The organism is Variovorax sp. GW821-FHT09B05 (assembly GCF_059418265.1).
The window spans coordinates 110,050-221,942 of sequence record NZ_JBWKPN010000006.1 but is presented as its reverse complement, the minus strand read 5'-3'; the positions used below and the strand labels follow the sequence as shown (position 1 = coordinate 221,942).

Sequence of the window (111,893 nt, the reverse complement as noted above, 5' to 3'; positions counted from 1 at the left end):
GGCAACCTCGCGACCAATGCCGGCGGCACGCAGGTCGTGCGCTACGGCAACACGCGCGAGTTGTGCCTGGGCCTGGAAGTGGTCACGCCGCAGGGCGAGATCTGGCACGGCACCAGCGGCCTGCGCAAGGACAACACCGGCTACGACCTGCGCGACCTGTTCGTCGGCAGCGAGGGCACGCTGGGCATCATCACGGCCGCCACGATGAAGCTCTATCCGCTACCGGCCGCGCAACTCACGGCCTGGGCCGCCGTGCCCTCGCTCGACCACGCGGTCACGCTGCTGGGCCTGGCCCACAAGCAGCTGGGCCCGGGCCTCACGGGCTTCGAGGTGATGGGCAAGTTCGCGCTGAGCCTGGTCGACAAGCACATGCCGCAGCTGCGCGTGCCCTTCATCGGCGACGAGAACGTGCCCTACTGCGTGCTGCTCGAGAACTCCGACAGCGAATCGGAGGACCATGCGCGCGCGCGCTTCGAGGCCCTGCTCGAAACGGCCTTCGAGGACGGCTGCGTGACCGACGCCGTGGTGGCCGAGAACCTCGCGCAGGCGCACCAGCTCTGGCACATCCGCGAAAGCATCCCGCTCGCGCAGGCCGAGGAAGGCTTGAACATCAAGCACGACATCTCGATCCCCGTCTCGCGCATCCCGGCCTTCGTGGCCGAGACCGACGCGCTGCTGGCGCGCGAGATCGCCGGCGTGCGGCTGGTGAACTTCGGCCACCTGGGCGACGGCAACCTGCACTACAACGTGCAGGCGCCCGAGAACGTCGATACCAAGGCCTTCCTGAAGAACGAGGAAGACCGCATCAACACGCTGGTCTACGAGGCGGTCGAGAAGTTCGGCGGTTCGTTCTCGGCCGAGCACGGCGTGGGTTCGCTCAAGGTCGACACGCTCGAGAAGCACAAGTCGCCGGTGGCGCTGGAGATGATGCGCGCGATCAAGCGTGGGCTGGATCCGAAGAACATCCTGAATCCGGGGCGGGTGATCCGGGTCTGAACGGGCGCCTCAGTGCCCGAAGTCGCCAGGCCTCAGCTCGATCGGCTGCCCGTGCGGCGTGCGGTCGGCCGCGTGGTCCCAGGCCTCGCGGTAGCGCGCCAGCTCGTCGTGCGAACTCGCGCCCTTGCGCGCCACCAGCGTCTCGAGCGCGGCGAGCCAGTGCCGGTAGTAGGTATCGCCCGCATCGGGGTCGCCCGCGGCCTGCGCGGCCTGGATCTGCGTGGCCAGGGTCTCGGCCCACTCGCTCCAGCTGAACAGGCCCTTCTCGTGCAGCGCCAGCGTCATCGCGAATGCTTGCGCCTGCCAGGGCGCGCCGAAGACCGGGCCGTCGGCGTCGCGTGGCATGCCAGGGGCCAGCATCCCGTCGGGGTACTGCGTCATTCGGCCGCCTCCAGATAGCTTTCCCAGGCATCGACCGACACCGAGAGCTGCTGCGCCTGCGAGCCCCAGAGCTCTGCTTCCTCGAACACCACCGTGTAGAGCCACTGCGGCGCCTCGCCCGCGCCCTGCGCATTGCTGTCGGCGAACACGTGCGCGCCATGCAGCCGCTCGATGGTGCCGCGCCGCCCCTGCACATAGCCCGGCAGCCGCGTGTGATGGTCGACGCGGCCCGCGCGCATGCGCACCGCCTGGCCGATCGCGAAGCGCGCGGGCGCCGCGGCCGGCCGTTCGGTGGGCGAACCCCTGGCCAGCACCGCGGCCACGTCGGCCGCCTGCAGCACGCGCTTGACGGGCGCGGGCGCATGCAGCATGCGGCCCTGCGCGATCTCGTCCTCGAACAGCTGGCCGCGCTCGATCATCAGCCGCTCGAGCGCCGCGAGCCAGATCCGGTAGTAGCTCAGTTGCAGGTAGTGCGGCAAGGTCTCGCGCACGGCGCGGCTCGCATCGATGTTCCATGAACCGGTGGCGCCCATCGCGAGCACCAGCGCGAGCGCGCGCGGCTCCCAGTCGGCATGGAACAGCTCGCCCTCGGGCTCGGGCTGCACCGCGCCGAAGCCGGTGCGGCCGCCGAGGTCGGCCTGGGTCTGGTAATTCATACCGGGCTCCCCGGCGCATCGGCGAACCGGGTGCCGATCATCGAATCGCGCGACACCAGCGCCGCGAGTTCCTCCTCGCCCAGGTGCTCCGTGCCCGCGGGCCGCTGCGGAATCACGAGGTAGCGCACCTCCGCGGTCGAGTCCCAGATCCGGATGCGCGTGGTCTCGGGCAGCACGGTGCCGAAGTCCGTGAGCACGCCGCGCGGGTCGCGCACCGCGCGCGAGCGGTAGGGGGCGCTCTTGTACCAGGTGGGCGGCAGGCCCAGCACCGGCCACGGGTAGCAGCTGCACAGCGTGCAGACCACCATGTGATGCTGATCGTCGCTGTTGGCCACCGCCACCATGTGCTCGCCCTGGCGGCCGGTGTAGCCCAGCGAGGCGATGGCCGCGGTGGCGTCGGCCAGCAGCCAGTCGCGGAAGGCCGGGTCGACCCAGGCTTTGGCCACCACGCGCGCGCCGTTGCGCGGGCCGATGCGGGTCTGGTAGGTGTCGATCAGCACGTCGAGCGCGGCCGGCTCGATGTAGCCCTTCTCGGTGAGCACGCTCTCGAGCGCACGCACGCGCAGGTCCATCTCGTCGAGCTCGCTGTGGTCATCGCCGTGGGCATGGGTGTGTTCGCTCATGCCCCTCATGCTAAGCGCTGCGACCTACCAGCGGTAGGTCGCGGACGCCACCGCCTTGCGCCGCTCGCCGTAGAAGCAGCCGTAGGTGCACGAGGCGATGTAGGCCTTGTCGGCCAGGTTCGTGAGGTTGAACGCATAGCGCCAGTGGCCCGTGTCGTACGACACCATCGCGTCGAACACGGTGTACGAGGGCACGATGCCGTTCACGTAGAGCCCGGTGGAGGCGCCCACGTAGCGCACGCCCAGCCCCGCGCGCAGGCCCGGCGCGCCGGCCGCGCCGAAGTCGTACTCGCCCCAGGCCGAGAAGGTGTTGTAGGGCACGTTGCCGCGCCGCTTGCCGACGTTGGCGGCGGTGGTGTCGGCGGTGACGCGCGCGTCGGTGTAGGCATAGGCGGCGATCAGGCTGGCGGAGCGGCCGATGCGCGTGCGCAGCTCGATCTCCAGCCCGCGCGAGCGCACCTCGCCGGTCTGCACCGAGAAGCCGGTGTCGACGGGGTCGGTCGACAGCACGTTCTGCTGCCTGAGCTGGTAGACGGCGGCGCTCAGCAGGGTGTCGCTGCCCGGCGGCTGGTAGCGCAGGCCGAGCTCGTACTGCTCGCCGCGCGTGGGCTCGAAGCGCGCCCCCATGCGGTCGACGCCGCTCTGCGGCTGGAACGACTGGCTGAAGCTCGCGAACGGCGCGAGGCCGTTGTCGGCCAGGTAGACCAGGCCCGCGCGGCCGGTGGTGGCCGAGGTCTTCTCCTTCGAGTTCGGGGTCTCGCCGTCGACCGGCACCTGGCGATCGGTCACGCGGTCGTGCCGTGCACCGAGCACCACCACCCAGCGCCCGGCGATCTTCATCTGGTCCTGCAGGTACAGCCCGGTGGCATTGCCGGCCATGTCGGGGAAGTAGGTGTTCGGCACCGGCGCACCCGCGACGTAGACGTAGTTCGGCGCGTAGTAGTTGAACTGCGTGGCGATCTCGCGCGACGCGCGCCGCGTGGTGTAGGACTGGTAGGTGGTGTCCACGCCGGCCAGCAGCGTGTGCGCGACTGGGCCGGTGTCGACGCGGTACTCGAGCGAGGTGTCGGTGGTGCGCGCGCGCGAGCGGTCGCGGCGGTCGTAGGACTCATGGAAGGTGGAGCTGGCGCCGTCGGGGCTCACGCCGGCAGCGGCGGTGCTCGGGAAGTCGACCTCCGAACGGAAGGCATGCGCGCTGTGGCGCAGCTTCAGGCGATCGCTGAAGGCATGCTCGAAACGGTAGCCGACGGCGGTGTTGGTGCCGGCGTAGCGGTCGCGCCCCGGCGTGCCGGTGTAGCGGCTGCTCGGCACCGGTCCGTGGATGTTCGGCAGGATCGTGACGCCGCCGGCCAGCCCGTACACGTAGTCGGTGCGGTTGCGCAGGTACTCGGCCTGCAGCGTGAGCGAGGTCGCCGCGCTCGGCTGCCAGCGGATCGCGCCCGACAGGAAGCGCCGGTCGTCGGGCACGTGGTCGATGAAGGTGTTGCTGTCGCGCACCAGGCCCGTGAGGCGGTAGGTCAGCGTGCCCTGCTCGTCGAGCTTGCCGCCGAAGTCGCCCTTGATCTGGCGGCGGTCGCGGTTGCCGAGCTCCACGCCCAGCTCGCGCAGCGGCTCGGCCGTGGGCTGCTTGGTGACGGTGTTGACCACGCCGCCGGGCGCGGCCGTGCCGTAGAGCAGCGAGGCCGCGCCCTTGAGCACCTCGGCGCGCTCGAGCCCGTAGAGCTCCTGCTGGCCGTCGTAGGCGTTGACCATGAACTTCGAGCCGTCGCGGTAGAGGCTGCCCGTGCCGGCGCCGGCCTGGAAGCCGCGGATCACGAACGAGTCGGTGGTGCGGTCGGCGCCTTCCGAGCGCCTCACGCCGGCCGTGTAGTTGAAGGCGTCGACGAGGCTGGTGGGCTGCTGGGCCTCGATCTGCTCGGCCGTGACCACCGAGATCGACTGCGGCGTCTCGAGGATCGGCGTGTCGGTCTTGGTGCCGGCCGTGCTGTGGCGCGCGATGTAGCCGTCGGCCGGTCCGCCGGCGGCGCCGCGCTCGGCATTCACGCGCACCTCGGCGAGCATGGCGGACGGCGCGGGCGCCACCACCTGCGGCGCGGCCGGCGCGCCCGCGCGCACGGTGTAGCCGCCCGCGTCGGTCGGCAGCAGCTCGAGGCCGCTGTCGGCCAGCGCGCGACGCAGCGCCTGCGGCGCGTCGTAGCGGCCGCGCACCGGCGCCGAGGCGCGCTGGCCGACCAGCGCGGCATCGACCGTCAGCGCCAGCCCGGCCTCGCGCGCGATGCGGTTGAGCGTGGCGCCGAGCGGGCCGGGCGGCAGGTCGTAGTCGCGCAGCACGGGGGCGGCCTGCGCCTGCGCGCGGGCTGCTGTCGGCAGCAGGGCCGGCATGGCGGTGGCGAACAGCAGCGCGGCGACGAGCGGGGTCGGACGGAACGGGAAGGACGAGGACAAGGCGGGACTCCAGGCAGGGGAAGGACGAGGGTTCTCTTCCTGCTTGCCGGACGAGCTTCGAAAAGTGAGAGGGGATGGCCGAAAAAAATCCGGCGCCGCCCTGATCCAGGCTTCAGCGTGGCGCCTGCCTCGGCTCGACGCGCAGCCACCAGCGCGTGCCGCCCACCAGCTCGACCGGCAGCGCGGCGGTGAGCGCCAGCAGCGCCTTGTCGGTGTCGTCCAGCGGCAGCGTGCCGGTCACGCGCAGGCCGGCCACGCGCGGGTCGGCCGCGAGGTGGCCGGGCCGGTAGCGCGCGAGTTCGGCCACCACCTCGGACAGCGGCTGGTCGTCGACCACCAGCATGCCGTCCTTCCAGGCATCGGTGTCGGGGCGCGCGGGGCCGGGAGTGCCGGCGCCGTCGGCGCGCAGTTCCAGGCTCTGGCCCTGCTGCACGATGCGTTCGCCCTCGCAGGCCTGCGCCGGATCGGCCGCGCAGGTGGCCGGCCGTGCCGCCACCGCGGACTGCGTGACCGTGAGCCGGGTGCCGGCGCCGTCGTCGAGCCGGCGCACGACGAAGCGCGTGCCCAACGCGCGCAGGCTGCCCTCGGGCGTCAGCACGACGAAGGGACGCTGCTCGGCCGCGTCGCCATGGGCGGTCTCGATGGCGATCTCGCCCGCGCGCAGCACGATCGCGCGCCGGCTGCCATCGAAGGCCAGGTCGACCGCGCTGCGGGTGTCGAGGTGCAGCACGCTGCGGTCGGGCAGCACCACGGTGAGGCGCTCGCCGGTGCCGGTGCGGTAGTCGGCGCTCAGGGTGGCCAGCGGCTCGAAGCGGTCGACCGCGACCAGCCCCAGCAGCAGCGCGGCCAGCAGGCCCAGCACGCCCGCGGACTGCTTCCAGCGCCGCGCCGCGCCGCGGCGCACCAGCGCCGAACGCACGGCGTCGCTGCGCGCGGGCGCCAGTTGCGCATCGAGCTCGCCGAGCTGGGCCCAGGCACGCCGGTGGTCGGCATGCGCGTCGAGCCAGCGGCGCAGGCCTTCGGCATCGCGCGCGTCGGCCTCGCCCGAGCCCATGCGCAGTTGCCAGCCGATCGCCGCGTCGAGCACGGCTGCGGACACCGGCAGCGAGGCCGAGGCCTGCGCGCTCATGCCGCCGATGCCGGTAGCACGGCACCGAAACGCAATTCGTAGCCGCGGCGCGCGGCCGTCGCCAGGTACTGCCGCACCCGCGGCACCGACACGCCGAGCTGCGCCGCGATCTCGGCATGGGTCATGCCGTCGAGCCGGCTGTGCAGCCAGGCGGCGCGGGTCTTGGGCGTGAGGCTCGCGAGCAGCGCATCGAGCGCGCGCAGCGCCTGCACCGCCTGCAACTGCTCCTCGGGCGAGGGATAGAGGGCCGGCGGCAGCGCCGCGAGGTCGGCGAGGTAGGCGCGCTCGAGGTCGGCGCGGCGGAAGCGGTCGATCAGCAGGCCGCGCGCCACCGTCGTCAGGTAGGCCCGCGGCTCCTTCATCTCGACCGGCGCCGCCTGCGGCGGCCGCGCGGCCAGCAGCCGCACGAAGGCATCGTGCGCGAGGTCGGCGGCATCCTCGGCGCAGCCCAGCCGGCGCCGCAGCCAGGCCTGCAGCCAGCCGTGATGGCTGCGGTAGAGCACCTGGAGGCTGTCGTCGAGGGCCGGGGCGGACACGGGTTGCGCTTGCGGAATGTTGAGAATAGTTCTCATCTTATAGTCTTGGCCTGCCCGGCCAGCCGCCGGCCCCTCATCCGAATAAGATTCGGGGCTCCAGCCCCGCCGTCCCGGGCGCGCCGTTGCCGCCGCCCTCCACCGCCATGACCCAACGCCCCATCCGCTCCCAGTACGAAGACTTCATGCGCCACGTCGACACCCACGGCGTGTACAAGAGCGACCGCACCGGCACCGGCACCAAGAGCGTGTTCGCCCACCAGATGCGCTTCGACCTCAACGAGGGCTTCCCGCTGGTCACCACGAAGAAGGTGCACGTGAAGTCCATCATCCAGGAGCTGCTGTGGTTCCTGACCGGCTCGAGCAACAACAACTGGCTCAAGGAACGCGGCGTCACCATCTGGGACGAGTGGGCGCGCGAGGACGGCGACCTGGGCCCGGTGTACGGCGTGCAGTGGCGCAGCTGGCCCACGCCCGACGGCGGCCACATCGACCAGATCGCCGAGGTCGTGAAGACGCTCAAGTCCAACCCCGATTCGCGCCGCATCATCGTGAGCGCCTGGAACGTGGCCGAGCTCTCGAAGATGGCGCTGATGCCCTGCCACGCCTTCTTCCAGTTCTACGTGGCGCCGCCGCAGAACGACGGCGAGCGCGGCCGGCTCAGCTGCCAGCTCTACCAGCGCAGCGCCGACATCTTCCTCGGCGTGCCCTTCAACATCGCGAGCTATGCGCTGCTCACGCACATGATGGCGCAGCAGTGCGACCTCGACGTCGGCGACTTCATCTGGACCGGCGGCGACTGCCACATCTACAGCAACCACGCCGAGCAGGTCGCGCTGCAACTGAGCCGCGAGCCCTACCCCTACCCCACGCTGCGCATCAAGCGCAAGCCCGACTCGATCTTCGACTACCAGTACGAGGACTTCGCGTTCGAGGACTACCGGCACCACGACCCGATCAAGGCGCCGGTGGCCGTCTGAACCATTCGGGGCCGGGCGGGCGCGGATGCGGTCAGAATCGGCCGGTTTCGAACCTGCTTTGCGCTCCATGAACCTCAACCTCATCTTCGCGCGCGCCGCCAACGGCGTCATCGGCGCCGCCAACACCATTCCCTGGCACCTGCCCGAGGACATGGCGCACTTCAAGGCGCGCACGCTGGGCGCGCCGGTCATCATGGGCCGCAAGACCTGGGACTCGCTGCCGCCGCGCTTCCGGCCGCTGCCGGGGCGCCGCAACATCGTGGTCACGCGCCAGGCCGGCTGGCAGGCCGAGGGCGCGCAGCGCGCGGGCAGCCTGCGCGAGGCCATCGAGGTCTGCGAGCGGCTCGAGGCGCCCGATGTCTGGGTCATCGGCGGCGCGCAGATCTATGCCGAGGCCGAGCCCTTCGCGCGGCGCGCACTGGTCACCGAGATCGCGCGCGACTACGAGGGCGACGCCTTCGCGCCGGTGCTCGACGCCAGCGCCTGGCGCGAGACGCAGCGCGAGTCGCACGTGTCGGCCAAGGACGGCCTGGCCTTCAGCTTCGTGACGTACGAGCGCGTCACGGCCGGCGCATGACACTGGCGTTGCGCCGGCGCACGCTGCTGGCCGGCGCGGCGTTGGCGGCCGGCGGCATCACGCCTGCGTTGGCGGCCGAGCCGATGGAGCCCGACGAGGAGGCGCTGTTCATGAACGGCACGGCGCGGCCCACCGACGACGGCCGGCTCGAGGTCGACATCCATGCCTGGGTCTACGAGCGCGAGCGCCGCTGGGGGCTCAATGCCGCATTCGCGCGCTATCTCGGGCTCAACCTCAAGAAGCTCTCGCCGGCCGCGCAGCTGCGCTTCAACCAGCGCACCGCGCTGTTCCATGCCGAGTCGGAGGACGGCAAGGTGTTCGACGTGGAATTCGACGGCAGCCCCGGGCGCAAGACCATGCCGCCCTCGGGCGCCGATGGCCGCGTCAACGTGCGGCAGGTGATCGAGGTGCCGCGGCTGTCGCCCGCGCAGCAGTGGCTCGAGTTCCACGCGGTTACCGGCCCCGGCGAGCTGCTGCACCGCTTCCGCGGCCGCGCGCTGATCGTGCCGGCGCAGGGCCTGTCGGTGATCTCGGACATCGACGACACCATCAAGCGCACCCAGGTGCGCGAGCGGCGCGAGATGCTGCTCAACACCTTCGCGCGCCGCTTCGAGCCCGCGCCCCACATGGCCGGCTGGTACCGCGCGCTCGCGAGTGCGCCCGACACGCGCTTCCACTACCTGTCGGCCAGCCCGATCCAGCTCTATCCGCCGCTCGCGGAGTTCGTGCGCGAAGCGGGCTTTCCGCCCGGCAGCATGCACCTGCGCGAGAGCACGACCTGGCGCACGCTGATCCCGGGCGACGAGGATTCGCGCGCCCACAAGCTCGGCGTGATCGCGCGCCTGCTGGCCGACTTCCCGCAGCGCCGCTTCGTGCTGGTCGGCGATTCGGGCGAGGCCGATCCCGAGATCTACGCCAAGGTGTTGCGCGACCACCCCGGGCGCATCGACGGCATCGTGATCCGCGACGTGACCGGCGAAGGCCGGCTGTCGGAACGCTACCGCGCCACCTTCGAGGGCATCGACCCGGTGATGTGGCACCTCATCGCGCCCGACACGACGGCGTGGCCGATGCAGGCGCAGACCCAGGCCGCGCGTTAGAGCCTTGCGCGCGGCGTGCTCGCGCTGCGGTGCACAAGAATTCCAATGCCCGATCGTGACGGCCCGCACGATCGATGCGTGCACGGGGCCGATGGCCCCTCTCTTCCTGCCAACCGCGGTGATAGCTTCCTTGGCGGTCTCCAGAAAAACTTTCGAAACGAGTTTTTCTGGATTCCTTCCATGGATCAACGCTTCATATGCAGGGAGAAACAAACATGATCGAACTCGTCGACCCGAGCGACAGCCGCGCCGTGCGCAACAAGAACAACATCCTGGGCTTCTACGAACTGGTGATCAACCAGAAGAAGGCCGAAGAGTCGGTGCACCGCTTCGTCAGCGCCGCCTATATCCAACACAACCCCCTGATCGGCGATGGCGCGCAGGCCCTGGGGGAATTCTTCGGCAAGCTCACCCGGGAGCGCGTGCTGGCCCGCGTCGTGGTCCACAAGATCGCCGCCATCGGCGACCACGTGTGGGCCCACGTGGAATTCCTGAACCTGTTCAACGACGATCCCGAAGACAGCGGGATCGCCGGCGTCGACATCTACAGGATGGATGCCGACGGCAAGGCAGTCGAGCATTGGGACACGCTGCAGCCCGTGGGCCATCCGAAGAATTCGGTCCCCTGGCTCGCACCGAACATCCAGCGCGCCAATTCGAACGGCATGTTCTGACAGGCGCTCGCGACACCGCTGGAAACGAAGCGCCGCGCCACGCGCGACGCTTTACGAAAAAGAGTGCTTCCGTACTGCCGGACTGCCAGCTGACATAGGCACGAGCGGCGCAGGGTTTAGTCTGTCCTAAGAGTTTCTGCGCACAATGTCACGGACCCATTGCCATCAACGTTCAAGGAGAAGGCACATGTCCATGGAGTTTCTTCGGACGATCGCCGAGCAGAAATTGCCATACGTCGTGCACGCGCCCGCCGAGATCGACAAGCTGCGCGTGCTGCGCGCCGCGGACCTCGTGACGGCCTTCATTCCCCCGTCCGAGCGCCATCCCCAAGGCCGCGCGATCCGCCAGTTGGCCCAGGTCGAGAGCATCACGGCCAAGGGCATGCTGGCGCTCAACAAGGCGACCTCGGCGTTCATCGAGCTGTAGCACGCCAGGCTTCGGGCGAACAACCGAACTGGGTGCCGAACCAGCGGGTGAAGGCACTGTGCGTGCTGTAGCCCAGCATCGCCGCCACCTCGCCCAGGCTGTGGCGGCCATTGGCCACGTAGCGCTGCGCGAGTTCCTGACGGACGTCGTTGACCAGTTGCTTGAAGGTCAGCTCGCGCGCATCGAGCTGGCGCTGCAAGGTGCGCATGCTGAGCCCCAGGCCCTGCGCCACCGACTTGCAGGTGGCCCGCCCCGCCGGCAGCATCAGGTAGATGGCCTTGCGCACCTCCTGGTCGATCGAGCGCTCGCGCTCGCCGGGAACGGCGTCGATCAGCTTGCGCGCATAGGCCGCCAGCACGGGATCGCCGCCCGGATTGGGCACGTCGAGGTCCGCCGCGCGGCACACCAATCCGTTGAAGCTGCCGTCGAACTCGACCGGGCACTGGAAGAAGCGGCGATGAAAGGACGCATCGGCCGGCGGCCCATGGCTGAAGCTCACGCTGGCGGGCCGCCAGCGGTCGCCGAGCAAGGCCGCGCACATCCGGTAGAGCACGCCGATCGCGAGCTCGATCGACTGCCGCGCCGGCACCGACACGGCCAGTTCCTCGCGCAGCAGCACCAGCTTGCCGACATCCTCGACCTGGATCGCCAACCTTTCGTTGAGCAGGTGCAGGTGCTCGATCAGCGTGAGCAGCACCTGCCGCAAGGTCGGCTGGTGCATCAGCAGCAGGCTGAGCACCCCGAAGTTCGATAGCTGGCGCCGCGCGGCGATGCGCAGTCCGAAGGACTCGCAGCCCGTGTCGCGCGCCGCGTCCTCGAGCAGGCGGGCCACGCGGTCGGCCTCGATCAACTGGTCCGGCTCGCGCAGCATCCTGGCGCGCAGTCCGGCCCTGCGCAGCGCCGCGCCGGGGTCGTGGCCAAGCTCCTGCGCGACCTCCGAGAAGTTCGTCAACGCCGCCGCGCGCACCAGTGCCGTCATGCCGAGCCTTTCCAGGATGGCGGGAATTCTGGCACCAAATGCACAGCGATTGGCACCGAATGCAAAGCGCCGCCGAGGGCCCGCTCCTACAGTTGCCCCATGCCCGCACCCCGGAGGCCGGGGCGGGCAGACCGCAAAAAAGAACGGAGACAAGACATGCGCATCGAAGCGATGACCTGCGCCATCGGCGCCCAGCTCAGCGGCGTCAGCCTGGCCGATGCGGCCCGGGACGACGGCCTGTTCGAGGAAATCCGGGCGCTGCTGCTGCGGCACAAGGTGCTGTTCCTGCGCGACCAGAAGATCAGCCGGGCCGAGCACGTGGCCTTCGCGCGGCGCTTCGGCGAACTGGAGGACCATCCGGTCGCCGGCAGCGATCCGGAGCACCCGGGGCTGGTGCGCATCTACAAGACGCCGGACGCGCCCAACGACCGCTACGAGAACAGCTGGCACACCGACGCCAGCTGGCGCTATACACCGCCGATGGGCTGCGTGCTGCGCTGCGTCGAGTGCCCGCCCGTGGGCGGCGACACGATGTGGGCCAACATGGCGCTGGCCTACGAGCGCCTGCCCGAGCACGTGAAGGAGCTGATCGCGCCGCTGCGCGCCCGCCACAGCATCGAGTGCACCTTCGGCGCGGCGATGCCGATCGCGCAGCGCCTCGCGCTCAAGGCCCGATATCCCGACGCCGAGCACCCCGTGGTGCGCATCCATCCCGAGACCGGCGAGCGAGTGCTGTACGTCAACGGCTTCACGACGCACTTCACCAACTTCCACACGCCCGCCAACGTGCGCTACGGCCAGGATTTCACGCAGGGCGCGTCGGCGCTGCTGCAGTACCTCGTCAACCAGGCCGCCATCCCCGAGTACCAGGTGCGCTGGCGCTGGCAGCCCGACAGCGTGGCGATCTGGGACAACCGCGCCACGCAGCACTACGCGGTGATGGACTACCCGCCCTGCCACCGCAAGATGGAACGCGCCGGCATCGTCGGCACGCCGACCGCCTGACCCACCCTTCCCCTTCGCACCACCCGCATCCCCGGAGCCCTCGATGAACTTCCTAGACGGTCACCTGTTCCCCGAAAACCAGCAGCCGCTGATCATCACCGCCGCCCCCTACGCACCGTCCTGGCTGCCTTCGGACTTCCCCGGCGAGATCGCCGTGACGATGGAGGAGCAGGTCCAGAAGGCGGTGGACTGCTACGAAGCCGGCGCCACCGTGCTGCACCTGCATGTGCGCGAACTCGACGGCAAGGGCTCCAAGCGCCTGTCCAAGTTCAACGAGCTGATCGCCGGCGTGCGGGCCCGCGTGCCCGAGATGATCATCCAGGTCGGCGGCTCGATCTCGTTCGCGCCCGAGAGCGAGGGCGCGGCCGCCAAGTGGCTGTCGGACGACACGCGCCACATGCTGGCCGAGCTCGACCCCAGGCCGGACCAGGTCACGGTGACGGTCAACACCTCGCAGATGAACATCCTCGAGCAGTTCGACCTGCGCGACATCCGCGGCACCTCGATGGAGGACCCGGTCGTCTTCAATGCCTACAAGGAGATGACGGTGCCGGCGCAACCGGGATGGGCCGAGGAGCACATCCGCCGCCTGACGGCCGCGGGCATCCAGAGCGCCTTCCAGTGCTACAACATCAACAGCTTCGAGTCGGTCGAGCGGCTGATGCGCCGCGGCATCTACAAAGGCCCGCTGGTGCTCAACTGGGTCGCGATCGGCGGCGGCATGGACGCGCCGAACATCTACAACCTCGCCAACTTCGTGCGCGCGGTGCCCGACGGCGCGGTGCTCACGGTGGAGAGCTCGGTGCTCAACGTGCTGCCGGTCAACATGATGGGCATCGCCATGGGCCTGCACGTGCGCTGCGGCACCGAGGACAACCTCTGGAACCAGTCGCGCACCGCCAAGATCGGCACCGCCGCGCAGGTCGAGCAACTGGTGCGCATCGCGCGCGAATTCGGCCGCCCGATCGCCACCGCGCAACAGGCGCGCGAGATCTCGCAGATCGGCGTGTTCCACGACACGGTGGAAGAGACGCTGCGAGCCAACGGCTTCGCGCCCAACCGCAACGGCGGCCAGCAGGGCTTCCTGCGCAAGGCCGCCTGAAGCTTCACGCACCGGAGCAGCCATGCCGCGCCTCATGCATCTCGCCGCCGTGCTCGTCGCCGCCGCATCGGCGCTGGGCTCGTCCTGGACCCATGCCTACACCGACAAGCCGGTGAAGATGATCGTCCCCGCGCCGCCCGGCGGCACCATCGACGTGCTCGCGCGCATCGTGGGCGACCAGCTCGCGCGCGACATCGGCCAGCCGGTGGTGGTCGAGAACAGGCCGGGCGCCGGCGGGGCGATCGCCGTGAAGTACCTGCTGTCCCAGCCGGCCGACGGCCAGACGCTGATGATGACCGCGAGCAACGTGCTCACCGAGGTGCCGCACGTGCTCAAGGGCGGCTTCGATCCGCTCAAGGACGTGCAGCCGGTCGCGCTGATGGCGCGCTCCTCGCTGCTGCTGATCGCCTCGCCGCAGTTCCCGGCCAGGGACGCGAAGGAGGCGATCGCCTATGTGAAGGCCCATCCGGGCCAGGTCTCCTACGCCTCCTACAGCGCGGGCACGGCCTCGCAGTACGCGGGCGCCATCCTCAACCAGGCGGCCGGGCTCGACATGCAGCACGTGCCCTACCCCGGTTCCGCGCCCGCGCTGGCGCAGGTCATGGGCGGCCAGGTGCCGCTGATGTTCGACGGCTCGGTCACGGCCCGGCCGCTGATCGCCGCCAACCGGGTGCGGCTGCTGGCGGTCGCGACCCAGGCCCGGCTGCCCGAATTTCCCGCCGTGCCCACCTTCGCCGAACTCGGCTACCCGGCGCTCGACTTCGCCAACTGGACCGGCGTGATCGCCTCCTCGCAGATGCCCGCACCGCTGGTCGAGAAGATCCACGCGGTGCTGCGCAAGGTCGCGGCCAACCCGGCGGTGCGCGCGAGCGTGGCCAACGCCGGCTTCGAACCGATGGCCGACCGCACGCCAGGGCAGGCACGCGACGAACTGCGCGAGGAGTTCACCCGCAACGCCGGCATCGTCAAGCGCTACGACATCCGCCTGAACTGAAGACCATCCAGAACAACGAGGAGACATCGCCATGCCCCAAGCCATCCGCTTCCACGAGACCGGCGGTCCCGAGGTCCTGCGGCTCGAGAACGTCGAGGTCGCGGACCCTGGTCCCGGCCAGGCGCGCGTGCGCCACAGCTTCATCGCGGTCAACTTCATCGACATCTACTTCCGCACCGGCCGCTATCCGCTGGCGCTGCCCGACGGGCTGGGTTCGGACGCGGTCGGCGTGGTGGAGGCCGTCGGCCCCGGCGTGACGGAGGTCAAGGCCGGGGATCGCGTGGGTTATCTCATCGGTCCGCAGGGCGCCTACTCGCAGGTCCGCGTGATGCCCGCCGCGGTGCTGATCCCGCTGCCCGAGGGCCTCCCCGATCGCACCGCCGCCACGCTGATGATGAAGGGCATGACGGCGCAATACCTGTTCCGCCAGGTCCGTCCGCTGCAGGCCGGCGAGACCATCCTCTACCACGCGGCCGCCGGCGGCGTCGGCCTGATCGCCTGCCAGTGGGCGCGCGCCCTGGGCGTCACGATGATCGGCACCGTCAGCACCGACGAGAAGGCCGCGCTCGCCCGGGCCGCCGGCTGCGCCCACGTCATCGTGACCGCGCGCGAGAACACCGTCGAGCGCGTGCGCGAGATCACCGGCGGCCGCGGCGTGCCGGTGGTCTACGACTCGGTGGGCAAGGACACGCTGATGGATTCGCTGGACTGCCTGCAGCCGCGCGGCACGCTGGTCAGCAACGGCACCTCCTCGGGCTCGGTGGTGATCGATTCGCAGCTGCTCGCGGCCAAGGGCTCGCTGTGGATGACGCGGCCCGCGATGGCGCACTACATCCAGCCGCGCGCCCACATGCTCGAGATGGCGCGCGAGCTGTTCGACCACGTGCTGGCCGGGCGCATCGTCAGCGAGCCGCAACGCAGCTTCGCGCTCGCCGATGCGGCGCAGGCCCATCGCGCGCTCGAGTCGCGCCAGACGGCCGGATCGACCGTGCTGGTGCCCTGAGGAAGCCCGCCATGAAGACCACCACGCTGGCCCTGTCGCTGCTGGCCGCCACGGGCGGTGCCGCCGCGCAATCCGCCCTCACCGTGTTCGGCGTCGTCGACGCCGGCATCAGCCACTACAGCACCCGCAGCCGGTCCTGGGGCCTCGCGGCGCCGCGCCAGGTCAGGCAGAGCCAGACCGCGCTCTCGCCCTCGGGCTACGCGTCCAGCCGGCTGGGCTTTCGCGGCACCGAGGACCTGGGCGGCGGCCTCGCCGCCGGCTTCTGGCTCGAGGCACCGCTGGCCAACGACAACGGCGGCGGCATCGGCAACTTCGGCCGCCGTTCCACCCTGAGCTTCTCGGGACCGTTCGGCGAGTTGCGCCTGGGCCGCGACTACACCGCCTCGTTCTGGAACGACGGCGTGTTCGATCCCTTCGGCGTCAACGGCGTCGGCACCAACCTGATCGCCATGGTCAACAGCAACCTCGCCGCCTCGCGGGCGCTCGCCACCGGCGGCCTGCTCAACGGCGCGCTCTCCGCCGGCACCGACAGCTACCTGCGCACCAGCAACGCCCTCAGCTACTTCCTGCCGCCGGGGCTCGGCGGCTTCTACGGCCAGGTGCAGTACGCCTTCCACGAGAACGTGAAGGCGAGCGACGCGAGCGACAGCCCGTCCGGGCGCGGCCGCTATGCCGGCGCGCGCGTGGGATGGACCGGCGGTCCGGCCGACGTGGCGCTGGGCTACGGCGAGAGCACGCTCGTGAGCGCCGCGCCCGGCGGCGAGAAGATCAGGAGCCTGAACCTCGGCGGCTCCTACGACTTCGGCGCGGTGAAGCTGTTCGGCGAATGGTCCCGCGTGCGGAACGCGCGCGACGACGCCGGCCTGTTCGGCAGCCGGGCCACCGACCGCTACGACGGCTTCGTCGCCGGCCTGAACATGCCGGTGGGGCCGGGCCTCGTGCGCGCCTCGTTCGCGCGCGTGAATTTCAGCAACGGCAACGGCGTGCCCGGCGGCAACGCCTCGGTCGACAAGCTGGCGCTGGGCTACGTGCACAACCTGTCCAGGCGCACCGCGCTCTATGCGACGGTGGCGCGCATCGGCATCCGCGACGGCCACAACAACCCGGGCGTGATGGGTGTCACCCCGCTGGTGCTGAGCCTGCCGGCGATCTTTCCGCAGGCGGCCTACGTCACCAAGGGCGGCATGGAACCGCGCGGCGCGACCGGCTACGACGTCGGCATCCGGCATGCCTTCTGATCGCGCGGGACCCGCGGGTCAGCGCCCGCGGCCACCGGCCTTCCTCACGTCGAAGCCGAGCATCTTCATCGCCGCATTCGGACTGCGCGCGCCCTTCGCATAGCCCTCCCACGGCGCATTGCCGCGATCGAGCCGCGTGTGGATGTCGCGCAAGGTCCAGTGCGCGCCGCCGCGCAGCTCGGGCACCTCGTCCCACGCCACGGGCACCGACACCCCCATGCCCGACCGCGCGCGCAGCGACCAGGCGCTGACCGTGGTGGCGCCGAAGCCGTTGCGCAGGTAGTCGATGAAGATGCGGCCCACGCGGTTCGAAGGCCCGCTCTTCGCCACGAAGAGTTGCGGCAAGGTGCGCGCCATGTGGCGCACGATGGCCTGCGAGAAATCCTTCACCGCGTCCCAGCCATGCACGCGGCGCAGCGGCACCACCACGTGCAGGCCCTTGCCGCCGCTGGTCTTGCAGAAGGGCACGAGCCCGAGCTCGACCAGGATCACGCGCATCAGCTCCACGGCCTGCAGCATCGCGGGCCAGTCGATGCCCTCGCCGGGGTCGAGGTCGAAGGTCATGCGGTCGGGCTTGTCGATCGCGGACTTGACGGCGTTCCAGGTGTGCAGCTCGATCACGTTCATCTGCGCCGCGCCCGGCAGGCCGAGCGCCGCCGCCACCTCGATCAGCGCGGGATGCGCGGGCCACAGCGCGGCATCGAGCTGGCGAATGCCCTCGATGCTGCCGTCCTCGAGGTGCTTCTGGAAGAACAGCTGCCCGCCGATGCCGCGCGGCGCGCGCACCAGCGACACCGGCCGGCCGCGCAGGTGCTCCATCATCAGCGGCGCGACCAGGCCGTAGAAGCGCACCACCTCGACCTTGGTGATGCCGCTCGAGGCATCGACCACGCGCTCGGCATGCGAGACCTTGAAGTTCGCGGGCAAGGTGGCGGCCGGGCCCTTGGCCTTGGCCTTGGTCTTCGCCTGCTCCCGGTCCGCCGCGCGCGCGGGCACCGGCGCCTCGCGCACGATCTGCTTCGCGGGCTTGTCGCTGCGCAACGCATGGAACACCGGGTGGCGCACATGGCCGTCCTGCGTCCATTCGGAGAACGTGACCTCGGCCACCAGCACCGGCTTCACCCAGTGCGCGCGGCGCTCGTTCTCGATGCGCTGCTTGAACGGGCGCTGGTCGACCACGAGCGGCTCGAGCCGCGCAAAGATCTCGGCCAGCGAGCGCTCGTTGAAGCCCGTGCCCACGCCGCCCGCGAACACCAGCTCGCCGTGTTCGTCATGCACGCCGAGCAGCAGCGAGCCGAAGCCCGTGCGCGAGCCCTGCGGGTCGGTGTAGCCGACGACCACGAACTCCTGCCTGCGCGCGCACTTGAGCTTGATCCAGTCGGGCGAACGGCGCGAGCGGTAGGCGCTGCCGCGCCGCTTGCCGATCACGCCCTCGAGCCCGATGCGGCAGGCCGAGGCCACGATGTCCTCGGGCGGTGCGTCGAAGACCGCGCTGAAGCGGATCTCGGGCGGCGGATCGGCGAGCAGCCGCTCGAGCAGCGCGCGCCGCTCGACCAGCGGCACGGCCCGCAGGTCGTGGCCGTCGTAGTACGGCAGGTCGAACAGGAAGTAGACGATGTCCTGGGTGCGCGTGCTGTCGAAGGCGCTCTGCAGTGCCTGGAAGTCGGTGCGACCGGCCTCGTCGAGCACCACGATCTCGCCATCGAGCCAGCCCGGCTTCAGCTTCATGCGCTGCAGCGCGCGCACCAGGTGCGGCATGCGATCGCTCCAGTCGTGGCCATTGCGCGTGAACAGGCGCACCGTCTTGCCCTCGATGCGCGCGAGCAGCCGGTAGCCGTCGAACTTGATCTCGTAGACCCAGTCGCCGGGATCGGGCGGCGGCCCGTCGACCAGCGTGGCGAGCACCGGCGCGAGCTTGGGCGGAGGCTCGGCCTCGACGGCACCGTCGGGCCACTCGGAACGCTTTCGCGCCGCCTTCTTCGCGGCGGGCTTCGACACTGTGCTCGCCCGCGGCATCGCGAGCGCGGCCACGCTGTCGGGGAACTGGTCGACCACGCTGAATTCCGCGGCCTCGCGCGCGAATTCGTCGCGCTCCTTGATCAAGAGCCACGGATCGCCGCTGCCTTCCTTGCGCGCCTTCATGCGCACCAGCGCCCAGCGGCCGCGCAGCTTGTGGCCATGCAGCTCGAACTTGATGTGGCCCGCGCGGTAGTCCTTGCGCACATTGCCCAGCGGCACCCAGAAGCCCTTGTCCCAGACGATCACCTTGCCCGCGCCGTACTGCTTCGCGGGAATCTCGCCCTCGAAGGCGTTGTACGACACCGGGTGATCCTCCACATGCATCGCCATGCGCTTGTCGTGCGGGTCGTAGCTCGGCCCCTTGGGCACGGCCCAGCTCTTCATGGTGCCGTCGATCTCGATGCGGAAGTCGTAGTGGAGGCTGCGCGCCCAGTGCTTCTGCACCACGAACTGCAATGCGCCGGGCAGCGACTCGCCGCCCTCGGCGGGCTCGGGCGTGATGTCGAAATTGCGCTTTTCCTTGTAGCGCTTCAGTGCGGCGGTGCGCGCCATGCGGGGGCGGGTGTCACTGCGGCGCCGGCGTCTGCGCCTGCCGCCGGTTGCTCGCCATCGTCTTCGCGGCGTCCAGGTGCGTCCTGAGCACCGGCAGCGTCTTCTCGGCGAAGGCGCGCAGCTCGGCATCGTTGGCGTCGCGCGCCATGTTCTCGAACAAGCGGATGTCGGCCTCGTGGTCCTGGATGCCCACGCGGTCCACATAGGCCCGATCGAAGCCCTCGCCCGACAGGCCCTGCAGCGCCTCGATGCGCGCCTTCTTGTCGGCCGGGATCTCGGCCACCAGCGGCACCGACTTGCGCGCGGCCAGCTGGCGCAGTGCCTCGTTCGATTCGCCGTGGTGCTTCGCGAGCATCAGCGCATAGTCCTTCACCTCGGCGCTCACGGCCTTGGAGGCGGCGAGCTTCGAGACCTCGAGCTCGTAGAGGCCGGCGCCCGCGGCCAGGGTCATCAGGCTGCGGTCGGGGGCGCTCACCGCGCCGGTCTGGGCGATCTGAACGGCGGGTTCGGCCGCGAAGGCCGTGGGCACGGATGCCACGCCGCCGAGCACGATGGCGCACGCGATCGCGCAGGCCCGTCCTCGGGACGAATGACGGAGCGTCGAAATGGAATGCATGCCGGACCTCGCAATCTGCAATGGGAGGACAAGGCCATCGGAAGGCTCGCCACGGGCCGGCGATGGCCACCTGAGGCCACGCTGCGCCCGCCATGCGGCTGCGGACGTAGGAAGCCGCCCCTTGCGCGCACAAGCCCAGGCGCACACCGCAGCGCTCAACCCGCCTCGGCCGCGGCCGGGTGGCTCGATGCATGGCGCTCGAGCAGCAGATACATCAGCACCCCACCGCCCAGCGGCAGCAGGTAGTAGAGCGCGCGATAGGCCAGCACCGCGCCCATCAGCGTGCCCTGCCGCACGCTGCCCGACAGCAGCGCGAGGTACACCGCCTCGAGCACGCCGAGCCCGGCCGGAATGGGCGTGAACACGCCCACGATCGAGGCCGCCATCAGCACCGACAGCGTGGTCGCGTACGGCACCTTCTGCCCCAGCAGCAGGTACATCGCCGCGCCCATCAGCGCCCAGTTGCAGGCCGACAGCGATATCTGCAGCAGCGCGAGCCGCGCCGAGGGCAGCTGCACGCTGCGCCCGCGCAGGGTCCAGCGCTTGCCGCGCGCGACGCCGCAGGCGATCACGTAGCCGATCGCGAGCGCGATCATCAGCACGCCGATGGCACGGAAGGCCACCACGCCCAGGTGCGCCTGGCGCGGCGGGTCGATCGCGCCCGCGGCGAACAGGCCGCCGGCCAGCAGGCCGTAGCCCAGCCAGTTGGTCGCAAGGCTGAGGCCGACGATCTGCGCCACCGTGGCCTCGTCGAGCCCCGCACGCGCATAGAGCCGCGCGCGCATCGCGACGCCGCCCACCAGCGAGCCGAGGTTCAGGTTGAAGGCATAGCTCGTGACCGCGATGGCCCAGGTGCGCCAGGCGGCGAGCTTGTGCCGCGTGTGGAGCCGCCCGAGCAGGTCGAAGCAGCCGTAGAGCGCATGGCTGGCGGTCGAGAGCGCGAGCACGCCGAGCAGCAGCCACAGCGGATAGCGCTGCAGCGCATGCCAGGCACCGGCCCAGTCGACCTTGTGCGCATGCGAGAGCAAGAGGCCCAGCACCACGATGCCGAGCACGGGCAGTGCCCAACGCTTGCAGCGGCGCCAGAGGCCTTGGGGAACGGAGGCGGCGTCGGTGCTGTCCGCCTCGCGGGAGAGTGTGGCTGTGGCGGCGGTCTGTGGCATCGTGGGCCGATCATCGGGACCGGTCCGGATGCCCGACAGTCGCCGCGAGCGCTTGTGTGCGTAGTCCGGGAACGATGTCCCGGATCACCCACCGGCCTTGCCCGGCGGCAGCTTGACCTTGGTGACCGTCACCGAGACGGGGTCGCTGGCGGGAAAGGATTCCTCCACGCCGCTGTCGAGCGCATCCTCGCTCGGTGCCTCGTGGGTGGGCTTGTCGTGTTCGGGGGCGGGCTTGCCGTGCGACTCGGCGGTGGGAAACGGAAAGGGCTTGCTGGTGTCCTTGGGGTCGCGGGTATCGATCTTCGAAGCCATGAGGGTTCTCCTTCCAGAAAGAGAGAGGGAAAGCACGCGGTGCGTCTCCCATTCTGGAAAGCGGCCCGTCCCGGCGCGTAGGACAACACGCGCCGTGGGCCGTCGCCGCGAGAGCGAACGCCTCAGCGGGGAATGCGGATGAAGTCTTCCGAGGTCAGCGAGATCAGGCAGCGCGGCTCGTCGCGATAGCGCTCCCGGGCCTTGGCTTCGATCGCGTCGAAGTAGGCACGGCAGGCCTCGAGCAACTGCGGGCCGCCCTCGCGCACGCCGAATTCATCGTGCAGCGCGTCTTCCGTGATCTCCGCCAGCACGCGCTGGCCCTGCGGACCGTTCGGGTAGAACGCGAAACGCACCGTGGCGGTGTCGAAGCAATAGATTCCTTCGAAGTTCATCTCTCTTGTCTCCAGCGGGTTGCATCTTGTTTCGTCGCGCCGACTAGAGCGCTTCGCGCGGGCGCGTTCGCGAGGACGAAATCCAGTCCCGGTGCAGGAATCCTCCTACAACACCAAAGGCCTCGCGACGCTGCGCCTGCGCGCATCGGCGATGTCGTCCCACGCGGGCCTCCCCCTGTCTTCGACGAGGCTTTGGACTTCCAACCCGAGGACCTCCACGACCATGAATACCACCGCCACTTCACGCCTCGACGCCCGCATCGCCGGCGTGGTCGAGTTCCGCGCGGGCGATGGCCCGCAGATCCGCATTCCCGAAGGCGTCTGCCAGGCGCTGGTCGCGGACGACAGCGTGGTGCTGACCTGGACCGAGGACGGCAATCCGCTGACCGCCGCGATCCCGCGCATCGAGTTCGACCGCTTCGTCACCGAGGGCCAGATCGTGCTGGGCCACGCGGAAGAGGACGACGCCGACGCGCCGAAGAAGGACTAGCGCGCAACGGCCCGCGGGCCGGTTGTGGCTTGCTTGAAAAGGCGGGCGCGAGCGACGACGATGCGTGCCGCGCCATCCGCGCCACGCCCTGGAGTCCTTTCGCGCTTGAATCCCCTGCCCCTTTTTCCTCACGCCTGGCGCGCCCGCCTGGCCGATGCCCACTGGCAGCGCCAGACGATCGGCGAATCGGGCGCCGATGTGTTTCGCATCGAGGCCGCCGATGGCGCCTTGCTGTTCCTCAAGTCCGAGCCCGTGGCGCCCCTCGCTGAACTGCCGGGCGAGATCGCGCGGCTCGCATGGCTCGCGCGCCAGGACCTGCCCGCGCCCGCAGTGCTCGACCAGGCCCTCGAACACGATCGCCATTGGCTGTTGATGAGCGCCGTGCCGGGCCGCGATCTCGCATCGGGCCCGTTCCGCCCGGCCGAGATCGTCGTGCACATGGCCGATGCGCTGCGCCTGCTGCACCGGGTGCCGGTCGCCACCTGCCCCTTCGACCATCGCCTGGCACACCGGATCGAGGACGCGCACGCACGCGCCGTGGCCGGCCTGGTCGACGAGAGCGATTTCGACGACGAGCGCGCGGGCTGGACCGCCCTCGATCTGTTCGAGCGACTGCGCGCGACGCGGCCCGCGAACGAAGACCTCGTCGTGACCCACGGCGATGCCTGCCTGCCGAACCTGATGGCAACGGCCGACGGCTTCACGGGCTTCATCGACTGCGGCCGCGTCGGCGTGGCCGACCGCTGGCAGGACCTCGCGCTGGCCGCGCGCAGCATCGGCTTCAACCTCGGCGAGGCCTGGACCGCGCCCTTCTTCGAACGCTACGGCATCGCGCCCGATGCCGAGCGCATCGCGTTCTACTGCCTGCTCGACGAGTTCTTCTGAAGGTGCGCCGAAGGTGGCGCGGGGAGAATGCGGGCATGAAATTCGATCCCCTGCCATCGCAGTGCCTCGTCGACCAATCGCTGGAGATCCGCCTGCGCGGTCTCGCACCCGGCGAGCGCGTCGTGCTGCAGCTGTGCAACCGCTTCGGCCACCAGGTGACGCAATCGGAGGCCCACTTCGTGGCCGACGCCAGCGGCACGGTCGATCCCGCGCGGCAGTCGCCGGTCGCGGGCAGCTACGAGCGCGCCGACGCGATGGGCCTGTTCTGGTCGCGCGCGCTGGTGCCGCCCGAGCGCGTGGGCGGCATCGCGGGCCTGCACGACGATCCGCTGACCGCCACGCTCAGCGCGGTGCGCGAGAGCGACGGCAGCGCGGTCTCGGTCTCGATCCGTCGCGTGTATGTCGGCGACGGCGTGCGGCAACGGGAGCTCAGGGAACGCGGCCTGGTCGGCCAGTTGTTCGAACCCGCGGGCGCGGGCCCGCATCCGGCCGTGCTCGTGCTCGGCGGATCGAACGGCGGCCTGGCGTGGTCGCAGGAGATGGCCGCGCTGCTCGCCTCGCATGGCTTCGCCGCGCTCGCGCTGGCCTACTTCGCGGCCGACGGCCTGCCGCCCACGCTCGACCGCATTCCGCTCGAGTACTTCGGCACGGCGCTCGAATGGCTGGCCGAACAGCCCGGCGTGCGGGCCGACCGCATCGGCACCGTGGGCGTGTCGCGCGGCGGCGAACTCGCGCTGCTGCTCGGCGCGCACTTTCCCGCCATCGGCTGCGTGATCGGCTATGTGCCCAGCGGCATCGTGTGGCCCGCCTATCCGGCGAGCGGCCATGGCGCATGGACGCTGGACGGCGAGGAGATCGATTTCGCATCGACGCTCACGCACGCGCAATGGGACGAAGCCGTCGCCCAGGGCCTTGCGCGCGCGGACAGCTTCGACTGGTACCTGATCCCGCTGCGCGATCCCGCGCTGCTGGAGCGAAGCTCGATCAAGGCCGAGAACATCAACGGCCCGGTGCTGCTGATCTCGGGCGAGGCCGACGGCCTGTGGCCTTCGACCGATCTCGCCGACTTCGCGCTGCAACGCCTGCTCGAAAAGAAATTCGCGCACCGCACCGAGCACCTGAGCTACCCGCGCGCCGGCCATTCGATCGCCTGGCCGAACGCGCCGACCACCATGACGCGCTCGGTCCATGCGATATCCGGCGAAACGATGGACCTGGGCGGCACGCCCGAGGGCAATGCGCGGGCGCGCAGCGATTCGTGGCCGCGCATGCTCGCCTTCTTGCGTGATGCGCTGCAGCGCTGAAACCGCCCCCGGATTTCCGTCGCCCTACCACGATTTTTTGGACGGAACCGCGGGGTGGCACAGTCTTTTTTGCACGGTCGGGAGCCCCTGCCTATTCAACAGGCAATGTGGTGGGAAGCCCCGTCAATCCTCGCTTCGCCCATCCGCTCCCCGCACAACCCACAGAGTTGTCCACAGAAAAATCGAACAAGTCATCAAACCGACTTGGTCGCGACATATCCCTTGAACATTTCCCGCAGGCGGGTCTTGAGCAACTTTCCGGTGGCCGTATGCGGCAGGCTGTCGACGAAGACCACGTCCTCGGGCAGCCACCACTTGACAACGCGCTGCGCGAGGAAATCGCGCAACTGCGAAGCGGTCACTTCGCTGCCGGACCGCTTCACCACGACGAGCAGCGGCCGCTCGGTCCACTTCGGATGCGGGATGCCGATGACCGCGGCCTCGGCCACCGCCGGATGGGCGCTGGCCGCGTTCTCGAGGTCGATCGACGAGATCCATTCGCCGCCTGACTTGATCACGTCCTTCGCGCGGTCGACCAGCTGCACATAGCCGTCGGCATCGATGGTGGCCACGTCGCCGGTCGGGAAGAAGCCCTCGGCATCGAGCACGCTGCCGCCCTCGCCGCGGAAGTAGCCGCTCGCGATCCAGGGCCCGCGCACATGCAGGTGGCCGAAGGCCTTGCCGTCGTGCGGCAGGCGCCGGCCGTCCTCGCCGACGATCTTGAGCGCCACGCCCCAGACGCCGCGGCCCTGCTTCATCTTGATGCCGATCTTCTCGTCCTCGCTCAAGGCCGCATGCTTGGGCAGCAGGTTGCCGATCACGCCGATCGGGCTGGTCTCCGTCATGCCCCAGCCCTGCACGAAGTCGGCGCCGAAGTCGCGTTCGAAACGCTCGATCATGCTGCGCGGCGTGGCGGCGCCGCCGAGGCCGATGCGCTTGAGGCCCAGCGCGCGCGGATCGAGTTCGGGATGGGCATCGAAGTACTGGAACAGCATCAGCCACACCGTGGGCACGGCCTGCGAGATGCTGACCTTCTCGTCGCGCATCAGCTCGTAGAGGTTCTGCGCGTCGAGGTGCGGGCCGGGCATCACCAGCTTGACGCCGGCCATCGCCGCCGCGTACGGCATGCCCCAGGCATTGGCATGGAACATCGGCACCGCGAGCAGCAAGGTCATGCCCGAGTTCACGCCGAAGGTGTCGGGCGTGCACTCCATCAGCGAGTGCAGCACGGTCGAGCGGTGCGAATAGAGCACGCCCTTGGGATTGCCCGTGGTGCCCGAGGTGTAGCACAGCGACGAGGCCGTGCGCTCGTCGAACACGGGCCAGTCGTAGTCCTCGCTCTGCGCATCGATCAGTTCGTCGAAGCACAGCAGGTTCGGCACGTCGATGGCCGGCATGTGGGCGCGGTCGGTCATCGCGATGAAGGCGCGCACCGAGCGCAGGCCCGGCGCGAGCTTCTCGACCAGCGGCGCGAAGCTGGTGTCGAAGAACAGCACCTTGTCTTCGGCATGGTTCACGATGTAGTCGATCTGCTCGGGAAAGAGCCGCGGGTTGACGGTGTGCAGCACCGCGCCCGCGCCCGACACGCCGAAGTACAGCGCCAGGTGCCGGTGCGTGTTCCAGGCCAGCGTGCCCACGCGGTCGCCGAGGGCGATGCCGAGCTGCGCCATCGCGTGGGCCACCTGCTTCGCGCGCCGGTGCACCGCGCCGTAGTCGGTGCGCACGATCGGCCCCTCGACGCTGCGCACCACGATCTCGGTGTGCGGGTGGAAGGTGGCGGCATGCTCGATCAGCGACGAGATCAAGAGCGGGCGGTCCTGCATCAATCCGAACATGGGGGCGTCTCCTGTGCTGGGGGCCGCCGCATCGTGGCAGCAGCGCGCCGGGGCGGCATCGTCGGAACGGACGATTGAGGGCGCGCGGCGGGAACGGAATCTGCGTGATGATGCGAAACCACCGGATGCCCGCCTCATGTCCATGCTCATCGCCCAGATCTCCGACCCGCACGTGCGCCCCGCCGGCGTGCTCTACCAGGGCGTGGTCGATTCCAACCGCATGCTCGAGGAGGCCATCGCCCACCTGCATGCGCTCGATCGCCGGCCCGACCTGGTGCTGCTGACCGGTGACCTGGTCGACGAGGGCCGGCCCGAGGAATACGCGCAGGCGCGCCGGCTGCTGTCCGCGCTCGAAGTGCCGCTGCTCGTGATGCCCGGCAACCACGACCACCGCGAGCACTTCCGCGCGGCCTTCGCCGACCATGGCTACCTGCCGGCCACGGGCGCGCTGCACTACTGCATCGACGACCATCCGGTGCGCATCGTCGCGCTCGACGTCTGCGTGCCCGGCCTGCACCATGGGCTGGCCGACGCGGAGGGCCTCGCCTGGCTGCAGCGCACGCTGGAGGCCGACCGCACCAGGCCCACGCTGCTGATGCTGCACCACCCACCGTTCATGAGCGGCATTCCGTACATGGATGCCTACCGCTGCATCGACACCGAGCCGCTCGAAGCCGTGGTGCGCGCGGCCGGCAACGTGGAGCGCGTGCTGTGCGGCCATGTGCACCGCGGCATGCTGCGGCGCTGGGCCGGCACCGTGGTGTGCAGCGCGCCGAGCACCACCACCGAGATCGCGCTGCGGCTCGCGAGCGACGCGGCACCGGCCTCCTACCTGGGCCGGCCCGGCTGCCTGTGGGACGAGGCGCATGGCATGGTGAGCCACCTGAGCCACATCGGGCCGATGCAGGGGCCCTACCCCTTTGCCTGACATGCGGATGCCGACCATCGCGGGACTGCGTGCCTCGATCCTCTGCGCGGCCGCCTGGCTGGCCTGCGCCGCGCCGGCCTTCGCCAACGGCAGCCTGTCCTGCGCAGGACGGCCCTATGCGGTGGAGGTGCAGTTCAGCCTGTCGACCGGCGAGCTGACCGGGCTGATCGTCGCGCGCGAGCAGCACGGCGATCTTTCATCCGAACGATTCACGCCACGGCGCCGGTCCATCGATTACGCGCGCCACACCGTGCAGGCGAGCGGCACCAGCGTCGACCGGCCGTCTCGCACCGCAACGCTGCGCATCGCCCAGGCCCGCGGCACGCTGACCCTCGCGGGCCGCCGCTACCGCCTGCGCTGCGACTGGAACGGCCTGGGCTGAAGCGCCCCGCGTTCAGAGCCGCTCGACGATCGTCACGTTCGCCATGCCGCCACCCTCGCACATGGTCTGCAGCCCGTAGCGCTTGCCGCGCTGGCCCAGCGCATGCACCAGCGTGGTCATGAGCTTGGTGCCCGAGGCGCCCAGCGGATGGCCGAGCGCGATGGCGCCGCCGTGGACGTTGAGCCGTTCGGGATCGGCGCCCGTCACCTGCAGCCAGGCCAGCGGCACCGGCGCGAAGGCCTCGTTGACCTCGAACAGGTCGATGTCGGAGATCTTCATGCCGGCCTTCTGCAACGCGCGCTGCGTGGCCGGGATCGGTGCCTCGAGCATGATCACCGGGTCGTGGCCCATCACGCTCATGTGGTGGATGCGCGCGAGCGGCTTCAGGCCGAAGGTCTTGAGGCCGCGCTCGTTGACCACCATCACGCCGCTGGCGCCGTCGCAGATCTGGCTCGCGGTCGCGGCCGTCACGCGCCCGCCCTCGGCGATCAGCTTGACCGCGCCGATGCTCTCGAGCGTCGCGTCGCCGCGGATGCCCTCGTCGGCCAGGTGCATCTCGCCGGGCTCGCTGCCATCGGCCAGCCGCACCGCCACCGGCACGATCTCGCGCTCGAAATGGCCGGCCCGCGTGGCCGCGGCCGCGAGCTGGTGGCTGCGCAGCGCATAGGCATCGAGTTCGGCGCGCGCGATGCCGTAGTTGGCGGCGATCATCTCGGCGCCCGTGAACTGGCTGAACTCGACGCCGGGGTAGCGCTTCTGCATGCCGGGGCTGACATAGAAGCCCAGCCCGTTCTTCAGCGGCAAGGTGGTCGGCAGGCCCATGGGCACGCGCGTCATGCTCTCGACGCCGGCCGCGATCGCCACGTCCATGCTGCCCGACATCACGGCCTGGGCCGCGAAGTGCAGCGCCTGCTGCGAGGAGCCGCACTGGCGGTCGACCGAGGTGGCCGGCACCGACTCGGGCAGGCGCGAGGCCAGCACCGCGTTGCGCGCGATGTTCGAGGACTGCTCGCCGGCCTGGCCGACGCAGCCCATGATGACGTCCTCGATGGCGGCGGGATCGACGTCGGTGCGCGCGACCAGCGCGTCGAGCACCTGCGCGGCGAGGTCGGCGGGATGCCAGCCGGCCAGGCGGCCGTTGCGGCGGCCTCCAGCGGTGCGGGCGGCGGCGACGATATAGGCTTCGGGCATGGGTTCTCCTGGGGCTTGGTGTGACTCGGGGAATTGTTGGCCCCCAGGATACGGCGGGCGTCGTCGGATCGGACGATTTTGGGCGCGGCCTCAACGGTGGCGGAACACCGGCTCGCGCCTGGCGAGAAAGGCCCGCATGCCCTCGCGCGCATCCTCGGTCGCGAAGCGCGCATGCAGCTGCCGGCGCTCGAACAGCATGCCCTCGGACAGCGAGGACTCCCAGGCGCGGTTGACCGACTCCTTGATCGCGACCAGCGCCGGCAGCGAGAAGCCGGCGATGCGCGTGGCCAGCGCCAGCGCCTCGTCCATCAGCGAGGCAGAAGGCACGACGCGCGACACCAGCCCGTAGCGGTCGGCCTCGTGCGCATCGAGCACGCGCGCGCCCAGGCACATCTCCATCGCCTTGGCCTTGCCGATGGCGCGCGGCAGCCGCTGCGTGCCGCCCGCGCCCGGCAGCATCGCGAGCCTGACCTCGGGCAGCGCGAAGCGTGCCGACTCGGCCGCCAGCACCATGTCGCAGGCCAGCGCGAGCTCGCAGCCGCCGCCATAGGCGAAGCCGGCCACCGCGGCGATCACGGGCTTGCGCACGCGGCGGATGGTCTCCCAGTTGCGCGTGATGAACTCCTGCGCGACCACCTCGGCATGGTCCCATTCGGCCATGGCCGCGATGTCGGCGCCGGCCGCGAAGGCGCGCTCGTCGCCCGTCAGCACGATGGCGCCGATGCCGGGGTCGGCATCGAAGGCCAGCAGCGCGGCACCGAGCGCGTCCATCAGCGCGTCGTTCAGCGCGTTCATCTGCCGCGGGCGGTTCAGCGTCACGACGCCGACGCGGCCCTCGGCGCGCACGAGGACGGGCACTTCCTGCTCAATGGCCATGCGGGCTCGCTCCTGTCAGTCGACCACGATCTTCTGCCGAGCGATCAGCGCGGACAGCACCGCGCCCTCCTCGGCCAGCAGCTTGCGGAACTCGGGCGTGTCCATCGCCACCGGCTCCGCGCCCAGGTCGGCATAGCGCGACTTGAGCGCGGGCTGCGCGAGCGCCTTGCCGATCTCGCGGCTCATGCGCGCCAGCACCTCGGGCGGCGTGCCGTTGGGCGCCCACATGCCGAACCAGATGTCGAGGTCGGCGCCCGGGAAGCCCTGCTCGCCGATGGTCGGCACCTCGGGGAAGAACGGCGAGCGCTTGGCGCTCACGATGCCCAGCAGCTTGGCCTTGCCGGTGCGGATGTGCGGGAAGGCGATGCCCGGGTCGCAGACGAAGTCGGCCTGGCCCGAGAGCACGTCCTGCAGCGCGGGCGCGGCGCCGCGGTACGGCACGTGGGTGGCCGAGACCTCGGTGGCCTGCTTGAACAGCTCGCAGGCCAGGTGCGGCGGCGTGCCGGTGCCGGCCGAGGCGTACGAGAAGGTGCCGGGCTTGGCGCGCGCCAGCGCGACCAGTTCGCGCGCATCCTTCGCGTTCATCTGCGGCTTGGCCACCAGGTACATCTGCGTGCGGCCCACGGTCGCCACCGGCGACAGGTCGCGCGAGGGCAGCAGGGTCGACTTGAACAGCGACGGGTTCGCGGTCTCGACCGAGGTCGGCGCGATCAGGAAGGTGTGGCCGTCGGGCGCCGCGCGCACCACCTCGGCGGCCGAGATGTTGCCGCTGGCGCCGGGCTTGTTGTCGATCAGCACGGTCTGGCCCAGCGACTCGGTCAGCGACTGCGCGAGGATGCGCGCCATCACGTCGGTGCTGCCGCCGGGCGCGAAGCCCACGACCACGCGGATCGGCTTGCTGGGCCAGGCCGCGGGCGACTGCGCGAAGGCGGCGCCCGCGAGCGCGAGGCAGCCGAGCGCGACGAAGGCCCGGCGCAGGCGCGCCGGGGCCAGGAACGAAATAGCCATGTCTTGTCTCCGTTGTGTTTTGGGGGGTGCTGTCGTTCTTGGGTCCAGCGGCGGGCTCAGCCCGCCGTGCCAGCCTCGTCCGCGCGCAACAGCTCGCGCAGCTTGAATTTCTGGATCTTTCCCGAGGGCGTCGAGGGCATGGTCTCGCGCAGCACCAGCCGCTCGGGGATGTACTGCAGCGCCACCTTCTGCGCCTTGAGGAAGTCCGAGATCGACGGCAGGTCGACCTGGCAGCCGGGCCGCAGCACCACCACCGCGCAGGCGCGCTCGCCCAGGCGCTCGTCGGGATAGGCCACGATCGCGGCCATCGCGATGCCGGGATGGCGATAGAGCAGCGACTCGATCTCGACCACCGGGATGTTCTCGCCGCCGCGGATGATCACGTCCTTGGTGCGGCCCGCGATGCGCACATAGCCGCGCTCGTCGATGCGCGCGAGGTCCCCGGTGTCGAACCAGTCGTCGGCATCGGTGCCGTTGAGCTGCGGGCGCTTCAGGTAGCCGCCGAAGTTGGAGCAGGCGCGCAGCAGCAGCCGGCCCACCTCGCCCGCGGGCAGGCGCCGGCCGTCGACGTCGACCACCTGGATCTCCACGCCGGGCAGCGGGCAGCCATCGGTCTGGATCGAGCGCTCGTCGTCGTCGTCCAGCCGCGTCAGCGTGACCGCGCCGTTCTCGCTCATGCCCCAGGCCGAGACGATCTTGGCGCCGAGCGCGCGCCGCGCCTGCTCGACCAGCGCGCCCGGGATCGGCGCGCCCGCGCAGAGAAAGACCTTGAGCGACGGCACCTCGATGCCGGTCTCGGCCACCGTCTTCGCGAGGTCCGAGAGAAAGGGCGTGGAGGCCATCGTGAAGCTCGCGCGCTCGGCGTTGATCGCGGGGATGGCCTGCTTCGGGTCCCAGATGTCCTGCAGCACGGCCGAGGCGCCGAGCATGATCGGCATCATCAGCCCATACATGAAGCCGGTCTGGTGCGCCATCGGCGAGGCCATCAGCACCACGTCGTCCGCGCCCAGGCCCAGGCGCTGCGCATAGGGCACGATGTTGGCCATGGTGGTGTTGGCCGAGTGCATCACGCCCTTGGGCTCGCCGGTGGTGCCCGAGGTGTAGATCAGCTGCGTGATGTCGTCGGGCCCGGGCCGGCCGCGCGAGAGGATCTCCGCGGCATCGGGCGCGTCTTCCCAGGCCGGTCCCGAGAGCAGGGCATCGAAGCTGTTCGGCCCCGCGCCGCCCACGATCACCACCTGCCGCAGCGCGGGCAGCTCGGGCTGCAGGCCCGTGACCATGGCCTCGAAGTCGAAGCCGCGAAAGCGCGCCGGCGCGATCATCACCTTGGCCGCGCCGTGCTTCAGCATGAACGAGAGCTCGCGCTCGCGGAAGATGTGCATCAGCGGATTGATCACCGCGCCGATGCGCGAGCAAGCCAGGTAGGTCAGCGTGAACTGCCACCAGTTGGGCAGCTGGCAGGCCACCACGTCGTCGCGCCCCACGCCCAGGCGCGACAGGCCCACCGCGATGCGGTCGGCCATGCGGCCGAGCTCGCGGTAGCTGAAGCGCTGGATGGCACCGTCCTCGATGCGCATGGCGCTCAGCGCGAGCTTGTCGGGCGTGGCCGCGATGCAGGCATCGAGCGCGTCGTTGATGGTGCGGTCGTGCCACAGGCCCTCGGCGATCATGCGCGCGCGGCGCGGCGGCAGCAGTACGGCGTCGAATTCCATGATGTCGTGTCTCCTCGTTGTCGTGCGAAACCGGGGCAAGACCAGGCTCAGGCCGGCACGGCCGAGCGCCCGGCGCGCGTGCGCGCCACGATGGTCTTCATGATCTGGGCCGTGCCGTCGCCGATCTGGAAGCCCAGCACGTCGCGCAGCCGCTGCTCCATCGGCCCGCGGTCGTAGCCGCCATGGCCGAACATCAGCAGGCACTGGTGGATCGCGTCGTAGGCCAGCTTCGGCGCCCACCACTTGCACATGGCGGCCTCGGCCGTGTGCGGCGCGCCACGGTCCTTGAGCCACAGCGTCTGCAGGCACAGCAGGCGCGCGGCCTCGACCTGGGTGTCGAAGTCGGCGAGCGGATGCGACACGCCCTGGAAGGCCGACAGCGGCTTGCCGAAGGCCTCGCGTTGTGCCACGTGGTCCCAGGTCTCCTCGAGCGCCACGCGCGCCACCGCCAGCACCTGCAGGCCGATCAGCGCGCGCGAGAAGTCGAAGCCCTGCATCACCTGCACGAAGCCCTTGTTCTCCTCGCCCAGGCGATGGTCGAGCGGCACGCGCACGTTCTCGAAGAACAGCGAGCCGCGGCCGATGGCGCGCTGGCCGTGGCAGTCGAAGCGGTTGCGCGTGAGGCCGGGCGCATCGGCGGGCACCAGCAGCGCGGTCACGCCGTGCGCGGCCGATTCCACCGAGCCGGTGCGGCCGAACACCACCACCGCGTCGGCCTGGTCGGCCGCCGAGATCGAAGTCTTCTCACCGTTGATCACGTAGTGGTCACCCGCGCGCTCCACGCGCAGCCGCAGGTTGGCCGCGTCCGAGCCGCCGCGCGGCTCGGTCAGCGCGATCGCGACCAGCGCCTCGCCGCGCGTGAGCTTCCGCAGCCACGGTCCCGCCACCTCGGGGCGGCCGTGCTCGGCGAGGATCTGGCCGTTGAGCGAGGCCAGCAGGTTGATGTAGCTCAGGCTCAGGTCGGCGCGTGCGATCTCCTCGTGGATCACGCCGGCCGCGAGGCAACCCATGCCCTGGCCGCCATGTTCCTCGGCGAGCTCGGGCGCGATGAAGCCCATCTCGCCCATCTCGCGCATCAGCGCGCGGTCGAGCACGCGCGTGGCGTCGCGCTCGAGGAAGCCCGGCGCCACGCGGCCGGTGGCGAAGCGGCGCGCATGCTCGGCCAGCGCGGCGAGGTCGTCGTCGATGTAGGGGTTCATCGCGGTGTTCTTCGCTTCGCGGGGCTACTTCGCGTACTTGCGGAACTCAGGCTTGCGCCGTTCCTGCAGCGCCTTCACGCCCTCGCGCGATTCCTCGGTGTCGTAGTAGAGCTTGAGCGCGTACATGCCCATGCCCGCGATGCCGGCCTGGTGCGCGGTGTCGGCGTTGAAACTGCGCTTGGCGATCGCGATCGCCGTGGGGCTGCGCTCGCAGATCTCCTCGGCCCACTTCTGCACCTCGGCGTCGAGCTGCTCGTGCGGCACCACCGCGTTGGCCAGGCCCATGGCCACGGCCTCGGCGCCGCTGTAGCGGCGGTTCAGATACCAGATCTCGCGCGCCTTCTTCTCGCCGACCACGCGCGCCAGGAAGGCGGTGCCGTAGCCCGGGTCGACCGAGCCCATCTTCGGGCCGACCTGGCCGAAGACGGCCTTCTCGGAGGCGATGGTCAGGTCACAAATGGTGCACAGCACGTTGCCGCCGCCGATGGCGAAGCCCTGCACGCGCGCGATCACCGGCTTGGGCACGTTGCGGATCGCGTCGTGCAGCTCCTCCATCGGCAGGCCGATGGTGCCGCGGCCGTCGTAGTTGCCGTCGTGCGCCGACTGGTCGCCGCCGGTGCAGAAAGCCTTCTCGCCGGCACCGGCCAGCACGATGGCGCCGATCTCGCGGTCGTAGCCCGCGCGGTTGAGCGCGCGGATGATCTCGTCGCAGGTCTGGCCGCGGAAGGCATTCATCTTCTCGGGCCGGTTGATGGTGATCCACGCCACGCGGTTGCGCACGTCGTAGAGGATGTCTTCGAACTGCATGTGTTGCTCCTTGGGAATCCGTGGGGGGCCGGGGTCAGCCGTTCATCGTCAGGCCGCCCGAGACGCTGAGCACCTGGCCGGTGACGAAGGCCGCGTCGTCGCTCGCGAAGAACAGGATCGCGCCCGGCAGGTCGTCGGGCTGGCCGATGCGGCCCAGCGGGATGGAGCGCGTGAAGGCCTCCATCAGCTTCTCGGGATTGCCCGCGCCTTCCTTGTAGTCGGCGAACAGCGCGGTGTCGGTCGGGCCCGGGCACACCACGTTCGCGGTGATGCCGTGGCGCGCATGCTCGCGCGCGATGGTCTTGGTGAAGGCGACCAGGCCGCCCTTGCAGGCCGCGTACACGGCCTCGCCCGAGGAGCCCACGCGCGCCGCGTCCGAGGCGATGTTGACGATGCGCCCCGCCTTGCGCGCCGCCATGCCCGGCAGCACGGCATGGTGCATGTGCAGCGCGCCCGTGAGGTTGATGGCGATCAGCTTCTCCCACTGCGCGGGCTCGGTCTTGGCGAAGGGCCGGAACACGTCCCAGCCCGCGTTGTTGACCAGCACGTCGATCGCGCCGAAGCGCTCGAGCACCGCGGCCACGGCGGCATCGACGCTCGCGCGCTCGGTGATGTCGCAGCGCAGCGCGAGCGCGCGGCCGCCCTCGGCCTCGATGCGCGCGGCGACCGTTTCGGCGGCGCCGGGGTTCAGGTCGAGTACCGCCACCCGCGCGCCTTCGCGCGCGAAACGGCGGCAGGTCGCGCCGCCGATGCCGCCACCGCCGCCGGTGACGACCACTGTCTTGTCTTCGAATCGTTGCATCAGGTTCTCCTTGGATCCGCGGGCTTGCTATCGTTGGCCGGTCGCGCCGGCTTCGAATCGGCATTTAGGTAAAGATGTTGACGTATTATGCGTTGGCATAGCTTCGCCGTGCAACCCAGTTCACGAAGATATCTATGGTTTCCCCTAATGAAAATGACGCTTCCGCCCGCATGGCGCTGGCCAACAGGGTTTTCTTCCGCCTCTACCAATGTGCCAACATGTTGCATAAAACAGGCACCCGCGCGGTTGAGAACGAGGGCCTGACCACGCAGCAATGGGCGGTGCTCGGCGCGTTGTCGCGCGACGAGGCGAAGGGGGGGATGAGCGTGGGCGACCTGGCGCGCTACCTGAAGGTGAGCCGGCAGAACCTCTCGGGCCTGCTGAGCCGTATGGAGCGCGACGGCCATGTGAAGACCGCGCCCGACGGGCGCGACCGGCGCTCACGCCTGGTGACGATGAGCGAGTCGGGACAGCATGTGTGGGTGGTCGAGGCGCAGCCGAAGATCTACGCCTACTACGAGCAGGTGCTCGAGGGCTTCTCGGTCAACGACGTGACCCACACCCTGCACTACCTGCTGAAGATCCTCGACAACATGCAGAAGGTGGACGACCGGCAGGGCGGGGCCGAGGAGCCGGCCGAGGAAGCGTGAAGCCGCGCGGCCTCAGCGCGGCGCCATGCGGATCGCCCCGTCGAGCCGCACGCTCTCGCCGTTGAAGTAGCCGTTGGTGATCATCAGCTCCGCCAGCGCCGCGTACTCGGCCGGGTTGCCCAGCCGCTTCGGGAACGGCACCGAGGCCGCCAGCGCGGCCTTCACGTTGTCGGGCGCGCCCTGCAGCAGCGGCGTGTCGAAGATGCCCGGCAGGATGGTGTTGACGCGGATGCCCTCGCTCATGAGGTCGCGCGCGATCGGCAGGGTCATGCCGACGATGCCGGCCTTCGAGGCGGTGTAGGCGGCCTGCCCCATCTGGCCGTCCTGCGCGGCCACCGAGGCGGTGTTGACGATGGCGCCGCGCTCGCCGTCCTCGAGCATGTCGAGCGTGAGCATGCCGGCGGCCGACTTGGCGATGCAGCGGAAGGTGCCCACCAGGTTGATCTGGATGATGCGGTCGAAGTTGGCGAGCGGAAAGTGCTTGATCTCGCCCGTGGCCTTGTCGCGGCTCGCGGTCTTCACGGCATTGCCGGTGCCCGCGCAGTTGACCAGCACGCGCTCCTGGCCGTGCGCGGCGCGCGCGCGCTCGAAGGCCGCGTCGACCTGCGTCTCGGAGGTGACATCGACCTGGCAGAACACGCCGCCGATCTCGGCCGCGAGCGCCTCGCCCTGCGCCGCGTTGAGGTCGAACAGCGCGACCTTCACGCCATGGCCGGCCAGGCGCCGCGCGGTGGCCGCGCCGAGGCCGGAGGCGCCGCCGGTGACGACGGCGGCAATGCGGGAATCGAGTTGCATCTTCGGAGGTCCTTGCTGGATGGTTTGGCGCCGGCCAGTTTAGGAAGCAGAATCGACGCGGGCATCGTCGGAACCGACGGTATCCGCTTTCCCCCGCGGCAACCGCACGGCCCGCGCCCCACTCCGCCGTTCGCGATGTCGTCCGCTCCTTCCGCCCGCATCCTCGAGACCAAGCTCAGCCCGCCGGCCTTCGCCGCCACGCAGGTGCTGCGCGACGCGATCTGCGAACGCATCGCGGCCAGCGCGGTCAAGCTGGTGCTGGTGCGCGCGCCCGCGGGCTTCGGCAAGACCACCACCATGGCGCAAAGCCGCGAGCGCATCGAGGCGCGCGGCATCGCCACCGCCTGGATCACGCTGGACCGCGCCGACAACGACGTCTCGCGCTTCCTGGCCGGCCTCGGCGAGGCCGTGCTGCGCCTCGGCGTGGAGGAGCCGCGCGCCCGCACGCCCTTCGACGCGGTGGCCGCGCTGGCCGCGCACGACGCGCCCTTCGTGCTGTTCCTCGACGACTTCGAGGGGGTGCAGGAACCCGCGGTGATCGGGCTGGTGCGCGAGATCGTCGAGCACCTGCCGCGCGGCGGCAAGCTGGTGATCGGCTCGCGCGGCCTGCCCGACCTCGGCGTGGGCCGGCTGCGCGCGCGCGGCCAGCTCGAGGAGATCGACACCGACCGGCTGCGCTTCAGCCTCGAGGAGACCGGCGCCTTCTTCGGCCTTCGGCCGCACGCCGGCGACGCCGCCGCGCAGGCCCTGCCGCACGAACTGCTCGCGCAGCTGCACCGCAAGACCGAGGGCTGGATCGCGGCGATCTGGCTGGCCTCGATGGCGCTCGAGCGCCATGGCAGCGCGACCGGCTTCGTCGAACGCTTCTCGGGCTCCGACCGCGCGGTGGCCGACTACCTGGCCGAGGACGTGCTCGCGCACCAGCCCGCCGAGGTGCGCGAGTTCCTGCTGCGCACCAGCATCCTGCGCCAGCTCGATGCCTCGGTGTGCCAGGCGCTCAACCCGCGCGCCGACAGCGCGGCCATCCTCGAGCGGCTGGCCGCGGCCAACCTGTTCCTGACGCCGGTGAACGGCGGCGCGGACGGCGACGGCGCCTGGCGCTACCACAGCCTGTTCGCCGACTTCCTGCGCGCCCAGCTCGCGCGCGAGATGCCCGGCGAGATCGCGCGGCTGCATCTCGCGGCCTCGGGCTGGTACGAATCGCAGCAGCGGCCGGTGCCCGCGATCGACCATGCGATCGAGGGCGGCGACCATCCGCATGCGCTGACCCTGCTCGACAGCTATGCCGGCCGCTTCCTCGAGCAGGGCCGCATGCGCATGCTCGCGCGCTGGTTCTCGGCCATCCCCGAGCACCAGCTGCGCGAGCATCCCGCGCTGCAGCCGATCGCGCTGTGGGCCACCTGCTTCACGCACGGCCCCTGGCAGGCGATGCAGCAGCTCGAGAGCTCGGGCTGCCTCGACAGCCCCACGCCCGCGGTGCGCGCGAGCGCGCAGACGCTGATCCCGCTGCTGCTGGCGATGCAGGACCGGCACGACGAGGCCTACGAGGCCGGCCGCCTGAGCCTGGCGCGGCTGCCCACCGGCCTGCCCTTCGCCGACAGCGTGTTGCTCAACGCGATGGCGCACATCCTCGCGGTGCGCGGCGACCAGCACGAGGCGCAGCGCCTGCTCGACGCCGCGCGGCGCCAGCAGGGCAGCAGCACCTTCAACCGCATGTACACCGAGTCGCTGGCCGGCCTGTTCGACCTGCAGGAAGGCCGGCTGCGCCAGGCCACCGCGCGCTTTCGCATGGCGGTCGATGCGACCCATGCGGTCTCGTACAACCACAGCCACGGCAACGCCTGGGCCGGCGTGCTCTACGCGGGTTCGGTCTACGAGTCGAACCAGTTGCTGCAGGCCGAGCACCTGCTCAACGTCTACCTGCCGCTGGCGCGCGACGTGGGCCTGCCCGACCACATGATCCTGAGCCACGCGATGCGCTCGCGCATCGCCTTCCATGCCGGCGACATCGATGCCGCGTTCCAGGCCCTGACCGAGCTCGAGTACCTGGGCCACCAGCGCCAGCTGCCGCGCGTGGTGGCCGGCGCCAAGCTCGAGCGCTCGCGCATGCTGCTGCTGCAGGGCAACGGCCCCGCCGCGCGCGACGAACTCGCGCGCGCCGACGATCCGGCCCTGTGGGCGCGCGAGAAGCTCCAGCGCCTGCCCGCGCACGAGCTCGACTACCTGACTCTGGCGCGCGCACGCTGGGAGATCGCGTTCGGCGACGCGCGCGCGGCCCTCGACAGCATCGACGCCGAGCTGCATGCCGCCCTCGCCGTCGCGCGGCTGCGGCGCGTGCTCAAGCTGCGGCTGCTGCGTGCATTGGCACTGCAGCGCGCGGGCAGCCTGGCCGAGGCCATCGCCGAAGCCGCCGAGGTGCTCAAGACCGCGAGCCACGAGGGCTACATGCGGCTGATCCTCGACGAGGGCCCGGCCGCCGCGCTGCTGGTGCAGCGCTTCGCGCACGCGCTGCACGACAGCGCCACCGCGCGCGGCAGCAGCGATCCGATCCTCGGCGAATACGTGCAGCGGCTGCTGCAGGCAGCCGGGCCGATGGCCCTGCCCGATGGCGGCGAGGCGGAGAACGCCGACGCCGCGGGCCCCGACGGCCTCGCGGCCAGCGAGCCGCTGACGCGCAAGGAGATCCGCGTGCTGCAGCTGCTGGCCGAGGGCTATTCGAACGGCGCGATGGCCGAGAAGCTGTTCGTGTCGGACAGCACGGTGCGCACGCACCTGCGCAACATCAACATGAAGCTCGATGCGAAGAGCAGGACGCAGGCGGTGGCGATCGCGCGGCGGCTGGGAGTGATCCGGTAGGGAGCGCCGCGGATAATTCGCGCGCGGGATTTCAGTATTTCAAGGAGGAGTTCATGTTCGCAGCGTATTCGGCCGGCATGCTGCTGGCCGCGGCCATGGCCGTGTCATCGCCGTCGATGGGCCAGGCGGTCGAAGCGCCCAAGGTCTCGCCGGGAGACACCTGGAAATACCAGACCGTGGATCAATGGTCGGGACGCCCCAAGACCGAAGCCATGTTCACCGTGCTGGGCGTTACGGAGGAATACGTTCGCATGGAGATCGAGATGAGGAGCTTCGCGGCCAACGGCAAGCCCACGCGCCATCCCCCTTTCGAAATGACGAATCACGCGAACCTCGACATGGTGCATGTCGCCAACGGCAAGAACAGCACACGCGTCAACTTTGCCTGGCCTCTCTTTCCGGGCAAGCAATGGCGCTACGAGTACGCCACTTCGACGCCGGACAACAGGATCACCACCACCTTCCGGATGGCGGCTGAAGTGACGGGCTGGGAGGACGTGGAGACCAGCGCCGGCAGGTTCAGGGCGCTCAAGGTGGTTCACACCGGGACGGCGGACGCGGGACCTTCCGTGGGAGTCGGCAAGAATGCCTGGACCTCCTGGTACTCGCCCGAGGCGAAGAACTACGTTCGCTACCAGGTGGAAGTCACCGGGCCCGATGGCGCACCGGGGTTGCGAGAAGTCTCGGAACTGACTGCCATCACGGTGCGGCCCTAGGCACGGCGCCGCTCTCCTGATCAGCGCAGCACCGCCACATTGACGCGGCGCATGCCATTGTAGGAATAGAGAATGATCGGCCCATCGCGCAGGTCGCCGCGGTCATCGAAAGAGATCGCGCCCGTCACGCCGGTGAACGAGATCGCCTTGAGCGCCGGCAGGTACCTGGCCGGCTCGGCCGAACCCGCGTTGCGCATGGCCTGCGCCATCACCTGCACGGCATCGTAGACATGGGGTGAAAAAAGCTGCGTCGACACGCCGAAACGCTGCTTGAACCGGTCCTTGAACGCGCGCAGGGCCGGCTGGTACTTCTCTTCGGTGCCGCCGGTTTCGGCGCACAGCACGGTGCTCCGCATCGCTTTGGCGCCGGCGAGCCGTGGCAATTCGCCGGTACAGATGCCGTCGCTACCCATGAAGACAGGATTCAGGCCGGCGCCATGAATCTGGCGCAGCAACGGACCGGCCGCCGTGTCCATGCCGCTATAGAAGACCAGATCGGGCTTCGAGGCGCGCAGCTTCGCGACCAGATCGCCAAGCTCGGCGCCGTCGTCCATCACCTGATCGCGGCGCAACACCGTGCCACCGGCCTGCAGCACGCCGGCCTCGAAGGCGTCGGCGATGCTGGTGCTGTAGTCCGTGCGGTCGTCGACCACTGCGATCCGCCGGCCCCCGGCCACCTCGACCGCATAGCGGCCCAACAACTCGCCGAGCCGATCGTCGTGCGCGATCACCCGGAACGCCGTGGCATAGCCCAGCTGGGTGTAGGGCGGTCTGCTGGCGCTTGGAGAGATCTGGACGATGCCCGCATCGTGGTAGATCCTCGCGGTCGGAATGGTGACGCTCGAAGTCAGGTGCCCGACCACGCCGTTCACGCCCGCGACCACCAGCGACAGCGCCGCGCGGGGGCCCTTCTGCAGATCGGCGCCGTCGTCGCGGGCCACGAGTTCGAACCGCGCGCGCTGGGTACCGATGAGGAGGCACCGCGCATTCAGGTCTTCGATGGCCAGCACGGCACCGTCCTCGTTGTCGCGGCCGAGATGGGCCAGCGCGCCGGTCATCGGCGCGACGTGCCCGATCCTGACGGTCACCGAACCTCCCGGCCCGGGCTCGCAATTCGACGCCACCGACGTCTGGGCGCCACTCCCCGCACACGCCAGCACGCCGGCGGCGGCCACCACGCAGACACGGACCCAACGCTTCCCACCCACTCCCTGCAACATCCTGTTCTCCTCGCAGCCCACGGCCGGCGCGGATTCTAGGGGGCCCGGCAGGCCCGCTCACAACGCCCGCGAGATCACCTCCTTCATGATCTCGTTGGTCCCGCCATAGATCCGCTGTACCCGCGCATCCGCATACATGCGCGCCACCATGTACTCGTTCATGAAGCCGTAGCCGCCGAAGAGCTGCAGGCATTCGTCGACCACCCGGCCCTGCGCCTCCGAGCCCCAGAGCTTGGCCATGGAGGCGGTGGCGGTGTCGAGCGTGCCGGCGACGAGGTCTTCGACGCAGCGGTCGATGAAGGCGCGGCCGACCTTGATCTGGGTCGCGATCTCGGCGAGCTTGAACTTGGTGTTCTGGAACTCGGCGATCGGCTTGCCGAAGGCCTTGCGGTCGCGCACGTAGTCGAGCGTGGCCTGGTAGGCGCCCTCCATGGTGGCGAGCGCGCTGACGCCGATGATGGTGCGCTCGTAGGGCAGGTCGCCCATGAGCTGGAAGAAGCCCTGCCCCTCGACGCCGCCGAGCACGGCATCGGCCGCCACGCGCACGTCGTCGAAGAAGAGCTCGGAGGTGTCCTGCGCCTTCATGCCGATCTTGTCGAGCACGCGGCCGACGCGAAAGCCCTCGCAGCCCTCGGTCTCGACGATCAGGATCGAGGTGCCCTTGGCGGCCTGCGCGGGATCGGTCTTGGCCACCACCAGCACCACGCCGGCGAGGAAGCCGTTGGTGATGAAGGTCTTGGAACCGTTGATGACATAGCCGCCGTCCTTCTTCTCGGCGCGCGTGCGCACGCCCTGCAGGTCGGAGCCGGCGCCGGGCTCGGTCATGGCCACCGCGCCGACCAGTTCGCCGCGCGCCATGCGCGGCAGGTAGTGCTGCTTCTGCGCCTCGGTGCCATGGTTGAGGAAGTAGTGCGCGACGATACTGTGCACCGAGGTCGCCATGCCGCTGAGGCCGCGGCGCGCGGCCTCCTCGTAGAACACGGCCTCGTGGCGGAAGTCGCCGCCGGCGCCGCCGTACTCATCGGGGATGTCGGCGCACAGCAATCCGAGCGCGCCGGCCTTGCGCCAGATCTCGTGGCCGACGTGGCCACGCTTGCGCGCCTCCTCGTCGTGCGGAACCATCTCGGCCTCGATGAAGCGCACCACGGTGTCGCGGTAGCGCTCCAGGTCCTCATCGCTCCAGGAGCGGCGAAAGTCGATCGTCATGTGTGTGGCGTCCTCGTTCGTCTCTTCGTTGATATTCTGTGCGCGGCTTCAACCCACGCGGCGCTGCTTGCCCGCCCAGTAGGGATCGCGCAGCTGGAATTTCTGCAGCTTGCCCGCGGCCGACAGCGGCAGCGCATCGCGGAACTCCACGCTGCGCGGGCACTTGTAGCTCGCGATCTGCGCGCGGCAGTGCGCGATCACGGCCTCGGCCTCGAGCGCCATGCCCTCGCGCCGCACGATCACGGCATGCACGCGTTCGCCCCATTGGTCGTCGGGAACGCCGATCACGGCCGACATCAGCACCTGCGGCAGCTGCGCGATGGCATTCTCGACCTCGGCCGAATAGACGTTCTCGCCGCCGCTCACGATCATGTCCTTCATGCGGTCGACCACGAAGACGAAGCCCTGCGCGTCCATGTAGCCGCCGTCGCCGGTGTGCATCCAGCCGCCGCGCAGCGCAGCCTCGGTCTCGGCCGGCTTGTTCCAGTAGCCCTGCATCACCATCGGCCCGCGCGCGACGATCTCGCCGACCTGGCCCGCGGGCAGCTCGCGGTCCTCGCCGTCGACGATGCGCACCTCGGCGATGGCGATCGGCGTGCCGGCCGAACGCAGCAGGCGGTCGCGGTCGGGGCCCGGCAGATGGCAGCGCGGCGGCAGCGCCGTGACCACGGGCGACAGCTCGGTCATGCCGTAGACCTGCGCGAAGGCGGTGGCCGGCAACGCGCGCATGGCCTGGTCGAGCAGCGCGGCATCGATGGGCGCGGCGCCGTAGAACAGCAGCTTCAGCCGCGACAGGTCGAACTCGCCGAAGCGCGGATGCTCGATCACGCGCTTGATCATGGTCGGCACCAGGAACATCTCGGTGACGCGCGCCTGCTGCAGGGTGTCGAGCACCGCGAGCTCGTCGAACATCGGCACCACGTGCATGGGCACCAGCCGCAGCATGTTCTGGATCGCGATGCCGCAGCCGGCGACATGGAACATCGGCGCGGCGACGATCGAAACCGCCTCGTGCCCATCGCGCGGCAGGGCCGCGACGGTGGCCAGCGCATTGATGCAGAGGCTGCCGTGGCTCAGCATCACGCCCTTGGGCCGGCCGGTGGTGCCGCCGGTGTACATCACGGCCGCGAGCTCGTCGCCGGTGTGCGGCGCGTCGTCGATGGCCGCGGTGCCGGCCAGCAGCGCCTCGTAGCCGACCATGCCCTCGGGCACCTCGCGCTCGCCGCAATAGACCACGGTGCGCAGCGACGTGGAGAGCCGGCGCAGCTCGCCGACCAGCGGCACGAACAGGTCGTCCACCAGCAGGATGCGGGTGTCGCAGTCGTCGAGCGAGTAGGCGACCTCCTTCGGGTTCCAGCGGATGTTGACGGGGTTGACGACGCCGCCGCCCCACCAGGTGCCGAAGAAGTATTCGACGAAGCGGTGCGAGTTGAGGCTCATCATGCCCACGCGGTCGCCGCGCGCCATGCCGAGCTGCTGCAGCGCGGCACCGAGCCGCGCGACGCGGTCGGTGAATTCGCCGAAGCCGAGGCGGTGCGCGCCGCTGACGATGGCGGTGGCCTCGCCCTTCTCGCGGCGGCCCTTGTGCAGGGACTGGGTCAGGTACATGGGAGCCTCCTCTGTCTTGCCGATGCCGATGCCGATGCGCGGCCGCGGGGCGGCGCTCAGGCCGCGCGCAGCGACGGCGCGGCGTCCTCGCCCACGCCCCAGCGCCGCAGCAGCGCCGCGCCTTCCTCGCGCGGCTCGCCCGAGAGCGCAGGCGGCGCGCTGCGGCTGAAGCGCGGCGCGGGCGCGGGCTGCACCACGCCATCGACCTCGACGAAGGTGCCGCGCGCCACGTTGTGCGGATGCGCGGGCGCCTCGTCCCAGTCGAGCACCGGCGCGAAGCAGGCATCGCTGCCCTCGAGCAGCGCGCACCATTCGTCGCGCGTGCGGGTGCGGAAAACGTCGGCCAGGCGCAGCTTGAGCAGCGGCCAGCGCGCGGCATCCATCTGAGCATCGAAGGCCGGGTCGTCGGCAATGCCGCAGCGCTCGCGCAGCAGCGCATAGAACTGCGGCTCGATGGCGCCGATGGCCACATAGCGGCCGTCGGCGCAGGCATAGGTGTCGTAGAAGTGGGCGCCGCCGTCGATCAGGTTCTCGCCGCGCTGGTTGCTCCACCGGCCGCCGGCCTTGAGGCCGTACATCATGGCCGACATCAGCGCGGCGCCGTCGGTCATGGCGGCATCGACCACCTGGCCCTGGCCCGAGGCCTTGGCCTCGTGCAGCGCCGCGAGGATGCCGAAGGCCAGGAACATGGCGCCGCCGCCGAAGTCGCCGACGTAGTTGAGCGGCGGCACCGGCGGCTCGCCCGCGCGGCCGACCGCGTGCAGCGCGCCGCTCAGCGCGATGTAGTTGATGTCGTGGCCGGCCGCCTGCGCCAGCGGGCCGTGCTGGCCCCAGCCGGTCATGCGGCCGTAGACCAGGCGCGGATTGAGCGCGAGGCAATCGGCCGGACCGAGTCCCAGGCGCTCCATCACGCCGGGGCGGAAGCCCTCGATCAGCACGTCGGCGCGCGCGATGGCATCGCGCACGGTGGCGGCCGCGCCCTCGGCGCGCAGGTCGATCTGCAGCAGGCTGCGGCCGCGCGCGAGGATGTCGTGGGGGTTGCGCGGCGTGCCGGGCCGCTCGATGCGCAGCACCTCGGCGCCCATGTCGGCGAACAGCATCGCGCAGAAGGGACCGGGGCCGAGGCCCGCCATCTCGATCACGCGCAATCCTTGCAATGGGCCCGGCATCGTCCGTCTCCTTGGCCGCGGGCGGCCTTGTCTGTGTGGAGGACGATCTTGTCGCGGCCCGGTGGGTGCCGCATCGTCGGAAGAGACGAAAGAAGCGACGAGAAAGGCGCACCGGCCCCGGCGCGCGGCGCTCAGCCCGCCTTGGCCCCCTGCGCGACCTTCGCGACCTGCGCGCGCCGGAAGCAGGCCGCGTCGTGGTCGTTGACGATGCCCACCGCCTGCAGCCAGGCATAGACGATGGTCGGGCCGACGAACTTGAAGCCGCGCTTCTTGAGTTCCTTCGACACGCGCTCGGACAGCTCGGAAGACACGGTGCGCGTCTTGCCGTCGTTCTCGATCACCTTGCCATCGGTGAAGGACCAGCAGAAGTCGGTGAAGCTCTCCCCGCGCGCTGCCATCTCGTTGTAGATCTGGGCGCCGCGGATGGTGGCCTCGATCTTGGCCCGCGCGCGGATGATGCCGGGATTGCCCATCAGCCGCTCGATGTCCTTCTCGTCGAAGCGCGCGACCTTTTGGGGATCGAAGCCTGCGAAGGCGTCGCGGAAGGTGTCGCGCTTGCGCAGCACGGTGATCCAGGCCAGGCCGGCCTGGAAGCCCTCGAGCATCAGCGTCTCCCAGAGCATGCGCGGATCGCGCTCGGGCACGCCCCATTCGGCGTCGTGGTAGGCGCTCATCAGGGCATCGCCCTCGGCCCAGCTGCAGCGGGTGTGTTGCTTCATGCGCCGATGATATCGGCGGTGCTCCTCAAGCGAGCGCGGGTCGCCGCGCCATGAATCCCGTGGCGGCCTCGAACGCGGCCGACGCGCTCAGCAGTGTCGCGTCGTCCTGGAAACGGCCCACGAGCTGCAGGCCCAGCGGCATGCCGTCGCCGCCGAAACCGCTCGGCAGGCTGATGGCCGGGTGCCCGGTCATGTTGAAAGGCATGGTCCACGGATACCAGTGCGCGCGCACGTTCTCGTACGGCTGGCCGTCGATGTCGAGCGGCGCGAACAGATCCTGCTCGAGCGCCACCGCGGAGCGCGTGAGCGTAGGCATCGCGAGCAGGTCGGCGCGCTCGAACAGCGCCTGCACGCGCTTGAACAGCTGCGAGCGCGCGAACATCGCCTCCTGGTATTCGACGCCGCTCACGCCGGCCGCCGACTCGACCTGGCGCCGGAAGGTCTCGCTGAAGCTGTCGGGATGCCGCTCGACCAGCGGGCCGAAGCGCGCGCGCCACACCGTGTGGTTGATCGCGCGCCAGATCGGCTCGACCTCGAAGCCTTCGCCATCGAAGTGCTCGATGCTCGCGCCCAGGTCTTTCAGCGTGCGCAGCGCGGCCTCGAAGTTGCGCGCCACGTCGGCCGACACCGGCCGGCCCGGCGGCGCGGCGCAGCACAGCACGCGCCGGCCGCGCAGGTCGCCGGGGTTGGCGGCGGCCGCCACGTAGTCGTGCGAACGCAGGCCGATCGACCAAGGATCGACCGGCGACGGCCCGGCCATCGCCTGCAGCATCAGCGCGGTGTCGCCCACGGTGCGGGTCATCGGCGTGACGTAGGTCTGGTTGCCGTAGAGGTCCTGCGCCTGGCTGTGCGGGATCACGCCGACCGACTGCTTGATGCCGACCACGCCGTTGCAGGCGGCCGGAATGCGCGTGGAGCCGCCGCCGTCGGTGGCGACCGCGAGCGGCGCGATGCCCGCGGCGACCGCGGCCGCGGCGCCGCCACTCGATCCGCCGCAGGTGCGCGCGAGGTTCCATGGGTTGCGCGTGCTGCCGAACAGCGGCGAGTTGGTCAGCGGGCCCGAGCCGAACTCGGGCGTGGTGGTCTTGCCGATCAGGATCGCGCCCTGGGCACGCAGGCGCGCCACGCTCACCGCGTCTTCGGCGGGCACGTTGTCGCGGTGGATCACGGCGCCGAAGGTGGTGGCCACGCCCTCGGTGTTGACCAGATCCTTGACCGAAAACGGAATGCCGTGCAGCGCGCCCAGCGGCCGGCCGGCCGCGATGGCATCCTCGGCGCGGCGGGCCTCGGCCAGCGCGCGTTCGGGTGTCAGGGTGATGAAGCAGTTGAGCGTGGGCTGCAGGCGCTCGGCGCGCGCGAGCACCGCCGTCACCAGCTCGACCGGCGAGAGCTGGCGCGCGCGGATCAGGCCGGCCAGCTCGGTCGCGGGCGTGAAGAAGAGCGAATCGTCGGACATGGACATCGAGCCTTCGTGCGTGCTATTCGTCGATGACGATGCCGGCTGCCTTGACGATCGGCTCCCAGTTCCTGCGCTCGCGCTGCGCGCGCTGCGCGAGCTCGGCGCGGCCCTCGGCATGGGCGACCAGCCCGGCCGCCTCGAGGCTGCGCGCGAGCTCGGGCTTGGCCGCGGCCGCGAGAAAGCCGCGCTCCAGCGCCGACAGCGCGGTGGCCGGCGTGCCCGCGGGCGCATAGACCGCATACCAGCTCGTGGCCGCGACGAACTCGCCAAAGCCCTGCTCCTTGGCCGTGGGCACGTCGGGCAGGGCCGGCAGCCGCCTGTCGCCGCTGAGGCCGAGGAACTTGATCTTGCCGCCCTTGTAGAGCGGCATCATGCTGGCCGCCGCGTCCCAGCCCATCGACAGCTCGCCGCCGACCACGTCGATCAGCATCGGCGATGCGCCGCGGTAGGCCACGGGCGTGAGCTCGAAGCCCTGCGCCTTGGCGAGCGCGAAGGCGCCGAGGTGGCCCGAGCTGCCGATGGTCGCGAGGCCCAGCGTCGCCTTGCTCGGGTTCTTCTTCGCCCATTCGACGTACTGCTTCATCGAGCTGTAGGGCTGACCGGCGCCGGTGACGACCGCGGTGGGAATCTCGACCAGCAGCGCGACCGGCACCAGGTCCTTGTCGGCGTCGTAGCCCGGCGTCTTGTAGGTCAGCGGCAGGATGGTGAGCAGCGGCGACGGCGCGAGGTAGAGCGTGAGGCCGTCGGGCTTGGCCTTCTTCACCGTGTCCCAGGCCAGGCGCGCCGAGGCGCCGGGCTTGTTGTCGACCACGATGCTGCCGAAGCCCGCGTCCTTGAGCTGCTCGGCATAGAGGCGCGCGACCGTGTCGGCCGCGCCGCCGGCCGCATAGCCGACGACGATGCGCAGGTTGCCGCCCGCGAGGCCCGGCGGCAATTGGGCCTGCGCGGCCGGAAGGAGGCAGGCCGCGAAGGCCGCGACGGCAAGGGATCGGCGGATGAAGGACGGCATGGAGGACCTCGCGGTGAAAGAAAGGGGATCGCTCAACCGAGCGCCTGCTCGACCAGCGCTGCGACATCGAGCAGATAGTGGTCGTCGTACCAGCGGCCCACGAGCTGCAGCCCGATCGGCAGGCCGATGGCGCTGCAGCCGCAGGGCATCGACAGCGCGGGATGGCCCGTGAGGTTCATCGGATAGGTGTAGGGATACCAGGCGCCGCGCACCGTGCCCGCGGGCCGGCCGGCGATCTCGATCTCGCCGCTCACGTCCATGTCGATGGGCAGCGGCGGCGCCGACAGCGTGGGCGACACCAGCACGTCGAAGCGTTCGAACAGCGCCTGCAGCTCGTTGAAGCAACGCGTCTTGGCGAAGGTGGCCTCGTGCAGGTCGACGGCCGTGTGGCGGCGGCCCTTTTGCACCGCATCGATCAGCGAGGCATCGAGCCGGTTGCCGAAGCGCTCGAGGTTGGCGCCCACGCGCGCGGCCAGCAGCGACTGCAGCACGACCAGGAAATGCTTCTCGAGCGAGACGAAGTCGAGCTGCACGGTCTCGACGATGGCGCCCTCGCGCGCCATCGCCTGCACGGCGGCACCGGCGATGGCCTCCACCTCGGGATCGACGCGATTGCCCGCGCTCGGCAGCCAGGCCACGCGCAGCCCGCGCAGCGAGACCGGCGCGGCACGGCGCGGCGGCGCACTGCCCGCGCCCCAGGGATCGCGCGCATCGAAGCCCGCGATGGCCTCGAACAGCAGCCGGGTGTCGGCCACGTCGCGCGCCATCGGGCCGGTGAAGGAGTTGGCCGAATAGAGGTCAGGGGCCTGCAGGTGCGGCACCACGCCGAGCGTGGCCTTGAGGCCGACGATGCCGCAGCAGGCCGCGGGAATGCGGATCGAGCCGCCGCCGTCGGTGCCCAGCGCCAGCGGTCCCATGCCGGCCGCCACCGCGGCAGCGGCGCCGCTGCTCGAGGCGCCGGGCGTGTAGGCCGGGTTGATGGGGTTCAGCGTGCGGCCGAACAGCGGTGCCGTCGGCACCTGCTTGTGGCCGAACTCGGGCGTGAGGGTCTTGCCGATCAGGATCGCACCGGCCGCCTTGGCGCGTGCCACGGCCACCGCGTCGTCCTTGGGCACGAAGTCCTCGTGAATCGCCGAGCCCATGGTGGTGCGCACGCCGGCCGTCAGCGTCAGGTCCTTCACGGAATAGGGAATGCCATGCAGCGGGCCCAGCGGCTCGCCGGCCATCACGGCTGCTTCCGCGCGGCGCGCGGCGGCCAGCGCCTGGTCGGCGGTCACGGTGATGAAGGCGTTGATCTCGCGGCGCGCCTCGATGCGCGCGAGCGCGGCCTGCACGATCTCCACCGGCGAGGCTTCCTTGCGCCGCACCAGCGCGGCCAGCGCCACGGCGCCGTGGTCCATCAGATCCATGGTCGTTCCTCGAAGTCGGAGTCAGAGCATCCAGCGGCCGCCGTCGATCAGCAGCGTCTGGCCGGTGATGAAGCGGGCGTCGTCGCCCGCCAGGAAGGCCACGGCCGTGGCCACGTCGCGTGGCGTGCCGATGAAGCCCGCGGGCGTGTCGGCCACGATGCGCGCGAGCACCTCGGGGTCGAGCCTGTCGTGCGCGCGGGTGCGGATCGCGCCGGGGCACACGGCATTGACCGTGACGCCATGCGGCGCGAGCTCGCGTGCCAGCGAGCGCGTGAAACCCACCACGCCCATCTTGGCGGCCGCGTAGTCGGCCAGGCCCACGTCGCCGACGAAGGCCGCGTCGGTGCTCATGTTGACGATGCGGCCGAAGCCGCGCGCCTTCATGCCGGGCGCCACGCGTCGCGAGGCGCGCATGGCGGTGAGCAGCGAGACCTCGAGCACGAAGCGCCAGACCTCCTCCCGCGATTCGACGAAGGGCGCGCCGCGTTCGCGCGCGCTCTGGCCGACGTTGTTGAACAGGATGTCGACCGGGCCGAAGGCCGATTCCACGCCGTCGAAGAAGGCCGAGACCACCGCCGCATCGGTGCAGTCGCCGCTCACGCGCAGGCAGCGCGAGGCCAGGCCGGGCGTGACGCCGTCGCCGGCCAGTTGCGCGTCGAGCGGCGCGCAGTCGAGGTCGAGCACCGCGACGCGCGCGCCCCGCCCCAGGAACTCCATCACCGCGGCGGCACCGATGCCCTGCCCGCCCCCGGTGACCACCGCCACGCGCCGGTCGAATGTCATCGCGGGCCTTTCAGTGGAAGGTGCGGCCGCCATCGACGGCGAGCGCGGTGCCGGTGATGTAGCTGGCGCCGGGGCCGCTGAGGTAGAGCACGGCCTCGGCCACCTCCTCGGGCGCGGCGATGCGGCCCAGTGCGTAACGCTCGCGGATCTCGGCCAGCGCGCGCTCGGGATCGTCGGCGTTCTCGTAGCTGGTGCGGAACAGCGGCGTGTCGATCGCGCCCGGGCAGACCGCGTTGACGCGGATGCCGTCGGCCGCGGTCTCGATGGCGAGCGACTTGCCGAACATGATGACCGCGGCCTTGCTCGCGCAGTAGGCGGTGCGGTTGGGCAGCGGCCGCAGGCCGGCGCCCGAGGCGATGTTGACGATGCTGCCGCCACCGGCCGCGCGCAGGTGCGGCAGCGCGGCGCGGCACACCAGCATCGGCCCGGTGAGGTTGACGGCCAGCACGCGCGCCCATTCCTCGTCGCTGGTGGTCTCGAGCGATTTCAGCGCATCGATGCCGGCCGAGTTGACCAGCGCGTCGACGCCGCCCAGCCATTGCGCGGCGCGGTCCACCGCGGTGCGCACGGCCGGCGCATCGCTCACGTCGCATTCGAGCGCCAGCGCCGCCTCGCCGAGCAGGCGCACGGCGTCGGCGAGCGCGGCCGTGTCGCGGTCGAGCAGCGCCACGCGCGCGCCGCGCGCCACCGCCATGCGCGCGACCGCGAGGCCGATGCCGCTGGCACCGCCGCTCACGATCAGCTGGCGCGGCGCCGCCGGATTGGCAGCGATGGCGTTCATGCGGCCACCGCGGCCTGCAGGCGCGGGCGCATGTCGTCGGAGATGCGGTCGCAGCGGTCGATCCACACGTCGGAATGCGCGAGCGCGTGTTCGATCAGGCCCTCGAGCACCTTGAGCCGCGAGGGCTGGCCGATGATCTGCGGGTGCATGCCGACCATCATCATGCGGTCCTCGGCATGCAGCACGTCGAACTCGCTCTTCCAGGCCTCGAGCGCGGCCGAGGGCGCCTGCAGGGTGCGGCCCGGCAGCGTGATCGAGTACTGGAAGAAGGGCGCGTCGTCGAGCACCCAGCGGAACGGCAGCTCGACGATGTCGGTGCGCTGGCCGCCGATCTCGAGCAGGTAGGGCGAGTCGTCGTCGAAGAAGTTCGAGGAGTAGTCGAAGCCGTACTCCTTGATGAGGTCGAGCGTGATGGCGCTGAACTCGGCCGCGGGCGAACGCCAGCCGCGCGGGCGGGCGCCGGTCAGGCGGGTCAACACCTCGAGGCCCTTCTCCATCTCCTCGCGCTCCTCCTCGGGCGTGAGGCCGACGATCCAGCGGTGGCTGTAGCTGTGGTGCGCCACCTCGTGGCCGCGGTCGATCACCTCGCGCATCAGCTCGGGATGCTTCTCGGCCACCTCGCCCGGCACGAAGAAGGTGGAGTGGATGCCGTAGCGCTCCAGCAGCTTGAGGATGCGCGGCATGCCGACCTTCCAGCCGTAGGCGCCCTGCGACATCAGGATCGGCCGCTGCGCGTTGGCGGGATCGCGGCCGGTCCACATGGTCTCGGCGTCGAGGTCGAAGGTCAGCATGAGCGGGAAGCCTTTGCTCGTGGTGGGCATCGCGAAGTCCTGGGGAAGAAGAGGAAGAAGGGTCTAGACGTGCTTGTGGAAGCCGGTCCAGCGTTCGGCCAGCAGCAGCACGATGCCGGTGGCCACGATCAGCAGGGTGGAGACCGCGGCGACGCTCGGGTCGACGCCCTGCTCCACCGAGGTGAAGATCTTCACCGGCAAGGTGGTCTGGCTCGCCGAGAGCAGGAACACCGACACCGGCACGTTGTCGAGCGAGGTGATGAAGGCGAACAGGCCGCCGGCCACGAGGCCGGGCTTGACCAGCGGCAGGGTGACGAGCCGGAAGCTCGTGAAGCCGTCGGCGCCGAGCACGCGCGCCGCGTCTTCCAGCGACTCGTCGACCGCCGCCAGGCTGCCGAGGCTGGCGCGCACCACGTAGGGCACGGTGATGACCACGTGCGCGAGCCACAGGCCCAGCGAGTTGCCGCGCAGGCCGGTCATCGTGTAGTACTGCAGCAGCGCCACGCCGAGCACCACCGAGGGCAGCACCAGCGGCGCCATGAACAGCGAGGTCAGCGCGGCCGCGCCCGGCACCATGCGGCGGTGGATCGCATAGGCGGCGATCAGGCCGAGCACCAGCGCGGCGGCGGTCGAGGCGGCGGCGAGCCAGAGGCTGGTCCAGGCGGCCGAGAGGTATTCGGGATCGCGCAGCACCACCTCGAACCAGTGCAGGGTCAGGCCCTTGGGCGGAATCGTGAGGTAGGCGGTCTTGCTGAAGGCCGCGAGCACCACCACCAGCACCGGGATCTGCAGGAACACGACCACCGCGATGGCGGTGGCGGCGAGGCCCAGGCCCTGGCGCTGCGTTTCGGTCGACGTGCTCATGCCTGGCCTCCCCAGCGCTTGAGCAGCCGGCTCGACAGCGCGATCACGGCCAGCGTGAGCGCGGTCAGCACGAAGGACATGGCGGCGCCGGCCGGCCAGTCGAGCGTCTGCAGGAAGTCGTCGTAGATCAGCGTGGCCATCACCTTGTAGGTGGCGCCGCCGAGCATGCGCGGCGTGACCAGCGCGCTGATGGTCAGCACGAACACCAGGATCGAACCCGAGAGGATGCCGGGCGCGCTCATCGGCAGCGTGATCGACCAGAACACGCGCAGCCGGCTCGCGGCCAGGGTGTAGGCGGCCGACTGCACGTCCTTCGGGATCGCCTGGATCGCCGGCACCAGCATCAGCACCATGAAAGGCAGGAAGATGTGCGACATGCCGACCAGCAGCCCGAACAGGTTGAACATCATGCGGATCGGGCGCTCGATCAGGCCGATGTCGATCAGCAGGTTGTTGATGAGGCCGCGGTTGGCCAGCAGCGCGATCCAGCCGAAGGAGCGCACCACGAGGTTGAGCAGCATCGGGAAGATCACGAGCATGGTCAGCGCGAGCCGCATGCGCGGGCCCGCGTTGGCGATGTAGTAGGCCAGCGGATAGCCGAGCACGAGGCAGATCGCGGTGACGCCGAAGCCCAGCACCAGCGTGCGCAGCACCACCTCGCGGTAGTACTCGTCGGTGAGGATGCTGGTGTAGTTGGCCAGCGTCCAGCCGCTGGCGATGCCGCTGCCGGGCACGTAGGGATGCAGGCTCAGCGGCACCATCAGCAGCACCGGCGCGACGAAGGCCAGCAGCAGCACCAGCAGCAGGGGCGAGGCCAGCAAGGCGCCGGCGGTGTGGCGCGATCTCATGCCGCGGCGTTCACGTAGACATGGCGCGGATCGATCGCCACGCCGACCGGCGCGCCGACCTCGAGGCCGGCATGCGGGCCGTTGGTGGCGGCCTCGGCGATCAGCTCGATGCCGCCGAGGGCCAGCAAGTACTGCACGCGCGAACCGACGAAGGAGCGCATCGCGACGCGGGCCTCGTAGCGCGGCAGGTTCGCGGCGTCGGAGGAATCCTGCGCGCCGAGGAAGCGGATGTCCTCCTGGCGCACGACCACGTCGACCGCGGCGCCATCGGCGATGCCCTCGGCCTGGGCCACGGCGAGCACCGGGCCGTCGCGCAGTTGCACGGTGGCCGCGGCACCGCCAGCGCGCGCGAGCTTGCCGCCGAGCCGGTTGGGCCGGCCCATGAAGCTCGCGACGAAGCCCGTGGCCGGGCGGTGGTAGATGGCCTCGGGCGTGTCGAACTGCTGCACCACGCCATGGGCCAGCACGCAGACCCGGTCGGACATCGACATCGCCTCGCCCTGGTCGTGGGTGACGAACAGCGTGGTGATGCCGACCTCGCGCTGCAGCCGCTTGAGCTCGATCTGCATCTCGTCGCGCAGCGCGGCGTCGAGGTTGGACAGCGGCTCGTCGAACAGCAGGATGCTCGGGCGCGGCGCGATCGAGCGCGCCACCGCCACGCGCTGCTGCTGGCCGCCCGAGAGCTGGCGCGGCAGCCGGTCGCCCAGCGCCGAGAGCCGCACGCTGGCCAGCGCCTGCTCGACGCGGCGCGTGAGCTCCGCGCCCTGCACGCCCTGGCGGCGCAGGCCGAAGGCGACGTTCTCGAACACGCTCATGTGCGGGAACAGCGCATAGGACTGGAACACCAGGCCGATGTTGCGCTTGTTGGTGGGCAGCGCGGTGACGTCGCGGCCGTCGATCAGGATGCGGCCGCCCGTGGGCTCGATCAGGCCCGCCACCATGCGCAGCACCGTGGTCTTGCCGCAGCCCGAGGGGCCGAGCAGCGAGATGAATTCGCCGTCGTTGACCGACAGCGAGACCGAGGAGGCGGCGACGTGTCCGGGGTAGCGCTTCTCGAGGCGCTCCAGCGTGAGTGCGGGCATTGGGCGTACGGGATCGTGGGAACGGCGGCGGCGCTCAGCGCGCGACTTCGCGCTGCCAGCGGCGGGTCCACTCAGGCATGGACTTCGCGACCTGCTCGGGATCGGGCAGCCAGAGCTTGTCGAAGGTCTCCTTGTACGGAACGATCTTCGCGGCCTTGTCGCTGAGCTTGACCTGGGTGTTGACCGGGCCCGCGTACTTGCGCTCGGCGAAGCAGGCCTGGCCTTCCTTCGACAGCACCTCGTCGATGTACTTGAGCGCGAGCGCCGGCGACTTCGCGCCCTTGGGAATCACCAGCGCGGGCAGGATGCCGACCGCGCCTTCCTTCGGATAGACGATCGCGAGCGGCAGGCCCTTGTCGATGGCCGAGCCCGCGCGGTCGGGGTACCAGACGGCGGCGGCGATCTCCTGGCGCTCGAACAGCGAGACGATCTGGTCGGCCTGCGTATAGAGCGTGACCGAGGCCTTGGCGATCGGCTTCACGGCCGCGAAGCCGGCGTCCATGTTGCTCAGCTCGCCGCCCTTCATGCGGTTGAGCGCCATCAGGAACTGCGAGCCCGAGGTGCCGCTGATGTCGCCGATGGCGAGGCGGCCGTCGTACTCGGGTTTGGCGAGATCGGCCCAGGAAGTGGGCGGGGTCTTGATCTGCTTGGTGTCGTAGACGATGACCGTGGCGCCCGTCATGAACACGATGTACTGGCCGTCCTTGTCGAGCGCGCGCGGCGAGATGTCGGCGGCATTCGCGAGCCTGGACTTGTCGATGGTCTCGAGCAGCTTCTCGTTCTTGAGCTGCGCCGCGAGCGAGTTGTCGATGTAGACCACGTCGAAGTCGGACTTGCCGCCGGTCGCGCGAATGGCCGCGGCGAACTGCGAGGAGCTGCCGAGCTTGAGCGCCACCTTGGCGCCGGTCTTCTTCTCGAACGAGGCGATGTGGCAGGTCTTCGAGTCGTCGGCGAAGGAGCCGCCGAAGATGCCGACCACCAGCTCCTCGGCGTGCAGCGCACCCGACATCAGCAAGGAGGCAAAGCCCAGGGACAGGCAACGTGCGAGCGCGGTTTTCATGGAAGCGACTCCTGTGAGAGCGAAGGCTGGAGGGGATCGAAGCGCGATGCGATTCACTTTATCTTTTGCAAAAGATAAACGCAAGGCATTTAAGATAGGTACCAACCCGCTGCCGCGCGATGCACCAAGACGCATCGCGAACGCACGCAAATCGCCATCGAAAGGACGCCATGCAGCACAAGGACGATGCATCGAAGAGCCCGCCGCGACCCCGCGGTGCCAAGGCGCGCGAAGCGCTCGAGGTTCCCGCGCCCGAGGCCTTGCAACCCGCGACCGGCGGCGACCTGGTCGAGCGCGGCATCCGGCAGTGGCGCACCGAGCGGCCCGACATCGACAGCAGCGGCAAGGCGGTGGTCGGCCGGCTGCTGCGGCTCGAGGAGGTGGTGCTGCGCACCATCAACGCGGTGCTGCAGCCCTTCGGCATCAAGTACCAGGAGTACGCGGTGCTCGCGACCCTGCGCGTGGCCGGCGCGCCCTACCGGCTGTCGCCCTCGCGGCTGCAGAGCACGCTGCTGTTCACCTCGGGCGGGTTGTCGAACCTGCTCAAGCGGCTCGAGCAGGAAGGGCTGGTCAAGCGCTCGATCCATCCCGACGACGGCCGCGGCGTGCTGGTGAAGCTCACGGCCAAGGGCATGCGGCTGGCCGACGAGACGATGCCCAAGCACGCCGCCGCCGAGCTGCATCTGCTGCGCATGTTCGACACCGGCCAGCGCGAGGCGCTCGCCGGCCTGCTGAGCCAGATGATGACGGGCAACGCGCCCGAGACCGGCCCCGAGCCGGGCTGAAACCTCAGAGCAGACCGAGCGTCATCGCCTTCAGGGTCGCGGCCGCGCGCGTGGTGCAGCCGAGCTTGCGGAAGATGTTCTCGAGGTGCGCGCGCACCGTGCTCGGGCTGATGCCGAGCGTGCGCGCCGCCTCCTTGTTGCTCTCGCCGAGGCTGATGCGGCCCAGCACCTCGACCTCGCGCGACGAGAGCAAGGCATTGGCTTCGCCCTCCGCGGCGGGCGTCTTCGCGGCCACCGATTCGCGCCCCGTCAATGCAGCGACGGCGGCCGCATCGAGCCGGCCCTGCTCCGCCTCGCGACGCAGCTGCGCTTCCGCCTCCGCGGCCGCCAGCGCGGGCCGGCCCGGCGCGCCCGTGTGCAGCAGCACCCAGTGCACCGCCGCGGCCAGCACGCGTTCGGCCGTGCCGATCGCCGCGCCCTTCACGCCGCGGAAGAAGCCCGAGCCATCGAGCCGCTCGTCGACGAAGGAAGCGATCTCGGCCTCGGTCCGCAAGGCCTCGATGCGGCGCGCGGCGCGTTCGGTCCAGTAGGGCACGAGGCGCAGCCGCTCCTTGTCGGCCTCGCTGCGCAACTTCGGCGAATCCCAGACCGCGTTCGGCACCGAGGCACGGCCGATGCCGTGGATCAGCGCGGCGCGCCGCACCTGCTCGCAGGCCGCGGCATCGAGCCCCAGGCCCGCGGCGCAGGCGGCGGCCGCTTCGGCCACGCGGCGCGAGAAGCCGGTCATCCACGGCATCTTGAGATCGATCACGTCGGCGATCAGCTCGAGCGGTGCCACCGCGTCGCGCAGCGCGCCCTCGGGCGCCTGCAGGTCGGCCGCGGCGCCCTGGTCGAGCGCATGCAGCCAGTCGACCGCGTGCTGCTGCGCGACCTGCACCAGCGCCGCGGGATAGCGCCCATCGGCGCGCTCGGCGATCTGGCGCAGCGCGCTCTGCAGGCCATGCGTGCGCGAGAAGATCTCGAGATCGCCCGCGAGCGTGGCCAGGTACACCGCCTCCGGAATATGCGGCGCGGCCAGGCCCGCCGGTTTGCCGCTGCCGTCGAAGTTCTCGAACATGTGGCGCAGCGGCCGCTCGACCGCCTCGGGCAGGCCGAGGAAGCGCGCGATCTCGCCCGACACCTCGCAATGGATCTCGGCCAGCGAGCCGACCGTGCCCGCGAAGGCCGCGGCCTCGCGCGCCGAAGCGGTCGCGAGCATCGCGCGGCGTCCGCCGACGTCGTCGCCGAGCAGGTCGGAGAACTCGGGCGCGTTGGCGGTGCAGCCCGACCAGCGCAGCAGCGCGACGCAGGCCGCGTGGCCCTGCGCCGCATCGTCCCGGCCCATGGCCTGCGCCAGCCGCGCGGCGATCCACGCCACGCGCGCCGAATGGTCGATGGGCTGGCCCATGCTGAGGTCGCCGACGAAGGCGAGCGCCTTGATGGCATCGAAGAGCGGAACGTGGGCGGAGGACTGCAAGGCGAAGGATCCGGTGAAAGACGACGGCACGGCGTGCCGGCCGCGAACGAACGCGGCGCGGCACGCGGCCGGCACCTTACTTCGACTGGCGCACGGCGTCCAGGATCACCTCGGCCACCTTCGCGGGCTGCGCCTGCTGCGGCACGTGGCTGGTGTTCAGCGTGGTCACGTGCGCGCCGATGCGCTTGGCCATGTCGCGCTGCAGCGCGGGCTGGATCATGTGGTCGGCGCTGCTGACGATGTACCACGAGGGCTTGGTCTTCCAGGCGGCGGCCGACACCTTCTGCTCGAAGGCCTTGGCCTGGATCGGGCCCTGCGTCACGGCCATCACGCGCGTGGTGGCGGCCGGCAGGTCCTGCGCGAAGTGCTTGCTCATGCCCTCGGGCGTGAGGCGCAGGAAGCCCGAGGCATCGGCCGCGATGTGTGCGAAGCCGGGCGGCGCGGGATAGTCCTTGCCGAGCTCGCCCGAGTTCTGGCCCGCGTCGGGCGCGAAGGCCGCCACGTAGACCAGCGAGGCGACCTTGTCGTTGCCGCCGGCCTCGGTGATCACGGTACCGCCCCACGAGTGGCCGACCAGCACCACCTTGCCGGGCTGGGCGTCGATGGCGCGCTTGGCGGCGGCCACGTCGTCCTCCAGCGAGGTCAGCGGGTTCTGCACCGAGACGACATTGACGCCCTTGGCCTGCAGCAGCGGGATCACCTTGGCCCAGTCGGAACCATCGGCGAAGGCGCCGTGCACCAGCACCACGCTGGGCGATGCGTTGGCGGCGGCGGCCGCGGCCGGGCCCGCCGCGCTGGCGGCCGTGACGGAGAACGAGAGGCCGACGGCGAGGGCGGCGGCGGCGAGTTGGAGGCGTTGGAAGTGCTTCATGAGAGGGTCTTGGCAAGGGAGTGACGGGAGCCGCTACTGTCGGCCGCGGCGCCTTTTCGCGCCATTGGACGAATGTCCGATCGCCCCCTCCCCGCCCCCCTCAGAACTTGTAGTTCAGCGTCGCCACCGCATGGCGCGGCGTGCCCGCGAAGGCCTGCCCGTCGATGTTGACGTTGTAGCGCTTGTCGAACAGGTTCTCGATGTTGAGCTGCAGCGACAGCCGCGGCGAGACCGCGTAGCGCGCCATCAGGCTGAAGACGGCGCGCGAGCCCTGCGTGTAGCGCATGTCGACGTCGCCCACGCTGAACGGGTAGTACACGCGGTTCTGCCAGTTGACGCCGCCGCCGACCGTGAGCTGGTGCCAGCGGCCCGGCAGCCGGTAGGTGGTGAACAGCGTGGCCAGCGTGGTCGGCATCGAGGGGTTGATGCGGTCGCCGCTGCCCTCGCGCCCGAGCGTGCGCGCGATGCCCGCGTTGACCTGCCAGCCCTCGGCCAGCTCGCCCGACAGCTGCAGCTCGATGCCCTTGGTGACGACGCCGCGCGCGCCGTAGTAGGCGCCATCGGTCGAGCCGGGCACGAGGCGGGTGCCGTCGCGCTGCGCCACGTTCTCCTGCTCGGAGCGGAACAGCGCGAGCGAGCTGTTCAGCCTGCCGTTCAGGTGCTCGCCCTTGAGGCCGATCTCGTAGCTCTTGCCGGTCACCGGGTCGAGGTACCTGCCGCTGGTGTCGCGGTAGTTCTGCGGCTGGAAGATGTCGGTGTAGCTCGCATAGGCCGAGTAGTGCTCGCCCAGGTCGTAGATCAGGCCCGCATAGGGCGTCAGCACTTCGTGGCGGCGCGTGGTCCGGTCGTCGGCCGTGAGGCGGGTGGCACGCCAGTCGTTCTGGCGCGCGCCGAGGATGAACTTGAGCGAATCGGTGACCGAGAAGCGCGCGGCGCCGTAGTAGCCGGTCTGGCGCAGCTTGTCGATGCCCGACACCTCGAGCTGGCCCCAGCTCGGCTCGGGATAGCCGCCGTTCCAGAGGTAGAAATTGCCGACCTCGGGCAGCGCGCTCAGTCGCACGTGGTTGGCCTGCACGTAGCGCGACTGGGTGTTGCTCAGGCCCAGCATCAGCTCGTGCTGGCGCCCCAGCAGCTCGAACGGGCCGGTGGCCTGCAGGTCGAGGCTGTTCTGGCGGAATTCGTGCTCGAAGTAGCCAGGCAGCGAGCCCAGCCCCGTGCCGGTGAGGCGGTCGAGGTCGCCGAACAGGTAGAGCAGCTTGGCGTTCTGCTTGCTCTGGCGATGCGAGACATTGGCCTTGAGCTTCCAGCCGTTGCCGAAGGCATGCGTGAGGTTCGCGAACAGCGTGGTGTTGGTCGCGTCCCAGTGGGTCCAGGGCGTGCCGATGCTCTTCGAAGCAGCCCAGTTCGCGGGGCCACCGTCACCGAAGGTCAGCGGCAGGCCGCCCCAGGTCGACCCGTTCGGGCGGCTGGCCTGGGAGTCGATGCCCACGCTCAGCGAGGTGGCGGGCGTGAGGTCGGCATCGACCACGCCGTACAGCACGTGCTTGCGGCCGTGGTAGCGCTCGAGGAAGGAGTCGCGGTCCTCGGTCATGCCGATGACACGGGCGCGCACACGGCCGTCCTCGGTCAGCGGGGTCGAGAGGTCGATGGTGGCGCGGCGCAGGTTCCACGAGCCCAGCGCGAGCGAGGCGCTGCCGGCGAACACCTTGCTGTCGGCATGCTTGCGCACCAGGTTGACCGAGGCCGAGGGATTGCCGGCGCCGGTCAGCAGGCCGGTCGAGCCGCGCACGATCTCGATGCGGTCGTACAGCACCGGGTCGTTGTTGGAGGCGCCGAAGAAGTCGGTGGTGACCGTGGTCGGCACGCCGTCGTACTGGTAGTTGTCGATGTAGAAGCCGCGCGCGTAGAGGTCGGTGCGGTCGCTGTCGGAGCTGACCGCGAACACGCCGGTGACGCTCTTCATGGCCTGCCCGAGCGAGAGCAGGTTCTGGTCCTCGATCTGCTGGCGCGTGAGCACGGTGACCGACTGCGGCGTTTCGCGCGGCGACAGCGCCAGGCCGGTGGCCGCGGCGGTGGCGCGCGTGGTGTACGAGCCGGTGCCTTCGGTGGTGCCGCTGCGGTCGGCCTCGGCCGTGACGGTGACCGGTGCCAGCGTGCCGATGCCGGTCTGCGCGCCGGTGGCGGCATCGGCACCCGCTGCGCGCCGGCCCAGCGTGTAGCTGCCGTCGCTGCGCGCCACCAGCTGCAGGCCGCTGCCCGCGAGCAGGCGCTCGATGGCCTCGCGCGCGGTGTAGCGGCCCGAGACCGCGGGGCTGCTGCGTCCTTGCGTCAGCGCGGGGTCGAAGGACAGCGCGATGCCATTGCCGACCGCGAAGCTGGCGAGCGTGCGGCCCAGCGGGCCGGCGGGAATGTCGTAGGCCCGGGGCACCGCGGCATCGAGCGGCGAAGGTTCGGCCGCCAGGGCCGGCGGCGCGGCCAGCCCGGCGAGGGCGAGCGCCATCAGCGCGTGGCGCAGGGCGGCGGAGAAGCGGCGCTCCGCGCTGGCGCGCGGAACGGACGGACGGGATGCGGACATGGAAACGGGCCTTTCGGTTGGCAACGGTGGGTTCTTCCCCTCCTTGCCAGCCGAAACGAAAAAAAGTCTCACCCCTTGGTGGAAATATTTCTGGGCACCAGCGTGACCCAGTAGCCGCGCAGCCGCGTGAGCGCGTCCACCGGATAGGTCGACACCAGCATGCGCAGCACGCGGTCGGTGTCGTCGAGAGGGAAGGCGCCCGAGATGCGCAGCCCGGCGACGGCCGCGTCGCAATGCAGCGCGCCGGGCCGGTAGCGCGACAGCTCGGCCGCGAAATCGGCCAGCCGCATCTCGTCGGCCAGCAGCATGGCCTGGGTCCACGCCACGCGGCTCTCGTCCGCGAGGGCGAAGGCCTCGATGCCATCGGCGCCGAAGCGGGTCTGCTGCCCGGCCGGCAGCACGCGCGACGCGCCACGCTTGGGCGTGACGCGCACCGCGCCCTCGAACACCGCGACCGCGGTCGCGCCCTCTTCCTCCCTGCGCACGCTGAAGCGCGTGCCCAGCGCCTCCAGCGTGCCGCCGCCGGCCTGCACGCGGAACGGCCGGTGCGCCGCGGCGGTGTCGGGTGCGGTCGCGACCAGGATCGCGCCCGCATGCAGCACGAGCAGGCGCTGCGCCGCGTCGAAGCGCACGTCGACCGCGCTCGCGGTGTCGAGCGTGAGGCGGCTGCCGTCGGCGAGCTGGAGCTCGCGGCGTTCGCCCGTGGCGGTGCGGTGCTCGGCGGTCCAGCCGCGTTCGCCCGCGAAGCGCCAGCCGAGCCAGCCCGCGGGCACGGCTGCCAGCAGCGCGGCCAGACGGCCGATGGCGGCGCGGCGGCCGCCATGGCGCGAGGAGCGTGCGAGCGACGGCATGGCCAGCGCCGACGGCAGGCCGCCGAGCTTGTTCATCAGCAACTCGGCGCGCGCCCAGGCACGGGCATGGTCAGGATGGCTCTGGCGCCAGCGCTCGCAGGCGCGGCGGTCGGCATCGGTCGCGGCGCTGTCGTGCAGGCGCATCAGCCACTCGGCGGCCTCGTCGAGCACGCGCGGCGGCAGCGCCGCCGATGGCGCATCGGCGGTGGAGGACGGCACCGCGCTCACGCCATCAGCGCCAGGCAGCCGCGGAAGCCCTGCTGCATGTAGCGCTTGACCGTGACCAGCGACACGCCGAGCTCGCGCGCGATGTCCTCGTACTTCAGGCCTTCGATCTGCGACAGCAGGAAGGCGCGCCGCGCGGCCGGCTTGAGGCTGTCGAGCATGGCGTCGATCTCGTGCAGGGTCTGCAGGATGATCAGCCGCTGCTCGGGCGACGGCGCCTCGGGCTCGGGCATCACGGCCAGCGCCTCGAGGTAGGCACGCTCGAGCGCCTGGCGCTGGTACCAGTTCACCAGGATGTTCTTGGCCACGCTCGTGAGGTAGGCGCGCGGCTGCGCGATCACCTCGGGGTTGCGCGCGGTCAGCAGCCGCGCGAAGGTGTCCTGCGCCAGGTCGGCCGCGTCGAAGGAATTGCCGAGCTTCCTGCGCAGCCACGACTGGAGCCAGCCGTGGTGGTCGCTGTAGAGGGTGTGGACTTGCTGGAAGTCGGCTTCGGCGGCGGGAATGGCGGACACGGCGAACGGCGTTGGCGGCCGGGCTGCCGCACACAAATAAGAATTGTTCTCATTTTAGACGGATGTCCGCGCCCCCGCCCTCCGCCGCCGGCTCAGAGCTTGGGCGTGTACTTCACCGTGAACATCAGGTTGCGCGGGTCGCCGTAGTTGTTGTTGCCGTTGGTCTCGTTGAAGGCCGGGATGTAGTAGCGCTTGTCGAACACGTTGTAGACGTTGAGCGCCAGGCTCAGTTCGGGCGTCGCCTGGTAGGCCACGCGCGCGCTCCAGACCATGAAGCCCGGCACCTTGAACGAGCGGTCGTAGCCCAGCGTGCTGCTCTGCACCGTGAAGCCGCCGCCCACGCTGAGCCGGCTCCATGCGCCCGGCAGCCGGTAGTCGCTCCACACGCGCAGCATGTGTCGCGGCGTCCACTGGCTGAAGACCTGGCCCTGGTTGTCGGGGTCCTCGAGGAATTTGGTCGTGTTGTAGGTGTAGCCGGCCGTGAGCTGCAGCCGCGGCGCGATCTCGCCGCTGAGCTCGGCCTCGAAGCCTTGGCTGCGCACCTTGCCCGAGGACTTGTAGCAGTACCAGTCGTCGCAGGCATAGCCGTTGTCGTAATCGGTCACGGCGCGGTTGCGGTGGTCGTAGCGGAACACGGCCAGCGAGGCATTGAGCCGGCCGTCCATCAGCTCGCCCTTCAGGCCCAGCTCGTAGTTGCGGCCGGTGATCGGCTTCAGCGGCTCGTTGTTCAGCGCGCGTTCGGACTGCGGTTCGAACACCTCGGTGACGCTGCCGTAGGCCGACCACTGCCGGTCGAGCGCGAACACCAGGCCGACATAGGGCGTGATCTTTGCGTTGGTGCTGACGGTGCTGCGGGTGTCGCGGGTGCGGTCGGCATAGAGGTAGTCGTACCAGCTCGCGCGCGCGCCGAGGATGGCCGTCAGCGGCTCCGCGAGCTTCACGCGCCAGCTGCCGTACAGGCCCGACTGGCTGATGTCGTACTCGGTGTGGCTCTTGGTGCCACCCGCCGCGAGGATGGTCTCGTAGTTCTGCGCCGGCCGGTAGTGGTCGGGCGCGAAGATGTTGCCGCCGCTCGTGAAGCGGCGGCCGAAGCGGTCCTTCGAGGTGTACTTGGCGTAGTTCGCGCCGACCGTCAGGTCATGCTCCATCGACAGCGCCTCGAAGCGGCCGCGCACGTAGACGTCGAGCCCGGCCTTCTTCGAATCGAACAGGTTGTCCCAGTCGGCGAAGCTCAGCCCGCTGCCGTCGGGCTGCACGTTGCCATGCATGCGCTGGTGCTGCGAGGCATTGCGCTCGTTCATGCGCAGCGCCGAGGCCTTGAGCTTCCAGTTCGCGTTGAAGCGATGCTCCAGGTCGGCATAGAGGGTGGTCTGCTCGCTGTCGTGGCGGTTCCACCAGGCGCCCGTGTACACCGAGCGAGGCAGCCCGATATCGCTGCCGTCGGGATAGCGCGGAAAGCCGCGCAGCATGGGGCGGCCGCTGCCCTTCATCTGGCTGATGCCCAGGCCGAGGGTGGTGTCCGGCGACAGGTCGTAGTCGATCGCGCCATAGAGCGAGCGCGTGCGGCTCCAGACGAAATCGGTGAACGAGTGGCTGCGGTCCTCGTCGATCACCACGCGCCCGCGCAGCGTGCCCTCGGCATTGAGCGGCCCGCCCGCGTCGAGCTGCGCGCCGTAGTGGTTCCAGCTGCCCGCCTTGCCGGTCAGCACCAGCGTCTTCTCGGCCTGGCCGCGCTTGCGCACCAGGTTGACGGCGCCGCCCGGGCTGCCCGTGCCCTGCAGCAGGCCCGCGGCGCCGCGCAGTACCTCGAGGCGGTCGTGGAACACCAGCGCCTCGGTGGCCCAGTTGCCCAGCGAATACCAGTTGCGCGGCACCGGCACGCCGTCGTACTGCCAGGCATCGATCTGGAAGCCGCGCGACGACAGCACCATGCCCGGTCCCACGCCCTTCACGCCGACCACGCCGGTGACGGCATTGGCCGCATCGCGCAGGTCGACGAGGCCCTGGTCGTCGAGCCGCTGGCGCGTGAGCACGCTGACCGACTGCGGGATGTCCTTCGCCGCCTGCTCGCCCTTGCCGATCGTCAGCAGCGGCGCGGCATAGGCGCGCGTGCCCTCGCTGGTGGCGCTGCGCACCGGGGCCGCCGTGACGGTGATCGGCGCGAGCGTGGCGCCCGCGGCATCGCTCTCGGTGCCGGCCGCGGCGGGGCGCAGCACATAGGCACCGCCCGAGCCGCCGGCGGCCTCGAGCCCCGAGCCCGCGAGCAGGCGCGCGAAGGCTTCGCGCACGCCATGGCTGCCCTGCAGGCCCGGCGATCGCTTGTTCTGCACCAGGGCCGGCGGCATCGTGAGGCTCAGGCCCGCGGCGGCGGCGAAGCTGGCGAGCGCGTCGTCGAGCGGGCCCGCGGCGATGCTGTAGGCCCTGGGCTGTTCGGCCTGGGCCGTGGCGTCGGCGCCCTGCGCCTGGGCCGCGGTGCCGCCGGCGGCACAGGCCATGGCGAGCAAGGCGCCATGCACCGCGCGCGCGATGCGGGAATCGAAGAAAAACGGAGGGCGACGGGCCATGGGGAGATCTCTCGCAAGAAGGTGTGAAGTGGCTGTTCCTCAAGGCTTCACACGCGAGAAGAAGAAAAGGGACACGGCGCGGCGGATTTTTTTCGCCGGCCGGCCCGGCGCGCTCGCGCGCCCTCAGCCGCCGGCCGGTGCCACCGTCACCCAATAGCGCGTGCGCGACAGCACCCGCACCGGCAAGGCCTGCGGCAGGCTGTCGAGCACGGGCGTGGTGTCGCGCAACTGGAAGACGCCCGAGACGCGCAGCTCGGCCACCGCGGGATCGCAATGCAGCACCCCGGGCCGGTAGCGGCCGAGCTCGGTGAGGAAGTCGTGCAGGCGCATGTTCTTCACGCGCAGCACGCCGCGCGACCAGTCGTCGGCCCCCGGGTCCAGCGCGCCCGGCGCATCGACCGCCAACGCGGAGAAGCCGGCCTGCTCGCCGGCGCGCACCACCACCACGAGACCCTGCGCATCGTCGGGCCGGACCTCGACCGCGCCCTCGAGCACGCCCACGTGGCTGCGCCGGTCCTCGCGCTGCCGCACCACGAAGCGCGTGCCCAGCGCGCGCAGCCGGCCTTGCGCGGTCTCGACCACGAAGGGGCGGTAGGCGGGGTCGTCGGCGGGCACGCGGTCGGGCGCGGTGTCGATCAGGATCTCGCCCGCGCGCAGGCGCACCCGCCGCAGCGTGGTGTCGTAGGCCACGTCGATGGCCGTCGCGGTGTTGAGCTGGATGCGCGTGCCGTCCGGCAGGCGCACTTCGCGCCGCTCGCCGGTGGCGGTGCGGTGGTCGGCCAGCCACTCGCGTGCCGGCGAAGCGCGCCATGCGACCCAGCCGGCGGGTACGGCAGCGAGCAGCAACGCGAGCGTCTTGACCGCGGCGCGGCGGTCGGCCCGCACCGTGCGCCCCAGCGCGGGCATCGCCAGCGCGCCCGGCAGCAGGCCGAACTTGCGGCTCACCTGCTCGGCGCGCTGCCAGGCGTCCTCATGGGCCGGATCGGCCGCGCGCCATTGCGTCCAGCGCATGCGGTCGGCGGCCGTGGCCTCGCCCGACTGCAGCAGCAGGAAGCCCTGAGCGGCCTGCGTGGCGACGGCCTTGTCGACCACCACGCGCTGCGCGCTCGCAGCGCTCATTGAAATACCTTCGTGCTTCGCACTGCGGTGCGAGCTTGCTTGGGGCGGCCCGGCGCGGCGCTCATGCGGCCAGCAGGATGCAGTGCGCCATCGCCTCGGCCATGTAGCGCTTCACCGTGCGCTCGCTCACGCCCAGCCGGGTCGCGATCTCGGCATAGCCCAGCCCTTCGAGCTGCGCCATCAGGAAGGCCTGCCGCACCGGCGGCGCGAGGCCGTCGAGCATCGCGTCGATCTCCTGCAGCGTTTCGAGAATGATCGCCTGCTGCTCCGGCGACGGCGCCAGCGGCTCGGGCATCGCGCCCAGCGCATCGAGGTAGGCCTGCTCGAGCGAGCGCCGCCGGTACAGGTTCGCGAGCAGACGCTTGGCGACGACCGTCAGGTAGGCACGCGGCTCGCGCAGCTGCCAGTCGCCCTGCTTCTCGGGCGTGTGATCGGGCGCCGTGAGGATGCGCAGGAAGGTGTCCTGCGCCAGGTCCGCGGCATCGAAGGAATTGCCCAGCCTGCCGCGCAGCCAGCCCAGCAGCCAGCCGTGGTGGCCACGGTAGAGGGCATGGACATGCGCATGGGGCTGCGGGTGAAGGGCGGAATCGGCGTTCATTCTTTCGAACGGCGTGCGGGGATCGCGGCCTCATGAATACGAATTGTTCTCATCTTAGTCGATCGGGCGATGGCGCCCGCGCGTTTCGGTATAACCACGGACACGCCAGCCGCAAGGCCCACCCCACACTCCAGCAGTTGTCGAGCAACGACAACTCACCCACCCCATGAAGATCGCCACCTGGAACGTCAACTCCCTCACCGCCCGCCTGCAGCACGTGCTCGACTGGCTGATCGCCAACCCGGTCGACGTGCTGTGCCTGCAGGAACTCAAGATGAGCGACGACAAGTTCCCGCTCGAGATCCTCAAGTCGGCCGGCTATGACGCGGCGGTGTTCGGACAGAAGACCTACAACGGGGTCGCGATCCTGAGCCTGGCGCCGGTGCGCGACGTGGTGAAGAACATCGGCGGCTTCACCGACGACCAGTCGCGCGTGATCGCCGCCACCATCGACACGCCGCGCGGACCGGTGCGCGTGGTCAACGGCTACTTCGTCAACGGCCAGGCGCCGGGCTCCGACAAGTTCGCCTACAAGATGAAGTGGCTGGACGCGCTGCGCGAGTGGCTGCGTGCCGAACTGGCCGCGAATCCGAACCTGGTGCTGCTGGGCGACTTCAACATCACGCCCGAGGACCGCGACAGCTTCGACCCGGTGGGCCTGAAGGAAACCATCCACCACACGACCGAGGAGCGCGACCACTTCAAGCAGTTGCTCGGCCTGGGCCTGACCGACAGCTTCCGGATGTTCGAGCAGCCCGAGAAGAGCTACTCGTGGTGGGACTACCGCATGCTCGGCTACCAGAAGAACCGCGGGCTGCGCATCGACCACGTGCTGGTGAGCGACGCGCTCAAGCCGCAGGTCAAGGGCTGCGTGATCGACCGCGTGCCGCGCAAATGGGAAAAGCCCAGCGACCATGCGCCGGTGGTGCTCGACGTGGACCTCGGTGGCTGAGGCCGGAAAGCGCCGCGTCGCGGCGATCGCCAAGGCCGTGGCCACGGCCACGCTGGCACTGTCGCTCGCAGCCTGCGGCGTGTTCGACAAGAAGCCCGCGAGCGGCGGCGAGAGTCCCGCGAGCCCCGGCACCACCGCCACCGCGCCCGACGACGGCCCGCCCGCGAAGTCCGACGTGCCCACGGTGCGCCTCATCACGACGCAGACGCCCGTGGTGCGGGCCTACCGCAAGATCGGCGCGCGCCACATCTACACGAAGTACGCGCAACGCATCTACAAGGGCAAGATCCCGCCGCTGGTCTACGCGGTGGTGGTGGTCGAGACGGACATCGACGCGAACGGCAAGGTCACGGGCGTCACCTTCAGCCGCATACCGAGCCATGCGCCCGAGGTGCCGCCGATGATCGAGGAGCTGATCAAGGCGGCCTCGCCGCTGCCCAACCCGGGCAAGCTGGGCGGCCACACCTACATCGACACCTGGCTCTGGGACAAGAGCGGGAAGTTCCAGCTCGATTCGCTGACGCAGGGACAACGCAGCCGCTGAGTCTCCGACAGGAAGACGAGCCGCGCGGCGCTGAGGCCGCGGGCTCGCCGGGCATCACTCGATGCCGAGTTCCTGGATCTTGCGCGTGATGGTGTTGCGGCCGATGCCGAGCTTCTGCGCGGCCTCGATGCGGCGGCCGCGCGTGCTCGACAGCGCCGTGAGGATCAGGCGCGATTCGAAGCGGCGCGACAACACGTCCCACACATCGGTGCGACCGGCCGCGAGCAGCGCCTGGGCTTCGGCCTCGAGACCGCTTTCCCAGTTGCCGGCGGAGTCCGCGGGTGCGGGCGCTGCGACGGCAGGCGCCGAAACGGCACCGTCGGCCACCGCGCCCGCGAAAGGCGTGGACGCATGCGGCGTCACGGGCACGGCAGCCGTTGCATACGCCACGGGCTCGCCCGCATGGCTGTCGGGCGCCAGCAGCGGCGCGGCACCCGAGGCCAGCACCTCGGGCGGCAGGTCCTTGGCCTCGATCAGTTGCGCCGGTGCCATCACGGTCAGCCAGTGGCAGATGTTCTCGAGCTGGCGGACGTTGCCGGGGAAGTTGAAGCCCGCGAGCTTGGCCAGCGCCGCATCGGAGATGCGCTTGGGCTCGACGCCGAGCTGCCGCGCGCTCTGCTGCAGGAAGTGGCGCGTGAGCGCGGGCACGTCCTCGCCACGCTCGCGCAGCGCGGGCAGCCGCAGGCGGATGACGTTGAGGCGGTGGAACAGGTCTTCGCGGAAGCCGCCGAGCTTCACGCGCTGCTCGAGATCCTGGTGGGTGGCCGCGATGACGCGCACGTTGGCCTTGACCGAGTTGTGGCCGCCCACGCGGTAGAAGTGGCCGTCGCTGAGCACGCGCAAGAGGCGCGTCTGCAGGTCGAAGGGCATGTCGCCGATTTCGTCGAGGAACAGCGTGCCGCCCTCGGCCTGCTCGAAGCGGCCGCGCCGCATGGTCTGCGCGCCCGTGAAGGCGCCGCGCTCATGGCCGAAGAGTTCGCTCTCGAGCAGGTCCTTGGGGATGGCCGCGGTGTTGATGGCGACGAAGGGGCCGTTGGCGCGCGGCGAGTGCTTGTGCAGCGCGCGCGCCACGAGCTCCTTGCCCGAACCCGATTCGCCGGTGATCAGCACGGTGACGTTGCTTTGCGAGAGCCGGCCGATGGCGCGGAACACGTCCTGCATCGCGGGCGCCTGGCCGAGCATCTCGGGTGCGGCGACCATGCGTTCCTCGGCCACTTCCTCGCGCTGGCTCTCGTCGACGGCGCGGCGGATCAGCTCGACCGCGCGCGGCAGGTCGAAGGGCTTGGGCAGGTATTCGAAGGCGCCGCCCTGGAACGCCGAGACGGCGCTGTCGAGGTCGGAGAAGGCCGTCATGATGATGACCGGCAGGCCCGGATGCTTGGCCTTGATCTTGTCGAGCAGCTCGAGCCCGGAACCGCCGGGCATGCGGATGTCGCTCACCAGGACCTGCGGGCCCTGCTGCTCGTCCTCGGCGGCCTGTTCGAGGGCCGCCAGCACTTCGCGCGTGTTGGTGAAACTGCGGGTCGGAAGGTCCTCCCGCAGCAAGGCCTTCTCCAGCACGAAGCGGATCGATTGGTCGTCATCAACTATCCAGATCGGCTTCATGCATCTCCTTGTTGCCGGTGGCTGCTAGGGCAGCGGAATCAATATCTTGAAATCGGTTCGGCCCGGGACACTGTCGCACTCGATCACGCCGTGATGCTGTTGCACAAAAGTCTGTGCGAGCGTCAAACCCAGCCCTGTACCACCCTCTCTGCCCGACACCAGCGGATAGAAGATTCGGTCCTTGATCGCGTCCGGCACGCCCGGTCCATTGTCGATGACATGCAATTCCAGTGCCAATCGATACCACTGCTTGTTGAAGATCACCTGGCGCGCGACCCGGGTCTTGAAAGTGATGCACGCATCGCCGGCCGCGCGGCGTTCGGCCAGGGCCTGCGCGGCGTTGTGGACGATGTTGAGCGTGGCCTGGATCAGCTGCTCGCGGTCGCCGCGGAACTCGGGGATCGAGACGTCGAAGTCGCGCTCGATGTGCAGGTCGCGCGGGAACTCCGCGAGGATCACCGAGCGCACGCGCTCGCAGACCTCGTGAATGTTGACGTCGCCCACCACGTGGGGCCGGCGGTGCGGCGCCAGCAGGCGGTCGACCAGCGTCTGCAGCCGGTCGGCCTCGTGGATGATGACCTGGGTGTATTCGATGAGGTCGCGCGACTCGACCTCCATCTGCAGCAGCTGCGCGGCGCCGCGGATGCCGCCGAGCGGGTTCTTGATCTCGTGCGCGAGGTTGCGGATCAGTTCCTTGTTGGCCTGCGCCTGGTCGAGCAGCCGCTCCTCGCGGTCCTGCCGCACCTGGTGCTCGAGCGGCAGCATCTCGACGATCAGTTCGCCGGCCTTCTCGCCCTTGGCCAGCGTGACCTGCACCGGCATCAGCTCGTGGTTGACGCGGCGCAGGAAGGCCTCGTAGCGCAGGGTGGCGAAGTCGTTGGCGCTCGCGCCGTCGATGGCGGTGCGCAGCACCTGGGGTTCGTGGAAGCAGGCGCCGAACTGCGAGCCCTCGAGCGTGCGGCGCGAGGTGCCGAGCGCATCTTCGAGGCCGGCATTGGCGAACAGCACCGAGCCCTTGCTGTTGACGACCGCGATCAGGGTCGACAGCAGGTCGAAGGCCTGAAAGCGCGGACTGGCGCTTGCCGCCTTCTTTCCGAAAGCCATGGAAATCCTGTGGTGTTCGTCCTGCCGATGCAGGAACGGGTTAGTTCTTGGGTGCCGGCAGGCGGCTGATCTCGCGGCGGATGCCGGCGATGTCGCTTTCGTTGCGGGCCAGTTCGGCCTTCATCTCGGCCACGCGGTCGAGGTACTTCTGATAGTTGCGGCCTTCGCTGCCCTGCTTCTCGGGCTCGCCGTTGTTGTATTCCTTCTGCAGCTCGGCCTGGCGGGACTCGGCCTTGCGCAGCTCGGACTCGAGCACCGAGCGCGCCTCGCCGTCGCGCGCGCGCTGGTCGGAACCCTCGACGCGCGGGCTGCCGGCCGGCGAGCGGGCCGCGGAGGTCGAAGCGGCGGCACCGCCGAGCGCGGCGCGCGAGGCGCCCTGCACGACGGTGACGTTGCCGCCCTCCATCACCTTGCAGCCGCGCTGCTGCGCGACGGTGGCGTTGTTGGTGTATTCGTTCCCGCAACGCCAGACGCGCTCCTGGGCAAGCGCCGGCAGGGCGAACAGGGAAGCGGCCAGGAGGAGAAGTGGTGCGGCAGTCTTCATGGGATCTTGGGGGCCTCGAGGGCCCGGGAGAGCGCGAAAAGGCGCATTTTCATGCAATTCGACGCCCCCGATGACAGGATGTTCCGGCCCCAATGAAAAGGACGGCCGAGGCCGTCCTTTCGTGTTACTCCGAGCGGGAAACCGCGATCAGAGCGAGTAGTACATGTCGAATTCGACCGGGTGCGTGGCCATGCGGAAGCGCGTGACTTCCTGCATCTTCAGGTCGATGTAGGCATCGATGTACGCATCGGTGAACACGCCGCCCTTGGTCAGGAAGGCACGGTCCTTGTCGAGGTACTCGAGGGCCTGATCGAGGCTGTGGCAGACGGTCGGGATCAGCGCGTCTTCTTCCGGCGGCAGATGGTAGAGGTCCTTGCTCGCGGCTTCGCCCGGGTGGATCTTGTTTTCCACGCCGTCGAGACCGGCCATCAGCAGCGCGGCGAAACCGAGGTACGGGTTCATCAGCGGATCGGGGAAGCGCGCTTCGACGCGGCGGCCCTTGGGGTTCGCCACGAACGGGATGCGGATCGAGGCCGAGCGGTTCTTGGCCGAGTAGGCCAGCTTCACCGGGGCTTCGAAGCCGGGGACCAGGCGCTTGTAGCTGTTGGTGCCGGGGTTCGTGATGGCGTTCAGGGCACGGGCGTGCTTGATGATGCCGCCGATGTAGTGCAGCGCGAAGTCCGACAGGCCGGCATAGCCGTCACCGGCGAACAGGTTCTTGCCGTCCTTCCAGACCGACTGGTGCACGTGCATGCCCGAGCCGTTGTCGCCGACGATGGGCTTGGGCATGAAGGTGGCGGTCTTGCCGTAGGCGTGGGCCACGTTGTGGATCACGTACTTCTGCAGCTGGACCCAGTCGGCGCGCTGGATCAGCGTGCTGAACTTGGTGCCGAGTTCCATCTGGCCGGCGTTGGCCACTTCATGGTGATGCACTTCGACCGGGATGCCCAGCGATTCGAGCACCAGGCACATTTCCGAACGCATGTCCTGGAAGCTGTCGACCGGGGGAACCGGGAAGTAGCCACCCTTGACGGCGGGACGGTGGCCGCTGTTGCCGTGCTCGTATTCCTTGTCGGTGTTCCACGAGGCTTCTTCGGAATCGATCTTCACGAAGCAGCCCGACATGTCGTTCTTCCAGCGCACGCCGTCGAACACGAAGAATTCGGGCTCCGGACCGAAGTAGGCCGTGTCGCCCAGGCCCGAGGCCTTCATGTAGGCTTCGGCGCGCTTGGCCAGCGAACGGGGATCGCGCTCGTACGGCTTGCCGTCGGTCGGGTCGATCACGTCGCAGGTCAGGATCATCGTGGTCTCTTCGAAGAAGGGATCGATGTTCGCGGTGTTCGGGTCGGGCATCAGCTGCATGTCCGACGCCTCGATCCCCTTCCAGCCGGCGATGGACGAGCCGTCGAACGCGTGGCCCGAGCTGAACTTGTCTTCGTCGAAGTGCGACACGGGCACGGTCACGTGTTGTTCTTTACCGCGGGTGTCGGTGAAACGGAAGTCGACGAACTTGACCTCGTTTTCCTTCACGAGCTTCATGACGTCGGCGACGGTCTTTGCCATCAATTTCTCCTGAGTTGGATGGGTGGTTGGGAATACAGGGATGCGGGATGCAGTTTCTGTGCCATTGTCGCCTGCGATCAACAGCCGGCGGCGGGCACTTTGGAGGCCTGAAACTCGGCCGAATTCACCAAATTGGTGCCATTGAAATCAACGCACCAATTCTGGGCCAAGTTGCGCATTAAAAGTGTGCAGACCTTCGATGAGCTGGCCGTAGGCCGCGTCGAGCAGTTCCGGGTCGCCCTTGACGCCGAGCTCGATATGACGGCCGTACTGGGGGTGATCGACGCTCGGCAGGCTGAAAACCTTGATGCGCGCATGGCGCTCCTCGATCGCCTGCATCAGGGGCGTGAGGGTGGCTTCCATGGCACCGAAAACGATCACGGACTTCTCCAGGACCCGGGTCCGGACGAAAAGATCGGCATAACGGGCGTCGAGCACCGACTCGATCATCGGCCAGGCCATGACCGGGAAACCGGGCACGAAATGGACGTCGCCCACGCTGAAGCCCGGGATCTTGTTGTAGGGGTTGGCGATGATCCGGGCGCCCTCGGGAAACACGCCCATGTTGAGCCGGTGGATGTTGTCGGGCCGGTCGGGCTCGTAGGCCACGCCCTGCTCGCGCGCCGTGTCCTGCATGCGCTCGCGGATCAGCAGCTCGGCCTCGGGATGCAGCGCCAGCGGCACGCCCAGCGCCCTGGCGGCGCACTGGCGGGTGTGGTCGTCGGGCGTGGCGCCGATGCCGCCGGTCGAGAAGACGATGTCGCCCGAGGCGAAGGCGCGCGCCAGCGCGGCGGTGATGCGCTCGGGCACGTCGCCCACGTATTCGGCCCAGCCCAGTTGCAGCCCGCGCGCCGCGAGCAGCTCGATCACCTTGGGCATGTGCTTGTCGAGGCGCTTGCCCGAAAGGATCTCGTCGCCGACGACGATCAGGCCGAATTCACGGGTCATGGGGATTTCCATTGGGAGAGAACGGCCTGGTCGGCCTCGATGGCGGCGGCGTCGCCCGGAATGGCGGCCGCCGCGGCGGCCGCGCGCTGGCCGCGCAGCTGCGCCAGCGCATCGAGGCAGTAGTGGCCGAACCACAGGGCCGAGAAGGCGAAGACCAGGGTGTAGATCCAGATCGCGAGCGGCACCAGCACGAAGAAGGCGGCCGCGAACAGCAGGCCCGAGGCCCAGACGATGCTCGGCGCCGCGCCCAGGTAGCCGCAGAGCACGCCGATGCACAGGAGCGGCAGCCGGTGCGCGCGCAGCAAGGTGGCGCGCTCCTCGGCGCTGGCATGCTCGGCCAGCGCGTCGAAGCTCATCACGCGGTAGGTGAGCCAGCCCCAGATCAGCGGCGGCAGGATCAGCACCAGCGGGGGAATCAGCCACAGCGGCATCGAGACCACCAGCGCGAGCAGCGCCAGCACGGTCAGGCCGATGGAGCGCGCGACGCTGCCGAAGAAGGAGGCGCCCTTCTTGCGCTCGAGCGAGGGAAAGCGGCGCTCGGCCACCAGCCGCGTGAGCGCCGGCGCCATGAAGCCGGCCACGATCAGGAGCGACAGCACCACGATCAGCGGCGTGGCCGCGAACACCACGGCGAGCGGCGCCAGCACCGAGGTGACGTCGCCCGAGAACAGCCGCCCGATCCAGCCCCAGAAGCTGGCCAGCAGCGGCCAGGATTCGAGCGCGCCGCGCGTCCAGGCGACCGCGGCGTCCCAGTAGAAGTAGCCGAAGACGGCGGCCAGCAGCACCATCAGGCCCAGCGGCACCAACGACAGCACGATCACGCGCGGCAGCATGCAATAGGCCACCGCGCGCCAGAAGGAGTCGAGGAGCAGGCGCATCGGGCCGGAGGATAACCCGGCGCGCCCCGCGCGGCCGTGAAGCCAGAGCCGGCGGCCGGGCGATTCGCCGGTTCGCGCGCACGCCGCGCGCAGCTGAGGCAGTTGGAGAGAAGCCGCGCTCAACCGCGGCCGACCATGCGCTTCAGCCCCAGCCACTGCTGGGCCCAGAAACCCTGGCCGTAGTCGCGCACCTTGCCCGCGGCATCGGGCTCGACCTGGTCGCGCACGCCGGTCGGGTCGTAGCGGTTCTCGAAGTTGGCGGTCCCGAACATCATGTCCCACCAGGGCAGCAGCACGCCGAAGTTGTGGCCGCCGAGCGTGCTCTTGCCGTTCGACTCGTGGCCCAGCCCGATGCTGTGGTGCAGCCGGTGGAAGCGCGGGCTGATCCACAGCCGCTCGCCGAGGGCGCCGAAGCTCAGGCGCAGGTTGGCGTGCTGCAGGCTCTCGCTGAGCTGGGTGAAGGCGACGAAGGCGATGAACTGCCCGGGCGCCACGCCGATCAGCTGCGCCACGATCACGATCAGCGTGTCGTGCAGGATGTCGTCGAGCAGGTGGTTGCGGTCGTCGCTCCACATGGTCATCTGGCGCTGCGAGTGGTGCAGCGAATGCAGCCCCCACCACCAGTTGAACTGGTGCTGGCCGCGGTGGATCCAGTAGCCGACGAAGTCGAGCACCACGAGGTAGATCGCGAACGCGATCACCGGCACGTCGGTCACGCCGGGCCAGAGTTCGTCGAGGTGCAAGGTGCCCCAGCCGGCCGCACGCAGGCTGCCCATGAGGTCGTCGAACACCGGCTGCAGCGTGAAGAACATCGCGAGCCGGAACAGGCCCAGCCGGTGGATCAGCGTGTAGAGCATGTCGATGCGGATCGCGCGCCGGTCGGTCACCGGCTCCACGGCGCGCCAGCGCTGCAGCGGGCCGATCAGAGCGACCAGCACCACGATCTGGATCAGGCCGACCAGCAGCCAGCCGGTGGCGTCGAAGGCGTCCTCGGTCCAGCCGCCGAGGCCGATCGCGTAGACGAAGGGCTGCACGACGGTTTCGAAGAACCAGCCCTGCAGCGAGGAGAAGAGATCCGTCAGCCAGTCGATCACGGGAGCCGCCTCAGGGGTGCGATGCGATCCAGGCGCGGTAGTCGGGATGCTGGCGCAGCGTCTGGAAGCAGAAGCCCTTGGCCTTTAGCCCGACGATCAGCGGCTCGAGGTTGGCCGGCGCCCACGGGTCCTTGCGCGACCAGATGCCCAGGTGCGCGAGCAGGATGTCGCCGGGGCGGATGGTGTCGAGCGCTTGCGTGAGCAGCTTCTCGTTGCTGAACTTCTCGCTCGGCAACTCGTCGCCGAGGAAGCCGGCGGGCGCCCAGCCCACGTGCGCATAGCCGCAGTCGCGCGCGGCAGCCAGCAGCTTGGGCGAGGTCTTGCCGCCGGGCGCGCGGTACAGCGGCAGCGGCTTCTTGCCGGTGATCAGCTCGAGCCGTTCGGAGGACTTGCGGATGTCGGCGCAGTACTCGGCCGCGCTCCAGGTGAACTCGCGCCCGGCCAGCGCGCCCGCCGAGGGCTTGACGCGGAAGCTCGGCGTCACGCCCTTGAGGTCGGCGCGCCAGTAGACGTGGTCGTAGGTGTGCGAGCCGAACTCGTGGCCCTCGGCCGCCCTCGCCTTCCACCAGGCGGCCCAGTGGTTGTCGAGGCTGTCGCCGTCGATCTGGGTGCGCTCGGCGGCGGCAAAGAAGGTGACGTGCACCTGCTGGCGCTTGAGCACCTCGGCCACCAGCGGCGCGATGCCCATGTGGCCGGTGTCGAAGGTCAGGTAGACGGGTTTCTCGCAACTCGCCGCGGCGCTCTGGGCGCCGGCGGGAATCGCCACCGCGAGGGCCAGCAGCGCGGCGAGCCCCGCGGCCGCACGCCGGCGCGGGCTAGATGCGCTTCGCATGGTCGAGCGTCCAGACGCCGTGCGGCGAACGGCCGACATTCACCTGCCGCACCACCTTGCCGCTGGCCAGGTCGACCACGCTGAGCTTCTTGGCCCAGCGCGAGGTGACGTAGAGAGTCTTGCCGTCGGCCGACACGTCCATGCAGTCGGGGCCGCCGGGCACCGGGTAGGTGTCGGTGACCTTGAGCGTGGCGAGGTCGATGCGGCTGATGGAATTGGCCACCCGGTTGCTCACGAACACGCTCTTGCCGTCGCCGGCCGAGCGGAAGGCGTGCGCGCCCTTGCCGGTCGGGATCTTGCCCACCAGCTTCGGCTGCGCGCCCGCCACGTCGAACACCTGCACGCCGTCGCTGCCGGTCAGGCCCACGAGCAGCGTCTTGTCGTTGTGCACGCCGTAGATGTCGGCCGGCATCGGGCCGGTGGCCACGCGCCAGCGGATGGTCTGCGTCGGCAGGTCGACGGCGATCATCTCGTCGCTGTCCTGCATCGTCACGTAGGCGATGGTGCTGGTGTTGTCGATCCAGATGTGGCTGGGCGTCTTGCCGGTAGTGATGCGCTTGGCGAGCTTCAGGTCCTTGCCGTCCCAGCGGTAGACGTCGACGTGGTTGAGCCGGTTGGCCGCGGTCACGAACCACTTCATGTCGCGCGAGAACTGCAACTGGTACGGGTCGATGATCCCGTAGACCACGCGCTGGACCTCGGCGGTGCGCGGGTTCACGAAGGTCAGCGAATCGCCGGCCGAATTCGCCACGATGACCGACTTTTCGTCGGGCGTCATGTAGATGTGGTGCGGCTCCTTGCCGGTCGGAATGCGCTGCTTCTCGGTCCAGTCGACCGGGTTGATCACGCTGACGCTGGCGTCGAGCGAGTTGAGCACGAAGATCGGCGGGGGTTCCGGGGGAGCCGCGGTGGCGGCGAGCGGCGCCGTGAAGGCGATCGCGCCGAGCAGGCAGGCGGACAGCAGGGCCGCGGCGCGGCCGGTCGAACGGGAAAGAAAGCGCAAGGGAAGTTCCGGAAAAGGGCTTCGAATGTTAACGATCCGAACCGACGGCTGGCTGACCGCCAGCCGCCGAAAAGGCGGACACTTGACAGTTATTTCGCAGGCGCGCGCAGGGCGGCGACCTCGTCGGCCGCCAGCCAGCGCCATTGGCCGGGCGCCAGGTCCGCGGGCAGCGCCACGGTGCCGATGCGCGAGCGGTGCAGCGCCTCGACGCGGTTGCCCACCGCGGCCAGCATGCGCTTGACCTGGTGGTACTTGCCCTCGGTCAGCGTGAGCCGCAGGTGCAGCGGGCTGTCGGACTCGCAGGCGGCCGCGCGCACCGGCTTCGGATCGTCGTCGAGCACCACGCCGGCCAGCAGGCGGGCGATCTGCTTGTCGTCGACCGGGTGCTTGGCCGTCACCTCGTAGACCTTGGGCACGTGGTGCTTGGGCGAGCCCATCTTGTGGATGAACTGGCCGTCGTCGGTCAGAAGCAGCAGGCCGGTGGTGTCCTGGTCGAGCCGGCCGATGGCCTGCACGCCCTGCACCGCGCCCTTGTTGGGCCGCAGCCGCAGCGGCGACGGCAGCAGCGTGTAGATGCTCGGATAGGTCGAGGGCTTCTGCGAGCACTCGGTACCGGCCGGCTTGTGCAGCATCAGGTAGGCCTTCTCGTGGTAGGCCCAGGCGGTGCCCTGCACGGTGAACTGCAGGCCCTCCGCGTCCAGATCGGTGGCGGGATCGTCGACCACCGCCCCGGCAATGGTCACGAGGCCCTGTTGAACCAGGCCGGCGCACACGCGCCGCGTGCCGAAGCCCTGGGAATAGAGGATGTCTTGCAGTTGCATGGCGAAAAGAAAAGGCGGCCGCGCTTCGCACGCGGCCGCCCTGGAGTGTCTCAGAAGGCGCGGACCGGTCCGGCGCCTTTCCGGTGGCGGTCAGTAGCCCGCGGCTAGCCCGGTGTTGCGGCGCGGATCGTTGGCGCCGTAGAAGCGGTTGTTGCCCACCGGCTTGCCGCCCAGGGTGGGCGCGCCCACGATGATCGCGGCCAGGTGGTTGGCCGGCTGCGGCACGCCGAGGTTGTGGCCCATGTCGGTCAGGATCTTGCGGGTGTCGGGGCTCAGCGCGAAGGTCTCGACGTTGGTGACGTCGGGCAGCCATTGCTGGTGGAAGCGCGGCGCATCGACCGCCTCCTGCACGTTCATGCCGTAGTCGACCACGTTGAGGATGGTGTGAAGCACGGCCGTGATGATGCGGCTGCCGCCCGGCGTGCCGACCACGAACACCGGCTTGCCGTCCTTGGACACGATGGTGGGGCTCATCGAGCTCAGCGGGCGCTTGCCCGGGGCGATGGCATTGGCCTCGCCCTGCACCAGGCCGTACATGTTCGGCACGCCGACCTTCGAGGTGAAGTCGTCCATCTCGTTGTTGAGCAGCACGCCGGTCTTGGCGGCGGTGACCTTGGCGCCGAACCAGTCGTTGAGCGTGTAGGTGACCGAGACCGCGTTGCCCCACTGGTCGGTGATCGAGTAGTGGGTGGTGTTGCTGCCCTCGTGCGGCGCGACGCCGGGCTTGATGTCCTTGGAGACGCCTGCCTTCTTCGGGTCGATGGCGGCGCGGATCTTCTCGGCATAGCCCTTGTCGAGCAGGCGATCGAGCGGGTTCTTCACGAAGTCGGGGTCGCCCAGGTAGCTGTTGCGGTCGACGTAGGCATGGCGCATGGCCTCGATCTGGTAGTGCACGGACTGGGCCGAACGGAAGCCCAGGTCCTTGAGCGGATAGCCCTCGAGGATGTTGAGCATCTCGCAGATGATCACGCCGCCCGAGCTCGGCGGCGGTGCCGACACCACGCGGTAGCCGCGGTAGTCGCATTCGACCGGCGCCAGTTCGCGCGTCTTGTACTGGTCGAGGTCGGCCTGGGTGATGATGCCCTTGCCGGCCTGGCTCGAGGCCACGATGGCCTGGCCCACCCAGCCCTTGTAGAAGCCGTCGGTGCCGTTCTGGCTGATCGCGCGCAGCGTCTTGCCCAGGTCCTTCTGCACCAGCTTCTGGCCGACCTGGAACGGCTCGCCCTTGTTCAGGAAGATCGCGCCGGAGACCGGGTCCTTCTGAAAGTCGGCGGTCGAGGTCCAGAGCATGTCGATGTCGCCCTGCTCGAGCGCGAAGCCCTTCTCGGCGAGCTGGATCGACGGCGCGATCAGCTCGGCGCGCTTCTTCGTGCCGTACTTCTCGCGCGCGTACTCCATGCCCGACACCGTGCCGGGCACGCCCACGGCCAGGTGGCCGTTGGTGCTCAGGCCCTTGATGACGTTGCCGTCCTTGTCGAGGTACATGTTGGCCGTGGCGGCCAGCGGCGCCTTCTCGCGGAAGTCGAGGAAGGTCTTGCGGCCGTCGGCCAGCTGCACCGTCATGAAGCCGCCGCCGCCGAGGTTGCCCGCGGCCGGATAGACCACCGCGAGCGCGTAGCCCACGGCCACGGCCGCGTCGACGGCATTGCCGCCGCGCTGCAGCACGTCGACGCCGACCTTGGACGCGAGGTGCTGGGCGCTCACCACCATGCCGTGTTCGGCCGCGACCGGCGCCTGCGACGCGGCCTGCGAAGCGCCGGCGGCCAGTGCGAGCACGGCGGCGATCGCCGCGCGCAGTTGAGGGGTCGATGGAAGTCGATGCATCTGGAAGTCTCCTCTTGAGATGTCGTTGGTTGCGGAGTTTGGGTGTGTCTGGTGAGGGGTCAGCCGGCGAGCAGTGCCTTGCGCCGCAGGTCGCGCAGCGCCAGCGCCACCTGTTCGCGGGCGAAGGCGCTCAGCGCCTCGGGATCGGTCATCTGCTCGTCGTTGCGCACGAAGCGCAGGCGGTCGGCGCGCACTTCGGTCTCGAGGTGCTCGACCAGCGCTTCGTGCGAACGGGTGCCGTCGAGCAGCGGCAGCAGCGCGCGCTCGAGCAGCGACAGGGCCACCGTCTCGTGCCAGCCGTTGCAGACCGTGACCGACGGGGCCTGGCCCGGTGCCAGGCCCGGCGCGTTGCGCACCGAGGCCGCGGCCTGCGGCCGCGCGGGCACCTGCGCGACCGAGGGCACCGGCGTGCGACGGATGCGCAGCGCGCCGAGGATCAGCATCTCCTCGAGCATCGCCATCACCGCGGGCTCGACCGCCTCGCGCGGCTGGCCGAGCAGCGGCAGCACGCAGGCGATCAGCGCGTCGGCGCTCAGCGCCAGCGGATAGTGGCTGTCGAGCACATGCGCCACCGCCTTGTGCACCGGCTGGCGCAGGGTGACCGTCACGTTGCGGATCGCGGTGCAGTTCTGCTCGCGCGTGTCGAGCGTGAGCGGCGCGCCGTTCTCGCCATGGAACACGCCCGCGAACAGCAGGCCGCGAATGCGCGTGGCGTCGAGCCGGTAGCGGATGTGGCGCGCCTGCTCCTGCTTCACCAGCAGCGTCTGGCGGAAGGTGCGGTTGACCAGGAAGTCGAGGTACTGCTCCATCAGCACCTGGCTGCCGCCGCATTCGCGCAGCAGCGGATCGCGCACCTGGGCACCGTAGTTCTGCACGAACATCGTCGAGGGCTCGGCTTCGGCCAGGTAGGCCAGGCCGTGGCCCTCGGCGCGCGCGACGAACTCCTTGAAGTAGCAAGGCGCGTTGCAGGGCTCGAGGAACTCGTGCAGCAGGTACGAGGTGGCGCCGTCGCGCACGATCGGCGCGGTTTCGTCGAGCGTCTTCTTGAGCACGCTGTCGGGACGCGCCGACTGCGCGAGGAACTCGATCATCCCGCGGGCATAGGAGAGCTTCTCCTCGGGCGTGTCGCGCGGACCGCCGCGCAGGATCATCGCGTCGCGCACGATCTCGCGCGCCTTCCAGCCCGGGTAGACGTTGTAGCTCACGTAGGCCACGCCGTTCGGCGCGAGGTTCTCGGAACACACGCGCAGGATCGCGTCCTGCACCGGCCCCGGCACCCAGCTGTAGACGCCGTGGCAGACGATGTAGTCGAACTGGCCGAGCGAGGCGTCGACCTCGGCGATGTTGAAGGTCTTTACCTCGACATTCGACAGCCCCAGCCGCTCGATCGCCTTCACGCCCTGCGCGATCTGCACCGACGACAGGTCGAGGCCGAGCGCGCGCGCGCCGGGGTGGCGCTCGGCGAAGGGAATGATGTTGTTGCCCGCCGCACAGCCCAGTTCGAGCACGCGCGCGCCGGCGGGCGCGGGTGTTTCGAGGCCGAAGAGAAATGCCGTGGCTTCCAGGTGCTCCACCGCCGTCTGCGGGAAGGGGTGCGAGTCGTAGGGCACCGCGTCGTAGTAGCTCGTCAGAACCGAAGTCAGGGAATCGGACACGGGCAGCCTTTTTAGGAAGATGCGAGGGAGAGAACGCGCGCGATCGGAGCGCGCCGGCGCTCGCCGAATATAGCCCTGCGTGACAGCGAAAAGAGCCGGGGTCGGGTTGTCCAGGAGGGCCTCCGCCCCACCGGGCGGCCGCATGTAAGACAATGCCGCGACCTTCCGTGCCAGCGGCGCTCGGTGCGGTCTTTGGGTGTACAAATCGGCGTTCTGACACCATGCAGCTCTCCGATCCATCCTTCGTTCTGTCGGTCTTCCTGGCCGGTGTCGCCGTCGGGGCGATGCTGGTTGCCGTCATGTCGGCCATCCGCGCCGAACGCGGGCCGAACGGCCCGATGCCCAAGCCGGGCAGCGACAGCGACCGACTGGCGCGATAGCGCCCCTGGCCGACGGCCACCTGGGCTCGACATCGTCGAGGCCAGGCATGCGGCCTTGCCGTTCCCCCTCTAGCTCTTCTGACGCACGAACGCGCGCTTCACGCAGGTGAAACGCGTGCCGGATCCATGGAGGGTGGGTTTTGGCCGGGGCCGACCCGGGAATGCCTCCCGGGTCGCCAAGCTCGGATCGGTCCGAGCCAGCCTTAGACAATGTGGTGGAGCTGGGGGGATTTGAACCCCCGTCCGCAAGCCTTCATCGCGCAGTTCTACATGTTTAGCGATCTGATTTAAGTCTCGCTTCCGGAGTCGCGCAGTCGCACGCTACACCGGACGCCAGCACCCTATTTTCTTGCCCCGACCCAAGGTACCCGGATCGAAGCCAGCCGATGTAATTATCCTTGCAGCCGGGAGGCACTGATTGCTCAGAACCCCCTTGCCCAGCCCATCGGCCTGCTGTTGCAAGGCTCACTGGCAATTAAGCAGCGAGTGCGAAACGTTCGTCGTTTGCAGTTAGTTTGTTTGAATCTGTTTTACGAGCGCATTCAGCTCGACATGCCCCGCTGCGACTCCGAACCCGCGTCGAAACCAGTGCAGCCCCAAGGGGGCGTATTTTAGGCGCTATCCAGCAGTTTCAAGAGCTCGCCCGGAGAAGTTATCAAGGCATCGGCTTCCCAGCGGGTCGCATCGGCCTGCGCGCCCATGTAGCCGTAGGCCGCGGCCACGGTCCGCATGCCCGCCGCGCGGCCCGCGATGATGTCGCGCTCGTCGTCGCCGACGTAGATGCAATGCTCGGAGGGGATGCCCAGCCGCCGGGCCGCCTCGTGCAGCGGCTCGGGATGCGGCTTGGCATGCGGCGTGGTGTCGCCGCTCACCACCGCGCCCGCGCTCGCGAACAGCGGCATCGCCTGCGTGAGCGGCTCGGTGAAGCGCTTCGACTTGTTCGTGACCACGCCCCAGCGCAGCCCGCGCGCGACCAGTGCCTCGATCAGCGGCGGAACGCCTTCGAAGGCCTGCGTGTTGAACATGCAGCGCTCGTAGGTCACGAAGAACTCCTCGCGCAGCGCATCGAACTCGGGCGCATCGGGCGTGATGCCGAAGGCCACGCCGAGCATGCCGCGCGCACCCGCGCCGGCCATGGGGCGGTAGCGCTCGAGCGGATAGGAGGCCAGTCCCCGGGCGGTGCGCATCTGGTCCGCCGCGGCGCCCAGGTCGGGGGCGCTGTCGATCAGCGTGCCGTCGAGGTCGAACAGCACGGCGCGGGTCGGCACGCCCTTCATGCCTGGATCTCCGCCGGCTTCTGCGTGGCGAACATGTAATTGACGCTGGTGTCGGCGCTGAGCCAGTAGCGCCGCGTGATTGGGTTGTGTTCGAGGCCGCGCGTGTGTCGCACGTCGAGGCCGGCCGCGCGGCAGTAGGCCGCCAGCTCGCTGGGCCGGATCAGCTTCGCGTACTCGTGGGTGCCGCGCGGCAGCATGCCCATCACGTACTCGGCGCCGACGATCGCGAGCATGAAGGACTTGAGGTTGCGGTTGATCGTCGAGAAGAAGACCCAGCCGCCGGGCTTGACCAGCGTGGCGCAGGCCTGGATGACCGAGGCCGGGTCCGGCACGTGTTCGAGCATCTCCATGCAGGTGACGACGTCGAAGCTGCCGGGCTGCTCGACCGCGAGCGCCTCGGCGCTGACCTCGCGGTACTTCACGCCGCGCGTGCCGGCCTCGAGCGCGTGCAGCTGCGCCACCTTGAGCGCCTTGCCCGCGAGGTCGGCACCGAGCACGTCCGCGCCCTTGCGGGCCATCGAATCCGAAAGAATTCCGCCGCCGCAGCCTATATCCACGACGCGCCGCTGGGAAATCGGCGCAATACCTTCAATCCATTCCAGGCGCAAAGGATTGATTTCGTGCAAAGGGCGAAATTCGCCTTCCATATCCCACCACTTGTGGGCTAACTCCGAAAATTTGGCGAGTTCGGCGGGATCGGCATTCACGTTTTCTGTCATATGACGGATTATGAAACGGACGATGACCGGCCCATGACGAATGGGCCTCTTTGAAAACTTTCAGCCTGCATTGATTCAGGCATAAAAAAACCCCGCCGAGGCGGGGTTTTAGGGTCGATGGAATCGAGCTATCAGTTGGCGCGGGTGCCGACCACTTCGATTTCCACGCGACGGTTCTTGGCGCGGCCTTCCTTGGTGCGATTGTCAGCCACAGGCTGCTTCTCGCCCTTGCCTTCGGTGTAGACGCGGTTGCGTTCGATGCCCTTCGAGACCAGGAAGGCCTTGACGGCTTCGGCGCGACGCACCGACAGACGCTGGTTGTAGGCGTCCGAACCGATCGAGTCGGTGTGGCCGACGGCGATGATCACTTCGAGGTTCACGCCACGGATTTTCTCGACCAGGTCGGTCAGCTTCGCGCGGCCTTCAGGCTTCAGCACCGACTTGTCGAAGTCGAAGAATGCGTCAGCAGCGAAGGTCACCTTCGAAGCGGCAACAGCCGGGGGTTGAGCGGGAGCGACGGGCGGGGGAACCGCGCCAGGAGCCGTGGGAACGGCGGCAGCCGGGGGAACCAGAGCGCCGTCGCAACCGGCAGCAGCCGTGGCGGGCGTCCAGTTGGCATCGCGCCAGCACAGTTCGTTCGTGCCGTTCTTCCAAACCAGTTCGCCGGTGCCGTTTTGCCAGTTGTCGATCGTAGGACCGCCATTCGCAGCGGTGACACGGGTCTGCGCGCCGGCGGCAGTGGCGAGCGCAGCGACTGCAAACATCATCGCCACTTTATTCAGTTTCTTCATGGTTCTCCTCTTGGGGAAAAAGCCGCAGCCGCGCTGCGAATCAAGGACGCTTTAAGTGACCACCACCCAAAACGTTGAGGCGATTGTGCCATAGGGTCTTTGGCAAACAGGCCGCACGGCGGCCACGAAGCGTAGGACGGAGGCGGAATAGAGCCCTTGTGTTGCGGCGGTGCGACACCCCTCACAGCGTAAAATTTCGCCTTCCTGCCGCCAGCCTCTCGCTCAATGACGTCCTTCGCCAAAGAAACCCTGCCCATCAGTCTCGAAGAGGAAATGCGCCGCAGTTATCTCGATTACGCCATGAGCGTGATCGTGGGCCGCGCCCTTCCCGACGCGAGGGACGGCCTCAAGCCGGTGCATCGCCGCGTGCTCTACGCGATGCACGAGCTCAACAACGACTGGAACCGGCCGTACAAGAAGTCGGCCCGTATCGTCGGCGACGTGATCGGCAAGTACCACCCGCACGGCGACCAGTCGGTCTACGACACCATCGTGCGGCTGGCCCAGGACTTCTCGATGCGGCACATGCTGGTCGACGGCCAGGGCAACTTCGGGTCCGTGGATGGCGACAACGCGGCCGCAATGCGGTATACGGAAATCCGGCTGGCCAAAATCGCGCATGAAATGCTGGCCGATATCGACAAGGAAACGATCGATTTCCAGGACAATTACGACGGTTCCGAAAAGGAACCGGCCGTGCTGCCGAGCCGGCTGCCGAATTTGCTGGTCAATGGCTCCGGCGGTATTGCGGTCGGCATGGCCACCAATATTCCGCCGCACAACCTCAATGAAGTGGTGGACGCCTGCCTGCACCTGCTGCGCAATCCGCAGGCCAGCATCGACGAGCTGATGGAGATCGTGCCGGCGCCCGACTTCCCCACGGCCGGCATCATCTACGGCATCAACGGCGTGAAGGACGGCTACCGCACCGGCCGCGGCAAGGTCGTGATGCGCGCCAAGTGCCACTTCGAGGACATCGACCGCGGCCAGCGCCAGGCGATCATCGTCGACGAGCTCCCCTACCAGGTCAACAAGAAGACGCTGCAGGAGCGCATGGCCGAGCTGGTCCACGAGAAGAAGATCGAGGGCATCAGCCACATCCAGGACGAGTCCGACAAGTCGGGCATGCGCCTCGTCATCGAGCTCAAGCGCGGCGAAGTGCCCGAGGTGGTGCTCAACAACCTCTACAAGCAGACCCAGCTGCAGGACACCTTCGGCATCAACATGGTGGCGCTGGTCGACGGCCAGCCGAAGCTGTGCAACCTCAAGGACCTGATCGAGGTCTTCCTGCAGCACCGCCGCGAAGTGGTGACGCGCCGCACGGTCTTCAACCTGCGCAAGGCCCGCGACCGCGGCCACGTGCTCGAAGGCCTGGCGGTGGCGCTGGCGAACATCGACGACTTCATCGCCATCATCCGCAACGCCCCGACCCCGCCGGTCGCCAAGGCCGAGCTGATGGCGCGCAGCTGGGACAGCAAGCTGGTGCGCGAGATGCTCACGCGCACGCGTGCCGACGGCGGCGTGATCAGCGCCGACGACTACCGTCCCGAAGGCCTCGAGCGCGAGTTCGGCATGGGCAACGACGGCCTCTACCGCCTCTCGGAAACGCAGGCCCAGGAAATCCTGCAGATGCGCCTGCAGCGCCTGACCGGCCTGGAGCAGGACAAGATCGTCGCCGAGTACAAGGAAGTCATGGCCGAGATCGACGACCTGCTCGACATCCTGGCCAAGCCCGAGCGCGTCTCGACCATCATCGGCGACGAACTCGGCGCCCTCAAGCAGGAGTTCGGCCAGTCGAAGGTGGGCGCGCGCCGCAGCCTCGTCGAGCACAGCGCCTTCGACCTCTCGACCGAAGACCTGATCACCCCCACCGACATGGTGGTGACGCTCTCGCACAGCGGCTACATCAAGAGCCAGCCGCTCGGCGAATACCGGGCGCAGAAGCGCGGCGGCCGCGGCAAGCAGGCCACCACCACCAAGGAAGACGACTGGATCGACCAGCTCTTCATCGCCAACACGCACGACTACATCCTGTGCTTCTCGAACCGCGGCCGGCTTTACTGGCTCAAGGTGTGGGAAGTGCCGGCGGGCTCGCGCGGCTCGCGCGGCCGCCCGATCGTCAACATGTTCCCGCTGGCCGAGGGCGAGAAGATCAACGTCGCGCTGCCGCTCACGGGCGAGAAGCGCAACTTCCCGGCCGACCAGTACGTGTTCATGTCGACCTCGATGGGCACGGTCAAGAAGACCACGCTCGACGAGTTCAACAACCCGCGCAAGGCCGGCATCATCGCGGTCGACCTCGACGCGGGCGACTACCTGATCGGCGCCGCTCTCACCGACGGCAAGCACGACGTGATGCTGTTCAGCGACGGCGGCAAGGCGGTGCGCTTCGACGAGAACGACGTGCGCCCGATGGGCCGCAACGCACGCGGCGTGCGCGGCATGATGCTCGAGGAAGGCCAGGGCGTGATCGCCATGCTGGTGGCCGAGGACGAGCAGCAGAGCGTGCTCACGGCCACGGAAAATGGTTACGGAAAGCGAACAAGCATTACGGAATACACGCGCCATGGCCGTGGAACCAAAGGCATGATCGCGATTCAACAGAGTGAGCGAAACGGCAAGGTCGTTGCCGCCACACTCGTGCATTCGGACGATGAGATCATGCTCATCACCGACAAGGGCGTGCTGGTGCGCACCCGAGTCGCCGAGATTCGTGAACTGGGTCGCGCGACGCAAGGCGTTACGCTGATCGGGCTCGACGAAGGTGCCAAACTCAGCGGGCTGCAACGTATCGTCGAAAACGATGCCAATGGCGAACCCGAGCCCGGCGCAGACGACACTTCCACATCTTCAACGGAGAATCCTCAGTGAAAAAACAAATCAAGCTCGCACTCCTGACCATCGCCCTGGCTGGCAGTTCGATGGGCGCCCTGGCCCAGGACAAGGCCACGCTCATCAAGCAGTTCCTCGATCTGCAGCGCCCCGGCATCGAAGCCCTGGCCCGCGGCCTGGTCGAGCAGTCGAGCGCCCCGATCGCGCAGGCCGGTTCGCAGTACCTGCAGACCCAGGTGCCCGAAGCCAAGCGCGAAGCCGCCGCCAAGGCCGCCGATGCCGAGCTCAAGAAGTACTACGACGAGGCCTACCCGATCGTGCGCGACAAGGCCGTGCAACTGGCCCCGACCACGCTGACGCCGCTGCTCGAGCAGTCCTTCACCGAGGACGAACTGAAGCAGCTGCTGGCCTGGATCAACTCGCCGCTGAGCAAGAAGTACCAGGACCTGAACCCCAAGATGCAGACCGCGCTGACGGAAAAGCTGGTGGCAGAGACCCGCAGCTCCATCGAGCCGAAGATGCAGGCGCTCGACACCAACGTCGCCAAGGCGCTGGGTGCCCCGACCGAAGCGCCGTCCGCGCCCGCCAAGGCACCGGCCAAGGCTCCCGCCAAGAAGTGACGTGAACGCCCCGCAGAAGCCGGCCGGCCCGCGCCCCTACAACTTCTCCGCGGGCCCCGCCGCCATGCCCGAGGCGGTGCTGCAACGCGCCGCCGCCGAAATGCTCGACTGGCACGGCAGCGGCATGAGCGTGATGGAGATGAGCCATCGCGGCAAGGAGTTCGGCGAGATCTACGCGCAGGCCGAAGCCGACCTGCGCGCGCTGCTGGCGGTGCCCGCCAACTTCCGGATCCTGTTCATGCAGGGCGGCGGTCTCGGCGAGAACGCCATCGTGCCGCTGAACCTGTCGCGCGGCGGCACGGTCGACTTCGTGATCACCGGCAGCTGGAGCATCAAGTCGCACAAGGAAGCGCAGCGCTACTGCAGCGCGCGCGTGGCCGCGAGCAACGCCGACGACCAGCACACGCGCCTGCCCGATCCCGCGAGCTGGCAGCTGTCCGGCGATGCCTCGTACGTGCACCTGTGCAGCAACGAGACCATCAACGGCATCGAGTTCCACGAGCTGCCCGACCTCGCCGCCCTCGGCAGCAAGGCGCCGCTGGTGATCGACTTCTCCTCGCACGTCGCCTCGCGCGGCGTCGACTGGAGCCGCGTCGGCCTGGCCTTCGGCGGTGCGCAGAAGAATCTCGGGCCGGCCGGACTCACGATCGTCGTCGTGCGCGAGGACCTGCTGGGCCATGCCCTCGAGATCTGCCCGAGCGCGTTCAACTACAAGACCGTGGCCGACAACCAGTCCATGTACAACACCCCGCCGACCTGGGGCATCTACATGGCGGGGCTCACGTTCCAATGGCTGCGCGAGCAGACCGAAGGCACGGCGACCGGCGTGGCCGCGATGGAGCAGCGCAACATCGCCAAGGCGAAGCTGCTGTACGACTTCATCGATGCGTCGTCCTTCTACCTGAACAAGATCGACCCGGGCTGCCGCTCGCGCATGAACATCCCGTTCTTCCTGCGCGACGAAGCCCGCAACGAGGCCTTCCTGTCGGGCGCCCGCGCGGCGGGGCTGCTGCAGCTCAAGGGCCACAAGTCGGTGGGCGGCATGCGTGCCAGCCTCTACAACGCCATGCCCCTGGAAGGCGTGCAGGCCCTGGTGAGCTACATGCGAGAATTCGAGCGGTCGCACGCCTAGACGCGCGCGAACCTCACCGATGACCGCCCCAGCTCCTACCCAGCCCTCCTCCCTCGACCATTCCGAAAGCCTCGCCGATCTGCGCGTGCAGATCGATTCGCTCGACCAGCAACTGCTGCGCCTGCTCAACGAGCGGGCCCATGTGGCGGAGCTGGTCGGCGAAGTGAAGAAGCGCGAAGGCACGCCGTTCTTCCGCCCCGACCGGGTGGCCCAGGTCATCGACAAGATGCAGAAGGGCAACGGCGGTCCGCTCAAGGACCTGCACGTGGCGGCCATCTGGCGCGAGATCATGTCGGCCTGCCTGGCGCTCGAGTCGCCGCAGCGCGTGGCGGTGCTCGGCCCCGAAGGCACTTTCTGCGAGCAGGCGGCCATCGAGTACTTCGGCGGCGCCGCCGACCTGATCTACTGCGCCAGCTTCGACGAGGTCTTCCACGCCACCGCCGCCGGCAGTGCCCAGTACGGCGTGGTCGGCGTCGAGAACTCGACCGAGGGCGTGGTCACGCGCTCGCTCGACCTGTTCCTGCACTCGCCCACCCACGTGGTCGGCGAGGTCAGCCTGCTGGTGCGCCACCACCTGCTGCGCAGCAGCAATTCGCTCGAGGGCATCGAGGCCGTGCTGGCCCATCCGCAGGCGTTGGCCCAATGCCAGGGCTGGCTGACCAAGCACCTGCCGCATGCCGAGCGCCGCGCCGTGTCGAGCAATGCCGAGGGCGCGCGCCTCGCGGCCGCCAACCCGGCGTTCGCGGGGCTGGCCGGCGAACGTGCCGCCACGCGCTTCGGGCTGCACATCGTGGCCCACGCGATCCAGGACGACTCCTACAACCGCACCCGCTTCTCGGTGATCTGCCTGCCGCAGACGCTCGCGATGCCGCCCGCCTCGGGCCGCGACTGCACCAGCCTGATCGTGTCGGTGCCCAACCGGCCGGGCGCGGTGCACGACCTGCTGGTGCCGCTGAAGGTCAACAACGTGTCGATGACCCGCTTCGAGTCGCGCCCCGCGCGCACCGGGCAGTGGGAGTACTACTTCTACATCGACCTCGACGGCCATCCCTCGCAGCCCAACGTGGCAGCGGCGCTGGCCGAACTGCGCGGTCTCTGCGCGTTCTACAAGGTGCTCGGCGCCTACCCCGTCAAGGCCTGAGTCCGTCGCAAGCAAGCACATGTTCGAGCAACTGGGATTGATCGGCTGCGGCCTGATAGGCGGCTCCTTCGCGCTGGCGCTGAAGCGCGCCAAGCTGGTGAAACGGGTGGTGGGCTACAGCAAGTCGCCCTCCACCACGGAACGGGCCCGGCAGCTCGGCGTGATCGACGTCGCCGCGCCCTCGGCGCTGCTGGCGGTGTCGGGCGCCGACATCGTGCTGCTGGCCGTGCCGGTGGCGGCCTCGGAAGCCACCTTCAAGGCGATCCGCCACGGCATCGGCAGCGATGCGCTGGTGATGGACGTCGGCTCCACCAAGGGCGACGTCATCGAGGCCGCGCGCCGCGGCCTGCAGGGCCAGCTCGGCAACTTCGTGCCGGCACACCCGATCGCGGGCAAGGAAGTCTCGGGCATCGAGCATGCCGAGGCCGCGCTGTTCACCGGCCGCCACGTGGTGCTCACGCCGATCAAGTCCACGCTGCGCTCGAACGTGCAGCGCGCCTCGCAGGTCTGGAGCGGCATCGGCGCCAACGTGCTCACCATGACCCACGAGGAGCACGACAGCACCTTCGCCGCCGTGAGCCACCTGCCGCACCTGCTGGCCTTCGCCTATGTCAACGGCCTCGCCGGCCAGCCGCAGGGCGAGCGTTTCCTGAGCCTGGCGGGCCCGGGCTTTCGCGACTTCTCGCGCATCGCCGCAAGCGACCCCGTGATGTGGCGCGACGTGCTGCTGGCCAACCGCGAGCAGGTGCTGGCTCAGTCGCGCGCCTTCCGCGCCGCGCTGCTCGAGATAGAGAACGCCATGGCCGAGGGCGAATCGCAGGCCCTCGAGCAGTCGATAGCACGCGCCCGCCAGGTGCGGGCCGCCTGGCAGCCCGGCGCCTCGTCGTCGCACGATTCGCAGCAGGACGCCTGAGATGTACGCCTCGACCTTCCTCGATCTCCCCGCGCTGACCGGCGCCTCGGGCACGGTGCAGCTGCCCGGCTCCAAGAGCATCTCGAACCGCGTGCTGCTGCTGGCCGCGCTCGCGAGCGGCACCACCACCCTGCACGACGTGCTCGACTCGGACGACACCCGCGTCATGCTCGATGCGCTGCGCGCGCTGGGCTGCGGCGTCGAACCCGCCGGCACGCTGGTGCGCATCACCGGCATCGGCGGCCGGGAAATCGGCAACACCGAGCTGCTGTCGCTGTTCCTCGGCAATGCCGGCACGGCGATGCGGCCGCTGACCGCGGCGCTGTCGCTGCTGGGCGGCGAATTCGAACTGCGCGGCGTGCCGCGCATGCACGAACGCCCGATCGGCGACCTGGTCGATGCCCTCACCCAGCTGGGTTGCCGCATCGACTACCTCGGCAATCCCGGCTATCCGCCGCTGCGCATCCACCCGGTGCCGCATGGCGAGCTGGTGCTCGACGCCCCGATCCGCGTGCGCGGCGACGTCTCGAGCCAGTTCCTGACCGCCCTGCTGCTCGCCCTGCCCCTCGCAGCGGCAAGCGACATCACGATCGAAGTCGTCGGCGAGCTGATCTCCAAGCCCTACATCGAGATCACGCTGAACCTGCTGGCGCGCTTCGGCATCGCGGTGCGACGCGACGGCTGGGAGCGCTTCACGATCCCCGCCGGCAGCAGCTACCGCTCGCCGGGCGACATCCATGTCGAGGCCGACGCCTCGTCCGCCAGCTATTTCATCGCGCTGGGCGCCATCGCAACGGCCGCTTCCGGGCCCGACGGCATCCGGATCGAGGGCGTGGGCGCCGATTCGATCCAGGGCGACATCCGTTTCGTCGACGCCGCGCGCCAGATGGGCGCCGAGATCGACAGCGGCCCGAACTGGCTCGCGGTGCGCCGCGGCGCCTGGCCGCTCAAGGCCATCGACCTCGACGCCAACCACATCCCCGACGCGGCGATGACGCTGGCCGTGATGGCGCTCTACGCCGACGGCCCCAGCACCCTGCGCAACATCGCGAGCTGGCGGGTCAAGGAAACCGACCGCATCGACGCCATGGCCAACGAGCTGCGCAAGCTCGGCGCCACGGTCGAGGCCGGGCCCGACTTCATCCGCGTGCATCCGCTGGCGCCGGCCGGCTGGCGGCCCGCGAGCATCCGCACCTACGACGACCACCGGGTCGCCATGTGCTTCTCGCTCGCCGCCTTCAACCCGGCACGGGTGCCGGTGCGCATCCTCGAGCCGCACTGCGTCGCCAAGACCTTCCCCGACTATTTCGAGACCCTGTTCTCGGTCTCCACGGCCGCCGGCATCCCGGTGATCAGCATCGACGGCCCGACTGCCTCGGGCAAGGGCACGCTGGCCTCCGAAGTGGCGCGCCTGCTGGGCTACCACTACCTCGATTCGGGCTCGCTCTACCGCGTGACCGGGCTGGCCATGCGCCGCGCCGGCCTGAGCGCCGACGCCGCGCACGAGGCGCAGATCGCCGCGCTGGCCGCTGCCCTGCCGCTGCAGTTCACCGAGGGCAAGGTGCTGCTGGACGGCGAGGACGTCAGCGAGCTGATCCGCTCCGAGGCCGCCGGCATGGACGCCTCGCGCGTCTCCACGCTGCCGGCCGTGCGCGAGGCCCTGCTGGGCCTGCAGCAGCGCTTCCGCCAGCTGCCGGGCCTGGTGGCCGACGGCCGCGACATGGGCACGGTGATCTTCCCCGACGCCGCGCTCAAGGTGTTCCTGACCGCGAGCGCCGCCCAGCGCGCCGAGCGGCGCCATAAGCAGTTGATTTCAAAGGGTATTTCGACTACACTCGACAGTCTTCGCTCCGATCTGGAGGCGCGTGACGCCAGGGACTCGTCCCGCAGCGTCGCCCCTTTGAAGCCGGCGCAGGACGCGCGCCACCTCGACAACTCCCAGCTCTCGATCGAGCAATCGATCGACACGGTGTTGGACTGGTGGCGACAAGTGCAGCCTTTCGAGTCCGCTTGAAAGGCTCGCGCCCACCGGGTGTTCCGGGGGGCGCCTACCGCTCCAGAAGGCTCCCTTCGCGCGACAGCGCACCGGCCTTCTGGTTGTTCAACCAACCGGGCTTCCGCCCACAACCAACCGCCGTCTCCAGATCCAGCGCAGTCGCATGCAATGTCGCAAGAGCGCCTGCCAACCCTGCCTGACGGAAGGAACCATAAATGTCTGAATCTTTTGCCGACCTATTCGAAGAGTCCCTGAAGCGTTCCGAAATGCGCACCGGCGAGGTCATCACGGCCGAAGTCGTGCGTGTCGAACACAACCACGTCGTCGTCAACGCCGGTCTGAAGTCCGAAGCGTATGTGCCGATCGAAGAGTTCAAGAACGACAAGGGCGAGCTCGAAGTCCAGGCCGGCGATTTCGTTTCCGTTGCCATCGGCAGCGTTGAAAACGGCTACGGCGACACCATCCTCTCGCGCGACACCGCCAAGCGTCTCGCTTCGTGGCTGGCCCTCGAGAAGGCGCTGGAATCGGGCGACTTCGTCACCGGCACCACCAGCGGCAAGGTCAAGGGCGGCCTCACGGTGCTCGTCAACGGCATCCGCGCGTTCCTGCCGGGTTCGCTGATCGACACGCGTCCGATCAAGGACCTGACCCCGTACGAGAACAAGACCCTCGAATTCAAGGTCATCAAGCTCGACCGCAAGCGCAACAACGTCGTGCTGTCGCGCCGTGCCGTGGTCGAAGCCAGCATGGGCGAAGAACGCGCCAAGCTGATGGAAACCCTGAAGGAAGGCGCTGTTGTCCGCGGCGTGGTCAAGAACATCACCGAATACGGTGCGTTCGTGGACCTCGGCGGCATCGACGGCCTGCTGCACATCACCGACATGGCATGGCGCCGCGTCCGCCACCCGAGCGAAGTCGTTCAGGCCGGCCAGGAAATCACCGCCAAGATCCTCAAGTTCGACACCGAGAAGAACCGTGTCTCGCTGGGTCTCAAGCAAATGGGCGATGACCCGTGGATGGGCGTTTCGCGCCGCTACCCGCAATCGACCCGCCTGTTCGGCAAGGTCACGAACATCGCCGACTACGGCGCGTTCGTCGAGCTCGAACCCGGCATCGAAGGCCTGGTGCACGTCTCCGAAATGGACTGGACCAACAAGAACATCGCTCCGAACAAGATCGTCTCGCTGGGCGACGAAGTCGAAGTCATGGTCCTGGAAATCGACGAAGACAAGCGCCGCATCAGCCTGGGCATGAAGCAGTGCAAGGCCAACCCGTGGCAAGAGTTCGCTCAGAACACGAAGCGTGGCGACCGCGTCAAGGGCCCGATCAAGTCGATCACCGACTTCGGCGTGTTCGTGGGTCTGGCTGCCGGCATCGACGGCCTGGTTCACCTCTCGGACCTCTCGTGGAACGAAGCCGGCGAAACCGCCGTTCGCAACTACAAGAAGGGCCAGGAAGTCGAAGCGATCGTGCTGGCTGTCGACGTCGACCGCGAGCGCATCTCGCTGGGCATCAAGCAGCTCGACAGCGACCCGTTCACCACCTTCACCACGGTCAACGACAAGGGCCAGATCGTGACCGGCAAGGTCAAGACGGTCGACGCCCGCGGCGCCGAGATCGACCTGGGTGAGGACATCATCGGCTACCTCCGTGCTTCGGAAATCTCGCGCGACCGCGTCGAAGATGCCCGCAACGTGCTGAAGGAAGGCGACGAAGTCACCGCCATCGTCGTGAACGTGGATCGCAAGACCCGCAACATCCAGCTGTCGATCAAGCAGAAGGACATGGTCGACGAGCAAGGCGCCATGGCCAACCTGAGCCAGCAGTCGGCACGCGAGAACGCGGGCACGACGAGCCTGGGCGCCCTGCTGCGCGCCAAGCTCGACAACAGCGACAACAAGTAAGCCGTCGCCCGAAGACAGAGCAGGCCCTGGTGGCCTCTCTGTCTTTTTTTTCGCCCCTGCTTTTTGCTTTGACCTATGACCCGCTCTGACCTCGTCGAAGAACTCGCAGCGCGCTTTGCGCAACTCACCCACCGGGATGCCGAATACGCCGTCAAGACCATCCTCGACGCGATGAGCGATGCCCTGGTGCGCGGGCACCGGATCGAGATCCGCGGCTTCGGCAGCTTCTCGGTCAACCGGCGTCCGCCGCGCATCGGCCGCAACCCGCGCTCGGGCGAGAGCGTGCAGATTCCCGAGAAGCGCGTGCCGCACTTCAAGCCCGGCAAGGCCTTGCGCGAGGCGGTCGACGCCCGCAGCGCCGAACTCGGCATCAAGACGACGCCGAAGGCCTGAGTCCAGCCGCCAACGGCCCCCTCCATCGGCGCGGACCGTCCGGCGCAGGTGCAAACGTAGAATCGTCCCGCCAACGGGACCGCGCATGAAATACCTCCTGTGGCTGCTCAAGGCAGCCATTTTTTTTACGCTCTTCGCCTTCGCGCTGAACAACCAGCACGACGCGACCGTCTATTTCTTCTTCGGCACCTACTGGCGCGCGCCGCTGGTGCTGGTCGTGCTGGCCGCCTTCGCGGGCGGCCTCGTGGTGGGCGCGCTCGGCATGCTGCCGGGCTGGTGGAAGCACCGCAGCGCCGCCGCGCAACTGCCGGCCACGACCGCGGGCAGCGCGGCCGCCTCCTCCGCCCCGGCCGCCGCGCCGGCGGCAGCCCCGGCACCGACCATCGCCGCCACCGACCTTCCCGCCGTACGCCAACATGGACTTTGATCCCAGCTGGTTGCTGATCAGCCTGCCCGTCGCCTTCGTCCTGGGCTGGCTGGCCTCCCGCTTCGACATCCGCCAGCTCAAGCTCGAGAACCGCCAGGCCCCCAAGGCCTACTTCCGCGGCCTCAACTTCCTGCTCAACGAGCAGCAGGACCAGGCCATCGACGCCTTCATCGAGGCGGTGCAGAACGACCCCGACACGCAGGAGCTGCACTTCGCGCTCGGCAACCTGTTCCGCCGCCGCGGCGAATACCAGCGCGCGGTGCGTGTGCACGAGCACCTGCTCGGCCGCGGCGACCTGAGCCGCAGCGACCGCGAGCGCGCCCAGCATGCGCTGGCGCAGGACTTCCTGCGCGCCGGCCTGCTCGACCGCGCCGAGGCCGCGCTGCAGAAGCTCGAGGGCACGCGCTACGAGAACGAGGCCCGGCTTGCGCTGCTGGCCATCTATGAACGCTCGCGCGAATGGAGCCAGGCTGCCGACGTGGCACGCAAGCTCGACGAGTCCGACCAGGCCAGCTACGGCACGCGCCGCGCGCACCACCTGTGCGAGCAGGCCGCCGAACAGGTCGGCATGGGCGACCTCGCGGCCGCGCGCCGCCTGCTCGAACAGGCCGTGGCCCAGGCACCGCAGGCACCGCGCCCCGCCATCGACACCGCGACCCTGCAGCTGCGCAGCGGCGAAGCCGGCGCGGCCTTCGACACCCTGGTGGCGCTGAGCGACACCGCGCCGCTCGCGCTGCCGCTGTACGCCGCCGCGCTGCAGCAGGCGGCCGTGGCCGCGCACCGCGCGCCCGAGGCGCTCGCGCTGCTGCAGCGCCGCTATGCCGAATCGCCGTCGATCGACGTGCTCGAGGCGCTGATCGCGCTCGGCGGCGCGCCCGCCGGCACCACGCCCGAAGCCGAGGGCGAAGCGCCCGTGCCGCGCGACGGCTACATCGCGCACCTCGCGCACCAGCCCTCGCTGGTCGCAGCCTCGCGCTGGCTCGCGGGCGAACGCTTCGAGCACGAGCAGTTCCATCCGCAGGTGCAGCGCGCGCTCGACCAGGCCACGCGGCCGCTGATGCGCTACCGCTGCGCGGCCTGCGGCTTCGAGGCGCACCAGTACTTCTGGCACTGCCCCGGCTGCCAGGCCTGGGACAGCTATCCGCCGCGCCGCGTCGAAGAGCTCTGATCGGCCTCGGAGGCGAGACCTTCGATCACCTTGCTGAACAATGGTGGCCGCTGGCGCGCGGCCGTCAACGCCCTGTTCCGAGCCCTCGTTGAGCCGAAGCCGACGTCTTGTCGGCGCATCAAAAGCATCAACGAGGGAGTTCAAACATGTTCAAGAAAATCGTGGCCACGGCCGCCCTGCTGTTCGCTGCCGCATCGTTCGCGGCGGTCGATGTCAACAAGGGCAGCGAAGCCGATCTCGATGGCCTCAAGGGCGTGGGACCCGCGCTCTCCAAGCGCATCCTCGACGCGCGCAAGCAGGGCGAGTTCAAGGACTGGGCCGATCTCATGCAGCGCGTGAAGGGCGTGAAGGAGAAGGCCGCGGCCAAGCTCTCGGCCGAGGGCCTCACGGTCAACGGCAAGGCCTACGCGGGTGGCGACGCACCGGCCGCCGCGCCAAAGGCCGGCAAGCCCGCGAAGGTCGCGGCCAAGGAATGACGGGGCCTTAGCCCCGCGAACGAGCCGCCCTTCGGGGCGGCTTTTTCATGCGCGTCAACCCATGCCGACACGGTGCCGCCACCGCGCAACAAGCAGGGAAAGGCCTCAGCAAGTGGCCCGGAATTTGCACGTATGCTTTTTCTTTCGTTTTGCTTTCACTACATCCGGAGCGCGCACATGAATCACAAGTTCGGCCTGACCCTCGCAGGCCTCACCCTCGGCGCCGCGGCCTTCGCGCAAACCAAGTGGGACCTGCCCACCGCCTACCCGGCCACGAACTACCACACCGAGAACATCACGCAGTTCGCGAAGGACGTGGACGCGGCCACCGGCGGCAAGCTCAAGGTCACGGTGCATGCGAACGCCTCGCTGTTCAAGGCGCCCGAGATCAAGCGCGCGGTGCAAAGCGGCCAGGCCCAGGCCGGCGAAATCCTGCTGGCCAACTTCGCCAACGAGAACCCAATCTACGCGCTCGACGGCGTGCCCTTCCTGGCGACCACCTACCCCGAGGCGAAGAAGCTCTACGAAGCCTCCAAGCCCGCGATGGAGAAGCTGCTCGCCGCGCAAGGCATCAAGGTGCTGTTCGTGGTGCCGTGGGCGCCGCAGGGCATCTACTCGAAGAAGGAAGTGAGCTCGGTGGCCGACCTGCGCGGCATCAAGTGGCGTGCCTACAGCCCGGCCACCGCCAAGATCGCCGAACTGATCGGCGCGCAGCCGGTGCAGATCCAGCAGGCCGAGCTCAGCGCGGCCATGGCCACGGGCGTGATCGAGAGCTACATGAGCTCGGGCTCGACCGGCTACGACACCAAGACCTTCGAGCACATCAAGAACTTCTACGACACGCAGGCCTGGATCCCGAAGAACGCGATCCTCGTCAACGCCAAGGCCTTCGATGCGCTCGACGCCACCACCAAGGCCGCCGTCACCAAGGCCGCGGCCGATGCAGAGACGCGCGGCTGGAAGGTCGCGCAGGAGAAGAACGAGGAATACAAACGCCTGCTCGCCGAGCGCGGCATGAAGATCCACAAACCCTCGGCCAAGCTCGATGCCGACATGCGCCAGGTCGGCGGGATCATGCAGGCCGACTGGCTCAAGGCCGCGGGCCCCGACGGCCAGGCCATCGTCGACGCCTACAAGAAAAAGTAGCCCGTGCGCAAATTCCTCGACCGCCTCTACGACGGCGCCGGCGCGCTCGGCGCGTTCTGCGTGTTCCTGATCTTCGTGCTGATGATCCTGGCCGGCGTGGGCCGGCAGATGAACTGGCACGTGAGCGGGCTCAACGACGTGGTGGCGTGGCTGTGCGCGGCCGCGGCCTTCTTCGCGATGGCCCATGCGTTCCGCCACGGCGACTTCGTGCGCGTCACGCTGTTGCTCGAGGCCGTGCCGCCGAAGACGCGGCGCGTGCTCGACGTCACCTGCCTGCTGATCGCTGCGGTCTCGGTGTCCTATCTCACCTACTGGGCCACCAGCTTCACCTGGGAGAGCTACGAGTTCGCCGAGATGGCCACGGGCCTGGTCGTGATCCCGATCTGGATTCCGCAATCGACCTTCGTGATCGGCTGCTGGCTGCTGCTGATCGCGATGATCGACGAGCTCGTGGGCGTGCTGCGCGGCGAGAAGCCCAGCTACCAGCGCGCCATAGAAGAACGCCACGCCGCGGGCGACTTCTCGTCCGACGTCTGAGTCTTCGAACACCCACAACAACACCCAAGACACCCGATGTTCGAAAACCTCTGGATGGGCGCCCTGCTGCTCGGGATCATGCTGCTGCTGCTCGCGGGCGGCGTCTGGATCGCGATGACGCTGGCCATCGTCGGCTGGGTCGGCCAGGCCTTCTTCACCAACACGCTGCCCGGCAAGAACCTGTTCTCGGCCTTCTGGGAAAGCAATGCGAGCTGGGAGCTCGCGGCGCTGCCGCTGTTCATCTGGATGGGCGAGATCCTCTTTCGAACCAAGCTCAGCGAGGAGATGTTCGAGGGCCTGCGCCCCTGGCTCAATCGCGTGCCGGGCCGGCTGATGCACACCACCATCCTCGGCTGCGGCGTGTTCGGCTCGGTCTCGGGCTCCTCGGCCGCGACCTGCGCCACCATCGCCAAGGTCGCGCTGCCCGAACTCAAGCGCCGCGGCTACAACGAGAAGCTCGCCATCGGCTCGCTCGCCACCGCGGGCACGCTCGGCATCCTGATCCCGCCCTCGATCACGATGGTGGTCTATGCCGTGGCGGCCGACGCGTCCATCATCCGCATCTTCCTTGCGGGCTTCCTGCCCGGGTTCCTGCTGATGCTGCTGTTCTCGGGCTACATCGGCTGGTGGAGCCTGCGCAATCCCGACAAGGTGCCGCCGGCCGATCCGCCGACCACCTTCATGGAAAAGATCCGGCTCTCGGGCAACCTGATCCCCTGCGCGCTGCTGATCGTGTTCATCGTCTGGGTGCTGGTGGCGGGCTGGGCCACGGCCACCGAATGCGCGGCCTTCGGCGTGCTCGGTTCGCTGGCCATCGCGGCCTGGGGCCGCAGCCTGACCTGGAAGAACTTCAAGGACGGACTCATGGGTGCCACGCGCACCAGCTGCATGATCATGTTCATCCTCGCGGGTGCGGCCTTCCTCACCAAGACCATGGCCTTCACCGGCATCCCGCGCGAACTCGCCGAATGGGTCGACAGCATGCACCTGTCGCCCTACGCGCTGATCGGGGCCCTGGTCGTGGTCTACCTGGTGCTGGGCACGGCGCTCGACGGCATCTCGATGATCGTGCTGACCAGCGCGGTGGTGCTGCCGATGATCCAGAAGGCCGGCTTCGACCTCGTGTGGTTTGGCATCTTCATCGTGCTGCTGGTCGAGATCGCCGAGGTCACGCCGCCGGTGGGCTTCAACCTCTTCGTGCTGCAGAACATGACGGGCAAGGACAGCAACGTGATCGCCAAGGCGGCGATCCCATTCTTCTTCTGCCTCGTGCTGTGCATCGCGCTGATTACCTTGTTCCCGAGCATCGTCACCATCCTGCCCGACGTGGTGATGGGCAAGGAGCGCTAGCAGCGCCCGCGGCGGCTTGCGGATAATCGCCGCCATGCTGCTGAACGTCGTCGTCATCTGCCTCGCCGCCTGCGTCGGCGCCCTCCTGCGCTGGGGCTTCGCCCTGTGGCTCAACCCCGGCGGCATCCTGCCCTGGGGCACGCTGGCGGTGAACCTGATCGGCGGCTACCTGATCGGCGTGGCGATCGGCGTGTTCAGCGGCCTGCCGGACATCAACCCGGCCTGGCGCCTGATGGTGATCACCGGCTTCCTTGGCACCCTCACCACCTTCTCGAGCTTCTCGGCCGAAGTGGTGGGCATGCTGACCGGCGGCCGCGTCGGACTCGCCATGGGCACCATCGCCCTGCACCTGGGCGGCTCGCTGTGCATGACCTGGCTCGGACTGCGTACCGTGCAGGCCTTCTCGGCCTGATCGCCGGCCTAAAAACCGCCTTATGTCCTGCGGTTATAGATAGGGTCTGCCATAGAGGCGGCCGATAGAATCGACCGCAATGCCCCTCGTCCTGCTCGTCGCACTCCCGTTCCTTGCCAGCGTGCTGGCGGCCTTGATGCCGTCGAACGCGCGCAATCGGGAGTCCACGCTCGCGGGGCTGGTCGCGCTGGGCTGCGCGGTGCAGACGGCGTGGCTGTTCCCCCGGCTCGCCAACGGCAACGTGCTGCGTCACGAGATCGAATGGCTGCCCGCGCTGGGCCTGAACCTCGTGTTCCGCATGGACGGCTTCGCCTGGCTGTTCTGCATGCTGGTGCTGGGCATCGGCACGCTGGTGGTACTGTATGCGCGCTACTACATGTCGGCCTCCGACCCGGTGCCGCGCTTCTTCTCGTTCTTCCTCGCGTTCATGGGCGCGATGATGGGCGTGGTGCTCTCGGGCAACCTGATCCAGATGGTGCTGTTCTGGGAGCTCACCAGCCTGTTCTCTTTCCTCCTGATCGGCTACTGGCACCACCGGCGCGACGCGCGGCGCGGCGCGCGCATGGCGCTCACGGTCACCGGCGCGGGCGGGCTGTGCCTGCTGGCCGGCGTGCTGGTGCTGGGCCGCATCGTCGGCAGCTACGAGCTCGACGTGGTGCTGGCCTCGGGTGACGTGATCCGCGCCCACGCGCTGTACCCGGTGGCGCTGGTGCTGATCCTGCTGGGCGCCTTCACCAAGAGCGCGCAGTTCCCGTTCCACTTCTGGCTGCCGCGCGCCATGGCCGCGCCCACGCCGGTGTCGGCCTACCTGCACTCGGCCACCATGGTGAAGCTCGGCGTGTTCCTGATGGCGCGGCTGTGGCCCGTGCTCTCCGGCACCGAGCAGTGGTTCTGGCTGGTGGGCGGCGCGGGCGCGATCACGCTGCTGCTGGGCGGCTTCATCGCCATGTTCCAGCGCGACCTGAAGGCATTGCTGGCCTACTCGACCATCTCGCACCTCGGCCTCATCACCCTGCTGCTGGGCCTCAACAGCCCGCTCGCGGCGGTGGCGGCGGTGTTCCACGTCATGAACCACGCGACCTTCAAGGCCTCGCTGTTCATGGCCGCCGGCATCATCGACCACGAGACCGGCACGCGCGACATCCGCAAGCTCAGCGGCCTGATGAAGCTGATGCCGATCACGGGCACGCTGGCCATCATCGCCAGCGCCTCGATGGCCGGCGTGCCGCTGCTCAACGGTTTTCTCTCCAAGGAGATGTTCTTCGCCGAGACGGTGTTCATCCAGGCCACGCCCTGGGTCGACTTCAGCCTGCCGCTGATCGCCACGCTGGCCGGCATCTTCAGCGTGGCCTATTCGGCGCGCTTCGTGTTCGACGTGTTCTTCGGCGCGCCCTGCGGCAATGAGGTGCCCAAGCCGCCGCACGAGCCGCCGCACTGGATGCGCGTGCCGGTCGAGCTGCTGGTGCTGATCTGCCTGGTGGTGGGCGTGGCGCCGGCCTGGTCGGTCGGCCCGATGCTGGCCGCCGCGGCCGCGCCCGTGGTCGGCGGCGTCCTGCCCGAGTACAGCCTGGCCGTGTGGCACGGCTTCAACCTGCCGCTCCTGATGAGCTTCGTCGCCCTGGCGGGCGGCGCGGGGCTCTACCTGCTGCAGCGCCGCCAGCGCGCGGCCGGCGGCCTCGAGCACACGCCGCTCTTGCACCGCTTCGACGGCCAGGTGATCTTCGAGCACCTGATCGCGCTGCTGAGCGAGGCCGGCCGCCGCAGCCGCCGCCTGTTCGGTACGCGCCGCATGCAGACCCAGCTGCTGCTGCTCGTGGTGGTGGCCGTGGCCGGCGCCTTCGCGGCGCTCAAGCAGACGCCCGCGGCCGCCGGCACGCGCGAGCTGCTGCCCTTCTCGCCGATGTTCGCCATGACCTGGCTGATCGGCGGCGTCTGCGCGCTGGCCGCCGCCTGGCAGGCCAAGTTCCACCGGCTCGCGGCGCTGATGCTGGCCGCGGGCGCGGGCTTGGTCTCGTGCGTCACCTACATCTGGTTCTCGGCGCCCGACCTCGCGCTCACGCAACTGGTGGTCGAGGCCGTGACCACGGTGCTGATCCTGCTGGGCCTGCGCTGGCTGCCGATGCGCAGCAAGGACGCGGTGCAGACCGCGAGCGCGCGCCTGCGCCCCTGGGGCCGGCGCGGCCGCGACCTGCTGGTGGCCACCGTCGCGGGCTGCGGCATGGCGGCGCTGGCCTGGGCCATGATGACGCGCACCTTCCCGCAGAGCATCTCGCCCTTCTTCCTCGAGCGCGCGCTCAGCGAGGGCGGTGGCACCAACGTGGTCAACGTGATGCTGGTCGACTTCCGCGGCTTCGACACCTTCGGCGAGATCACCGTGCTCGGCGTGGTGGCGCTCACCGTCTATGCGCTGCTGCGCCGCTTCCGGCCCGCGGTCGAATCGATGGCGCTGCCGCCGCAACAGCGCGCCCAGGCCGACGACGGCAGCAGCGACCTGCTGAACCCGCGCCGCGCCAAGGACACCGCCGTCGGCTACCTGATGGTGCCCGCGGTGCTGGTGCGCCTGCTGCTGCCGCTGTCGGTGCTGGTGGCGGTCTATCTCTTCATGCGCGGCCACAACGCGCCCGGCGGCGGCTTCGTCGCGGGGCTGGTGATGTCGGTGGCGCTGGTGCTGCAGTTCATCGTCTCGGGCACCGAGTGGGTGGAGGAGCACCTGCGCATCTACCCGCGCCGCTGGATCGCCATCGGCCTGCTGTTCGCGCTCGGTACCGGCAGCGGCGCGGTCTTCTTCGGCTACCCCTTCCTGACCACGCACACCGCCCACCTGCACCTGCCGGTGCTCGGCGACATCCACGTGCCCAGCGCCCTGTTCTTCGACATCGGCGTGTTCGCGCTGGTGCTCGGTGCCACCATGCTGATCCTCACCGCGCTCGCGCACCAGTCGGTGCGCAGCCATCGCTGGGCCGACGAGCAGGCCGAGAAGGAGGCGCAGGCCGAAGCGGATGCGCTGGCGGCCGGCGCCACGCCGGAGGGAGCGCGCTGATGGAAATCGTGCTCGCCCTCGCGATCGGCGTGCTGACCGGCTCGGGTGTCTACCTGCTGCTGCGTCCGCGCACCTTCCAGGTCATCATGGGCCTGACCCTGATCTCGTACGCGGTCAATCTCTTCATCTTCAGCATGGGCCGGCTCAAGGTCGACAGCGAGCCGGTGCTGATCCCCGGCTTCACGGCCACGCTGGCCAACACGGCCGACCCGATGCCGCAGGCGCTGGTGCTCACCGCGATCGTGATCGGCTTCGCGATGACCGCGCTGTTCCTGGTGGTGCTGCTGGCCTCGCGCGGCCTGACCGGCACCGACCACGTGGACGGCGAGGAACGCCAGGAACAGGAAGAGGCGCGCGAATGACCGAGCTCTTCCGCCTGCTCGACCAGTTGCTCGAGATCAGCATGCCGCACCTGGTGGCGGTGCCGATCCTGGTGCCGATGCTCACGGCCGCGCTGATGCTGCTCTTGGGCGAGCAGCGCCGCCGCACCAAGTCCTTCCTCAGCGTGGTCTCGGGCCTGGTGGGCCTGATGGCCGCGCTCGCGCTGCTGCGCTGGGTCAACGCGGCCGACACCGGCGGCGGCCCGGGCTCGATCGGCGTCTACCTGCCGGGCAACTGGCGCGCGCCCTTCGGCATCGTGCTGGTGGCCGACCGGCTCTCGACCATGATGGTGGCGCTGACCGGCGTGATCGCCTTCGCCGCCTCGATCTACTCCACCTCGCGCTGGGACCGCGCGGGCGTGCACTTCCATCCGCTGCTGCAGCTGCAGCTCATGGGCCTGAACGGCGCCTTCCTCACCGGCGACCTGTTCAACCTGTTCGTGTTCTTCGAGGTCATGCTGGCCGCCTCCTACGGCCTGCTACTGCACGGCTCGGGCCGGCTGCGGGTGCAGGCCGGGCTGCACTACATCGCGATCAACCTCGCCGCTTCCTCGCTGTTCCTGATCGGCGCGGCCATGCTGTACGGCGCCACCGGCACGCTCAACATGGCCGACTTGGGGCTGCGCATCGCCCAGCTCGCGCCCGGCGACCGCGGCCTGGTGCACGCGGCCGCTGCCATCCTGTTCACCGCCTTCTTCGCCAAGGCCGGGGCCTGGCCGCTCAACTTCTGGCTGGTGCCGGCCTACAGCGCGGCCGTGTCGCCGGTGGGCGCGGTGTTCGCGCTGCTCACCAAGCTCGGCGTCTACACCGTGCTGCGGCTGTGGACCGTGCTGTTCGCGCCCGACACCGGTGCCTCGGCCGAGTTCGGCCAGGTGGTGCTGATCGGCGCCGGCCTCGCCACCCTGTTCGTCGCGGCCATCGGCATCGTCGGCACGCAGCGGCTGTCGAACCTCGCGGGCTTCAGCGTGCTGATCTCGGCCGGCACGCTGCTCACCGCGGTCGGGCTGGGCCAGCCCGATGTCTGGGCCGGCGCGCTGTTCTACCTGCTGAGCTCCACGCTCGCGGTGGCCGCCTTCTTCCTCTTGATCGACATGATCGAGCGCTGGCGCAACGCCGGCATGAGCGTGGCGCCGCACGAGGCCGCGGGCAACGCGCCCTTCCTGGCCGAGGACCTGCGCGCGCTCGACGACGTGAACCTCGACGACAACGCGCAGGCGCTCTACGGCCGCGCCATCCCGGCCGGCGTGGCCTTCCTCGGCCTGAGCTTCATGATCTGCACGCTGCTGCTCACCGGCCTGCCGCCGCTGTCGGGCTTCGTCGGCAAGTTCGCGATGCTGTCGGGGCTGATGGGCAGCGTCAGCGCGCTCACCACCGCCGACTGGACCTTCCTCGTGCTGCTGATCGCCTCGGGCTTCCTCGCGCTGATCGCGCTGACGCGCACCGGCATCCGCCATTTCTGGACCCAGCCGCATGCCAACCTGCCCTCGCTGCCCGCGCTCGAGGTGCTGCCGGTGGCCGGGCTGATCGCGGCCTGCATCGCGCTCACCGTCTGGTCCGAGCCGGTGCTGCGCCACGCGATGGCCACCGCCGAGGGCCTGCGCACGCCGAGCGCCTACCGCGAGGCGGTGATGGGCGCGCGGCAGGTGCCGAACCCGGTGCCCGCTGCTGCCAAGGGCGATACGAAGGCCGGCACGCCATGAAGCGCCTGATCCCCTCCCCGCCGCTGTCGGTCGCGCTGCTCGTCGTCTGGCTGCTGCTCAACCAGTCGCTCGAGGCCAGCACCCTGGTGTCGGGAGTGCTGCTGGCCGTCGCCGTGCCGCTGCTGACCAAGGGCCTGCGGCCCGCCACCGTGCGCATGCGCCGGCCCGGCGTGGCGCTGCGGCTGGCCGGCGTCGTGCTCTACGACATGTCGCTGTCGGTGTTCGCGGTGGCGCGCGCACTGCTCACGCGCCGCAGCGACCAGATCCATTCGAACTTCCTGCGCATACCGCTGGACCTGCGCGACCCCAACGGCCTCGCGGTGCTCGCGATGATCATGTGCCTCACGCCCGGCACCGCCTGGGGCGAGGTGGCCTTCGACCGCAGCACCCTGCTGATCCACGTCTTCGACCTCGACGACGAGGCGGCCTTCATCGCCCAGATCAAGAGCCGCTACGAACGTCCGCTGATGGAGATCTTCGAATCATGACGCCCATCCTCTTCTGGTCGCTCAAGTTCGCGCTGTTCCTGCTCGCGGTGGCGATGCTGTGCGCCGTCGCGCGCCTGCTGATCGGCCCCACCGCGCAGGACCGCGTGATGGCGCTCGACTGCCTCTACATCAACGGCATGCTGATGATGCTGGTGCTGGGCATCGTCTACGCGAGCGACGTGTACTTCGGCGCCGCGATGCTGATCGCGCTGTTCGGCTTCGTCAGTTCGACGGCGATGGCCAAATTCCTGCTGCGCGGGGAGGTGATCGAATGAGCGACTTCGTCGTGGGCCCGCTGCCGCTGTGGGCCGAGATCGCCACCGGCGTGTTCGCGGTGCTGGGCGCGGCCTTCGCGGCCATCGGCTCCTTCGGCCTGGTGCGGCTGCCGAACTTCTTCCGCCGCATCCACGCGCCCACCCTGGGCGCCACCGGCGGCGTGTGGTCGATGATGGTCGCGACCATCGTCTACTTCTCGGTGCAGAGCCACAGCCTGTTCCTGCACGCGACCCTGATCGCGCTGTTCGTGGCGCTCACCACGCCCGTCACCACCATCTTCCTGATGCGCGCCGCGCTGTTCCGCGAACGGCAGAAGCACGGCGACGTGCCGCCGCCTGCGCCCTCGGACCAGGGACCGATCCCGCCTTACCAAGGCTGAAGGCCCGCGGCGCGCAGAGCGCTCAGGGCGCCATGCGCACGCTCTTGTCGAGGAAGTCGTTGCTGAACAGCAGCGCGGGGTCGTAGGGCTTCTCGATGCCGATCAGCGACGAGACCAGCTCGTAGTCGGCCTTCACGCGCGCGCCGTCGAATGCGCCGAGCGCCACCTTGGTGGTGGTGTCGTCGCGCATCAGCTGCTTGATGCGTTCCCACTGGTCGCGCTGGTTGTCGGGCGACAGCCCGCTCACGCTCGCGGTCAGCGCCTGCAGGCAGGGCGCGAAGTCCTTCACGCAGGCCTCGTAGGCGCGCTGCGTGACGGCGACGAACTTCTTCACCTGCTCGGGCTTCTTCGCGAGGTAGGCGCCGTTGACGATCAGCGAGTTGCCGTAGACGTTCACGCCCGCGCCGCGCCAGGGCTGGAAGCCGAGGTCGTCGCCGAACTCGCGCACCTTGAGGTCGTGCTCGTTGTAGAAGTCGCTGATGATGTCGACCGACTTGCTCTTGAGCGCCGCCACCTTGGCCTGCGGGCTCACGTTGACGAAGCTCACGCTGGCCGGATCGAGCCCGGTCTTCTTGGCGAAGGCCGGCCACATCAGGCGCGCGGCATCGCCCGGCGGATTGCCGATCTTGCGGCCCGCGAAGTCCTTCGGCCCCTGGATGCCCGAGGACTTGAGCCAGTAGAAGCCCTGCGGGCTGTTGGCGTAGATCACCATCAACGCCTTCACGTCGGCGCCCTTGCCGCGCGCCTGGATGGTGGTCGGCAGGTCGGAGATGCCGAGCTCGCTGCCGCCCGTGCCCACGCGCTGCGCCGACACGGCCGAGCCCTTGCCGGCCTCGATGTTGAGGTCGATGCCGGCCTCCGAATACCAGCCCTTTGACTTCGCGTAGTAGAGCGGCGCATGGTCCGCCGTGGGCGTCCAGTTGAGCATCAGGCTCATGGAATCGGCGGCGAATACCGCGGGGCCCTGCAGCGCGAGAACGGCGGCGGCGCCAGCCACCGACAACAGCTTTTTCATGCAGCTCACTCCAAAAGAAGGTACAAACAGATCCTGAAATTCATATTACCAACTGTTTGGTTGACAGGCAATCGAAGCCTTCCCGCCCTGGAGACAGAATCCGACCATGCCTTCCGCCACCTCCCGCAAGTCCGCCGCCGCCACACCCGCGGCCGCAGCCCCCGTCGCCACGCGCCGCGAGCGCGACCCCGTCGCCGCCAAGCAGGCGCTGATCGCCGCCGCGGTCGCCGAGTTCGCGACCAAGGGCTTCGCGGGTGCGCGCGTCGACGAGATCGCCGCCGCCGCGGGCGTGAACAAGCAGCTCGTCTACCACTACTTCGAGAGCAAGCAGGGGCTGTACCTGGTGGCGCTCGAATCGGTCTATGCCGAGATCCGCGAGAAGGAACAGAAGCTCGAGCTCGGCGCGCTCGAGCCGCGCGAGGCGATGGCGCAGCTGGTGGCCTTCTCCTTCGACTACCTGGCCGAGCATCCCGAGTTCATCGCCATGCTGGCCGACGAGAACCGCAACCGCGGCGAGCACCTGCACGAGTCGGAGCGCCTGCAGAAGATGCACTCGCCCTTCATCGAGATGCTCGAGGCGACGCTCGAGCGCGGCGTGGCCGCGGGCGTGTTCCGCGCCGACTTCGACGCGATCAATCTCTACATCTCGATCGCCGGCATCTCCTATTTCTTCTTCTCGAACAACCACACGCTGTCGGCCATCTTCGGCACGCCGCTCGACGCGCGCGGCGCGCTGCTCAAGCGCCGGCGCCACGTGATCGAGTTCGCGCTCAACGCGCTGCGGCCCTGAGCGCCCGCGGCCCTCGCGCCGCTTTTTATCAACTGGTTGGTTGACTCGATGGGCCAGCCTCCCTATGATCCGCCGCATTGTTTCCTTCCACAGGAATTGAGATGACGGCATCCGACGGCGCCTCCCCGCCCACCGCAAGCTCCGCGCCGCTGTCCGGCGAACGCCCCGCCTGGCAGCGCTGGGCCGTGGTGGTCGCGGTGCACGTCGCGGCCGTGCTGCTGTGGGAGTTCGCGGTGCGCGCCTTCCAGATCCAGCCCTTCGTGCTGCCGGCGCCCTCGAAGGTGCTCGCCACCTTGGCCAATCCGCAGCACGCCTGGCTCATGAACACCGGCGTCACCGCGCTCGAGGTGTTCGGCGGCTATGTGCTGGGCCTGGTGCTCGGCATCCTCTGCGCGCTGCTGTTCGTCACCAGCCGGCGGCTGATGCTGGTGGCCTTCCCGCTGCTGGTCACGCTCAACATGATCCCGAAGGTGGCGATGGGCCCGCTGGTGATCGTGTGGTTCAGCTACGGCATCGGGCCGAACATCCTGATCACCTTCAGCCTGTGCTTCTTCCCGATCCTGCTGACCACGATCCGCGGCCTCAACGAGACCGAGCCCGAGCTGCTCGACCTGGTACGCGCGCTCAAGGGCTCGCGCTGGCAGCTGTTCCGCTACATCCAGTTGCCGGGCTCGCTGCCCTACGTGTTCTCGGGCATGAAGGTCGCCACCATCCTCGCGGTCGCGGGTGCGGTGGTGGGCGAGTTCATCGCGTCGGAGCGCGGCCTGGGCTACCTGATGATCCAGGTGCAGGCCTCGCTCGACACCCCCGCGGTCTTCATGGCCGTGCTCCTCATCACCGGCCTGGGCGTGCTGCTCTACCTGCTGGTGCTGCTGCTGGAGCGCCTCTTCATCACCCAGGACGCCCGAATCCAATGAACACCACCACCCCTGTCCTCGACGACCTCCC

107 protein-coding genes and 1 other RNA gene (2 of these 108 only partly in view) are annotated in these 111,893 nt (G+C 69.4%); 47 read left to right on the top strand and 61 right to left on the bottom strand.

Annotated elements, in window-relative coordinates:
* Positions 1–996, top strand: partial view of an FAD-binding oxidoreductase gene (locus AC07RM_RS17790; RefSeq protein ID WP_495335370.1) — the 3' portion only. The gene continues 441 nt to the left of window position 1, outside the view; the window shows 996 of its 1,437 coding nt (coding positions 442–1,437); its start codon lies off the left edge, out of view; it ends in the stop codon at positions 994–996.
* A gap of 9 nt (positions 997–1,005) precedes the next feature.
* On the opposite strand, the gene AC07RM_RS17785 is transcribed toward AC07RM_RS17790, so the two are convergent.
* From AC07RM_RS17785 to AC07RM_RS17760, 6 genes are all read right to left on the bottom strand, one after another.
* Positions 1,006–1,377: a nitrile hydratase accessory protein gene (locus AC07RM_RS17785; protein WP_495335369.1), complete on the bottom strand. Its 372-nt coding sequence runs from the start codon at positions 1,375–1,377 to the stop codon at positions 1,006–1,008.
* A complete protein-coding gene (nthB, locus tag AC07RM_RS17780; RefSeq protein WP_495335368.1) occupies positions 1,374–2,033 on the bottom strand; it encodes a nitrile hydratase subunit beta in 660 nt (219 codons plus the stop codon). Before nthB ends, AC07RM_RS17785 begins: the two co-directional genes overlap by 4 nt.
* The gene (gene nthA, locus AC07RM_RS17775) at positions 2,030–2,656 is read right to left on the bottom strand and encodes a nitrile hydratase subunit alpha (RefSeq protein ID WP_495335367.1); all 627 of its coding nucleotides are present in this window, start codon (positions 2,654–2,656) and stop codon (positions 2,030–2,032) included. Before nthA ends, nthB begins: the two co-directional genes overlap by 4 nt.
* Before the next feature lie 24 nt (positions 2,657–2,680).
* Complete coding sequence (locus AC07RM_RS17770; RefSeq protein ID WP_495335366.1) at positions 2,681–5,101, bottom strand: TonB-dependent siderophore receptor; 2,421 nt, start codon at positions 5,099–5,101, stop codon at positions 2,681–2,683.
* 112 nt (positions 5,102–5,213) lie between these two features.
* Positions 5,214–6,230: a FecR domain-containing protein gene (locus tag AC07RM_RS17765; protein ID WP_495335365.1), complete on the bottom strand. Its 1,017-nt coding sequence runs from the start codon at positions 6,228–6,230 to the stop codon at positions 5,214–5,216.
* On the bottom strand, positions 6,227–6,766 hold the full coding sequence (locus AC07RM_RS17760; RefSeq protein WP_495335364.1) for a sigma-70 family RNA polymerase sigma factor: 540 nt from the start codon (positions 6,764–6,766) through the stop codon (positions 6,227–6,229). Before AC07RM_RS17760 ends, AC07RM_RS17765 begins: the two co-directional genes overlap by 4 nt.
* 143 nt (positions 6,767–6,909) lie before the next feature.
* Here AC07RM_RS17760 and AC07RM_RS17755 point away from each other — a divergent pair, with 143 nt between their 5' ends.
* The 5 genes from AC07RM_RS17755 (at position 6,910) to AC07RM_RS17735 (ending at position 10,521) form a co-directional block, all read left to right on the top strand.
* On the top strand, positions 6,910–7,743 hold the full coding sequence (locus AC07RM_RS17755; protein WP_495335363.1) for a thymidylate synthase: 834 nt from the start codon (positions 6,910–6,912) through the stop codon (positions 7,741–7,743).
* Between the two features lie 67 nt (positions 7,744–7,810).
* Entirely contained in the window at positions 7,811–8,320 is a 510-nt protein-coding gene (locus AC07RM_RS17750; RefSeq protein WP_490875715.1) for a dihydrofolate reductase, read from the top strand.
* Positions 8,317–9,420 carry a phosphatidate phosphatase App1 family protein gene (locus tag AC07RM_RS17745; protein ID WP_495335362.1) on the top strand — a complete coding sequence of 368 codons (1,104 nt, stop codon included), beginning with the start codon at positions 8,317–8,319 and terminating at the stop codon, positions 9,418–9,420. Before AC07RM_RS17750 ends, AC07RM_RS17745 begins: the two co-directional genes overlap by 4 nt.
* Positions 9,421–9,635: 215 nt before the next feature.
* Positions 9,636–10,094, top strand: coding sequence for a nuclear transport factor 2 family protein (locus AC07RM_RS17740; RefSeq protein ID WP_398498121.1), 459 nt, complete (start codon positions 9,636–9,638; stop codon positions 10,092–10,094).
* 193 nt (positions 10,095–10,287) lie between these two features.
* Positions 10,288–10,521 (top strand): hypothetical protein, encoded by a 234-nt coding sequence (locus tag AC07RM_RS17735; protein WP_281081207.1) that lies wholly within the window; start codon positions 10,288–10,290, stop codon positions 10,519–10,521.
* Here AC07RM_RS17735 and AC07RM_RS17730 read toward each other — a convergent pair.
* The gene (locus AC07RM_RS17730) at positions 10,508–11,500 is read right to left on the bottom strand and encodes an AraC family transcriptional regulator (RefSeq protein WP_495335361.1); all 993 of its coding nucleotides are present in this window, start codon (positions 11,498–11,500) and stop codon (positions 10,508–10,510) included. The genes AC07RM_RS17735 and AC07RM_RS17730 overlap by 14 nt on opposite strands.
* A gap of 156 nt (positions 11,501–11,656) precedes the next feature.
* Here AC07RM_RS17730 and AC07RM_RS17725 point away from each other — a divergent pair, with 156 nt between their 5' ends.
* The 5 genes from AC07RM_RS17725 to AC07RM_RS17705 are packed head-to-tail and all read left to right on the top strand — an operon-like array spanning position 11,657 to position 16,842.
* A complete protein-coding gene (locus AC07RM_RS17725) occupies positions 11,657–12,505 on the top strand; it encodes a TauD/TfdA dioxygenase family protein (RefSeq protein ID WP_495335360.1) in 849 nt (282 codons plus the stop codon).
* Between the two features lie 43 nt (positions 12,506–12,548).
* A complete protein-coding gene (locus AC07RM_RS17720; protein ID WP_495335359.1) occupies positions 12,549–13,607 on the top strand; it encodes a beta-keto acid cleavage family enzyme in 1,059 nt (352 codons plus the stop codon).
* 22 nt (positions 13,608–13,629) lie between these two features.
* Positions 13,630–14,601, top strand: a complete 972-nt coding sequence (locus tag AC07RM_RS17715) for a Bug family tripartite tricarboxylate transporter substrate binding protein (RefSeq protein WP_495335358.1) — start codon at positions 13,630–13,632, stop codon at positions 14,599–14,601.
* A 31-nt stretch (positions 14,602–14,632) separates the two neighbouring features.
* Entirely contained in the window at positions 14,633–15,604 is a 972-nt protein-coding gene (locus tag AC07RM_RS17710; protein WP_495335357.1) for a quinone oxidoreductase family protein, read from the top strand.
* 11 nt (positions 15,605–15,615) lie between these two features.
* Positions 15,616–16,842 (top strand): porin, encoded by a 1,227-nt coding sequence (locus AC07RM_RS17705; RefSeq protein WP_495335356.1) that lies wholly within the window; start codon positions 15,616–15,618, stop codon positions 16,840–16,842.
* Between the two features lie 18 nt (positions 16,843–16,860).
* On the opposite strand, the gene ligD is transcribed toward AC07RM_RS17705, so the two are convergent.
* The 5 genes from ligD to AC07RM_RS17680 all read right to left on the bottom strand — a co-directional run bounded on the left by ligD (position 16,861) and on the right by AC07RM_RS17680 (position 21,896).
* Complete coding sequence (gene ligD / locus AC07RM_RS17700) at positions 16,861–19,413, bottom strand: DNA ligase D (RefSeq protein ID WP_495335355.1); 2,553 nt, start codon at positions 19,411–19,413, stop codon at positions 16,861–16,863.
* 13 nt (positions 19,414–19,426) lie between these two features.
* Entirely contained in the window at positions 19,427–20,029 is a 603-nt protein-coding gene (locus tag AC07RM_RS17695) for a DUF4142 domain-containing protein (RefSeq protein WP_495335354.1), read from the bottom strand.
* A 155-nt stretch (positions 20,030–20,184) separates the two neighbouring features.
* Entirely contained in the window at positions 20,185–21,192 is a 1,008-nt protein-coding gene (locus AC07RM_RS17690; protein ID WP_495335353.1) for a lysylphosphatidylglycerol synthase domain-containing protein, read from the bottom strand.
* 84 nt (positions 21,193–21,276) lie between these two features.
* Positions 21,277–21,504, bottom strand: coding sequence for a hypothetical protein (locus tag AC07RM_RS17685; RefSeq protein ID WP_495335352.1), 228 nt, complete (start codon positions 21,502–21,504; stop codon positions 21,277–21,279).
* 122 nt (positions 21,505–21,626) lie between these two features.
* Positions 21,627–21,896, bottom strand: coding sequence for a hypothetical protein (locus AC07RM_RS17680; RefSeq protein ID WP_093343278.1), 270 nt, complete (start codon positions 21,894–21,896; stop codon positions 21,627–21,629).
* A 223-nt stretch (positions 21,897–22,119) separates the two neighbouring features.
* Between AC07RM_RS17680 and AC07RM_RS17675 the strand changes: the two genes are divergently transcribed.
* The 3 genes from AC07RM_RS17675 to AC07RM_RS17665 all read left to right on the top strand — a co-directional run bounded on the left by AC07RM_RS17675 (position 22,120) and on the right by AC07RM_RS17665 (position 24,575).
* Positions 22,120–22,386, top strand: a complete 267-nt coding sequence (locus tag AC07RM_RS17675) for a hypothetical protein (RefSeq protein WP_093343280.1) — start codon at positions 22,120–22,122, stop codon at positions 22,384–22,386.
* A 105-nt stretch (positions 22,387–22,491) separates the two neighbouring features.
* On the top strand, positions 22,492–23,271 hold the full coding sequence (locus AC07RM_RS17670; RefSeq protein WP_495335351.1) for an APH(3')-II family aminoglycoside O-phosphotransferase: 780 nt from the start codon (positions 22,492–22,494) through the stop codon (positions 23,269–23,271).
* Positions 23,272–23,306: 35 nt separating this feature from the next.
* Positions 23,307–24,575, top strand: coding sequence for an acyl-CoA thioesterase/bile acid-CoA:amino acid N-acyltransferase family protein (locus AC07RM_RS17665; protein ID WP_495335350.1), 1,269 nt, complete (start codon positions 23,307–23,309; stop codon positions 24,573–24,575).
* A 194-nt stretch (positions 24,576–24,769) separates the two neighbouring features.
* Here AC07RM_RS17665 and AC07RM_RS17660 read toward each other — a convergent pair whose 3' ends face one another.
* On the bottom strand, positions 24,770–26,410 hold the full coding sequence (locus AC07RM_RS17660) for a long-chain-fatty-acid--CoA ligase (protein WP_495335349.1): 1,641 nt from the start codon (positions 26,408–26,410) through the stop codon (positions 24,770–24,772).
* Between the two features lie 136 nt (positions 26,411–26,546).
* On the opposite strand from AC07RM_RS17660, the gene AC07RM_RS17655 reads away from it, so the two are divergent.
* Together AC07RM_RS17655 and AC07RM_RS17650 are read left to right on the top strand one after the other, a co-directional pair.
* A complete protein-coding gene (locus AC07RM_RS17655) occupies positions 26,547–27,338 on the top strand; it encodes a phosphodiesterase (RefSeq protein ID WP_495335348.1) in 792 nt (263 codons plus the stop codon).
* A gap of 1 nt (position 27,339) precedes the next feature.
* On the top strand, positions 27,340–27,720 hold the full coding sequence (locus AC07RM_RS17650) for a hypothetical protein (RefSeq protein WP_431512129.1): 381 nt from the start codon (positions 27,340–27,342) through the stop codon (positions 27,718–27,720).
* Positions 27,721–27,732: 12 nt separating this feature from the next.
* Here AC07RM_RS17650 and AC07RM_RS17645 read toward each other — a convergent pair whose 3' ends face one another.
* The 7 genes from AC07RM_RS17645 to badH all read right to left on the bottom strand — a co-directional run bounded on the left by AC07RM_RS17645 (position 27,733) and on the right by badH (position 35,315).
* Positions 27,733–28,911 (bottom strand): acetyl-CoA C-acetyltransferase, encoded by a 1,179-nt coding sequence (locus AC07RM_RS17645; protein WP_208508608.1) that lies wholly within the window; start codon positions 28,909–28,911, stop codon positions 27,733–27,735.
* 90 nt (positions 28,912–29,001) lie between these two features.
* A complete protein-coding gene (locus AC07RM_RS17640) occupies positions 29,002–29,787 on the bottom strand; it encodes an enoyl-CoA hydratase-related protein (protein ID WP_495335347.1) in 786 nt (261 codons plus the stop codon).
* 15 nt (positions 29,788–29,802) lie between these two features.
* Entirely contained in the window at positions 29,803–30,795 is a 993-nt protein-coding gene (locus AC07RM_RS17635) for a Bug family tripartite tricarboxylate transporter substrate binding protein (RefSeq protein WP_203205120.1), read from the bottom strand.
* Positions 30,796–30,851: 56 nt separating this feature from the next.
* Positions 30,852–32,507 (bottom strand): cyclohexanecarboxylate-CoA ligase, encoded by a 1,656-nt coding sequence (gene aliA, locus AC07RM_RS17630; RefSeq protein WP_495335346.1) that lies wholly within the window; start codon positions 32,505–32,507, stop codon positions 30,852–30,854.
* Positions 32,508–32,554: 47 nt separating this feature from the next.
* Entirely contained in the window at positions 32,555–33,706 is a 1,152-nt protein-coding gene (gene aliB, locus AC07RM_RS17625) for a cyclohexanecarboxyl-CoA dehydrogenase (RefSeq protein ID WP_495335345.1), read from the bottom strand.
* A gap of 24 nt (positions 33,707–33,730) precedes the next feature.
* The gene (gene badI / locus AC07RM_RS17620; RefSeq protein ID WP_208511040.1) at positions 33,731–34,513 is read right to left on the bottom strand and encodes a 2-ketocyclohexanecarboxyl-CoA hydrolase; all 783 of its coding nucleotides are present in this window, start codon (positions 34,511–34,513) and stop codon (positions 33,731–33,733) included.
* 34 nt (positions 34,514–34,547) lie between these two features.
* Entirely contained in the window at positions 34,548–35,315 is a 768-nt protein-coding gene (gene badH, locus AC07RM_RS17615; protein ID WP_495335344.1) for a 2-hydroxycyclohexanecarboxyl-CoA dehydrogenase, read from the bottom strand.
* Between the two features lie 134 nt (positions 35,316–35,449).
* Between badH and AC07RM_RS17610 the strand changes: the two genes are divergently transcribed.
* Entirely contained in the window at positions 35,450–35,965 is a 516-nt protein-coding gene (locus AC07RM_RS17610; RefSeq protein ID WP_057589660.1) for a MarR family winged helix-turn-helix transcriptional regulator, read from the top strand.
* A gap of 12 nt (positions 35,966–35,977) precedes the next feature.
* Here the strand turns inward: AC07RM_RS17610 and AC07RM_RS17605 are convergent, their stop codons facing one another.
* Entirely contained in the window at positions 35,978–36,760 is a 783-nt protein-coding gene (locus AC07RM_RS17605) for an SDR family NAD(P)-dependent oxidoreductase (RefSeq protein WP_057589659.1), read from the bottom strand.
* Between the two features lie 135 nt (positions 36,761–36,895).
* Here AC07RM_RS17605 and AC07RM_RS17600 point away from each other — a divergent pair, with 135 nt between their 5' ends.
* Both AC07RM_RS17600 and AC07RM_RS17595 read left to right on the top strand, forming a co-directional pair.
* A complete protein-coding gene (locus tag AC07RM_RS17600; RefSeq protein ID WP_495335343.1) occupies positions 36,896–39,616 on the top strand; it encodes a winged helix-turn-helix domain-containing protein in 2,721 nt (906 codons plus the stop codon).
* A 53-nt stretch (positions 39,617–39,669) separates the two neighbouring features.
* Positions 39,670–40,332 (top strand): hypothetical protein, encoded by a 663-nt coding sequence (locus AC07RM_RS17595; RefSeq protein WP_093343299.1) that lies wholly within the window; start codon positions 39,670–39,672, stop codon positions 40,330–40,332.
* 20 nt (positions 40,333–40,352) lie between these two features.
* Here the strand turns inward: AC07RM_RS17595 and AC07RM_RS17590 are convergent, their stop codons facing one another.
* The 15 genes from AC07RM_RS17590 to AC07RM_RS17520 form a co-directional block, all read right to left on the bottom strand.
* Positions 40,353–41,420: a branched-chain amino acid ABC transporter substrate-binding protein gene (locus tag AC07RM_RS17590; RefSeq protein ID WP_495335342.1), complete on the bottom strand. Its 1,068-nt coding sequence runs from the start codon at positions 41,418–41,420 to the stop codon at positions 40,353–40,355.
* A 189-nt stretch (positions 41,421–41,609) separates the two neighbouring features.
* Positions 41,610–42,758: an acyl-CoA dehydrogenase family protein gene (locus tag AC07RM_RS17585; RefSeq protein ID WP_495335341.1), complete on the bottom strand. Its 1,149-nt coding sequence runs from the start codon at positions 42,756–42,758 to the stop codon at positions 41,610–41,612.
* A gap of 48 nt (positions 42,759–42,806) precedes the next feature.
* A complete protein-coding gene (locus AC07RM_RS17580) occupies positions 42,807–44,366 on the bottom strand; it encodes a long-chain-fatty-acid--CoA ligase (RefSeq protein WP_495335340.1) in 1,560 nt (519 codons plus the stop codon).
* Positions 44,367–44,422: 56 nt separating this feature from the next.
* Positions 44,423–45,535 (bottom strand): CaiB/BaiF CoA transferase family protein, encoded by a 1,113-nt coding sequence (locus AC07RM_RS17575; RefSeq protein WP_398493312.1) that lies wholly within the window; start codon positions 45,533–45,535, stop codon positions 44,423–44,425.
* A gap of 131 nt (positions 45,536–45,666) precedes the next feature.
* Positions 45,667–46,254, bottom strand: coding sequence for a DNA-3-methyladenine glycosylase I (locus tag AC07RM_RS17570; RefSeq protein ID WP_495335339.1), 588 nt, complete (start codon positions 46,252–46,254; stop codon positions 45,667–45,669).
* Between the two features lie 25 nt (positions 46,255–46,279).
* Positions 46,280–47,716, bottom strand: a complete 1,437-nt coding sequence (locus tag AC07RM_RS17565) for an amidase (RefSeq protein ID WP_495335338.1) — start codon at positions 47,714–47,716, stop codon at positions 46,280–46,282.
* 16 nt (positions 47,717–47,732) lie between these two features.
* A complete protein-coding gene (locus AC07RM_RS17560) occupies positions 47,733–48,722 on the bottom strand; it encodes a Bug family tripartite tricarboxylate transporter substrate binding protein (RefSeq protein ID WP_495335337.1) in 990 nt (329 codons plus the stop codon).
* Positions 48,723–48,754: 32 nt separating this feature from the next.
* Complete coding sequence (locus AC07RM_RS17555; protein WP_495335336.1) at positions 48,755–50,131, bottom strand: amidase; 1,377 nt, start codon at positions 50,129–50,131, stop codon at positions 48,755–48,757.
* A gap of 21 nt (positions 50,132–50,152) precedes the next feature.
* The gene (locus AC07RM_RS17550; RefSeq protein ID WP_495335335.1) at positions 50,153–50,914 is read right to left on the bottom strand and encodes an SDR family NAD(P)-dependent oxidoreductase; all 762 of its coding nucleotides are present in this window, start codon (positions 50,912–50,914) and stop codon (positions 50,153–50,155) included.
* Positions 50,915–50,924: 10 nt separating this feature from the next.
* Positions 50,925–51,695, bottom strand: coding sequence for an SDR family NAD(P)-dependent oxidoreductase (locus AC07RM_RS17545; RefSeq protein ID WP_495335334.1), 771 nt, complete (start codon positions 51,693–51,695; stop codon positions 50,925–50,927).
* Positions 51,692–52,516 (bottom strand): polysaccharide deacetylase family protein, encoded by an 825-nt coding sequence (locus AC07RM_RS17540; RefSeq protein WP_479671982.1) that lies wholly within the window; start codon positions 52,514–52,516, stop codon positions 51,692–51,694. The genes AC07RM_RS17545 and AC07RM_RS17540 overlap by 4 nt, the downstream gene beginning before the upstream one ends.
* Positions 52,517–52,549: 33 nt before the next feature.
* Entirely contained in the window at positions 52,550–53,350 is an 801-nt protein-coding gene (locus tag AC07RM_RS17535) for an ABC transporter permease (protein ID WP_296778607.1), read from the bottom strand.
* Complete coding sequence (locus AC07RM_RS17530) at positions 53,347–54,198, bottom strand: ABC transporter permease (RefSeq protein ID WP_057589639.1); 852 nt, start codon at positions 54,196–54,198, stop codon at positions 53,347–53,349. Before AC07RM_RS17530 ends, AC07RM_RS17535 begins: the two co-directional genes overlap by 4 nt.
* Entirely contained in the window at positions 54,195–55,280 is a 1,086-nt protein-coding gene (locus tag AC07RM_RS17525) for an ABC transporter ATP-binding protein (RefSeq protein ID WP_495335333.1), read from the bottom strand. Before AC07RM_RS17525 ends, AC07RM_RS17530 begins: the two co-directional genes overlap by 4 nt.
* 34 nt (positions 55,281–55,314) lie before the next feature.
* Positions 55,315–56,340, bottom strand: a complete 1,026-nt coding sequence (locus AC07RM_RS17520; protein ID WP_093343319.1) for an ABC transporter substrate-binding protein — start codon at positions 56,338–56,340, stop codon at positions 55,315–55,317.
* Between the two features lie 170 nt (positions 56,341–56,510).
* Between AC07RM_RS17520 and AC07RM_RS17515 the strand changes: the two genes are divergently transcribed.
* Positions 56,511–57,125: a MarR family winged helix-turn-helix transcriptional regulator gene (locus AC07RM_RS17515; RefSeq protein ID WP_093343321.1), complete on the top strand. Its 615-nt coding sequence runs from the start codon at positions 56,511–56,513 to the stop codon at positions 57,123–57,125.
* Positions 57,126–57,129: 4 nt separating this feature from the next.
* On the opposite strand, the gene AC07RM_RS17510 is transcribed toward AC07RM_RS17515, so the two are convergent.
* The 8 genes from AC07RM_RS17510 to AC07RM_RS17475 all read right to left on the bottom strand — a co-directional run bounded on the left by AC07RM_RS17510 (position 57,130) and on the right by AC07RM_RS17475 (position 67,896).
* The gene (locus AC07RM_RS17510) at positions 57,130–58,581 is read right to left on the bottom strand and encodes an HD domain-containing phosphohydrolase (protein WP_495335332.1); all 1,452 of its coding nucleotides are present in this window, start codon (positions 58,579–58,581) and stop codon (positions 57,130–57,132) included.
* A gap of 76 nt (positions 58,582–58,657) precedes the next feature.
* Positions 58,658–59,452 (bottom strand): alpha/beta fold hydrolase, encoded by a 795-nt coding sequence (locus AC07RM_RS17505; RefSeq protein WP_296778620.1) that lies wholly within the window; start codon positions 59,450–59,452, stop codon positions 58,658–58,660.
* A gap of 100 nt (positions 59,453–59,552) precedes the next feature.
* The gene (gene fhuE / locus AC07RM_RS17500; RefSeq protein ID WP_495335331.1) at positions 59,553–62,027 is read right to left on the bottom strand and encodes a ferric-rhodotorulic acid/ferric-coprogen receptor FhuE; all 2,475 of its coding nucleotides are present in this window, start codon (positions 62,025–62,027) and stop codon (positions 59,553–59,555) included.
* A gap of 68 nt (positions 62,028–62,095) precedes the next feature.
* On the bottom strand, positions 62,096–63,097 hold the full coding sequence (locus AC07RM_RS17495; RefSeq protein WP_495335330.1) for a FecR domain-containing protein: 1,002 nt from the start codon (positions 63,095–63,097) through the stop codon (positions 62,096–62,098).
* 5 nt (positions 63,098–63,102) lie between these two features.
* A complete protein-coding gene (locus tag AC07RM_RS17490; protein ID WP_495335494.1) occupies positions 63,103–63,606 on the bottom strand; it encodes a sigma-70 family RNA polymerase sigma factor in 504 nt (167 codons plus the stop codon).
* A 101-nt stretch (positions 63,607–63,707) separates the two neighbouring features.
* Entirely contained in the window at positions 63,708–66,179 is a 2,472-nt protein-coding gene (locus AC07RM_RS17485; protein WP_495335329.1) for a TonB-dependent siderophore receptor, read from the bottom strand.
* 123 nt (positions 66,180–66,302) lie between these two features.
* A complete protein-coding gene (locus tag AC07RM_RS17480) occupies positions 66,303–67,298 on the bottom strand; it encodes a FecR domain-containing protein (protein ID WP_495335328.1) in 996 nt (331 codons plus the stop codon).
* A 61-nt stretch (positions 67,299–67,359) separates the two neighbouring features.
* Positions 67,360–67,896, bottom strand: coding sequence for a sigma-70 family RNA polymerase sigma factor (locus AC07RM_RS17475; protein ID WP_495316926.1), 537 nt, complete (start codon positions 67,894–67,896; stop codon positions 67,360–67,362).
* Positions 67,897–68,062: 166 nt separating this feature from the next.
* Between AC07RM_RS17475 and xth the strand changes: the two genes are divergently transcribed.
* Together xth and AC07RM_RS17465 are read left to right on the top strand one after the other, a co-directional pair.
* A complete protein-coding gene (gene xth / locus AC07RM_RS17470) occupies positions 68,063–68,848 on the top strand; it encodes an exodeoxyribonuclease III (RefSeq protein WP_093343378.1) in 786 nt (261 codons plus the stop codon).
* Positions 68,841–69,392: a hypothetical protein gene (locus AC07RM_RS17465; RefSeq protein ID WP_495335327.1), complete on the top strand. Its 552-nt coding sequence runs from the start codon at positions 68,841–68,843 to the stop codon at positions 69,390–69,392. Before xth ends, AC07RM_RS17465 begins: the two co-directional genes overlap by 8 nt.
* Before the next feature lie 54 nt (positions 69,393–69,446).
* Here AC07RM_RS17465 and ntrC read toward each other — a convergent pair whose 3' ends face one another.
* From ntrC to AC07RM_RS17405, 12 genes are all read right to left on the bottom strand, one after another.
* Entirely contained in the window at positions 69,447–70,997 is a 1,551-nt protein-coding gene (ntrC, locus tag AC07RM_RS17460) for a nitrogen regulation protein NR(I) (RefSeq protein ID WP_495335326.1), read from the bottom strand.
* Positions 70,998–71,021: 24 nt separating this feature from the next.
* A complete protein-coding gene (gene glnL, locus AC07RM_RS17455; RefSeq protein WP_093343381.1) occupies positions 71,022–72,101 on the bottom strand; it encodes a nitrogen regulation protein NR(II) in 1,080 nt (359 codons plus the stop codon).
* A 40-nt stretch (positions 72,102–72,141) separates the two neighbouring features.
* Positions 72,142–72,645, bottom strand: coding sequence for a hypothetical protein (locus AC07RM_RS17450; protein ID WP_093343383.1), 504 nt, complete (start codon positions 72,643–72,645; stop codon positions 72,142–72,144).
* 147 nt (positions 72,646–72,792) lie between these two features.
* A complete protein-coding gene (gene glnA, locus AC07RM_RS17445; RefSeq protein ID WP_093343384.1) occupies positions 72,793–74,208 on the bottom strand; it encodes a type I glutamate--ammonia ligase in 1,416 nt (471 codons plus the stop codon).
* A 147-nt stretch (positions 74,209–74,355) separates the two neighbouring features.
* A complete protein-coding gene (locus tag AC07RM_RS17440; protein WP_495335325.1) occupies positions 74,356–75,156 on the bottom strand; it encodes a competence/damage-inducible protein A in 801 nt (266 codons plus the stop codon).
* Positions 75,153–76,034, bottom strand: coding sequence for an EI24 domain-containing protein (locus tag AC07RM_RS17435; RefSeq protein ID WP_495335324.1), 882 nt, complete (start codon positions 76,032–76,034; stop codon positions 75,153–75,155). The genes AC07RM_RS17440 and AC07RM_RS17435 overlap by 4 nt, the downstream gene beginning before the upstream one ends.
* A 119-nt stretch (positions 76,035–76,153) precedes the next feature.
* Positions 76,154–77,128: a sterol desaturase family protein gene (locus tag AC07RM_RS17430; RefSeq protein ID WP_495335323.1), complete on the bottom strand. Its 975-nt coding sequence runs from the start codon at positions 77,126–77,128 to the stop codon at positions 76,154–76,156.
* 10 nt (positions 77,129–77,138) lie between these two features.
* Entirely contained in the window at positions 77,139–77,960 is an 822-nt protein-coding gene (locus AC07RM_RS17425; RefSeq protein WP_495335322.1) for a polysaccharide deacetylase family protein, read from the bottom strand.
* Positions 77,944–78,963: a YncE family protein gene (locus AC07RM_RS17420; protein WP_495335321.1), complete on the bottom strand. Its 1,020-nt coding sequence runs from the start codon at positions 78,961–78,963 to the stop codon at positions 77,944–77,946. The genes AC07RM_RS17425 and AC07RM_RS17420 overlap by 17 nt, the downstream gene beginning before the upstream one ends.
* Before the next feature lie 89 nt (positions 78,964–79,052).
* A complete protein-coding gene (locus AC07RM_RS17415; protein WP_495335320.1) occupies positions 79,053–79,784 on the bottom strand; it encodes a pseudouridine synthase in 732 nt (243 codons plus the stop codon).
* Between the two features lie 90 nt (positions 79,785–79,874).
* Positions 79,875–81,608, bottom strand: a complete 1,734-nt coding sequence (gene ggt / locus AC07RM_RS17410) for a gamma-glutamyltransferase (protein WP_093343395.1) — start codon at positions 81,606–81,608, stop codon at positions 79,875–79,877.
* A gap of 59 nt (positions 81,609–81,667) precedes the next feature.
* Positions 81,668–83,263 carry a methyltransferase regulatory domain-containing protein gene (locus AC07RM_RS17405; RefSeq protein ID WP_495335319.1) on the bottom strand — a complete coding sequence of 532 codons (1,596 nt, stop codon included), beginning with the start codon at positions 83,261–83,263 and terminating at the stop codon, positions 81,668–81,670.
* Between the two features lie 221 nt (positions 83,264–83,484).
* On the opposite strand from AC07RM_RS17405, the gene AC07RM_RS17400 reads away from it, so the two are divergent.
* Positions 83,485–83,643 carry a hypothetical protein gene (locus AC07RM_RS17400; RefSeq protein WP_177239329.1) on the top strand — a complete coding sequence of 53 codons (159 nt, stop codon included), beginning with the start codon at positions 83,485–83,487 and terminating at the stop codon, positions 83,641–83,643.
* A 213-nt stretch (positions 83,644–83,856) separates the two neighbouring features.
* Here AC07RM_RS17400 and ssrA read toward each other — a convergent pair.
* The 4 genes from ssrA to ompA form a co-directional block, all read right to left on the bottom strand.
* Positions 83,857–84,241, bottom strand: a transfer-messenger RNA (tmRNA) gene (gene ssrA, locus AC07RM_RS17395).
* A 13-nt stretch (positions 84,242–84,254) separates the two neighbouring features.
* Positions 84,255–84,920 (bottom strand): HAD-IA family hydrolase, encoded by a 666-nt coding sequence (locus AC07RM_RS17390; RefSeq protein ID WP_208510334.1) that lies wholly within the window; start codon positions 84,918–84,920, stop codon positions 84,255–84,257.
* Positions 84,917–85,639, bottom strand: coding sequence for a bifunctional 2-polyprenyl-6-hydroxyphenol methylase/3-demethylubiquinol 3-O-methyltransferase UbiG (ubiG, locus tag AC07RM_RS17385; protein WP_495335318.1), 723 nt, complete (start codon positions 85,637–85,639; stop codon positions 84,917–84,919). The genes AC07RM_RS17390 and ubiG overlap by 4 nt, the downstream gene beginning before the upstream one ends.
* Positions 85,640–85,770: 131 nt before the next feature.
* Complete coding sequence (gene ompA / locus AC07RM_RS17380; protein WP_093343401.1) at positions 85,771–86,430, bottom strand: outer membrane protein OmpA; 660 nt, start codon at positions 86,428–86,430, stop codon at positions 85,771–85,773.
* Positions 86,431–86,655: 225 nt separating this feature from the next.
* Here ompA and gyrA point away from each other — a divergent pair, with 225 nt between their 5' ends.
* The 21 genes from gyrA (at position 86,656) to mnhG (ending at position 109,140) form a co-directional block, all read left to right on the top strand.
* Entirely contained in the window at positions 86,656–89,301 is a 2,646-nt protein-coding gene (gene gyrA / locus AC07RM_RS17375) for a DNA gyrase subunit A (RefSeq protein WP_093343403.1), read from the top strand.
* Complete coding sequence (locus AC07RM_RS17370; RefSeq protein ID WP_256222547.1) at positions 89,298–89,882, top strand: DUF2059 domain-containing protein; 585 nt, start codon at positions 89,298–89,300, stop codon at positions 89,880–89,882. The genes gyrA and AC07RM_RS17370 overlap by 4 nt, the downstream gene beginning before the upstream one ends.
* A gap of 1 nt (position 89,883) precedes the next feature.
* A complete protein-coding gene (gene serC / locus AC07RM_RS17365) occupies positions 89,884–91,014 on the top strand; it encodes a 3-phosphoserine/phosphohydroxythreonine transaminase (protein ID WP_296778678.1) in 1,131 nt (376 codons plus the stop codon).
* Between the two features lie 19 nt (positions 91,015–91,033).
* Entirely contained in the window at positions 91,034–92,155 is a 1,122-nt protein-coding gene (pheA, locus tag AC07RM_RS17360; protein WP_495335317.1) for a prephenate dehydratase, read from the top strand.
* A 19-nt stretch (positions 92,156–92,174) separates the two neighbouring features.
* Positions 92,175–93,068, top strand: coding sequence for a prephenate dehydrogenase (locus AC07RM_RS17355; RefSeq protein WP_495335316.1), 894 nt, complete (start codon positions 92,175–92,177; stop codon positions 93,066–93,068).
* 1 nt (position 93,069) lies between these two features.
* Entirely contained in the window at positions 93,070–95,082 is a 2,013-nt protein-coding gene (locus AC07RM_RS17350; protein WP_495335315.1) for a bifunctional 3-phosphoshikimate 1-carboxyvinyltransferase/cytidylate kinase, read from the top strand.
* Positions 95,083–95,279: 197 nt separating this feature from the next.
* A complete protein-coding gene (gene rpsA / locus AC07RM_RS17345; protein WP_093343410.1) occupies positions 95,280–96,968 on the top strand; it encodes a 30S ribosomal protein S1 in 1,689 nt (562 codons plus the stop codon).
* Between the two features lie 75 nt (positions 96,969–97,043).
* Entirely contained in the window at positions 97,044–97,361 is a 318-nt protein-coding gene (locus AC07RM_RS17340; RefSeq protein ID WP_057589604.1) for an integration host factor subunit beta, read from the top strand.
* A gap of 85 nt (positions 97,362–97,446) precedes the next feature.
* Positions 97,447–97,788 carry a LapA family protein gene (locus AC07RM_RS17335; RefSeq protein WP_093343411.1) on the top strand — a complete coding sequence of 114 codons (342 nt, stop codon included), beginning with the start codon at positions 97,447–97,449 and terminating at the stop codon, positions 97,786–97,788.
* Positions 97,778–98,956, top strand: a complete 1,179-nt coding sequence (gene lapB / locus AC07RM_RS17330; RefSeq protein WP_296778690.1) for a lipopolysaccharide assembly protein LapB — start codon at positions 97,778–97,780, stop codon at positions 98,954–98,956. Before AC07RM_RS17335 ends, lapB begins: the two co-directional genes overlap by 11 nt.
* Before the next feature lie 146 nt (positions 98,957–99,102).
* Complete coding sequence (locus tag AC07RM_RS17325) at positions 99,103–99,432, top strand: ComEA family DNA-binding protein (protein ID WP_203205071.1); 330 nt, start codon at positions 99,103–99,105, stop codon at positions 99,430–99,432.
* Between the two features lie 177 nt (positions 99,433–99,609).
* Positions 99,610–100,578, top strand: coding sequence for a TRAP transporter substrate-binding protein (locus AC07RM_RS17320; RefSeq protein ID WP_495335314.1), 969 nt, complete (start codon positions 99,610–99,612; stop codon positions 100,576–100,578).
* A gap of 3 nt (positions 100,579–100,581) precedes the next feature.
* Positions 100,582–101,115, top strand: coding sequence for a TRAP transporter small permease (locus AC07RM_RS17315; RefSeq protein WP_203205069.1), 534 nt, complete (start codon positions 100,582–100,584; stop codon positions 101,113–101,115).
* Positions 101,116–101,151: 36 nt separating this feature from the next.
* Positions 101,152–102,465, top strand: coding sequence for a TRAP transporter large permease (locus AC07RM_RS17310; RefSeq protein WP_203205068.1), 1,314 nt, complete (start codon positions 101,152–101,154; stop codon positions 102,463–102,465).
* 34 nt (positions 102,466–102,499) lie between these two features.
* Entirely contained in the window at positions 102,500–102,877 is a 378-nt protein-coding gene (crcB, locus tag AC07RM_RS17305) for a fluoride efflux transporter CrcB (RefSeq protein WP_296798698.1), read from the top strand.
* Between the two features lie 79 nt (positions 102,878–102,956).
* Positions 102,957–105,917 carry a monovalent cation/H+ antiporter subunit A gene (locus tag AC07RM_RS17300; protein WP_495335313.1) on the top strand — a complete coding sequence of 987 codons (2,961 nt, stop codon included), beginning with the start codon at positions 102,957–102,959 and terminating at the stop codon, positions 105,915–105,917.
* Positions 105,917–106,279: a Na+/H+ antiporter subunit C gene (locus AC07RM_RS17295; protein WP_495335312.1), complete on the top strand. Its 363-nt coding sequence runs from the start codon at positions 105,917–105,919 to the stop codon at positions 106,277–106,279. The genes AC07RM_RS17300 and AC07RM_RS17295 overlap by 1 nt, the downstream gene beginning before the upstream one ends.
* Positions 106,276–107,997, top strand: a complete 1,722-nt coding sequence (locus tag AC07RM_RS17290; protein WP_495335311.1) for a monovalent cation/H+ antiporter subunit D — start codon at positions 106,276–106,278, stop codon at positions 107,995–107,997. The genes AC07RM_RS17295 and AC07RM_RS17290 overlap by 4 nt, the downstream gene beginning before the upstream one ends.
* A complete protein-coding gene (locus AC07RM_RS17285; RefSeq protein ID WP_495335310.1) occupies positions 107,994–108,485 on the top strand; it encodes a Na+/H+ antiporter subunit E in 492 nt (163 codons plus the stop codon). The genes AC07RM_RS17290 and AC07RM_RS17285 overlap by 4 nt, the downstream gene beginning before the upstream one ends.
* A complete protein-coding gene (locus tag AC07RM_RS17280) occupies positions 108,482–108,760 on the top strand; it encodes a K+/H+ antiporter subunit F (protein WP_057589592.1) in 279 nt (92 codons plus the stop codon). Before AC07RM_RS17285 ends, AC07RM_RS17280 begins: the two co-directional genes overlap by 4 nt.
* Complete coding sequence (mnhG, locus tag AC07RM_RS17275) at positions 108,757–109,140, top strand: monovalent cation/H(+) antiporter subunit G (RefSeq protein ID WP_296798694.1); 384 nt, start codon at positions 108,757–108,759, stop codon at positions 109,138–109,140. The genes AC07RM_RS17280 and mnhG overlap by 4 nt, the downstream gene beginning before the upstream one ends.
* Before the next feature lie 22 nt (positions 109,141–109,162).
* On the opposite strand, the gene AC07RM_RS17270 is transcribed toward mnhG, so the two are convergent.
* The gene (locus tag AC07RM_RS17270) at positions 109,163–110,155 is read right to left on the bottom strand and encodes an ABC transporter substrate-binding protein (RefSeq protein WP_495335309.1); all 993 of its coding nucleotides are present in this window, start codon (positions 110,153–110,155) and stop codon (positions 109,163–109,165) included.
* A 106-nt stretch (positions 110,156–110,261) separates the two neighbouring features.
* Between AC07RM_RS17270 and AC07RM_RS17265 the strand changes: the two genes are divergently transcribed.
* The 3 genes from AC07RM_RS17265 to AC07RM_RS17255 form a co-directional block, all read left to right on the top strand.
* Complete coding sequence (locus AC07RM_RS17265) at positions 110,262–110,945, top strand: TetR family transcriptional regulator (protein ID WP_495335308.1); 684 nt, start codon at positions 110,262–110,264, stop codon at positions 110,943–110,945.
* Between the two features lie 101 nt (positions 110,946–111,046).
* On the top strand, positions 111,047–111,862 hold the full coding sequence (locus tag AC07RM_RS17260; protein ID WP_093349229.1) for an ABC transporter permease: 816 nt from the start codon (positions 111,047–111,049) through the stop codon (positions 111,860–111,862).
* A protein-coding gene (locus AC07RM_RS17255) for an NAD-dependent epimerase/dehydratase family protein (protein WP_203205061.1) crosses the window boundary here: on the top strand, positions 111,859–111,893 show its 5' portion. Its footprint extends 1,018 nt past the window's final position; 35 of the gene's 1,053 nt are visible here — the first part of the coding sequence; its start codon is at positions 111,859–111,861; its stop codon lies off the right edge, out of view. Before AC07RM_RS17260 ends, AC07RM_RS17255 begins: the two co-directional genes overlap by 4 nt.

Bases quoted from the DNA above. Each gene is read 5' to 3' on its own strand.
- AC07RM_RS17785 (WP_495335369.1), bottom strand. From the start codon at position 1,377: ATGACGCAGTACCCCGACGGGATGCTGGCCCCTGGCATGCCACGCGAC.
- nthB (WP_495335368.1), bottom strand. From the start codon at position 2,033: ATGAATTACCAGACCCAGGCCGACCTCGGCGGCCGCACCGGCTTCGGC.
- nthA (WP_495335367.1), bottom strand. From the start codon at position 2,656: ATGAGCGAACACACCCATGCCCACGGCGATGACCACAGCGAGCTCGAC.
- AC07RM_RS17765 (WP_495335365.1), bottom strand. From the start codon at position 6,230: ATGAGCGCGCAGGCCTCGGCCTCGCTGCCGGTGTCCGCAGCCGTGCTC.
- AC07RM_RS17755 (WP_495335363.1), top strand. From the start codon at position 6,910: ATGACCCAACGCCCCATCCGCTCCCAGTACGAAGACTTCATGCGCCAC.
- AC07RM_RS17750 (WP_490875715.1), top strand. From the start codon at position 7,811: ATGAACCTCAACCTCATCTTCGCGCGCGCCGCCAACGGCGTCATCGGC.
- AC07RM_RS17745 (WP_495335362.1), top strand. From the start codon at position 8,317: ATGACACTGGCGTTGCGCCGGCGCACGCTGCTGGCCGGCGCGGCGTTG.
- AC07RM_RS17740 (WP_398498121.1), top strand. From the start codon at position 9,636: ATGATCGAACTCGTCGACCCGAGCGACAGCCGCGCCGTGCGCAACAAG.
- AC07RM_RS17735 (WP_281081207.1), top strand. From the start codon at position 10,288: ATGGAGTTTCTTCGGACGATCGCCGAGCAGAAATTGCCATACGTCGTG.
- AC07RM_RS17730 (WP_495335361.1), bottom strand. From the start codon at position 11,500: ATGACGGCACTGGTGCGCGCGGCGGCGTTGACGAACTTCTCGGAGGTC.
- AC07RM_RS17725 (WP_495335360.1), top strand. From the start codon at position 11,657: ATGCGCATCGAAGCGATGACCTGCGCCATCGGCGCCCAGCTCAGCGGC.
- AC07RM_RS17720 (WP_495335359.1), top strand. From the start codon at position 12,549: ATGAACTTCCTAGACGGTCACCTGTTCCCCGAAAACCAGCAGCCGCTG.
- AC07RM_RS17715 (WP_495335358.1), top strand. From the start codon at position 13,630: ATGCCGCGCCTCATGCATCTCGCCGCCGTGCTCGTCGCCGCCGCATCG.
- AC07RM_RS17710 (WP_495335357.1), top strand. From the start codon at position 14,633: ATGCCCCAAGCCATCCGCTTCCACGAGACCGGCGGTCCCGAGGTCCTG.
- AC07RM_RS17705 (WP_495335356.1), top strand. From the start codon at position 15,616: ATGAAGACCACCACGCTGGCCCTGTCGCTGCTGGCCGCCACGGGCGGT.
- ligD (WP_495335355.1), bottom strand. From the start codon at position 19,413: ATGGCGCGCACCGCCGCACTGAAGCGCTACAAGGAAAAGCGCAATTTC.
- AC07RM_RS17695 (WP_495335354.1), bottom strand. From the start codon at position 20,029: ATGCATTCCATTTCGACGCTCCGTCATTCGTCCCGAGGACGGGCCTGC.
- AC07RM_RS17690 (WP_495335353.1), bottom strand. From the start codon at position 21,192: ATGCCACAGACCGCCGCCACAGCCACACTCTCCCGCGAGGCGGACAGC.
- AC07RM_RS17685 (WP_495335352.1), bottom strand. From the start codon at position 21,504: ATGGCTTCGAAGATCGATACCCGCGACCCCAAGGACACCAGCAAGCCC.
- AC07RM_RS17680 (WP_093343278.1), bottom strand. From the start codon at position 21,896: ATGAACTTCGAAGGAATCTATTGCTTCGACACCGCCACGGTGCGTTTC.
- AC07RM_RS17675 (WP_093343280.1), top strand. From the start codon at position 22,120: ATGAATACCACCGCCACTTCACGCCTCGACGCCCGCATCGCCGGCGTG.
- AC07RM_RS17665 (WP_495335350.1), top strand. From the start codon at position 23,307: ATGAAATTCGATCCCCTGCCATCGCAGTGCCTCGTCGACCAATCGCTG.
- AC07RM_RS17660 (WP_495335349.1), bottom strand. From the start codon at position 26,410: ATGTTCGGATTGATGCAGGACCGCCCGCTCTTGATCTCGTCGCTGATC.
- AC07RM_RS17655 (WP_495335348.1), top strand. From the start codon at position 26,547: ATGTCCATGCTCATCGCCCAGATCTCCGACCCGCACGTGCGCCCCGCC.
- AC07RM_RS17650 (WP_431512129.1), top strand. From the start codon at position 27,340: ATGCGGATGCCGACCATCGCGGGACTGCGTGCCTCGATCCTCTGCGCG.
- AC07RM_RS17645 (WP_208508608.1), bottom strand. From the start codon at position 28,911: ATGCCCGAAGCCTATATCGTCGCCGCCGCCCGCACCGCTGGAGGCCGC.
- AC07RM_RS17640 (WP_495335347.1), bottom strand. From the start codon at position 29,787: ATGGCCATTGAGCAGGAAGTGCCCGTCCTCGTGCGCGCCGAGGGCCGC.
- AC07RM_RS17635 (WP_203205120.1), bottom strand. From the start codon at position 30,795: ATGGCTATTTCGTTCCTGGCCCCGGCGCGCCTGCGCCGGGCCTTCGTC.
- aliA (WP_495335346.1), bottom strand. From the start codon at position 32,507: ATGGAATTCGACGCCGTACTGCTGCCGCCGCGCCGCGCGCGCATGATC.
- aliB (WP_495335345.1), bottom strand. From the start codon at position 33,706: ATGAACCCCTACATCGACGACGACCTCGCCGCGCTGGCCGAGCATGCG.
- badI (WP_208511040.1), bottom strand. From the start codon at position 34,513: ATGCAGTTCGAAGACATCCTCTACGACGTGCGCAACCGCGTGGCGTGG.
- badH (WP_495335344.1), bottom strand. From the start codon at position 35,315: ATGCAACGATTCGAAGACAAGACAGTGGTCGTCACCGGCGGCGGTGGC.
- AC07RM_RS17610 (WP_057589660.1), top strand. From the start codon at position 35,450: ATGGTTTCCCCTAATGAAAATGACGCTTCCGCCCGCATGGCGCTGGCC.
- AC07RM_RS17605 (WP_057589659.1), bottom strand. From the start codon at position 36,760: ATGCAACTCGATTCCCGCATTGCCGCCGTCGTCACCGGCGGCGCCTCC.
- AC07RM_RS17600 (WP_495335343.1), top strand. From the start codon at position 36,896: ATGTCGTCCGCTCCTTCCGCCCGCATCCTCGAGACCAAGCTCAGCCCG.
- AC07RM_RS17595 (WP_093343299.1), top strand. From the start codon at position 39,670: ATGTTCGCAGCGTATTCGGCCGGCATGCTGCTGGCCGCGGCCATGGCC.
- AC07RM_RS17585 (WP_495335341.1), bottom strand. From the start codon at position 42,758: ATGACGATCGACTTTCGCCGCTCCTGGAGCGATGAGGACCTGGAGCGC.
- AC07RM_RS17580 (WP_495335340.1), bottom strand. From the start codon at position 44,366: ATGTACCTGACCCAGTCCCTGCACAAGGGCCGCCGCGAGAAGGGCGAG.
- AC07RM_RS17575 (WP_398493312.1), bottom strand. From the start codon at position 45,535: ATGCCGGGCCCATTGCAAGGATTGCGCGTGATCGAGATGGCGGGCCTC.
- AC07RM_RS17570 (WP_495335339.1), bottom strand. From the start codon at position 46,254: ATGAAGCAACACACCCGCTGCAGCTGGGCCGAGGGCGATGCCCTGATG.
- AC07RM_RS17565 (WP_495335338.1), bottom strand. From the start codon at position 47,716: ATGTCCATGTCCGACGATTCGCTCTTCTTCACGCCCGCGACCGAGCTG.
- AC07RM_RS17560 (WP_495335337.1), bottom strand. From the start codon at position 48,722: ATGCCGTCCTTCATCCGCCGATCCCTTGCCGTCGCGGCCTTCGCGGCC.
- AC07RM_RS17555 (WP_495335336.1), bottom strand. From the start codon at position 50,131: ATGGATCTGATGGACCACGGCGCCGTGGCGCTGGCCGCGCTGGTGCGG.
- AC07RM_RS17550 (WP_495335335.1), bottom strand. From the start codon at position 50,914: ATGACATTCGACCGGCGCGTGGCGGTGGTCACCGGGGGCGGGCAGGGC.
- AC07RM_RS17545 (WP_495335334.1), bottom strand. From the start codon at position 51,695: ATGAACGCCATCGCTGCCAATCCGGCGGCGCCGCGCCAGCTGATCGTG.
- AC07RM_RS17540 (WP_479671982.1), bottom strand. From the start codon at position 52,516: ATGCCCACCACGAGCAAAGGCTTCCCGCTCATGCTGACCTTCGACCTC.
- AC07RM_RS17535 (WP_296778607.1), bottom strand. From the start codon at position 53,350: ATGAGCACGTCGACCGAAACGCAGCGCCAGGGCCTGGGCCTCGCCGCC.
- AC07RM_RS17530 (WP_057589639.1), bottom strand. From the start codon at position 54,198: ATGAGATCGCGCCACACCGCCGGCGCCTTGCTGGCCTCGCCCCTGCTG.
- AC07RM_RS17525 (WP_495335333.1), bottom strand. From the start codon at position 55,280: ATGCCCGCACTCACGCTGGAGCGCCTCGAGAAGCGCTACCCCGGACAC.
- AC07RM_RS17520 (WP_093343319.1), bottom strand. From the start codon at position 56,340: ATGAAAACCGCGCTCGCACGTTGCCTGTCCCTGGGCTTTGCCTCCTTG.
- AC07RM_RS17515 (WP_093343321.1), top strand. From the start codon at position 56,511: ATGCAGCACAAGGACGATGCATCGAAGAGCCCGCCGCGACCCCGCGGT.
- AC07RM_RS17505 (WP_296778620.1), bottom strand. From the start codon at position 59,452: ATGAAGCACTTCCAACGCCTCCAACTCGCCGCCGCCGCCCTCGCCGTC.
- fhuE (WP_495335331.1), bottom strand. From the start codon at position 62,027: ATGTCCGCATCCCGTCCGTCCGTTCCGCGCGCCAGCGCGGAGCGCCGC.
- AC07RM_RS17485 (WP_495335329.1), bottom strand. From the start codon at position 66,179: ATGGCCCGTCGCCCTCCGTTTTTCTTCGATTCCCGCATCGCGCGCGCG.
- AC07RM_RS17480 (WP_495335328.1), bottom strand. From the start codon at position 67,298: ATGAGCGCTGCGAGCGCGCAGCGCGTGGTGGTCGACAAGGCCGTCGCC.
- AC07RM_RS17475 (WP_495316926.1), bottom strand. From the start codon at position 67,896: ATGAACGCCGATTCCGCCCTTCACCCGCAGCCCCATGCGCATGTCCAT.
- xth (WP_093343378.1), top strand. From the start codon at position 68,063: ATGAAGATCGCCACCTGGAACGTCAACTCCCTCACCGCCCGCCTGCAG.
- ntrC (WP_495335326.1), bottom strand. From the start codon at position 70,997: ATGAAGCCGATCTGGATAGTTGATGACGACCAATCGATCCGCTTCGTG.
- glnL (WP_093343381.1), bottom strand. From the start codon at position 72,101: ATGGCTTTCGGAAAGAAGGCGGCAAGCGCCAGTCCGCGCTTTCAGGCC.
- AC07RM_RS17450 (WP_093343383.1), bottom strand. From the start codon at position 72,645: ATGAAGACTGCCGCACCACTTCTCCTCCTGGCCGCTTCCCTGTTCGCC.
- glnA (WP_093343384.1), bottom strand. From the start codon at position 74,208: ATGGCAAAGACCGTCGCCGACGTCATGAAGCTCGTGAAGGAAAACGAG.
- AC07RM_RS17440 (WP_495335325.1), bottom strand. From the start codon at position 75,156: ATGACCCGTGAATTCGGCCTGATCGTCGTCGGCGACGAGATCCTTTCG.
- AC07RM_RS17435 (WP_495335324.1), bottom strand. From the start codon at position 76,034: ATGCGCCTGCTCCTCGACTCCTTCTGGCGCGCGGTGGCCTATTGCATG.
- AC07RM_RS17425 (WP_495335322.1), bottom strand. From the start codon at position 77,960: ATGCGAAGCGCATCTAGCCCGCGCCGGCGTGCGGCCGCGGGGCTCGCC.
- AC07RM_RS17415 (WP_495335320.1), bottom strand. From the start codon at position 79,784: ATGCAACTGCAAGACATCCTCTATTCCCAGGGCTTCGGCACGCGGCGC.
- ggt (WP_093343395.1), bottom strand. From the start codon at position 81,608: ATGCATCGACTTCCATCGACCCCTCAACTGCGCGCGGCGATCGCCGCC.
- AC07RM_RS17400 (WP_177239329.1), top strand. From the start codon at position 83,485: ATGCAGCTCTCCGATCCATCCTTCGTTCTGTCGGTCTTCCTGGCCGGT.
- AC07RM_RS17390 (WP_208510334.1), bottom strand. From the start codon at position 84,920: ATGAAGGGCGTGCCGACCCGCGCCGTGCTGTTCGACCTCGACGGCACG.
- ubiG (WP_495335318.1), bottom strand. From the start codon at position 85,639: ATGACAGAAAACGTGAATGCCGATCCCGCCGAACTCGCCAAATTTTCG.
- ompA (WP_093343401.1), bottom strand. From the start codon at position 86,430: ATGAAGAAACTGAATAAAGTGGCGATGATGTTTGCAGTCGCTGCGCTC.
- gyrA (WP_093343403.1), top strand. From the start codon at position 86,656: ATGACGTCCTTCGCCAAAGAAACCCTGCCCATCAGTCTCGAAGAGGAA.
- pheA (WP_495335317.1), top strand. From the start codon at position 91,034: ATGACCGCCCCAGCTCCTACCCAGCCCTCCTCCCTCGACCATTCCGAA.
- AC07RM_RS17355 (WP_495335316.1), top strand. From the start codon at position 92,175: ATGTTCGAGCAACTGGGATTGATCGGCTGCGGCCTGATAGGCGGCTCC.
- AC07RM_RS17350 (WP_495335315.1), top strand. From the start codon at position 93,070: ATGTACGCCTCGACCTTCCTCGATCTCCCCGCGCTGACCGGCGCCTCG.
- rpsA (WP_093343410.1), top strand. From the start codon at position 95,280: ATGTCTGAATCTTTTGCCGACCTATTCGAAGAGTCCCTGAAGCGTTCC.
- AC07RM_RS17340 (WP_057589604.1), top strand. From the start codon at position 97,044: ATGACCCGCTCTGACCTCGTCGAAGAACTCGCAGCGCGCTTTGCGCAA.
- AC07RM_RS17335 (WP_093343411.1), top strand. From the start codon at position 97,447: ATGAAATACCTCCTGTGGCTGCTCAAGGCAGCCATTTTTTTTACGCTC.
- lapB (WP_296778690.1), top strand. From the start codon at position 97,778: ATGGACTTTGATCCCAGCTGGTTGCTGATCAGCCTGCCCGTCGCCTTC.
- AC07RM_RS17325 (WP_203205071.1), top strand. From the start codon at position 99,103: ATGTTCAAGAAAATCGTGGCCACGGCCGCCCTGCTGTTCGCTGCCGCA.
- AC07RM_RS17320 (WP_495335314.1), top strand. From the start codon at position 99,610: ATGAATCACAAGTTCGGCCTGACCCTCGCAGGCCTCACCCTCGGCGCC.
- AC07RM_RS17310 (WP_203205068.1), top strand. From the start codon at position 101,152: ATGTTCGAAAACCTCTGGATGGGCGCCCTGCTGCTCGGGATCATGCTG.
- crcB (WP_296798698.1), top strand. From the start codon at position 102,500: ATGCTGCTGAACGTCGTCGTCATCTGCCTCGCCGCCTGCGTCGGCGCC.
- AC07RM_RS17300 (WP_495335313.1), top strand. From the start codon at position 102,957: ATGCCCCTCGTCCTGCTCGTCGCACTCCCGTTCCTTGCCAGCGTGCTG.
- AC07RM_RS17295 (WP_495335312.1), top strand. From the start codon at position 105,917: ATGGAAATCGTGCTCGCCCTCGCGATCGGCGTGCTGACCGGCTCGGGT.
- AC07RM_RS17290 (WP_495335311.1), top strand. From the start codon at position 106,276: ATGACCGAGCTCTTCCGCCTGCTCGACCAGTTGCTCGAGATCAGCATG.
- AC07RM_RS17285 (WP_495335310.1), top strand. From the start codon at position 107,994: ATGAAGCGCCTGATCCCCTCCCCGCCGCTGTCGGTCGCGCTGCTCGTC.
- AC07RM_RS17280 (WP_057589592.1), top strand. From the start codon at position 108,482: ATGACGCCCATCCTCTTCTGGTCGCTCAAGTTCGCGCTGTTCCTGCTC.
- mnhG (WP_296798694.1), top strand. From the start codon at position 108,757: ATGAGCGACTTCGTCGTGGGCCCGCTGCCGCTGTGGGCCGAGATCGCC.
- AC07RM_RS17270 (WP_495335309.1), bottom strand. From the start codon at position 110,155: ATGAAAAAGCTGTTGTCGGTGGCTGGCGCCGCCGCCGTTCTCGCGCTG.
- AC07RM_RS17265 (WP_495335308.1), top strand. From the start codon at position 110,262: ATGCCTTCCGCCACCTCCCGCAAGTCCGCCGCCGCCACACCCGCGGCC.
- AC07RM_RS17260 (WP_093349229.1), top strand. From the start codon at position 111,047: ATGACGGCATCCGACGGCGCCTCCCCGCCCACCGCAAGCTCCGCGCCG.